We start from the raw sequence: 112,713 nt of genomic DNA, 5'->3' as shown, positions 1-112,713 counted from the left end.
CCTGGACGGATCGAGCGTCCAGGTCCTTCCGTTCAATTCCAGTACGAGTTCCGGCACTCCATGCCCCACTTATTGTCCCCCGAAGTTCCCCCGTCGCCGGGAGTCTAGGGATGGCGAACATCGGTGGGAACTATTTCAGGCGCGCACCCCTCTTCGAAAGTCGGGCCTGACGCGATACCGGTACAACCGCGTAACAGCCCCCGGGGAGGGGTTGTTGACGCGGGAGAAAGGCACCCGGAGAGCATGAAGCGCGCACGAGTGACCACGGATCAGCCAGGAAGACAAGGAACGATCACAAGAAGGACATAATCGCCGGAAATCGACACGGTCGCGCAGAGCCTCCGGAGGAGGCGGGGACGTACCGGAGGAGGCGGTGGCGCACTGGAGGAGGCGGGGACGTACCGGAGGAGGCGGTGGCGCACCGGAGGAGGCGGTGGCGCACCGGAGGCCGGACGGGACCTCGATGAGGCGTCCACCGCGCGGGCCCGGCGGCGGAGCACCGTCGCTTTCCGGCCACCCGGATGGACTCGAACCGAGCCCCCGCTCACTGACCGGGGCGCGTCCAACACCCACCGTGCACGAGGCGTCCGGCCCGCCCCTCACGCGTGTCCGCCAAGCGGGACGGGCGGCCCCTTTCCGAACCGCGCCCGATACGGTGGAACCACCATGAGCGCACCTCATCCCCCTCGGACCGCCGACGTCCCCACCCTTCTCGTCAAGATCTTCGGGAAGGACCGCCCCGGCATCACCGCCGGGCTCTTCGACACCCTCGCCGCCTACTCCGTCGATGTGATCGACATCGAGCAGGTCGTCACCCGTGGCCGGATCGTCCTGTGCGCGCTGATCACCGCGCCGACGGCCGCCGACCCCAGCGCGGGCGAGCTACGGGCGACCGTTCACAGCTGGGCGGAGTCGCTCAACCTCCAGGCAGAGATCATCTCCGGCACGGGTGACAACCGGCCGCGTGGCAGCGGCCGTTCGCATGTCACCGTGCTCGGCAACCCACTGACCGCGGAGTCGACGGCGGCCATAGCCGCCAGCATCACCTCGACCGGCGGAAACATCGACCGTATCTTCCGGCTGGCGAAATACCCGGTCACCGCGGTGGAGTTCGCGGTGTCCGGCGTGGAGACCGAACCCCTGCGCACCGCGCTGGCCACGGCGGGCTCCGAGATCGGGGTGGATGTCGCGGTCGTCTCGGCCGGACTGCACCGCCGGGCCCAGCGGCTGGTCGTCATGGACGTGGACTCGACTCTCATCCAGGACGAGGTCATCGAACTCTTCGCGGCGCACGCCGGCTGCGAGTCCGAGGTCGCCGAGGTGACGGCCAGGGCCATGCTCGGGGAGCTGGACTTCGAGGAGTCGCTGCACGCGCGGGTGGCCCTGCTCGCCGGGCTCGACGTGTCGGTGGTGGACAAGGTACGGGCCGAAGTCCGGCTCACGCCGGGGGCCCGCACCCTGATCCGTACGCTCAAGCGGCTCGGCTACCAAGTAGGTGTCGTCTCCGGCGGATTCACCCAGGTCACCGATGCTCTCCAGGAACAGCTCGGGCTGGACTTCGCCTCCGCCAACACGCTGGAGATCGTGGACGGGAAACTCACCGGGCGCGTGGTGGGCGAGATCGTCGACCGCGCGGGCAAGGCCCGGCTGCTGCGCCGGTTCGCCGCCGAGGCGGGCGTACCCCTGGCGCAGACCGTCGCGATCGGCGACGGCGCCAACGACCTCGACATGCTGAACGCGGCAGGCCTCGGGGTGGCCTTCAACGCCAAGCCGGTGGTCCGCCAGGCCGCCCACACGGCGGTGAACGTCCCGTTCCTGGACACCGTGCTGTATCTCCTGGGCATCACCCGCGAAGAGGTAGAGGCTGCCGACGGCGAAGACGGCCGCCTCGACGACTGAAGAGACCGACCCTACGGGAGAAGCCCCGGCACGGTGACCTTGAGTCCAAGGCCCGTGCCGGGGCTTCTCAGGTACGTATACGCGGACCAGAGGGCCTGGCCAGCGCTGTGATGGCCGCCCGCTCGCCGTCTGGTCAGTCGTGCGGGGTCCAGAAGTCGACCAGCCTGCCCGCTCCGTGCTCCACCGACTTCCACGAGGTGGGAAAGGTGATCACGGCGAAGGCCGAGGTCGGGAATCCGGAACGGGTCATCCGAGCGATGGTGTCGCCCTCGGACGTACCCGAAAGGGCATCGGCGAGCGCGTGCGTACCGGGATTGTGGCCGACGAGGAGAAGATCACTCACGTCGTCGGGCGTCTCGTTGATCAGCGCCAGAAGATCACCGAGGGTGGCGTCGTAGAGCCGGTCCTCGTAGACGGTCTTGGGACGCGTCGGCAATTCCTGCACGGCGAGCTTCCACGTCTCACGGGTTCTGACCGAAGTGGAGCAGAGAGCCAGGTCGAAGGCGATACCGGTATCGGCGAGCCTGCGGCCGGCCACGGAGGCATCCGAGCGGCCCCGCTCGGCGAGCGGCCGATCATGGTCGGGCACATCGGGCCAGTCGGCCTTCGCGTGCCGGAGTAGGACGATCCTGCGCGGTGTATCGACGCTCATGCATCCCAGCTTCGCATGAATCGCGCCACGAGGCGCAGGGTGTTGGCGTGCTGCCCCAGCACGGGTGAACAGTCTCACCGACCACTCGGCATCACCCCGCCAGAGTCAGGCGGATCTGCTCCAGAACGCGGCCGACCACGGGATCGCCCGCCGCGGCCTGCGCCCGGCCGGAGTCCGCCATGAGCACCAGCAGCACGACGAAAGCGAGCGCCGGCAGAGCCACGGACCACCACGGCAACCGGATCTCGACGCCGCCGGAGGATGCCTGGGGGTGGGACCGGGCGTGCGTATGGGCCGGCATGGCCGCCTCCGGGGTGGGTGGATTCGCGATGCCTCAAAGCTACGGATCACGGGCCCCGAATCCCATCCGGCGACCCACCCACTTCACCCTGAGCCTCTCCCCCTAAGGGACGGTAGGGCTACCCCCCTCCCCGCTGAAGGTTCATGGCGAGACGACGGACGCGATGACGCCGATGATCACCAGAATGCCGATGATCGTGCCGAACAGGAGGAGCAGCTTCTGCTGGCCGTTCTGGGGGTTTGGCTCAAGGACTGGCATGTGCTCAGTCTCGCACCCGCGCTTCCTCCTCGATCGTCCGGTCCCGCCCGGCCACGACCCCCGCCACCATCTGCGGCACCAGGAATCCCGCCATCAGCGCGATCGGCAGCCCCCAGCCCCCGGTGTGCTGGTAGAGCACACCGACCAGCAGCGGCCCGGGGATCGAGATCAGGTAGCCCACGCACTGGGTGAACGCGGAGAGCCGTACGACTCCCGCCCCGGTCCTGGCCCTCATACCGATCATGGTGAGGGCCAGCGGGAAGGCGCAGTTCGAGATGCCCAGGAGCACGGCCCAGAGCCAGGCCCCGCCGACCGGGGCCACGTAGAGGCCCACATAGGCGATCAGCCCGCAGGTGCCCAGAGCGACGCCGACGGACCCCTGGTTCTTCATGCGCGCGGCCGTTCGCGGGATCACGAAGGCCAGTGGCACGCCCATCACCATGATCACGGCAAGCAGCAGACCCGCCGTGCCCGCCGGGACGCCCGCGTCGCGGAAGATCTGCGGCATCCACCCCATGGTGATGTACGCGCCGCTGGCCTGAAGGCCGAAGAAGCAGGCGAGCGCCCAGGCGGTACGGCTGCGCCGGAGCCGGAGCGGCGCGGCGGACGCGGAACCCGAACCCGGCACGGAACCCGGCATGGCACCGGGCCCGGCCGCGGACGCGGCGCTCCGGTCACGTACCAGCCCGAGCCACGGCAGTACGGCGACCGCCGCGAGCACCGCCCAGACGCCGAGCCCCATCCGCCAACTGCCGCCCAGCGCCTCGGTCATGGGCACGGTAACGGCGGCGGCGGAAGCGGTGCCGAGCGCGAGGGCCATCGAGTACAGACCGGTCATGGTGCCGACGCGGTCGGGGAAGTAGCGCTTGACGATCACCGGCATCAGCACATTGCTGACGGCGATCCCCATGAGCGCGAACGCGCTGGCCGCGAGGAAGCCGACCGTACCGTTCGCGAAGGGGCGGATCAGCAGGCCCGCCGTGATGGCGATCATGCCCGCGCAGACGACCGCGCCGGGGCCGAAGCGCCGGGCCAGGCGGGGCGCGGTGAAGCCGAAGAGCGCGAAACACAGGGGCGGTACGGAGGTGAGGACACCCGCGACGCTGCCGCTCATGTGCAGCCCGACCCGCACCTCTTCGAGCAGCGAGCCGAGGCTGGTGATGGCGGGGCGGAGGTTCAGGGCGGCGAGGACCAGCCCGGCGACGAGCAGCCGCGTGAGCCAGACCGGCATACGCGGCCCGGCGGAATCGAGGGAGGCGGAGGAGCAGCCGGAATCGGTGACGCCGGAGACGGACGCGGACGCCGTACCGGGTGGGCTCAGGGTCTGGGTGTGGGGCTGGGTCGGTATCGGTATCTGCGGCTCGTCGGACATGAGGTCATCATAGAATCATGGGATGATTGGCTGTCCAATCCACTTTCGGCCTGACACAGGCACGGCCCCCGACAGACTGGGAACACCATGGCGCTGACCTCTCCCCGGCGTTCCGCGCTCTCCGACCAGGTGATCACCGAGCTGCGGAACCAGATCACGTCCGGTGAATGGCCGGTGGGCTCACGCATCCCCACCGAGCCCGAGCTGGTCGAGCAGTTGGGCGTGGCCCGCAACACCGTGAGAGAGGCGGTGCGCGCGCTCGCCCACAACGGGCTCCTGGACATCCGGCAGGGTTCGGGGACCTATGTCGTCGCGACGAGCGAACTGGCCGGGGTGATGCACCGCAGATTCGCCGGCGCGAATCCGCGGCATGTCGCCGAGCTGCGCTCCACGCTGGAGTCCTCGGCCGCCCGGCTGGCGGCCGAGCGGCGTACGGAGCGGGACCTGCGGCAGCTGGAGACCCTTCTCGCCCGGCGCGAGGAGGCCTGGGAGGCGGGCGACGCCGAGCGGTTCGTCACGGCCGACGCGACCCTCCACATGGCGGTCGTCTCGGCCTCGCACAACGACGTACTGACCGAGCTGTACGCGGACCTGGGCCACCTGCTGCGCGAAACGCTCCGCGACGACGTGGGGCGGGAGTTGCGGCCCGAGAACCATATGGACCACGCGCGGCTGGTGGCGGCGATCCGGGCGGGCGATGTGGAAACCGCGGGCACCGAGGCCGCGAGTCACGCCCTCAACTGCCTTGCGGAACGGGCCTGAGGCGAACGGGGAGCGAGCGGCTCCCCAGGGCCCCCGGAGCGGACGGACGCCCGGGGCCCCACGGACGCCCGGGGCCTTACAGACACGTGAAGCCCTCCGGCGAAGTCCTCCGTGCGCGTGACGCTCTCAGCGATGGACCCGCTCATGGGTGACCCACGCCGCGCGTATCCCCTTCCAGCAACGTCCGGCGAGCTCCGTGTAGCCCGTCGGCCGTACGTCCGCCGGAACACCGTCCTCGTCGATGTCCCACCAGCGCTCACACTCGACGTGCAGCCGGATGCGGTCGGTCTCCGGATTCGGGTTGTGGCAGGACGCGGTGGCGTGCGAGCCCTCGATGCTCGTACGGCACGAGGCCTGGGTACGGCCCGCGGGCGGTGACGCCTTCGCCCGCACCGATTCGACCAGGGTGGGCGGGTCGGCCAGGGCCGCGGGATCGGGTGCGCCGTACACCTTGGAGGCGACCGCGAGCCCTGCCGTGATCAGTACGGCGGCGACAAGGGCCTCGGCACGTCCGGACAGCAGCGGGCGCACACGCACACCTCCTGCCCGCGACCGACCGATATGACCCGATGCGTCAAGTCTGCGGTGAGTCGGCGTTCTTTTCGAATCGAGGCCCGGTACTGGACGCGCGGAACGCGGAAGCCGCGCGCCGTCTCCTCGACGGTCGCGCGGCTTCCGGGACTACTTGTCCGTGTACGTACGAGCGTCAGGCGCCCATCATGTGCACGCCACCGTCGACGTGGACGATCTCGCCGGTCGTCTTCGGGAAGAAGTCCGACAGCAGACCGACGACGCCCCGGCCGGCCGGCTCCGGGTCCGACAGGTCCCAGCCGATCGGCGCGCGGTGGTTCCACACGTCCGCCAGCTCCTCGAAGCCCGGGATGGACTTGGCGGCCATCGACTTGATGGGACCGGCCGAGATCAGGTTGCAGCGCACGTTCTTCGCACCGAGGTCACGGGCGAGGTAGCGGCTGGTGGACTCCAGGGCCGCCTTGGCGACGCCCATCCAGTCGTACTTCGGCCAGGCGACCTGCGCGTCGAAGGTGAGGCCGACGACCGAGCCGCCGCGCGGCATCAGCGGCAGGCAGGCCGTCGTCAGCGACTTCAGGGAGTACGCCGAGACGTGCACCGCCGTGCCGACGTCCTCCCAGGTGCCCTCCAGGAAGTTGAAGGCGCCCTGCGGGCCGAAGGCGATCGAGTGCACGACGCCGTCGAGCCCGGCACCCTCCCCCTGGTGCTCACGGATCTTGTCGGCCAGGCCGTCCAGCTGCTCCTGGTCGGTGACGTCCAGTTCGATGACCGGGGCGGGCTTGGGCAGTCGCTTGGCGATGCGCTCGACGAGGCTGAGCCGGCCGAAGCCGGTGAGAATGACCTCGGCGCCCTCCTCCTGCGCGACCTTGGCGGCGTGGAAGGCGATGGAGCCCTCGGTGAGGACACCCGTCACGAGAATGCGTTTGCCGGCGAGGATTCCACTCATGTTGATCAGTGACCCATGCCCAATCCGCCGTCAACGGGAATGACGGCTCCGGTGATGTACGAGGCGTCGTCGGAGGCGAGGAACCGCACGGTCGCGGCGATCTCCTCCGGCGTCGCATAACGGCCGAGCGGCACCTGCGAGACGATGCCCGCGCGCTGCTCGTCGGTGAGCACCTTCGTCATGTCGGTGTCGACGAAGCCGGGCGCGACGACATTGAAGGTGATGTTGCGCGAGCCCAGTTCGCGGGCGAGGGAGCGGGCGAAACCGACCAGACCGGCCTTGGAGGCGGCGTAATTCGCCTGCCCCGCCGAGCCGAGCAGCCCCACCACCGAGGAGAGGAGGACGACCCGGCCCTTCTTGGCTCGCAGCATGGCGCGGTTGGCGCGCTTGACGACCCGGAAGGTGCCGGTGAGGTTGGTGTCGAGGACGGAGACGAAGTCCTCCTCGGACATCCGCATCAGCAGCTGGTCATTGGTGATACCGGCGTTGGCCACCAGCACCTCCACGGGCCCCTGCTTCTCCTCGATCTCCTTGTAGGCCTGCTCCACCTGGTCGCTGTCGGTGATGTCGCAGCGGACCGCCAGGCAGCCCAGCTTCGTCAGCTCCTCCGGCGGTTCGCCGGAACGGTAAGTGATGGCGACCTTGTCGCCGTTGTCGGCGAAGGCGCGGGCGATGGCGAGGCCGATGCCCCGGTTTCCTCCGGTGACGAGAACCGAGCGGCTCAACGGATCAGCCTTTCCCTAGCGGTCTGGTTCCTCGAAAACCTACCGCCACCGGCCCCGTCCCAGGCAATCGCCCCCTGACAGCACCTCGGTACGGTCCCTGTCGGGTCTCTACAGAAATGGGTCTCGGCCAACGCGTCTCGGCCATCGCCGACCGGCGACGGACTCCGCGTCCGTCCCGCTGATCATCCGGCCCGATGTACGTACAGCACAATCCGCGATGTACCTACAGCACGATCGGGGACGGGGTCCCCTCGGCCCGTACCACACGCCCTGCCACGGGTGGCCAAGGTGCCGTAATGGGCCCTCGGGCCGCCTGTCCCGCGTGATTCACTGCGAGCAGATATCCCAGAGGTGCGAGAAGGGGAGGCCGACGTGCCCCATGAGGTAGATCAGTCGTTCCTGGCACTGCCACTGCGGGCGCTCGCCGACGCCGCGCTCGCCCGCGCGCGGGCGCTCGGCGCCGACCATGCCGATTTCCGGTTCGAGCGGGTACGGGGCGCGGCCTGGCGGCTGCGGGACGGCAAGCCCGCCGGGTCGTCGGACACCACCGATCTCGGATACGCGGTCCGGGTGGTGCACGGCGGCGCCTGGGGCTTCGCGTCCGGGGTCGATCTGTCGATGGACGCGGCGGCGCGGGTCGCCGGGCAGGCCGTGGCGATGGCCAGGCTGTCCGCGAAGGTGATCTCGGCCGCCGGTTCCGACGAGCGTGTCGAGCTGGCCGAGGAGCCGGTGCACGCCGAGAGGACCTGGGTCTCGGCGTACGAGATCGACCCGTTCGAGGTGCCCGACGAGGACAAGAGCGGCCTGCTCGCCGAGTGGAGCGCGCGGCTGCTGCGGGCCGAGGGCGTCGCGCATGTGGACGCGTCGCTGCTCACCGTCCATGAGAACAAGTTCTACGCGGACACCGCAGGCACGGTCACCACCCAGCAGCGCGTGCGACTGCATCCGCAGCTCACCGCCGTCGCGGTGGACGGCAAGAGTGGTGAGTTCGACTCGATGCGGACGATCGCCCCGCCCGCCGGCCGGGGCTGGGAGTACCTGACCGGGACGGGCTGGGACTGGGACGCCGAACTGGAGCGCATTCCCGGGCTGCTCGCCGAGAAGATGCGCGCGCCGAGCGTGGAGGCGGGCACGTACGACCTGGTGGTCGACCCGTCCAATCTGTGGCTGACGATCCACGAGTCGATCGGTCATGCCACCGAGCTGGACCGGGCGTTGGGGTACGAGGCGGCGTACGCGGGCACCTCCTTCGCCACGTTCGACCAGCTCGGGAAGCTGGCGTACGGCTCCTCGGTGATGAATGTGACGGGGGACAGGACCGCCGAACACGGTCTGGCCACCATCGGGTACGACGACGAGGGCGTCGAGGCGCAGTCCTGGGACCTGGTCAAGGACGGCACGCTCGTCGGGTACCAGCTGGACCGCCGTATCGCCAAGCTCACCGGCCTCGGCCGCTCCAACGGCTGCGCGTACGCCGATTCGCCGGGCCATGTGCCCGTACAGCGCATGGCGAACGTGTCGCTGCGGCCGGATCCGGGCGGGCTCGCCACGGAGGACCTGATCGGTGGTGTGGAGCGCGGGATCTATGTGGTCGGCGACCGGTCGTGGTCGATCGACATGCAGCGCTACAACTTCCAGTTCACCGGCCAGCGGTTCTTCCGTATCGAGAACGGCAAGCTGGCGGGCCAGTTGCGCGATGTCGCCTACCAGGCGACGACCACGGACTTCTGGGGCTCCATGGAGGCGGTCGGCGGACCGCAGACGTATGTCCTGGGCGGCGCCTTCAACTGCGGCAAGGCGCAGCCGGGTCAGGTCGCGGCGGTCTCCCACGGCTGTCCGTCCGCCCTGTTCCGCGGTGTCAACATCCTGAACACGACGCAGGAGGCGGGGCGATGAGGGCGATCAGGGAAACCGGGCGGGGGTCCGGGGGCCGTACCCCGAGGCAGCACAGTCTCAACACCACGCAGGAGGCCGGACGATGACCGCGAGCCGCAGCAGCAAGCCGTACGAGATCGTGGAGCGCGCTCTCGAACTGTCCACCGCCGACGGCTGTGTGGTCATCGCCGACGAGCAGTCCTCCGCCAATCTGCGCTGGGCGGGCAACGCGCTGACCACGAACGGGGTCACCCGTGGCCGGACGCTGACGGTCGTCGCGACGGTCGACGGCGCGCGGGGCACCGCCTCCGGGGTCGTGTCGCGTTCCGCCGTCACCGCCGACGAGTTGGAGCAGGTCGTACGGGCCGCCGAGGCCGCCGCGCGCGGGGCGGAGCCCGCCGAGGACGCCCGGCCCCTGGTCGACGCGGACCGGGCGAACGGTGCCGGGGGCGGGGATTTCAGGGACGCGCCCGCCGAGACGACCTCCGCCGTCTTCGCGGACTTCGCGCCCGCGCTCGGCGAGTCGTTCGCCCGTGCCCGCGCCGGCGGCCGTGAGCTGTACGGCTTCGCCCACCACATGCTGACCTCGACCTACCTCGGTACGTCGACGGGCGTACGACTGCGCCACGACCAGCCGAGCGGCACGCTGGAGCTGAACGCCAAGTCCCCCGACCGCACCCGCTCCGCCTGGGCCGGCCGGGCCACGCGCGACTTCAAGGATGTGGACCCGGCGTCCCTCGACACCGAGCTGGCGCAGCGGCTGGCCTGGGCCGAGCGGAAGATCGAGCTGCCCGCCGGGCGGTACGAGACGCTGCTGCCGCCCACCGCCGTGGCCGATCTGCTGATCTACCAGCTGTGGTCCTCGGCCGCCCGCGACGCCGCGGAGGGCCGTACGGTCTTCTCCCGCCCCGGCGGCGGCACCCGCGTCGGGGAGAAGCTCTCCGAGCTGCCGCTGAACCTGCGCAGCGACCCGCACGAGCCGGGTCTGGAGTCCGCTCCGTTCGTGATCGCGCACGCCTCCGGTGACGACGCGTCCGTGTTCGACAACGGTCTGCCGCTGGCGGCGACGGACTGGGTACGGGGCGGGGAGCTGAGCCGTCTGGTCACCACCCGGCACAGCGCCGCCCTGACCGGGCTGCCGGTCGCGCCCGGCATCGGCAATCTGATCCTGGACGGCGGCGGTGAGCGTTCGCTGGAGGAGATGGTGTCGGCCACCGCGCGCGGGCTGCTGCTGACCTGCCTCTGGTACATCCGCGAGGTCGACCCGGCGACGCTGCTGCTCACCGGGCTGACCCGGGACGGCGTGTATCTCGTCGAGAACGGCGAGGTCGTCGGGGAGGTGAACAACTTCCGGTTCAACGAGTCGCCCGTGGGTCTGCTGTCGCGGGTGACCGAGGCCGGACGTACGCAGAAGACGCTGCCGCGCGAGTGGGGCGACTGGTTCACCCGGGCGGCGATGCCCGCGCTGCGCGTCCCGGACTTCAACATGAGCTCGGTCAGCCGGGGCGTGTGACGCCCATAGACTGGTCGTACATATATGAACCACCCACGTACGAGGCATTCGCGTACGGACCATTCCGAGGAGAGCTGCGACCGTGACGGACATCGTCGACGAGCTGAAGTGGCGCGGGCTGTTCGCCCAGTCCACTGACGAGGACGCTTTGCGCAAGGCGCTCGCGGACGGTCCCGTCACGTTCTATTGCGGGTTCGACCCGACCGCGGCCAGCCTGCACGTGGGGCATCTCGTGCAGGTCCTGACCGTACGCAGGCTCCAGCAGGCGGGGCACCGGCCGCTGGCCCTGGTGGGCGGGGCCACCGGGCAGATCGGTGACCCCCGGCCGACCGCCGAGCGGACGCTGAACGATCCGGAGACGGTCGCCGCCTGGGTGGCGCGGCTGCGGTCGCAGATCGAGCCGTTCCTGACGTTCGAGGGCCCGAACGCGGCCACGATGGTCAACAACCTGGACTGGACCGCGGGCATGTCCGCGATCGAGTTCCTGCGGGACATCGGCAAGCACTTCCGGGTCAACCGGATGCTCGCCAAGGACTCCATCGCCCGCCGGCTGGAGTCCGACGAGGGCATCAGCTACACCGAGTTCAGCTACCAGCTGCTCCAGAGCATGGACTTCCTGGAGCTGTACCGGCGGTACGGCTGTGTCCTCCAGCAGGGCGGCAGCGACCAGTGGGGCAATCTCACCGCGGGGCTCGACCTGATCCACCGCCTGGAGCCGGACGCCGCCGTGCACGCGCTGGCCACGCCGCTGATGACGAAGGCGGACGGGACCAAGTTCGGCAAGACGGAGGGCGGGGCGGTCTGGCTCGACCCGGAGATGACCACGCCGTACGCCTTCTACCAGTTCTGGCTGAACGTGGACGACCGGGACATCTCCGCGTACAGCCGCATCCTCAGCTTCAAGAGCCGCGCGGAGCTGGAGGAGCTGGAGCAGCTCACCGCCCAGCGTCCGCAGGCCCGCGCGGCCCAGCGGGCGCTGGCGGAGGAGCTGACGACGCTCGTCCATGGCGCGGACCAGTGCGCGGCGGTCGTCGCGGCGTCCCGGGCGCTGTTCGGCCAGGGTGAGCTGACGGGGCTGGACGAGGCGACGCTGAGCGCGGCGCTCTCCGAGGTGCCGCGCGCCCGGATCGCCGAGCTGGGACCGGTGGTGGACCTCTTCGCCGAGGCCGGGCTGGCGCCGAGCAAGTCGGCTGCCCGGCGCACGGTCAAGGAGGGCGGGGCCTACGTGAACAACGTGAAGGTCGCCGACGCGGACACCGTCCCGGACCGTACGGAACTGCTGCACGGGCGCTGGCTGGTGCTGCGCCGGGGCAAGAAGAACCTGGCCGCGATCGAGGTCACGGCCGGCTGACCGGACGACAGGCGCGGTGGCGCCGGCATCGCGCTGCCGCGCGTTTCGCCATATCGCCGTATCGCATACGGCCGGGGCCGGGTACGAGAGTTCTCGTACCCGGCCCCGGCCGTTTCCCTCCCAGGGTCCGGTCGGGCCGGACTCAGGCTCTCTGCCGGGCGCTCTTGCCCTTGCCGCCCCGGACCGCGTTCCAGATCATGTCGGCCACGAAGACCACGAGGATGGCGCCGATCAGCTGGAGCACATGTCGGGTCCAGTCGATGCCCTTGGTGTTGGCGACGCCGATCCAGCTCGCGACGGCGTTGCCGAGAATGCTGCCCAGGATGCCGCACAAGGTCGTCAGCCACAGGGGGATGTGCTGCTTGCCCGGGATGACCGCTCTGGCGATCAGACCGAGCACCAGACCCACAATGATTGCCCACAACCAGCTCATCGTCGCCTCCTCATGCGGCGCGGTATGCGCATGTGCGCTCAGTGTGGGGTGATACGCCATACGCCGCATGTCGGACGATGCCGTACGTGGCGGGACCAGATGGATCGGTCAGGATGAGGGTGACCCGCTCTCGTCGGCGCGGGGGCCCCGGCGTACCGTGGTGGGAGTCCGGTCCGGGGAGAGTCCGGCACAGGAATCAGGTGGTGGAACGTGATGCGGAAGCAGAGCGGCGCTGAGGTTTTCCGGATCACGGGCGCCCGGCAGGGACTCGCCGACGATGTGCGCGGCCGGCAGCGCCGGTATGTGATCTCGATGTCCGTACGGACCCTTTCGGTGATCGCGACCGTGGCCCTGTGGAACGTGGAACGGCCGGTCGCGATCGTGACGCTCGCCCTCGGGGTGCTGCTTCCGTACGTGGCCGTGGTGATCGCCAACGCGGGCCGGGAGAACGTCCCTTCGATGCCGTCGACGTACGTCACCGCACCGGTCCGTACGATGATCGCGCCCCCGTCCGGAACCGCCACGACGGAGTGCGGAGCCACGGCGAGCGACCGGGAGCAGGCCCCTCCCACGCACGAAAAGGCGTGACCGGACGCGGCCGGCGGTTCACGGAAACGGTATCGAGCGGTCCGCGAAGCTCAGGAAAACCTCAGATCAATCGTGAAGTTCCGGTGCCCGGCACCCTGTTGCTCATGACATACTTTCCAGGCGCTCCGCATCCCCCGTCGGAGCGATGGACCGACGCCGGGCAGCTCCCCCCGTGGCTGCCCGGCGTCGCCATTTCCGGCATCGCTTTCCGGCACCGCCTCCGGCCCTGTTTTCCATCCGCCGGACGCGGCCCGGCGTTGGCCTAGGGTGGTCGGGTGAACTCCCCCGATTCATCAGGTCCCGCCGATTTCGGTGGCCTTTTCTCCCCCGGCCCCGCCGCCGACGACGACGCGACGCCGGTCTGTTCCGCGAAGGGCTGCCGCGCCCCGGCCGTCTGGGTCCTCGCCTGGAACAATCCCAAGCTGCACACCCCGGAGCGGCGCAAGACCTGGCTCGCCTGTGACGAGCATCGCGAGCATCTCTCCTCGTTCCTCGGCGTGCGCGGTTTCCTCAAGGAGGTCGTGACCCTCGCCGAGTGGGAGGGCCGCTCAGCCTCCGATGGCTGACATCGGGCGGTCGGGCTGGAGGAAGGCCGGATCGTCCAGCCCGGAGCCGGCCTTCTTGCCCCACATCGCCAGCTTCCAGAGCCTGGCGATCTCCTCGTCGGGCGCCTCCGAGCGCAGCGCGCTCCGCAGGTCCGTCTCCTCCTGGGCGAACAGGCAGGTGCGTATCTGTCCGTCGGCGGTCAGCCGGGTGCGGTCGCAGGCGTGGCAGAACGGGCGGGTCACGGACCCGATCACCCCGACGCGGTGCGGGCCGCCGTCCACGACCCAGCGCTCGGCGGGCGCCGAACCACGCTCGGACTCGCCCTCCTCGGTCAGCCGGAAGCGCGTACGCAGCGATTCCACTATGTGACCGGCCGTGATCATGCCGTCGCGCTTCCAGCCGTGCTGGGCGTCGAGCGGCATCTGCTCGATGAAGCGGAGTTCGTAGCCGTGCTCCACGGCCCAGGCCAGCAGCTCGGGCGCCTCGTCGTCGTTGAGCCCAGGCATCAGAACGGTGTTGACCTTGACCGGGGTCAGTCCGGCGTCGCGGGCCGCACGCAGCCCGTCGAGCACATCCGCGTGCCGGTCGCGGCGGGTGAGGGTCTTGAAGACCTCGGGCCGCAGGGTGTCGAGCGAGACGTTGACGCGGTCCAGGCCGGCGGCCTTCAGCGCGGCGGCCGTGCGCTTGAGTCCTATCCCGTTCGTGGTCAGGGACATCCTGGGGCGTGGCGTCAGCCCCGCGCACCGCTCAACGATCCCGACCAGACCGGGCCTGAGCAGCGGCTCGCCGCCGGTGAACCGGACTTCGGTGATGCCCAGCCGCGTCACGGCGATCCCGATCAGCCGCACGATCTCGTCGTCGCTCAGCAGGTCGGACTTGGTGAGCCACTGGAGGCCCTCTTCCGGCATGCAGTACGTGCAGCGGAGGTTGCACCGGTCCGTGAGTGAGACGCGCAAGTCGGTGGCCACTCGGCCGTAGGTGTCGATGAGCACTGTGGGCCCCCTCCCGGTGGTCTCCGTGATCGGATCCGACACCGTCGAGCGTACGTCAGACCTCTGACACCACCCGAGGCCCGCTTGCCACGGGGAGCGCAGCAGCGGCGTGGCCGCGCCGTAGGACTCTACGGCGCGGCCACGGAAAAGGCTCTGGTACGGACGCTCCTTGTACGGACCCGCTTGTACGGACTTTCTTGTACGGACGCGACTCCTCGGTCAGTGCGCCCCGGTGCCGGTGAGGGACTTGACCTCCAGTTCGGCGTACTTGCCCTTGTCCGGCTCCTCCTTCGACAGTACGGTGCCGAGCCAGCCGAGCAGGAAGCCCAGCGGGATCGAGATCAGCCCCGGGTTCTCCAGCGGGAAGAAGTGGAAGTCGACACCCGGGAACATCGAGGTCGGCTTGCCCGAGACGACCGGCGAGAACAGCACCAGCAGCACGGACGAGGCCAGACCTCCGTAGATCGACCAGAGAGCGCCCCGCGTGGTGAACCTCTTCCAGAACAGGCTGTAGAGGATGGTCGGCAGATTGGCCGAGGCGGCGACGGCGAAGGCGAGCGCGACCAGTCCGGCCACGTTCAGATCGCGGGCGAGGGCGCCGAGCGCGATGGAGACGATACCGATGGCGACGGTCGCCCAGCGTGCCGCGCGGACCTCCTCCTTCTCGGTGGCCTGGCCCTTGCGGATGACGTTGGCGTAGATGTCGTGCGCGAAGGACGACGAGGACGCCAGGGTGAGGCCCGCGACCACCGCGAGGATGGTGGCGAAGGCGACGGCGGAGATCACGGCGAGCAGGATCGCGCCGCCCGTCGAGTCGGCGCCGCCGCCGATCTCCAGGGCGGCCAGCGGGGCCGCCGTGTTGCCCGCCTTGTTGGAGGCGATGATGTCGCCGGGCTTGAGCAGCGCGGCGGCGCCGAAGCCGAGCACGATGGTCATCAGGTAGAAGGCGCCGATGATGCCGATGGCCCAGATGACCGACTTACGGGCGGCCTTGGCGGTCGGCACGGTGTAGAAGCGGATCAGGATGTGCGGCAGGCCCGCCGTACCGAGGACCAGCGCGATGCCGAGCGAGATGAAGTCCAGCTTCGAGGTCTCGGTGGCCCCGTACTTGAGGCCGGGCTCCAGGAAGGCCGCTCCCTTGCCGCTGTTGCTCGCCGCCGTGCCCAGCAGGTCGGACAGGTTGAAGTGGAACTTCCACAGGATCAGGAAGGTGATCAGCAGGGTGCCGGCGATGAGCAGCACGGCCTTGACCATCTGGACCCAGGTGGTGCCCTTCATCCCGCCGATGGTGACGTACACGATCATCAGCAGGCCGACCAGCGCGACGATGGCGATCTTCCCGCCGTCGCTGGTGATGCCGAGCAGCAGCGAGACCAGCACGCCCGCACCGGCCATCTGCGCCAGCAGGTAGAAGATCGAGACGACGATGGTGGAGGTGCCTGCGGCGGTACGGACCGGGCGCTGGCGCATGCGGTACGCGAGGACGTCGCCCATCGTGTACCGGCCGGAGTTGCGCAGCGGTTCGGCGACGAGCAGCAGCGCGACCAGCCAGGCGACCAGGAAGCCGATGGAGTAGAGGAAGCCGTCGTAGCCGAAGAGGGAGATGGCGCCGGCGATACCGAGGAAGGACGCGGCGGACATGTAGTCGCCGGAGACCGCGAGGCCGTTCTGGAAACCGGTGAACTGCCGTCCGCCCGCGTAGAAGTCGGAGGCACTCTTGGTCTGGCGGCCGGCCCAGACGGTGATGACCAGGGTGGCGACGACGAAGAGCCCGAACAGCGTGATGATCAGCGGCCGGTGCTCGCTGGCGTCCGTGGCGGCGGCGAGCTGGTGCGGGACCGGGTGGCTGATCAGCTGGCCGGGGTGGCTCATGAGCTGGCCGGAGTGACTCATACGTCCGCCTCCATACGGGACTTGATGGCGTCCGCCTTCGGGTCGAGCTGCCGGGACGCGTGCCGGGCGTAGAACCAGGCGATGAGGAAGGTGGTGGCGAACTGCGCGAGGCCGAGGACCAGGGCGACGTTGATGTTGCCGAAGAGCTTGGTGCCCATGAAGCCGCCCGCGTAGTTGGACAGCAGGACGTACAGCAGGTACCAGGCGATGAAGGCGATGGTCAGCGGGAAGGCGAAGGAGCGGTAGGTGCGGCGCAGTTCGCCGAACTCCGCGCTCTCCTGCACCTCGACGAACTGGGCCGTCGTGGGCTGGGCCGGTGTGGACGAGGCCGGCGTCGGCTCGGCCGGTGTGTGCTGGTCGGGGCTGGGGTCCTTACCGCCCTCGGGCGGCGAGACATCGGTAGCCACGGAATCTCCTCGTGACGCGGGTGCGATGGGGTGGGTCATTAGGGGGACCTCGCGGGGGGTGGGTTGGTGCACGTCTCCCTGACAACGGCACGGAGGGCATCGCGAAGCGGTTCAACACCGGCCTTTTTCTTGTGCTTTCTTCTGGAAATCATTGATGAGCAGGGATGATCAGAGATAAGTTCGCTTGTCATGCCCCCGTCCGCGCGCGACGTGCGCGAGGGACGGCATTTCACGGATGATGTGGAGAACCCATGGCTCATCTGGGATCCAGACGGCGGCGCGTACTCGCCCTGCCCGTAGGTCTGGCGCTCACCGCTTCGCTCGGCCTCCTGCCCGCCACCATGGCCTCGGCCGCTCCGGCGGACAGCGCACCCGCCGCGGTGGCCGAGGACGGCCCGAAGCTCTCGTACGTGGTGAACACCCGTGGCGGGCACTCCACCGTCAAGGCAGTCAAGAAGGCGATCGACCGCGCCGGCGGCACGGTGGTGACGAGCTATGAGCAGATAGGCGTCATAGTCGTCACCTCGCAGAACCCCGACTTCGCCCGGAGCATCCGCAAGGTCCCCGGGGTCGGTTCGGCCGGTGCCACCCGTACGGCGCCGCTGCCCGCGCAGTCCACGACGGATGTCGGCGAGCCCCAGGTGCTCGGCGCCGACGAGGTCGCGGCCGCGACCGCGAGGACGAAGGCGAGCGCGAAGGCCGCCGGTCAGGACCCGTTGGAGCCCTTGCAGTGGGACCTGCCCGCCATCAAGGCGGACAAGGCGCACGAGAAGACGCTCGGCAGCAAGAACGTCACGGTCGCCGTCATCGACACGGGTGTCGACGACACGCACCCGGACATAGCGCCGAACTTCGACCGTGACGCGTCGGTGAACTGCGTGGGCGGCAAGCCGGACACGGCGGACGGCGCCTGGCGGCCGAGCGCCGAGGAGAGCCCGCACGGCACGCATGTGGCGGGTGAGATAGCGGGCGCGAAGAACGGCGTGGGTATCACCGGTGTCGCGCCGGGTGTGAAGGTCTCCGGCATCAAGGTGTCGACGACGGCCGGGTTCTTCTACACCGAGGCCGTCGTATGCGGCTTCGTCTGGGCCGCCGAGCACGGTGTCGATGTGACGAACAACAGCTATTACACCGACCCGTGGTACTTCAACTGCACGACCGACCCGGACCAGAAGGCCCTGGTCGACGCCCTCACCCGGGCCACTCGGTACGCCGAGAAGAAGGGCACGGTCAATGTGGCCGCGGCGGGCAACGAGAACTACGATCTCGCGTCCGACTCGATCACCGACCCGACCAGCCCGAACGACACCACTCCGGGCGACCGTGTCATCGACCCGTCCGAGTGCCTGGACATACCGACCCAGCTGCCGGGTGTGGTCACCGTGGCGTCCACGGGCGCCAAGGGGCTGAAGTCCTCGTTCTCCAACCACGGTCTGGGTGTCGTCGATGTCGCGGCCCCGGGCGGCGACTCCACCTCGTACCAGACACCGGCCCCGCCGGCGACCAGCGGTCTGATCCTGGGCCCGCTGCCGGGTGGCACGTGGGGGTACATGGCCGGTACGTCGATGGCGTCCCCGCACGCCGCGGGCGTCGCCGCGCTGCTGAAGTCCACGCACCCGCGCGCCTCGGCCTGGGCGATCAAGGCCCTGCTCACGGCGCAGGCCGACGAAACCGCCTGCCCGCCGTCGTACGACATCGACGGTGACGGCGAGATCGACGCGGTCTGCACGGGCGGCGAGCGCCACAACAGCTTCTACGGGGCAGGCCTGGTCAACGCCCTGGACGCGGTGCGCAAGTAAACAACAGGCGGTACACGGACGGGGGTTACGCCGGCAGCGGCGTAACCCCCGTCCGCACGAGTCACGACCTCCGGGTCACGGCTTGACGAGGACCTTGAGCGCGGTGCGCTCGTCCATCGCCCGGTAGCCGTTCGGCACGTCATCGAGGCCGACCGTCATGTCGAAGACCGGCGACGGGTCGATCGTGCCGTCCAGCACGTCGGGAAGCAGCTCGGGAAGGTAGGCGCGGGCGGGGGCGACGCCGCCGCGCAGGGCGATGTTCGACTTGAACATGTGGCCCAGGTCCACGCCGGTGGCGCTGCCGTGCGGCACGCCGACATAGCCGACGGAGCCGCCGCCGCGGGCGATCCGCAGGGCCGTGTTCATCGACTGCTCGGTGCCGACCGCCTCGATGACGCAGTGCGCGCCCTGCCCGCGGGTGAGTTCCAGTACGGCCTCGACCGCCGCGTCACCCCGCTCGGCGACGATCTCGGTGGCGCCGAAGGTCTTGGCGATGTCGGTACGGGACCGGTGGCGGCCGAGCGCGATGATCCGGTCGGCGCCGAGCCGCTGGGCGGCCAGCACACCGCAGAGGCCGACCGCGCCGTCGCCGACGACCGCGACCGTGCTGCCCCGCCGCACGCCCGCGCCGACGGCCGCGTGGTGGCCGGTGCCCATCACGTCGGAGAGCGCCAGCAGCCCGGTCAGCAGCCGGTCGTCGGAGGCCGCGTCGGCCGGGAGCTTGACGAGCGTGCCGTCGGCGAAGGGCACGCGTACGGCCTCGCCCTGTCCGCCGTCGGACCCGGGCTCGCCCCAGATGCCGCCCTGGGGGCAGGAGGTCTGGACCCCGTCATGGCAGAAGTCACAGAGACCGTCGGACCACGCGAAGGGCGCGACGACAAGATCGCCCGCCGAGAATCCGTTCACGTCCGAGCCGGCTTCCTCGATCACACCGAGGAACTCGTGGCCGATGCGCTGCTCGGGCCCGGTGGGGCCCTCACCGCGGTACGGCCACAAATCGCTACCGCAAATACAGGCACGCAGGACCCGCACCACCGCGTCGGTGGACTGCCGGATCGTGGGGTCCGCCACCTCTTCCACCCGTATGTCGTGGGGGGCATGGATGACTGTCGCGCGCATGGGGTGTTTCCTCTTCCTCATCGATCAGAGTCACGCAGAGCCGATCGACTGTGATCAGACGCTGATGCAAACGTTTACCGTAAGCCCGTGCCCGGGGGGCTGTGCAAACGCGCGTCCCGGCGGCCCCCGGCGCCGTACGATCCTGAGCAGCGGTACGCCCGTGGCACGACCGGTGAGGGTGGCCACGGGGACGATGCGCGGAACGATGGGGGAAAGCGGTCGTGCAGGGTCTCGAAGTGGTGCTCGCCCGGCTCGCGGGCACGGTCGCGGGCGCGCTCGCCAAGTCCCTGCTGACCCCGCTGACCCCCGGACCGGGCGCGGCCCTGGTCAGCTCCCCGGTCCGGCCCCTGCCCCGCCCGGCCTCCCCGGACCGGCTGGCGAAGGTCCTGGGCCGGCGCCTCTCCGACGCGTACGCCTCCCTGCCCGAGCACGAGCGGCTGGCGGCCGTCGATTCCGTACAGGCCACCTTCGCGGCGGCGGGCCCGCTCGACGCGGAGTTGCTGTTCGCGGTGGATCTGGTCCCGGAGCGGCTGTGCGAGAGGCTGCGGGAGGTCCGGGCCCCGGCGGCGGGGCTGAGCGAAGAGGGGCTCCGGCTGTACGGGGAACTCCTCGCGCTCTGCTGCGCGCATCTGGTGGAGCAGCTCACGGCCCACCCCTCGTTCGCGGCGCGGGCTGCGGTGGAACAGACACGGGCGGCGGGCCGGACGAGGGAAGTGGTCGAGGACGTACGGGACCGGCTGGGCCCGCGCCCGGAGTCGGCGGCGCTCGATTTCGAGCGGCGGTATGCGCAGTACGTGGCCGCGACGCACGGGCGGCTGGAGCTGTTCGGCCTGACGCTGGGCCGGTCGGGGCGGGAGTTGCCGCTGGACACGGCGTACATCAGCCTGGCGGTGAGCGGTGACCCGGGAGGACCGGCCCTGCGGCACGCCGGTCCGACCACGCTCACCACCGAACAGGCGCTGGCCGGGGCGGACCGGCTGCTGTTACGCGGCCCCGCCGGCTCGGGCAAGAGCACGCTGGTGCAGTGGCTGGCGCTGACGGCCGCCCGGCGCGGCTTCGTACCCGAACTGGCGGACTGGAACCGGTGCGTACCGTTCGTCCTACGCCTGCGGGCGTTCACGGCGTCGGGGACGCTGCCGATGCCCGAGGACTTCCTGCGGGCGGCCGGAGTGCCGCTGTCACCGTCGGCCGGATGGGCGGAGAGCCTGCTGACGGAGGGCCGGGCGCTGCTGCTGGTCGACGGGGTGGACGAGGTCCCGACGCGGTTGCGGGCCCGTACGGAGGCCTGGCTGAAATCCCTGGTCGCGGCTTTCCCGAGGGTGCGCTGCGTGGTGACGACCCGTCCGTCGGCGGTACCGCAGGACTGGCTGTCCGGGCTGGGCTTCGTGACGCACTCGCTCCTGCCGATGGAGCGGGACGACATCAGGTCGTTCGTCGAGCACTGGCACGGCTCGGCGCGGCTCGAATGCCTCTCGGACACCGAGCGGGCGCAGCTCGACACGTACGAGAAGTCGCTCCTCCACGCGGTGACCACGCGCCGGGACCTGGGCAGGCTGGCGACCAACCCGCTGATGTGCGCGCTGCTGTGCGCCCTGAACCGCGACCGCCGGATGCAACTGCCCCGCGCCCGGAAGGAGTTGTACGACGCGGCCCTGGACATGCTGCTCGTACGGCGGGACACCGAGCGGGAGATCCTGGCCGTCGAGGGCGTCACCCTGACCCGCGACGAGCAGACGGCCCTGCTCCAACGGCTGGCGTACTGGCTGATCCGCAACGGGCAGGTGGAGGCGGCCCGGGACGAGGCCGTGGAGATGGTGGGCGAGTGGCTGGCCGCGATGCCCCAGGTCCAGGGGGACGCCGACCAGGTCTTCACCCACCTGCTGATCCGCAGCGGCCTGCTGCGCGAACCGATGGCGGGCGCGGTCGACTTCGTGCACCGGACCTTCCAGGACTACCTGGGAGCGAAGGCGGCGGTCGAGGCACGGGACTTCGGCGTGCTGGTGCGCAACGCGCACGACGACCAGTGGGACGACGTCGTACGGATGGCGGTGGGCCACGCCCGCGTGGACGAACGGGGAGGGCTGCTGCGGAAGTTGCTGCGCCGCGCGGACCGCGCACCGCGCCTGCGCCACCGGCTGGTGCTGCTGGCGGCGGCCTGCCTGGAGCACGCTCCGGAACTGGACCCGGCGGTACGGGCGGAGGTGGAGGCGCGGACGGCGGAACTGCTGCCGCCGCACGACACGCGGGACGCGGATGCACTGGCGAAGGCGGGAGAGCTGGTGCTCGAACTCCTTCCGGGGCCCGAGGGGTTGGATGAGGGGACGGCAGCCGCGGTGGTGCGGACGGCGGCGCTCATCGAGGGGGATGCGGCGTTCGAGGTGATCTCCAGGTTTCGGGAGGACTCTCGCTCGCACGTCGCTTTCGAGGTGTCACGGGCATGGGGGTCGTTCGACAGTGAGGCGTACGCCGAGGCTGTCCTGTCCGCCCAGACCTGGACCGACTCCCCTCTGTACGTGCGGACTTCGGAGCAGCTTCGGGCCCTGCGGCACGTCCCCCAGGCCCGTCGTGTGCATGTGAGCGGCGATCACAGCGATCTCGGGCCCCTCCTCGCCCTGGAGAACCCGGACTGGCTCTATCTCCAGGACAACGAGGCGCTGACCGACCTCTCGGCCCTCGTGTCCCTTCCGGGGCTCTCGGAGTTGTCCTTCAACCGCTGCCCCGCCGTACGGGAGTTGGTCGACCTGGCTCGACCTGGACTCACGAGACTCAGCCTGTACAACATGCATCACGACCTGTCGTTGGATGCGCTGCGTGATATGCCCGATCTCCGACACGCCCTGTTCGCCTACCCATTGCTCATGGAGAGCGTGAGCGAACTGCCGATCGGCCCGCAGCTCACCGAGCTCGGCCTCTTGCGCCACACCAGTTACGTGAGCCTGGAAGGCATCGAGCGCTGGCCACGGCTCACGAGACTTTCCCTCTCCGGCTCGACCCAGATCGGTCAGCTCGCCGAGAGCCCGTCCCTGAACAACCTGGCCTCGCTGAGCCTCCAGCAGCAGGATTCACTCGACCTGAGGCAGATCGGTCATCTGACGGAGTTGCGACAGCTCGTCCTGTGGGACTGTGACGTACCCGGTGGACTCGCCCCTCTGCGCGACCTGCCCGCCCTCACCACTCTGCGCCTCCTCTCGTGCTCCTCGTCGGAACATCCTCTCGACCTGAGTCCGCTGGCCGACCTGGAGAACGTCACCATCAAGCTTCTGGGGGACGACACACCGGTCACCGGAGAGGAGCACTTCCCGCCCGGCCGGATCATCCGCATCTGATCAGACCCCCGCCGCCCCCAACAACGCCCCCGCCGCGTACGTCACGCCCATCGCGACCGCTCCGCCGCCCACGTTCCGCAGCACCGCCGGCCGTACCGCCGCCGAGCCGAGCCTGGCGCTCCCCCAGCCCGTCAGGGCCAGTGCCACCAGCACCGAGAGCACCGTCACCACCAGCCGGGACGACGCCGGTGGCAGCACGATCGCGAGCAGCGGCAGCAGCGCGCCCACGGTGAAGGCGAGGAAGCTGGCGCCCGCCGCGTGCCACGGGTTGGTGAGGGAGTCGGGGTCGATGCCCAGCTCCACGCGCGCGTGGGCGCGCAGCGCGTCCCGGTTCGTGAGCTGTTCGGCCGCCTCGCGGGCGACCTCCTGCGAGAGGCCGCGTTCCGCCAACATGTCGGCCAGCTCGTCGAGTTCGGCCTTCGGCTGCTCGCGCAGCTCGCGCCGTTCCAGGTCCAGCGCGGCCTTCTCCGAGTCGCGCTGCGTGGATACCGATACGTACTCGCCCGCCGCCATCGACATCGATCCGGCCAGCAGCCCGGCGAGGCCCGCCGTGAGCAGGGCGCCGCGCGAGTCGGTGGCTCCCGCCACACCGACCACGATGCCCGCGGTCGAGACGATCCCGTCGTTGGCGCCGAGGACCGCCGCGCGCAGCCAGTTGAGGCGGGTGCCCAGGGATTCACCGTGCGGCTCGTCGTGAGTGGAGTCAGTCACCCGGCGAGGGTCTCACGGCCCGTCCACCACACCCCGGCGTCAACGCGGTCGTAAGCACTCCCCCGTCCGGTGGACCCATCGGGCATGGGCGGAGCGGCTGTTCACCAACTCCGTAACGGCCCTGACGGAACGACGGCTCACGCACCGGCCTCGGCGGTCACGGCCGACCGGGTGAAGGACCGGGCGATGGCGCTGTCAGTCGCGGCCCGTATTCTCTGTGACCATGCTCGACGACCAGACGACTGCCCAGACGACCGCAGCGACGTGGCCGGCCGCCTATCCTCAGGGGTACGCGGTCGTCGACGTGGAGACCACCGGACTCGCCCGCGACGACCGGATAGTGTCTGCCGCCGTCTATCGTCTGGACGCTCAGGGCGATGTCGAGGACCACTGGTACACGGTGGTCAATCCGGAGCGCGATCCGGGCCCCGTGTGGATCCACGGGCTGACGAGCGAGGTGCTGGAGAGCGCGCCGCTCTTCCCCGAGGTCGCCGGTGAGTTGGCCGAGCGGCTCGACGGGCGGGTGCTCGTGGCGCACAACGCCATCTTCGACTGGTCGATGATCGCCCGGGAGTACGCACGCGCGGAACGTACCGCGCCCACCCGGCAGCGGCTGTGCACGATCGCGCTCTCGAAGGAGCTGGGCCTGCCCCTGCCCAACCACAAACTGGAGTCGCTCGCCGCGCACTTCGGCGTCGTACAGCAGCGCGCGCACCACGCGCTGGACGACGCGCGCGTGCTGGCCGAGGCCTTCCGCCCGAGTCTGCACGCTGCGGCCAAGGACGGCGTACGGCTCCCGCTCCTCGAATGCCGGCCGCTCACGGAATGGTCCGACGCCCCCGCCCGGCCCCGGGTCGGTTATCAGCCGTCGTACCGTCAGCAGGGCAGCTGGCGGCCCTCGCGCAAGCGGCCGGCCTGTCCCTATCCGAACCCGGGCCGGTACGTGCCGGGCGGGACGCTGGTGCAGGGGATGCGGGTGGCGTTCTCGGGCGACACGTCCGTCGACCGCGAGCTGCTGGAGGACCGGGCGGTCGAGGCGGGACTGCACGTCGCGACGAGCGTGTCGCGGCTGACCAGTCTGCTGGTGACCAACGACCCGGAATCCTCGACGTCCAAGACGGTCAAGGCCGCGTCGTTCGGTACGCCTGTGCTGGACGAGGCGGCCTTCACACAGTTGCTGCGGGACGTGACACCCGCGCGAGGCTCCGACTGACCTGACCGGGTGCCGACGGGCCTGTCGTGTGCCGACCGATCTGCCGCGGTGTCCGGCCCGCGCTCAGTGCCCGGCCCGCAGACGGGTGATTGGCGCGCGACTCGCCACCGGCCCGCTCGCGTACCGCTGCCCGGCGTCCCACTCTGTGGCGCATGGCACGTTGCGAGGTCTGCGGAAACGACTACGGGATGTCTTTCGAGGTGCACGCGCAGGGAGTGGTGCATGTCTTCGACTGCTTCTCCTGCGCCATCCACCGTCTGGCGCCCATCTGTGAACACTGCCGGGTCCAGATCATCGGCCAGGGTGTCGAGGCCGACGGGCACTGGTTCTGCGGCGCCCACTGCGCCCGCGCCGAAGGCAGAGCGGGCATCGTCGACAGGGTCTGAGGTGACGGCAGGGGCCGAGGTGACACGGAGACGGAGTCACGGACCGCACGGACCACCCGGACCGTGCGGACCACACAGATCGTACGGACCACACAGACTGTGCGGACCACACAGACCGTGCGGACCACACAGACCGTGCGGACCACACGGACCGTGCGGACGGCAGAGGCCGGGCGGACCACACGGACCACGGAGGCCTCATGGACCGCCGAGACCCCATGGGCCCCCACGGACCACAGAGACCCCACCGCGAGGCCACCCGCCGTCCAGGGCCCGTAACCCGCCGGGTAACGTCGCAGGCGTGTACCGCTTCCTGTTGTCCCGGCAGTGGGTGATCCTCACCCTCCTCGCCCTCGTCCTCATCCCCGTGATGACCGAGCTGGGTTTCTGGCAGCTTCACCGTCACGAGCACAGGGTCGCCCAGAACTCCCTGATCTCGGACAACCTCAAGGCGAAGCCCGTCCCGGTCACCGAGCTGACCTCCCCCGGACACACCGTCCCGCGCGCCGACTACTGGCGCCGTGTCACGGCCACCGGCCGGTTCGACCCCGCGCACGAAGTCGTCGTACGCCGCCGGACCTCCGTCGACGACAAGGTCGGCTATCACGTCCTGATCCCGCTCGTCCTGAACGACGGCCGCGCGCTGATCGTCAACCGGGGCTGGGTCCCCTCCCCCTCCACCGGCGATCAGACGGCCTTCCCGGACGTCCCGCCGGCCCCCAAGGGCGAGGTCACCGTCACCGGCCGGCTCAAGGCCGACGAGACATCGGCGGCCAGCGGCATCAGGGACCTCAAGGATCTGCCGGACCGCCAGGTGATGCTGATCAACAGCGGGCAGCAGCAGCGGAATCTGGACCGTACCCTCCTCGGCGGCTACATCGAGCTGACGTCTCCCGTGCCGTCCGGCGGCTCCCCCGAGCAGATCCCCGACCCCGACGACAGCTCGATCGGCCCCCACATGGCGTACGCCGTTCAGTGGTGGCTGTTCGTCGCCGGGGTGCCGGTCGGCTGGGTGATTCTCGTACGCCGTGAGAAGCGGGACCGCGACGCCGCCGCGCGCAAGAGCGCCTCCGGTGACGGACCGGGCTCCGGCTCCGAGCCGGAGCCCGCGCCCGCGACCGTCTGAGGTCTGCTTAACCGCCCTGTCGTGCGGGAACACGCCTGGCGTGACACAACGCATCGAGGACTACGCACTCATCGGCGATCTCCAGACCGCCGCTCTGGTCGGCAGGAACGGCTCCATCGACTGGCTGTGCCTTCCTCGTTTCGACTCGGCGGCGTGCTTCGCCGCGCTGCTCGGCAACGAGGACAACGGCCACTGGCGGATCGCCCCCACCGGAGCGGGCGACTGCACCCGGCGCGGCTACCTGGGTGACTCGCTGGTGCTGGAGTCCGTGTGGGAGACCCGGACCGGCATCGTCAAGGTGACCGACTTCATGCCGCAGCGCGATGTGGCCCCGGACGTCGTCCGGATCGTGGAGGGCGTCAGCGGCACGGTGGAGATGAGTGCCACCCTGCGGCTGCGCTTCGACTTCGGTTCGGTCGTGCCCTGGATGCGGCGCGCGGAGGGCCACCGGCTGGCGGTCGCGGGACCCGACTCCGTCTGGCTGCGCAGCGAGCCCCAGGTCAAGACGTGGGGGCAGCACTACAGCACCTGCTCGTCGTTCACGGTCGGCGAGGGCGAGAAGGTCGCGTTCGTGCTCACCTGGCACCCCTCGCACGAGCCGCGCCCGCCGCTGGTCGATCCGTACGAGGCGCTGGAGCACAGTCTGGAGGACTGGGAGAAGTGGGCGGCGCGCTGCCGGTACGAAGGACCGCACCGCGACGCCGTCGTGCGCTCCCTGATCACGCTCAAGGCCCTCACGTACGGCCCGACCGGCGGGATCGTCGCGGCGCCCACCACATCCCTGCCGGAGGAGATCGGCGGCGTACGCAACTGGGACTACCGCTACTGCTGGCTGCGCGATTCCACCCTGGTGCTGGGGGCGCTGCTGTCCGCCGGCTATCTGGAGGAGGCGGCGGCCTGGCGCGACTGGCTGCTGCGCGCGGTCGCCGGGGACCCGGCGGACCTTCAGATCATGTACGGACTGGCCGGTGAGCGCCGGCTGCCGGAGAGTGAACTGCCCTGGCTGAGCGGGTACGCGGGCTCCTCGCCGGTCCGGGCCGGCAACAGCGCGGTCGACCAGCTCCAGCTCGATGTGTACGGCGAGGTCATCGACTCCCTGCATGTGGCCCGGACGGCGGGCCTCCCCTCGAAGGCGCACGCCTGGAGTCTCCAGCTCAGCCTGCTGGGCTTCCTGGAGTCGAAGTGGCGTGAACCGGACGAGGGCCTGTGGGAGGTGCGGGGTCCGCGCCGGCACTTCGTGCACTCCAAGGTGATGGCGTGGGTGGCCGCCGACCGGGCCGTACGGACGCTGGAGGACGACCCGACGCTCAGCGGCGACGCGAACCGGTGGCGGGCGATGCGGGACGAGGTGCACCGCGAGGTCTGCGAGAAGGGGTACGACCCGGAACGGAACACCTTCACCCAGTCGTACGGCTCCGCCGAACTGGACGCGGCGACGCTCCTGATCGCCCGGTCCGGCTTCCTGCCGCCGGACGATCCGCGCGTCATCGGCACGGTCGACGCGGTACGGGCGGAGCTGGGGCACGACGGCCTGCTACGTCGCTACAGCACGACGGGGTCGGTCGTGGACGGGCTGCCGGGCAGTGAGGGAACGTTTCTGGTCTGCTCGTTCTGGCTGGCCGACGCCCTTCATCTGACCGGACGCACGCTGGAGGCGAAGGAACTCTTCGAGCGGCTGCTCGCGCTGCGCAACGATGTCGGGTTGCTCGCCGAGGAGTACGACCCGGTGGCGCGGCGGCTGCTGGGCAACTACCCGCAGGCGTTCAGTCATATCGGACTGGTGGGGACCGCGTTGACCCTCGCCGGAACCCACACGGCAGGATAGGAGCATGGATCTTGGACTGAAGGACCGCGTTTATGTCGTCACCGGTGCGTCGCGGGGACTGGGCAACGCGGCGGCACGGGCACTGGCCTCGGACGGCGCGAAGGTCGTCATCAGCGGCCGCGACGAGAAGAGCATCGGCGAGGCCGCCGAGGCCATCGGCCCCGGCGCACACGGACTGGCCGCCGACAACGCCGACCCGGCGGCCGCACAGCGCCTCATCGGCGAGGCCCGGGAGCGGTTCGGCCGCTTCGACGGCATCCTGATCAGCGTCGGCGGCCCGCCGCCGGGCTTCGCGGCGGACAACACGGACGAGCAGTGGCAGTCGGCGTTCGAGTCGGTCTTCCTGGGAGCGGTACGGCTGGCCCGCGAGGCGGCGGCGGAACTGGACGAGGGCGGTGTCATCGGCTTCGTCCTCTCCGGCTCGGCCCACGAACCCGTCCCGGCTCTGACCATCTCCAACGGCCTGCGCCCCGGCCTGGCGGGCTTCGCCAAGTCCCTGGCGAACGACCTGGGCCCGCGCGGTATCCGGGTGCTGGGGCTGCTGCCGGCCCGGATCGACACGGACCGGGTCCGCGAACTGGACGCGCTGTCGGGGGACGCGGACGCGTCGAAGGCGGCCAACGAGTCCCGTATCCCGCTACGGCGGTACGGCACTCCGGAGGAGTTCGGCAAGACGGCCGCGTTCCTGTTGTCCCCGGCGGCGTCGTATCTGACGGGCCTGATGATCCCGGTGGACGGCGGCGCGCGGCACGGCTTCTGAGGGCTGTCCCGGCGGTAAGCATGTTCGGTCGCCGGGCGCCTGGCATCGGGCGCCCGGCCCGCCGGGCGGGTCCGGACCCGCCCGGCTCAGCTCACCCGTTCCGCCCTGTGCTTCGCCGCCCGCAACCGCACCTCCGCCGGCAGCTCCCCCAGTCCCGCCGACTCGCGCGCGTGCGCCAGCGCCTCGCCCGTCAGCCGGTTGAGCGTCTCGGTCGGCACCGCGTGGGGTTCCAGGAGGAGACGCAGGCGCGCCGCCGGGTTCGTACGGCGGCCCGTCAGGCGGGCCTGGGCGCGGGCCACCCCGTCCAGCGACTCGGCGTCGTCCACCAGCGCGCCTTCCAGCGCCCGGCCGCGCAGCACCGCGCCCTCGCCGTCACGGCTGTCGACCAGCACCTCGGCCGTCCGGGCCCGGCGCAGCTGGGAGAACAGCCACCACAGGGCCAGCACGACCACAATCGCGAGGACCGCGATGACGACCGGCCACCACCACCCCTCACCGCGCCAGCGCTGGCGGTTCGCGCGGCTCAGCAGCACGTCGTGCGATCCGCTGTACGGCCACCAGGACGGCACCGGCCACTCGAGGCCGACGGCCAACGCCACACCGCCCGCGCAGAGCAGCACCAGACCGATGAGTGCCAGGAGCACTCGGTTGATCAGCCGGACCATCCCGTCATCCCTTCTTCACGGGCCTGCGGACGTGCACCGTCAGCCTGGGCGGCTTCGCGAGGCCCAGCTCCCGGATGCCGGTGCCGAGCGCCGCGTCCAAGTCGTCCCGTACGTCGTCGAGCGCGCGGAAGTGGGAGTCGGCCCGCACCTTCGCCCTGGAGCGGCTCACCTTGACGCGCGCGGTCTGTACGCCGGAGACCTCCATGGCCCGGTCGCGCAGCGCCAGCGCGGCGGCCTGCCGGTCGAGCCCGGCCCGTACCCGCGTCGAGTCCCGCCGCATGGGCAGCACTCCGCGCAGTCCGGGCGTGAGGGCCAGTACGAGGAGCCACAGGCCGAGAGCCATCGCGATGCCCGCGGCCACCAGCACCCAGGTCTGGTCGAGGGGCTGTTGGGACAGCTGGGTGGCCAGCTCGCGGCGCCAGTACATCGCGGGGCGGCCCGCCCGTACCGCCGCGACGTCGTACAGCAGCAGACCGGCGGCGCCGAGAACGACCAGGGCCGCCAGCGCCGCGGGGATCCGGCGCGTCGACCAGAAACGGCCCGCCCTGCCGCCGTGTTCGTTCGCTTCCGCCGCTTCGCCCGGTTCATCAGCGGGCGTCGGCCGGGGTTCGTACCGCGTGGCGGAGTCCGACCGGCCGACCTCCGGATACGCGCCCTGCCGCGTCCCCTCGGCCTCCTCGGCTCCCTCGGTCCCTTCCGGCCTCTCGGTCCCTTCCGGTCCTTCGGCCCAGGGGTCGCTCACCGGGCCCTCCCTCCGGCCTTGACGCGGGAGTGGACGGAGTGCAGCCGTTCCACCTGCACCAGCACCTCGGGCACCTCCATAGCCGCCAACGCCCTTACTCGCTGGGCGACTTGGCGACGCACCTCGCCGCACTGCGTACCGATGTCCGAGGGGTAGTCCAGTTCGACACCGACCCGTACGTGTGCGATGTCGCGGTGCACCGTGACGGTGGCGTGGGGTGGGGCGCCGCCCTCCGGTACTCCGTCGAGCGCTTCCCATGCCGCCCGTGCGGCGATCTTCGCGACGACCCGGTCGGCGATCGTGGTCGCCCCGCGCTCACCGGCGGCCACCCGCGCCCCTCTGCCCATACGTTCACCTCCCACCGCACGCTCGTCTCCCGCCCCCCACGGACTTTCCGCCCCGTGCTCACCGCGCGTCTCCCGCTCACCGGCTGCCAGCCGGTCACCGGCCACGCGAGGTCACCGCCGCCGGTCGTCGCGGTCGCGACTACGGAAGAGGTCACCGGGTTCCAGGTCTCCGTCGAGGAACCGCCCGGCCACAAAGCCGATCACTCCCAGCGCGGCCACCAGCACAAAGGCACCGAAGCCGCCGAAATATCCGGCGAATCCGAGCGCCATGCCGGCCACCAGGCCGACCACCGCCATGTTCATCGTGCGCTCCTCTTCCGCTCCTCCGGCCGGTCGTGGCCGCTACTGGAGCCGCGACTCGGGCTCTTCGTCGTCTTCCTCGTCGGGCAGCTTCACGTCACTGACCGCGATATTGACCTCGACGACCTCCAGCCCCGTCATCCGCTCGACGGCGGCGATGACGTTCTCCCGGACGGCCGCGGCCACGTCCATGATCGAGACGCCGTAATCGACGACGATCTCCAGGTCGAGAGCCGTCTGGACCTCGCCCACCTCGGCCTTCACACCCTGGCTGACGGACTTGGTACCACCGGGAACCCGGTCCCGTACGGCGCCGAAGGTGCGGGAGATCCCGCTGCCCATGTCGTGTACGCCGAGCACATCCCGGGCCGCGAGGCCGGCGATCTTCTCCACCACGCCGTCGGCGATGGTGGTACGGCCACGGGAGGCGGGGGCGCCACCGCCACGCTTGGTGACGGAGGTCCTTCTCCCGTCATCGCTCGACAGGTCCCTGTTCGAAGAGACTGACTGATTGCGGGGTCCGGTCTCCGTCATGGCCATTCATCCCTTTCCGGGCGGCGATGGGCTCCTTTGCCCACATTAGGTGCGCTTGCCCCGTCTCGCGCCGTGGATGCGGCAGGCTGGACCAATGACGACTGTGTACGGCACCGACGGTTGGACGGCGGCGGTACGGGAACGGCTCGGCCTGGGCCGGCTGCTCCCGCTGGGCGGATCGACGGACGGCGCGTGGCTGGCGGAACGGGCGGCGGTCACGGAACTGCGGCGGGACACGGCGGCGATGCCGGGAGCCGTGCTCGGCACCCTGCGGATCTCCCCGGCCGACTCGACCGGTCCGGATGACCCGAACGGTCCGAACAGTCCGAACGGTCGGGCAGATTCGGGCAGTCCGGCTCACCCGGCCGCGCACGGGAAGCCGCCCACGCCAGCACCACCACCGCCGCCGCCCGGCGCGCTGCCGCCCGGCCCGCTCCGTATCGACGGCGAGTTCACGGCCGTACCGGGAGAACCATTGCCCGTCGTGGCGGAACTGCTGCGCGCGGCGCTGTTCACCTGCGCGACGGACCGGCTGGGGCTATGGGTGGAGGAGATCGACCTGCATGTAACGGGCCTGCTGGACACACCGGATGAATCACCGGCGCCCGCTGGGCCGGCCGGGGTAGGAACCATCACCTCTGAGCCCGATACCCCGAAGTCCACTGCCGGGGAAGAGGAATCGGCGCACCTGGCGGCCGCGGTCCCCGGCGTGGCCCGCCTGACGCGGCCCCTGGGCAGCACGGCGGCGTGCGCCCAGGAACATGTCCGGGTGGAACTGGCGACGGCGGCCGGTCACCGCCCGCTGGATGTCGCGCGGGCGGTGCGGAGGAAACTCATGGCGGAGCTGCCGGGCGCGCCTTCGGTGACCGTACTGGTCACGGCGGTGGACGACGCGCCCTGAGGAGGCGGGGCGGGGGGAGCCGCGCGTATCCGCCGGTGTCAGTCGGCGAGGCCCGCCAGGTCGCGCAGGCGGCGTGCCTGCGCCGCGCGCTCCGCCGCGCGCTGGTCCTCGAAGGAGCGGCCGTGCGCACCCTGGAGCAGCGCCTTGGTCTCGATCACCGCATCCCTCGGCGCGGTCAGCAGTGCGCCGGCGAGGTCCAGGACCGCGGCGTCGAGTTCCTCCGCGGGCACCACCAGGTTGGCGAGCCCGGTGCGCTCCGCCTCACCGGCCAGTACGAAGCGTCCCGTGGCGCAGATCTCCAGCGCACGGGCGTAACCCAGCAGCCCCACCAGCGGGTGCGTGCCGGTGAGGTCGGGGACCAGGCCGAGACTCGTCTCGCGCATGGCGAACTGGACGTCGGACGCGACGACCCGGAGGTCGCACGCGAGGGCGAGCTGGAATCCGGCCCCGATCGCATGCCCCTGGACGGCCGCGATCGACACGATGTCGCTACGGCGCAGCCAGGCGAATCCGTCCTGGTACTCGGCGATGGCCGCGTCGAGTTCGGCGTCCGAGCCCCGCGCGAGATCCAGGAACGACGGCTCACCTTCGAAGCCCTCGGGAGCGAACGCCTGCCGGTCGAGCCCCGCGGAGAAGGACTTGCCTTCAGCGCGCAGCAACACGACCCGCACGCTGCCCGGCAGCGACCTTCCGGCTTCCGTCAACGCCCGCCACAGAGCGGGAGACTGGACGTTGAGCTTGTCCGGGTTGGTCAGGGTCACCGTGGCAACCGCGTCCTCGACGGTGAGCCGTACGCCGTCCTTGTCGAGCACTGGAGCGATCGAAGTCATGGGGCGCCTCCGGTTCGGGCAGTCAGCCGTTACGAGCTAAGTGACTGCACAGTAACCACCTGGGCGGTCGTACGACGACCCGGGTGGCACCGGCCGAACCGGCGGCCGGGCGGAGAAGTGCTCAGCAGTCAGGCCGATGCGGCCTTCTTGCCTCGCGTCGCTCCGCCACGTCCCCGCAGCGTCACTCCGGACTCACTGAGCATGCGGTGAACGAATCCATAGGAGCGGCCGGTTTCCTCGGCCAGCGCCCGGATACTCGCACCGTTGTCGTACTTCTTCTTCAGGTCTGCCGCGAGCTTGTCACGCGCGGCGCCGGTTACCCGGCTGCCCTTCTTCAGAGTCTCGGCCACCCGTGCCTCCTCTATGGGAAGTGCGCTCTGGAATTCCCATGATCACCCCTCGCGGGCGTCCTGGCCACCCATTCGGCAAGGTCGATACGACGAGCTTTGGCAGACTTCAAGATTTCGGCACTACCGGAATCCCTGATTCCAGAGCCGGTCATATGCGCCGCTTCCTGAAGCCCCGAGCGAAGTGCCAGGTCAGCGGCGTGCCGAAGTGGGCGGGGCGGATGATGGCCAGGACGAAACGAACCGTCGCGAGGCACGCCGACAGTACGAGACACCCTCACTCAGATGATGGATCACTCGTGAGCCGAATGATCCATACGCAGTGGATCATGTGAGTGATCACGTGAGTCGATCACGACACCGGCGTCCACACCGGACCGCCGCCCTCCGCGGCCCCCCCCTCCGGGCAGCGCGCGGGCCCACACGACCGACAGCCCACCGCCCGGCCGTTTCGGCGGGCGGTGGGCTGTCGGCGGACGGGCATCGGGCCCCGGGCGGATGCCGGGCGAGGGCGGGGCAGGCAGGTACCGGCCCCGGGCGGGCGCCGGGGTCAGGCGAGCGTGACCAGGTCCGCGTAATCCGCACCCCACAGGTCCTCGACCCCGTCGGGCAGCAGAATGATCCGCTCCGGCTCCAGCGCGTGGACCGCGCCCTCGTCGTGGGTGACGAGGATGACCGCGCCCTTGTAGGTGCGCAGCGCGCCGAGGATCTCCTCGCGGCTGGCCGGGTCCAGGTTGTTCGTGGGCTCGTCGAGCAGCAGGACGTTCGCGGAGGAGACGACCAGGGTGGCCAGCGCGAGCCGGGTCTTCTCACCACCGGAGAGCACCCCGGCCGGCTTGTCGACATCGTCCCCGGAGAAGAGGAAGGACCCCAGCGTCTTTCGGACCGAGACCAGATCCAGGTCGGGCGCCGAGGAGCGCATGTTCTCCAGGACGGAACGGTCCGGGTCGAGGGTCTCGTGCTCCTGCGCGTAGTAGCCGAGCTTGAGGCCGTGGCCGGGGGTCACCTGTCCGGTGTCCGGCTTCTCGACCCCGGCCAGCAGGCGCAGCAGGGTGGTCTTGCCGGCGCCGTTGAGGCCGAGGATGACGACCCTGGAGCCCTTGTCGACGGCGAGATCCACATCGGTGAAGATCTCCAGGGAGCCGTACGACTTCGACAGGCCCTCGGCGGTCAGCGGGGTCTTGCCGCAGGGCGCGGGCTCGGGGAAGCGGAGCTTGGCGACCTTGTCGGACTGGCGCACCTGCTCCAGACCGGACAGCAGCCGCTCGGCCCGGCGGGCCATGTTCTGCGCGGCGACGGTCTTGGTGGCCTTGGCCCGCATCTTGTCGGCCTGGGAGTTCAGCGTCGCGGCCTTCTTCTCAGCGTTGGCGCGCTCGCGCTTGCGGCGCTTCTCGTCCGACTCGCGCTGCTGCTGGTAGAGCTTCCAGCCCATGTTGTAGACGTCGATGTTCGAGCGGTTGGCGTCCAGGTAGAAGACCTTGTTGACGACGGTCTCGACCAGTTCGACATCGTGGGAGATGACGATGAAGCCGCCGCGGTACGTCTTGAGGTAGTCACGCAGCCAGACGATCGAGTCCGCGTCGAGGTGGTTGGTGGGCTCGTCGAGGAGCAGGGTGTCGGCGTCCGAGAAGAGGATGCGCGCCAGCTCGACCCGGCGGCGCTGACCGCCGGAGAGCGTATGGAGGGGCTGACCGAGCACCCGGTCGGGCAGGCCGAGCGCGGCGGCGATGGTGGCGGCCTCCGCCTCGGCGGCGTATCCGCCCTTGGTGAGGAACTCCGTCTCCAGGCGCTCGTACTTCTTCATCGCCTTCTCGCGGGTGGCGCCCTGGCCGTTCGCCATCCGGTCCTCGTTCTCCCGCATCTTCTTCAGTACGGAGTCGAGGTCGCGGGCCGAGAGGATGCGGTCGCGGGCGAGGACGTCGAGGTCGCCGGTGCGCGGGTCCTGCGGCAGATAACCGACTTCTCCGGAGCGGGTGATGGTGCCCGCCGCGGGGACGCCTTCGCCCGCGAGGCACTTGGTGAGGGTGGTCTTGCCCGCTCCGTTGCGGCCGACGAGGCCGATGCGGTCGCCCTTGGCGATACGGAACGAGGCGGACTCGATGAGGATGCGGGCGCCGGCACGCAGCTCGATGCCGGTTGCGGTGATCACGGAAAAACTCCAGGGCGGTATGGGCGGCGGAAGAGGGCAGGCGGAGGAGATTCTTCGACGCCGGCTAATGCACAAGGAGAAATGCCATGCGGCCCAGTCTAGCCGGGCCGCGCAACTGCTTTGGCTGCGCTGCCGCGAGGTCCGCCGGGCGACGGGCGGTGCGACGACCGGCGGCGCGAGGACCCGGCCACGCGGAGCCCCTGCCCGGGGAACGGAGGCCGATTGTCAGTGGCGGGTGCCAGACTGAGATCCAGATCACACAGATCGAAGCCGAGTCCGAGAAGATCCGCGAAGAGAAGATCCGCGAAGAGGTGATCAGCATGACCGGAAGGATCGGAGCTCCGGCCGTCTGCCGGGCCTTGGGCACGTACGCGGGGGCGCGGGCGGCTGAGGGGGCGACCGGGGCGTCGGCCGCCCCCGTCACAGCTTCCCCCGTCACAGCCGCTCCCGCCCCAGCCGCTCCGGCGCCCAGAGGTCAGGCGCCTCCGGTGTGCACCTGGAAGGCCGCCCGGCGTACGGCCTTGGCGAGGGCCGGATCCGGGTGCGCGGCGGCCAGGGCGACCAGGACCTGGACGGTGCGGGGGTGGCCGATGGCCCTGACCTCGTCGAGCAGGGCGGGCACATTGCCCTGCACGGCGGAGTCGAGATGGCGGACCAGCAGATCGCTCTCGCCGTGGTCGGCGACGGCCGCCGCGGTGTCCACCCAGAGCCAGGTCGACTCCTCCCGGGTGAGGACCTCGGACGCGTCCTCCGGGTCGGCGCCCTCGTACTCCGCCAGCCAGAGCAGCGCGTAGGGCCGCAGGGAGGTGTCGTCCGCCGCCGCCCTGACCTCGGCCTCGGCGGGGGCACCGACGACCCGCAGCGCCTCGAAGGCGAGTCCGCGCAGGAGCGCGTCCTCACCGCGGGCGACGGCGAGCAGTTCGGTGACGGCGCTGCCGACCGTGCGGGCGGCGAGCCAGGCGCGGTATTCGGCACGGGCCGGGCCGGGGGTGAGGCCGGCGCAGCCGCGCAGCATGTGCTGGGCGGACTGCTCGATGTTGCCGGCGGGGCTCTGGGCGGCGACGCAGATCTGCTCCAGCTTGACCCACACCGCCCAGTTGCCGAGCGGGGTGAGGGTCGCCTGGCCCTCCCCCAGGGTCAGGGCCCCGACGGCGGCCAGGCCCTCCAGGGCCCAGTCGAGGAGCGGAGGGAGGAGAGCGTCGGCCACGGGAGGTTCCGGGGCCACGGGCCCGGCGGGGGCCCGCTGAGGGCCGTAGGGGACCTCGCAGCGCTCCTCGTGGAGTTCGGCGACCCGCTGCTGGAGCAGGTCGAGCAGGGCCGGTACGAGCACGGGTCCGGCCGAGAGCTGAAGAAGGGAGAGCACCTGGGGGACGGCCTCGACGACCTCGGCGACCGTCGCCGCCGCGACATCGTCGGGGGCCGGGTGGACGAGCGACCAGGCGTCGAAGAGCGCGACCCAGCCGCGCTGGACGGCGCTGTCGTCGCGGTCCCAGGCCTGGAGCCGCCAGCCGGGGCGTACGGTGCCGCCGTGCAGCTCGACCAGGCCGGCCAGCCGGGCGCGGTCCCAGCCCGCGCGCACCTGGTCCGGGGTCAACTCCAGCGCGGCGGCGGCCCGTTCCTGGGCGGCCGCGGCGAGCGGACCCGCTCCGGGGTCCCGGTCGCCGGCCGCCCAGCGGGCGATCCGTACCGCATCCGCGAGGACCGCCCTCGCCTGGCGGGCCAGCTCCGCCGGAGGCGGAGTGCCCTCCGGCGGACGGGGTGCCGGCCGGCTGCGGCCATCGGTCACAGCCCGTCGGGCCGTGGTCAACGGTCGCGCCCGGACGAGGCGGAGTCTGGAGTTGCGCGCCAATTGCTCATCAGGCTTTCGGGACGTCACAGGGGCAGTCTTCCCGCTGACCGCCCGAAAGCCCAAACGGAACCCATTCCCTCGGTACCGGACCGGCGGACGGGAGCCCTGCTACGAACGGGACGCGGGGGTACGGAAGGGACAGGAAGTTGCCTGCTGGGCGGGGCCGCGCGGCATCCGGCGCGGGTGATCACGGGGCAGGGGATCACTCTCGTACCGGACGTACCGGACGCACCGGGCGACGTGGGCGTCTTCGCCGACGCGGCGAGTTCACCTGCCGGGCATCGCGCGGCAGACGGAGGTCCGAGTACGGCGGGCTGAGGGCTGAGGTCCGGCGACAGGTGCCGAGCGGGAAGACGGGCTACATGAGAGGGGTGAGGAAGCGGCGGAGCGTCTCTTCGTAACCGGTGGGATCCGCGTTCCACATGGCGGCGTGCGGGGCGTGCGGCACCGTGTGGAGGCTGATCAATCCCGGTCCCCGCGCGGCTAGTTCGCGGGAGGAGTTCCAGGACGCGAGGGTGTCGTCGGGACCATGGATGATCAGCGTCGGGACACGCAGGGCGCCCCGTCCGGCGGCCCTGCGCAGCCGGTCGCCGTCCAGACCGGCCCTGCCCCGCGCCGCCCGGACGGCGAGCGGGAGCAGGACTCCGGGGATACGGCGGGCGGTGGCCAGCGCCCGCAGGGTGGCCTCCCAGTCCAGCACCGGCGAGTCGAGGACCAGCCCGGAGATCCGCTCCCTGAGCGCCGAGTCGGCGGAGGCGAACAGGGCCATCGAGGCTCCGGTGGACCAGCCGTGGAGGATCACCCGCCGCGCGCCGTAGCGGACGGCGTACCGGATCGCCGCGTCCAGGTCGCGCCATTCCGAGTCGCCGAGGTGGCCGAGGCCGTCCGGCGACCGGAGGGCTCCGGGGTCGCCCCGGTAGGCGATGTCGAGCACGGGGATCTGCTGTTCCGCCAGGAACTCCATGATGTTCATGGGGTGTTCGCGGGTGGCGCCGAGGCCGTGCACGGTGATCACCCAGGTGTCGCGCGCTCCGGGCACGAACCAGGCGGGCAGGGAGCCGAGTTCGCCCGGGATCCACACGTCCTTGTGGGCGAGGCCGAGCGCGGTGGCGGGGTCGCCGCTGTGCACCTTCGGGGTGAGGCGTACGCGCGAGCCGGCGACGAGGCTGCCGTGACCGACCCGTACCAGCCGCCGTACGACGGTGTGGGCGGCGTGCTCGACGCCGCCCAGTACGGGGCCGACGACCGCGTGGACGCCGGGTCCTTCGAGGCCGTACGTGCCGGGGCGCAGGGACGCGAGGCTGCGGGTCAGGGTGACCTGTCCGGCGGCCGTGGCGTGCACGGTGAGACGGGGGTCGCTGGGCAGGGGCCGTCCGGGCGGTGCCTTGAGCGCGGCATCGCCGGCGTACCGGCCGGCCGCGACCGCAGCCGCGCCGACCCCGAGCACTGTGGAGACGGCCGCTGCCGTCGCTGTAGCCGGGCGCACTGTCACAGTGTCGCCACGCCCACTAGCGACGGCCAGCGGACGGGGGCCGTCGGGGTACGGCGGCGGGCCCGGCACGAAGCCACTGGTGCACGGGGTTGCGGGGGTACGGGACCGCTGGGGTACGGGACCGCTGGGGTACGGGACCGCTGGGGTACGGGACTACTGGGGTACGGGGCAGCCGGATGCCGGGGCCGCAGGGAGGGCCCCCGGCCGGGGGCGGCTCGCCTCCCGAGCCCGGCCGGGGGCGGCTCGCGTCCCCGGCCGGGCTCGTCCCGAGGACAGGCGGCCTCCGGCCGGGCACCGGCCGCTCAGCCGCGCTGGCCGTAGCCCTTCAGCTTCTCCCCGGTCTCCCGCACCTGGGCCTCGGACAGGAGCGTGGGTGTGTGGCCGGGGACGGCCCCGGCGGTGAGCCAGAGACGGCACATCCACTCCAGCTGGGCCGTACGGTCGTAGGCCTGGTCGAGGGTGTCGCCGTAGGTGACCGTGCCGTGGTTCTGGAGCAGGACTGCGGTGCGGTCGCGCAGGGCGTGGAGCATGTTGTCAGCGAGTTCGTCCGTGCCGTACAGGGCGTACGGAGCGACCCGGACGGCGCCGCCGAAGGCCGCCGACATGTAGTGGATCAGGGGCAGTTCGGGGACGAGGGTGGAGACGGCGGTGGCGTGGACCGCGTGGGTGTGGACCACGGCGGTCGCGGAGGTGGCGCGGTAGACGGCGAGGTGCATGGGCAGTTCGCTGGTGGGGGTGAGTTCGCCGAGGACCTGCCGCCCTTCGAGGTCGACGGCTATCGCGTCGTCGGGGCCGAGCCGCTCGTACGGCACCCCGCTCGGTGTGACCAGGACCAGGTCCCCGACCCGTACCGAGACATTGCCCGAGGTTCCGACGACGAGGCCTTCCGACGCCGTCCTGACGGCCGTGGCCACCAGGTCCCGCCAAGCCTGTCCGACTGCTTCCTGCCGCTGCTGATTCGTCATGGTGAAATCCTGTCAGGCTGCGCCGAACGAGCGCTCCCCCGGCGCCAGTCGGGCTCGATCCGGCGGCGGTCGCGGGTCTGCCGAGGACACTCCATTAGGGTCACCCCGAAGTCCCGCTCAGTTCATCTTCCGTTCACCCTGACTCCTTACGTTCACCAAGGCCACTGACGTCCAACGATTGCCTGGGTAAATGGAACACATCACCCTGCTGCTCGCGATTGTGATCGTGACAGCTCTCGTGTTCGATTTCACGAACGGTTTCCACGACACCGCCAACGCGATGGCGACGACCATCTCGACCGGCGCCCTGAAGCCCAAGACAGCGGTGGCCATGTCGGCCGTCCTGAATCTCGTCGGCGCGTTCCTGTCCGTGGAGGTCGCCAAGACGATCTCCGGCGGGCTCATCAACGAACAGGGCATACAGACGGAAGTCATCTTCGCGGCGCTCGTCGGCGCCATCCTCTGGAACCTCTTCACCTGGCTGCTCGGCCTGCCGTCGAGTTCCTCCCACGCACTCTTCGGCGGCCTCATCGGCGCCACCCTGATGTCCGTCGGCACCTCCGGGGTCAACGGCGGGGTCGTCATCACGAAGGTCCTGATCCCCGCGCTCGCCGCGCCGGTCGTCGCCGGTCTCGCCGCGCTCCTCGCCACCCGGCTGACCTACCGGATCGGCCGTCGTACGGACGACAAGGCGACCGCCAAGGGCTTCCGCGCCGGACAGATCGCCTCCGCCGGTCTCGTCTCGCTCGCCCACGGCACCAACGACGCGCAGAAGACCATGGGCGTCATCACCCTCGCGCTGGTCACCGGCGGCGTGCTCGCCCCCGGCTCCAACCCGCCGCTGTGGGTCATCGTCTCCGCCGGTATCGCGATCGCGCTCGGTACGTACCTGGGCGGCTGGCGCATCATCCGCACCATGGGCAGCGGGCTCACCGACCTCCGGCCGCAGCAGGGCTTCGCCGCCCAGACCAGCGCCGCGACGGTCATCCTGGCCTCTTCCCACCTGGGCTTCTCGCTCTCCACGACCCAGTCCTGCTCCGGCGCCGTGATGGGCGCGGGCCTGGGGCGCAAGGGCGGGGTGGTCCGCTGGTCCACCGCCACCCGGATGTTCGTCGCCTGGTGCCTGACGCTGCCCGCCGCCGGTCTGGTCGCCGCCGGTGCGGAGTTCCTGACCGGACAGGGCACCTGGGGCGTCGCGGTCGTCGCCGTACTGCTCGTCGCGTTCTCCGCCGCGATCTGGTTCGCGTCGCGCCGCCGCCCGGTCGACCACACCAACGTCACACCGGGCGGGACCGGGACGGACGGAACGGGACCGGACGCCGGGACCACGCCCGGTGCCGTGACCACCGCCGTCGCGGCCGTCTCCCCGCCGCCCAGCACGGCCGGCACGCCCGCCCAGGACCTCTCCACCACCATCCAGGCCCCCGCGGGCCCCGTCGGCGAGCCGACGCGAACCGCCTCGGTGTAAGGGAAGAACCGCATGAACATCGACTGGGCGGCCCTCGGTTCCGTCTTCGGCGTCAGCCTGCTGGCCACGGTCGGCCTCGTGGGCCTGTTCACCCTCGGCATCGTGGGCCTCGCCAAGGGGGAGACCGCGGGGACGGTGGCTCAGGGCGCGGACGGCTCCGTACGCACGGGCGGCTCCGTGGCTCTGGCGCGCGCGGGCGCGTACGCCTGCTTCGCGCTGTGCGCGGCGGCCGTGGCGTACGGCATCTACATGATCGTGGCCTGAGTTCCCCTCGGCCTGAGACAACACCAGCCGGTCCCGGCGCACTTCGGGTGCGTCGGGACCGGCTTATTCGACCGGCCCTCGCCGGAGCGCGGGCAACCGGTGGTGTCGTGCGTCATGTGGGGCTCGGCACACTGTCCCGTCGCAGGTCAGGGAGGAGTTGACGGGTGTCGCGCACCGTGGTGGACTGCCGAGGCCATACACGGCGGCATGGAAGAGGAAGCCGGTGCGAATCCGGCGCGGTCCCGCCACTGTCACTGCGAGCCACGTCTCCAGGAGCCAGGAACTCTTGCCGCCGCGTCACGTCGAGCCAGGGCGCGGACCCTGAGTGAGGACACAATTCGCCATGCCTGGCTGCGGTTCGGCCGCCGATCGGGTCTTCGCCTACGGCGCCGCCCTCGGCCTCCTGGGCGACCGGCTGTTCGGCGATCCGCGCCGGGGGCATCCGGTCGCCGCGTTCGGCAGGGCCGCGGGGGCTGTTGAGCGGACGCTGTGGCGCGACCACCGTGGGTGGGGCGCGCTGCACACCGCTGTGTGCGCCGGTGGCGCCGCCGGAATCGCGGCGCTCGCGGCCCGAGGGACCCGAGGGGTACGAGGGGTACGGGGTGGTCGCACCGGCTCCTCCGCCGTGTCCGTCCCTGCGGGCACGGCCGCCCCTTCCAGCACGGCTCCCCCTTCCTTCGCGTCCGCCTCTTCCCTCGCGTCCGTCGCGCTGACCGCCGCCGCCACCTGGACCGTCGTCGGCGGCACCACGCTGGGCCGGGAGGCCCGCGCCATCGGCGGGGCACTCGCCGCCGGGGACATCGATGTGGCCAGGGAACGACTGCCTCATCTGTGCGGGCGCGACCCGCAGGCGCTCGACGGACCGCAGATCGCGCGGGCCGTAGTGGAGTCCGTCGCCGAGAACACCTCCGACGCGGTCGTGGGCGCGCTGGTGTGGGGAGCGGTCGCGGGAGTGCCGGGGCTGGTCGGGTTCCGCGCGGTGAACACCCTGGACGCGATGGTGGGGCACCGGTCGCCCACGTACCTCCGGTTCGGCTGGGCCTCGGCCCGGCTGGACGATGTCGTCGGCTGGCCCGGGGCCCGGCTGACCGCCGCGCTGACCGTTGTGGCGGGCGGCGATCCGCGCGGCGCGCTGCGCGCGCTGCGGCGGGACGCCCGTACGCATCCGAGCCCCAACGCGGGCCCGGTGGAAGCCTCGTTCGCCGGGGCGCTGGGCGTACGGCTCGGGGGGACGCTGGCGTACGGCGGGCGGGTGGAGCACCGGCCCGTACTGAACGACGCGGGGCGGCCTGTCGAGGTCGCGGACATCGAGCGGGCCGTGCGCCTGTCGGGCCGGGTGAACGCCCTCGCGCTCGCGGTGTGCGTCGCTGGGCGGTTCGCGTACGGCGCCCTGCGGCACAGGACTTCGGGAAAGGTGCGGGGATGAGCCGGGGCGGGCGCGGCGGCGGGCTGCTGATAGCCGGGACCACCTCCGACGCGGGCAAGAGCGTGGTCACGGCGGGGATCTGCCGCTGGCTCGTACGCCGGGGCGTGAAGGTGGCGCCCTTCAAGGGGCAGAACATGTCCCTGAACTCGTTCGTGACGCGCGAGGGCGCGGAGATCGGGCGGGCGCAGGCGATGCAGGCCCAGGCGGCCCGGGTGGAGCCGACCGCGCTGATGAATCCCGTCCTGCTCAAGCCGGGCAGCGACCGCAGCAGCCAAGTGGTGCTGATGGGGCGGCCGGTGGGCGAGCTGAGTGCCAAGGGATACCACGGCGGCCGGCAGGAAGCCCTGCTCGGTCCTGTCCTGGAATGCCTGGAGGAGCTGCGGGGCACGTATGACGCGGTGATCTGTGAGGGGGCTGGCAGTCCGGCCGAGATCAATCTGCGCCGTACCGACATCGTGAACATGGGCATCGCACGGGCCGCGCGGCTGCCGGTGGTCGTGGTCGGGGACATCGACCGGGGTGGAGTCTTCGCCTCGTTCTTCGGGACGACCGCGCTGCTGAGCCCCGAGGACCAGGATCTGATCGCGGGTTATCTCGTCAACAAGTTCCGGGGCGATGTGTCGCTGCTGGAGCCGGGCCTGGAGATGCTCCGCGGGCTGACGGGACGGTCCACGCTGGGGGTGCTCCCGTGGCGGCACGGGCTGGGCATCGACGAGGAGGACGGGCTGCGGGTGTCGATGCGCGGCGCCGTACGCGAGTCCCTGGTGGCTCCCCCGTACGGCGAGGACGTGCTGCGGATCGCGGTCTGCGCCGTACCGCTGATGTCGAACTTCACCGATGTGGACGCGCTGGCGGCGGAGCCCGGGGTCGTGGTGCGGTTCGTGGACCGGGCCGAGGAGCTGGCCGACGCGGACCTGGTGATCGTGCCGGGCACGCGCGGCACGGTGAAGGCGCTGGCGTGGCTGCGGGAGCGCGGGCTCGCCGACGCGATCGCCCGGCGGGCCGCCGAGGGGCGTCCCGTCCTGGGGATCTGCGGCGGCTACCAGATCCTGGGCGAGCACATCGACGACGAGGTGGAGTCCCGCGCGGGGGCGGTGTGCGGGCTCGGGCTGCTGCCCGTACGGATCCGGTTCGAGCGGGAGAAGACCCTGGCCAGGCCGGTCGGCGTGGCGCTCGGGGCCCCCGTCGAGGGGTACGAGATCCATCATGGCGTCGCGGATGTGCGCGGCGGCGAGGCGTTCGTCTCCGACGGGCGCGGGCAGGCGCTCGACGGCTGCCGGGTGGGGGCCGTCCAGGGCACGCACTGGCACGGGGCGCTGGAGAGCGACGCGTTCCGGCGGCGGTTCCTGACGGAGGTGGCGCGGGCGTCCGGCCGGCGTTTCGTACCGGCGCCCGACACCAGTTTCGGCGTGCTGCGGGAGGAACAGCTCGATCTCCTCGGTGACCTCGTCGAGGAGCACGCGGACACCGGCGCGCTGCTGCGGCTGATCGAGGAGGGGGCGCCGGCCGGGATGCCCTTCATCCCGCCGGGAGCACCATGACCAGCGGCCTCAGCGCACGCACGAACACCGGCCGCCCCACCAGCCCCACACGCACGACCACCGGCTTCTGTATCCGCGCCGCCGTACGAGAGCCACGTGCCGCCGTACCGACGTCACCGTCACGTGCCGCCGCCGTACGAGAGCCACTCGAAGGAGCGATCAGCATATGAGCACCCCTTATCCGTTCACCGCCGTGGTGGGGATGGACGATCTGCGCCTCGGTCTGCTGCTCAACGCGGTCAGTCCGGCGGTCGGCGGCGTCCTCGTGCGGGGCGAGAAGGGCACGGCGAAGTCCACCGCCGTACGGGCTCTCTCGGCGCTGCTGCCCGAGCTGGCGGTCGTCGCGGGCTGCCGGTTCAGCTGTGATCCGGCCGCGCCCGATCCGCAGTGCCCGGACGGACCGCACGAGACCGCGCCCGGCATATCCCGGCCCGCCCGGATGGTCGAGCTGCCCGTCGGCGCGTCCGAGGACCGGCTCGTCGGGGCGCTGGACATCGAGCGCGCGCTCTCGGAGGGCGTGAAGGCCTTCGAGCCGGGTCTGCTCGCCGGCGCGCACCGGGGCGTGCTGTACGTCGACGAAGTCAACCTGCTGCACGACCACTTGATCGACCTGCTGCTGGACGCGGCCGCCATGGGCGCCTCGTACGTCGAGCGCGAGGGCGTCTCCGTACGGCATGCCGCGCGCTTCCTGCTCGTCGGGACGATGAACCCTGAAGAGGGCGAGCTGCGGCCCCAGTTGCTGGACCGTTTCGGGCTCACGGTAGAGGTCGCGGCCTCCCGGGAGCCCGATCAGCGGGTGGAGGTCGTACGGCGGCGGCTCGCGTACGACGACGACCCGGCGGGTTTCGCCGCGCGGTGGGCCGACGAGGAGACCGCGCTGCGCGAACGGATCGTCGCCGCGCGGGCGTTGCTGCCCCAGGTGCGGCTCGGGGACGCCGCCCTGCGGCAGATCGCCGCGACCTGCGCCGCGTTCGAGGTGGACGGGATGCGCGCGGACATCGTGATGGCGAGGACGGCGACGGCGCTGGCCGCGTGGGCGGGGCGCACGGACGTGCTCGCCGAGGACGTGCGGCAGGCCGCGCTGCTCGCGCTGCCGCACCGGCGGCGCCGCAATCCGTTCGACGCGCCGGGGCTGGACGAGGACAAGCTGGACGACACGCTGGAGGAGTTCGGCGGCGAGGACGAGAACGGCGGGGGCGACGACACCGATCCCGACGGGCCCGACGGAGGTGGCGGGGGCGGTCGGCCGCCGCACAACAGCCCCGACACACCCGACGACTCCAGCGGCTCCGACGGCTCCGACACACCGCAGGAGCCCTCGTCGGGGCAGGACGACACGCCCGCGGAACCGGAACCGAAACCTGAACCGGAACCGCGGCCCGAGGGCGAGCAGCCGCAGCGCCCCGGCGCCGGTGAGCAGTCCGCCGTACGGGCCTCCGAGCCGTTCCGTACGAAGACGCTGAGCGTGCCGGGGCTGGGCGAGGGCGCGGCCGGGCGCCGCTCCCGGGCCCGTACCGACCATGGCAGGACGACGGGATCCCGGCAGCCCATGGGTTCCCTCACCAAGCTGCATCTCGCGGCGACGGTGCAGGCCGCGGCGCCCCACCAGCGGGCACGCGGGCGCAGCGGTCCCGGGCTCATGATCCGTAAGGACGATCTGCGGCAGGCGACCCGGGAGGGGCGCGAGGGGAACCTCGTGCTGTTCGTGGTGGACGCGTCCGGCTCGATGGCCGCCCGGCGGCGGATGAGCGCCGTGAAGGGCGCGGTGCTCTCGCTGCTGCTGGACGCCTACCAGCGGCGCGACAAGGTCGGCCTGGTCACCTTCCGGCGGCAGGAGGCGGAGGTCGCGCTGCCGCCGACCTCGTCGGTGGACGCGGCGGCGACCCGGCTCGAATCGCTGCCGACGGGCGGGCGCACCCCGCTCGCCGCAGGGCTGCTCAAGGCCCATGACGTCCTGCGGGTGGAGCGGATGCGCGATCCCGCGCGCCGGCCGCTGCTGGTCGTGGTGACGGACGGGCGGGCGACGGGCGGCCCCGATCCGGTGGCGCTCGCCTCGCGGGCGGCGCGGCTGCATGCGGCGGACGGGACGGCCTCGGTGGTCGTGGACTGCGAGTCGGGGCCGGTACGGCTCGGCCTGGCCGGTTCCCTCGCCGCCGATCTGGAAGGCACCGCCATCACGCTCGACGAACTGCGCGCCGACAGCATCGCCGGTCTGGTCAGGGACGTACAGCAGGTCAGCAACTCGCACCCCAGGAGGGCCGCTTAATGCCACAGGGACAGCCGGAATCCGTACCGGACGACGGTCTCACCACCCGTCAGCGGCGTAACCGTCCGCTCGTGCTCGTCCATACGGGCACGGGCAAGGGCAAGTCGACGGCGGCGTTCGGGCTCGCGCTGCGCGCGTGGACGCAGGGGTGGCCGGTCGGCGTGTTCCAGTTCGTGAAGTCGGCGAAGTGGAAGGTCGGCGAGGAGCGGGCGCTGAAGGTCCTGGGAGCGAGCGGCGAGGGCGGTTCCGTCGCCTGGCACAAGATGGGCGAGGGCTGGTCGTGGGTCCAGCGCGACAGCCAGCTGTCCAACGAGGAGGCCGCGCGTGAGGGCTGGGAGCAGGTCAAGCGGGACCTCCTCGCCGAGACGCACCGGCTGTACGTCCTGGACGAGTTCGCCTACCCGCTGCACTGGGGCTGGGTGGACACCGACGAGGTGATCGAGGTGCTGCGGACGCGTCCCGGCACCCAGCATGTGGTGATCACCGGGCGCAACGCACCCGGGAAGCTGACGGACTTCGCGGACCTCGTCACGGAGATGACGAAGGTCAAGCACCCGATGGACGCGGGCCAGAAGGGCCAGAGGGGCATCGAGTGGTGAACGTCCCGCGCCTGGTCATCGCCGCGCCCTCGTCGGGCAGCGGCAAGACCACTGTCGCGACGGGTCTGATGGCGGCCTTCTCGGAGCGCGGTCTGCTCGTGTCTCCGCACAAGGTGGGGCCCGATTACATCGATCCCGGGTATCACGCGCTGGCGGTCTCGTCCGGGGCGTCCGCCGCCGGGGGCGGCCGGGGCACCTGGGTGCGCCCCGGCCGGAATCTCGACGCGTACATGTGCGGCCCCGGTCTGATCGGGCCGCTGTTCGCCCATGGCGCGGCGGGCTGCGACCTGGCGGTCGTCGAGGGCGTGATGGGGCTGTACGACGGCGCCTCGGACCAGGGTGAACTGGCCTCCACGGCCCAGGTGTCGAAGCTGCTGCGGGCACCGGTGGTGCTGGTGGTGGACGCCTCGTCGCAGTCCCGTTCGGTGGCGGCGCTGGTGCACGGCTTCGCGTCCTGGGACCCGGAGGTACGGATCGGCGGGGTGATCCTCAACAAGGTCGCCACCGACCGGCACGAGCGGCTGTTGCGGGACGCGCTGGACGGGTCGGGTGTGCCGGTTCTGGGGGTGCTGCGGCGTACGGATCAGGTCAGCGCCCCTTCGCGCCACCTGGGTCTGGTGCCGGTCGCCGAGCGGCATACGGACGCCCTCGAAGCGATGCGGGAACTGGCGGAACGGGTACGGGCGGGCTGCGACCTGGAGGCGCTGCTGGCGCTGGCGCGCAGTGCGCCCGCGCTGGACGCGGCGGCCTGGGAGCCGGGGATGGAACCGGTCGCGGCGAACGGCGGTGTGCGGCCGGTGGTGGCCGTCGCCGGCGGGTCCGCGTTCACCTTCTCGTACGCGGAACACACCGAGCTGCTGACGGCCGCCGGCGCGGACGTCGTCCCGTTCGATCCGCTGCGTGACGAGAAACTCCCGGACGGAACACGAGGCTTGGTGATCGGCGGCGGTTTCCCGGAGGTGTACGCGCCGGAGTTGTCGGCCAACGAGCCGCTGCGCGAGGCCGTGGCCGAACTGGCGCGCTCCGGCGCGCCGGTGGCCGCCGAATGCGCCGGGCTGCTGTATCTCGCGCGCTCCCTGGACGGGAAACCGATGTGCGGGGTGCTGGCCGCCGACGCCCGGATGTCGGGCCGGCTGACGCTGGGCTACCGGGAGGCGGTGGCGATCGGCGACAACGCGCTGGCGCGGGCGGGGACGCGGGTACGGGGACACGAGTTCCACCGGACGGTACTGGAGCCGGGTGCCGGGGCGGATCCGGCGTGGGGCGTCGTACACCCGGAGCGCCGGGTGGAGGGCTTCGTGCAGGGGGGCGTGCACGCGAGCTATCTGCATACGCACTGGGCGGCGACACCGCAGATGGCGCGGCGGTTCGTCGGGAGATGTGTTTCGTCGGGAGATGTGTGACGTGAGGCGCCGGACGCCGCTGCGCCCCGTCGGCGATTCGGCCTGTGCTTCAGCCGGCGGCACCGACCACCAGCCAGATGAAGCACACCCCCAGGATCGTGCACAGCACCGTGGAGCGCGCCGGATGCTCGTGATGCGCCTCGGGGAGGATCTCGGCGGCGGCGAGATAGAGCAGGGCGCCGCCGAAGAACCCGAGGTAGCTGCCGAGCACTTCCTCCGGCAGCGTGAACAGCAGGGTGGACGCGGCGCCGACGACCGGCGCGACGGCGTCCGCGACCAGCATCGTGAGCGCCTTGCGGCGGTCGTTCCCGTACAGGCTGGTGATCGTGTACGTGTTGAAGCCGTCGGCGAAGTCGTGGGCGATGACGGCGAGGGCGACGGCGGCGCCCATGCCGCCGCCGATCTGGAAGGCCGCGCCGAGCGCGATGCCGTCCATCACGCTGTGGCCCACCATGGCGGCAGCGGCGGTCAGTCCGACCTGGGGCACCCGGCCGCCGTTCGCCGCGACGGGCGCGGTGTCCGCTCCGTTCGCCCTGTCGGTGGCGTCCGCTGTGCGGGCCTCCGTCGTGGCGGCGGGGTCCCTGCCGTGCGGGACGCTCTCCTTCGGGTCGGCCCCGTGGGACGCCTGGCGGACGGCCAGCAGCCGTTCCACCAGATGGGCGACGAGGAATCCGCCGACGAACAGCAGCAGGGCCTGCGGCACACCGAAGATCTCCTCGCCCGCCGCGTGCATCGCCTCCGGCAGCAGGTCCAGGCCGACCACTCCAAGCATCAGCCCACCGGCCAGGCCCAGTACGAGATGGCGGCGGTCGGTGACGCGTTGCGCCGTCCAGCCGCCGAACAGCGTCATGAGGAACGCGCCGAGCGCGACGAAGACCGCCATGCGCCCCTGCATAGCCGATCGGGCCGGTACTTCGCACATCCGGGACGCGACCCCGGGCAGGCGCCGGAACGCGGACCGGAACTGATCGTCGGGATCGGCGCGAGCAGCGGTGCTCCCGTCGGGGAAGTGCTCGGGCTGATCGAGGACACCCTGCGGGACGCCGGGCTCTCGCCGCTCCGCGTCGTCGCTCTGGCGACCGTCGGCACCAAGACGGACGAGCCGGGGATCACGGGGGCCGCGGCCCGGCTCGGGGTCCCGGTACGGGGGTACGCGGCCGGCCTGCTGGCCCGGATCACCGTACCGACTCCGTCGGACGCGCCACTGGCGGCCGTGGGGACCGCGTCCGTCGCCGAGGCCGCCGCGCTCGCGGCCGGGGGTGAGCTCCTCGTACCGAAGAGGAAGTCGCGTCCCGAGGGCCGGCCGGCGGCGGTCACCTGCGCCGTGGCGTCCTGCCCCGGGCCGCCCCGCGGTGTGGCGCCCGGCATCGCGGCGCCCCGTGTCGCGGCGCCCGTGTTGTGGCGTACAGGGGCCACGCGGAGTGGAACCGGCGCTGACGGACATGATGTCGGTACCGACATCGGACAACAACGGCCACGCGAGGCATCGCGGGCCACATGGTGAGGCCCCGGGGCTACCGGCGGCACACGGAAGGAGCCCGGTGACCCTCGTCGTCCAGACCGTTCCCCTCGAGAGCGGAGAGAGAATGACGCGCCGAGATAAGGCATCGTGCCGTCGGCCGCTGCCGGCTCGGCCCGTCTCTCCGTACGCCTCGTCCGACGTGGCCGGCATAGTCGGCGACCGATCCCGTGACTGCCATGTCTACGCGCGCTGACATCCACGATCTGCGCCATCACGGCGACGCCGAGATGCGGGACGGCGCGACGGGACTCGTCGACCTCGCGGTCAACGTCCGTACCGGCACTCCCCCGGCCTGGCTGCGCGACCGTATCGCCGATTCGCTGGCCGGGCTCGCCGCCTACCCCGACGGCCGGGCGGCGCGCGCGGCGGTCGCGGAGCGGCACGGGCTGCCGGTGGAGCGGGTGCTGCTGACGGCGGGAGCGGCGGAGGCGTTCGTCCTGCTCGCCCGCGCCATGGCGGCCCGGCGGCCCGTCGTCGTGCATCCGCAGTTCACCGAGCCGGAGGCGGCGCTGCGGGACGCGGGGCACCAGGTGCGGCGGGTGCTGCTGCGCGCCGAGGACGGTTTCCGGCTGGATCCGGACGCGGTGCCCGACGACGCGGATCTGGTCGTGCTCGGGAATCCGACCAATCCGACGTCCGTCCTGCATCCGGCCGAGATGATCACGAAGCTCGCCCGCCCGGGGCGGACGCTGGTGGTGGACGAGGCCTTCATGGACGCGGTGCCGGGCGAGCCCGAGGCACTGGCCGCGCGTACGGATGTGCCGGGGCTCGTGGTGCTGCGCAGCCTCACCAAGACCTGGGGCCTCGCCGGGCTGCGGATCGGCTACGTACTGGCCGAGCCGGAGTCGGTGACCGCTCTGGAGCGCGCGCAGCCGCTGTGGCCGGTCTCGACGCCCGCGCTGGCCGCCGCCGAGGCGTGCGTCTCGGCGGCGGCGCTCGCGGAGGCGGAGCAGGCCGCGCGACGGACGGCGGTGGAGCGGGCTCATCTGCTGGCGGGACTGGCGGAGTTCGACGAGGTGCAGACGGTGGAGGCGGCGGAGGGTCCCTTCGTGCTCGTCCGCATGGAGCGGGCGGACGCGGTACGGGCCCGCCTGCGCACCCTCGGCTTCGCCGCCCGCCGCGGCGACACCTTCCCGGGCCTGGGCCGGGAGTGGCTGCGCCTCGCGGTCCGCGACCGGTCCACGACGAACCGCTTCCTCCAGGCCCTGGACCAGGCACTGACCTCGGTCGGCGGCTAGACCCTGTCCGGCCGGTCTTCGCCGGGCCCGGAACGCCGCGGCGACATCAACCGCCACCGCGGCGGGCGCCACCTCGCCGCGTTGCCGAAACGCCCGCAGGAAACCACCCAGCCGGTGCCGCCGGACAGGACCCAGGCCCTGTCCGGCGGCACCGGCTGGGGCAGGTGACGGACGGCGTACGCCTCGCGCAACGCGGCTGGTGGTGTTCCGCGTACGGGCCGGGCCGCGTTGCGTGAGGTGTCCCGTACGACGGCCTCCCCCGGGGCCCGTACGGCGGCCTCCCCGGGCCGTGGGACGCGCCCGGGGAGGCCGGGCGGTCGCGGCGGGCTGCCCCGGCCTCGTCAGCCCGTCAGCGCCGAGACCGGGCCCTCGCCAGGGCGAAGGCGCCGCCGCCCGCCGCGAGCAGGGCCACCGCGCCACCCGCCAGATACGGCGTCATCGAGCTGCCGCCGGTCTCCGCCAGGTTCGCCCCGGCCGGTTCGGCGGTGCTCTGGGGCTTGAGACCCGCCTTCACCGGTTCCTCCGGCTTCCGCGGCTCCTCCGACCGGGGCTCCGGCTCCTTCACCGCCGCCTCCGGGCCCTTCGGTGACTCGCACGTGGCCCCGGCGAGTGTGACGGAGCCCTCGACCTCGGCGACGTTGAGCTTGAGCGGATTCACCGCCACCTTCAGTTCGAGGGCGCTGGACGCGGCCGTACGGGACGTGGTGCGCGTCTTCGAGAGGTCGAGCGTCACTTCACCCACGCCGGGCACCTCGACCCGGGTCGGGCCGCCCGCCGAGAGCGTGACCTTCTTGCCGAGCACGGTGACCCGGCCGAGCAGATTCGATTCGGCGACCGGCCGCTTCCCGGCCTCGCAGACCGCCTTGGAGGTGACCTCCTGGACCTCGACGAGCGAGAGCAGGGGCAGTCCGGGCACATGCACCTTCGCGTGTACGAGATGGGTGCTGCCCTCGGCCTTGTGCCCGTCCGACGTGGCCTTCGCGGTGGCCACGTCGGCACGCAGCACAGTGACCGGCCTGCCCCGGTCGACCCCGTCCAGCTGGACGTCCAGCGTCGTCTTCTCGGCGCTCGCCGGCGCCGAGACCTCGTTGAGCGTGGCCCTGAGCGGCACATCGACGGTCTTGCCGAGCAGCGAGACGTCGAGGCCGGTACGGAGCACGACCGCGCTCGCCCGTCCTTCGCCCGCGCCCTCGGTGGCCCGCGCCGGAGCGGCGAGGAGCACGGGCACCGCCGTCAGCGCGGCGGCGGCCACGGCGCCGGCGCGGCGGCGTGCGGGCATGCGGAAGGTGTTGCTGTTCAAGATGGTGGAACCCCCACGGAGTAATGGCGTCGCCGACCCGCCGATACGGGGACACGTGGCGGCGGCGACCGAGACACCGGAATCTTTACGCACCAAGAGTGAACTGGCGGACACCTGGAGTGAGTTCACTCCAAAGTGGGGTTTCCGGGGACAGATTCGATTCTTCTGGTACGCACGTTCTGCCTGGCGCGACGATTCACCGGTGTTCGGGGCGTGCGCCGGTCGATCCCGGCCGTGGGAGATCAGGAGCGCATCACGAGCGCATAAGAACCTTCAACGACGCCGCACACCCCAGCGTCACGCTCCGTCAACGCGGCGCCCGGCCCCGCGCACCGCGCACCACTCGCTCACCGGATCGTCCGACCGCCGGACCACCGGACCGCCTCAGCCGACGATCCGCCCGTTCAGCACGATCCGCCGCGGCGCCGTCAGTACCCGTACATCCGCCCGCGGGTCCTCCTCGTACACCACCAGATCCGCCGGAGCGCCCTCCTCCAGCGCCGGGCGCCCCAGCCAGCTCCGCGCTCCCCACGTCGTCGCCGAGAGGGCCTCCACGGGCGGGATTCCGGCCTTCACCAGTTCCGCGACCTCCGCCCCCACCAGGCCGTGGGCCAGGCCGCCGCCCGCGTCCGTGCCCACGTAGACCGGGATGCCCGCGTCGTACGCCGCGCGCACGGTGTCGTAGCGGCGCTCGTACAGCCGGTTCATGTGGGACGACCAGCGCGGGAACTTCTCCGCGCCGCCCGCCGCCAGCTTGGGGAAGGTCGCGATGTTGACGAGCGTCGGGACGATCGCGACGCCGCGCTCGGCGAAGAGCGGAATGGTGTCCTCGGTGAGCCCGGTCGCGTGCTCGACACAGTCGATCCCCGCCTCCACGAGATCACGCAGCGCGACCTCCGCGAAGCAGTGCGCGGTGACCCGCGCGCCGAGCCGGTGCGCCTCCGCGATGGCCGCCTCGACCTCGCCGCGCGGCCAGCAGGAGGTCAGATCGCCCGCGTCGCGGTCGATCCAGTCGCCGACGAGCTTGACCCAGCCGTCGCCGCGCCGGGCCTCCTGGGCGACGTAGGCGACGAGGTCGTCCGGCTCGATCTCATGGGCGTAGTTCCGGATGTACCGGCGGGTACGGGCGATGTGCCGGCCGGCTCGGATGATCTTCGGCAGGTCCGCCCGGTCGTCGATCCAGCGGGTGTCGGCGGGCGATCCGGCGTCCCGGAGCAGCAGGGCGCCCGCCTCGCGGTCACCGATCGCCTGCTTCTCGCTGGTCACGGCGTCGACGGCGCCATGGCGGTCGAGGCCGACATGACAGTGCGCGTCGACCAGGCCGGGCAGCGCCCAGCCCTCGACCGTACGGATGTCACGGGCTCCGGCGGGCCGCTCGTAGGTGACCCGGCCGCCCACCACCCACAGCTCGTCCCTGGCGTCCTCGGGGCCGGTCAGCACCCGTCCCTTCACCCGCAGCACCGTGTGATCGCTCATGAACAGCACTGTACGAGGCCATGAGTACCCTCGATCGGGAAGATCCCGAACACCGGTCCGAACGCCCGGCCCGGACCCGATACGCCCCGCCCGGCCCCGGCTCGAACCGGTTCACCCTCGAAGAGAGCGCCCCTGTGACACATCCGCTGCTGGACCTGCCCCCGCTGACCGCCGAGCGCTTCGCCGCGATCGAGCGCCGCGTCGCCTCGCTCCTCGCCACCGGGAACGATGTCGTGATCATGCAGGGCGAGGCCCTGCTGCCCCTGGAGGGCTGCATCCGAGGCGGCGCCCGGCCCGGCTCGACCGCGCTGAACGTAGTCACCGGACCGTACGGACAGACCTTCGGGAACTGGCTGCGCGACTGCGGTGCGACGGTGGTCGACCTGGAGGTGCCGTTCCACACCGCCGTGACGGCCGCCCAGGTCGAGCACGCCCTGGCCGCGCACCCCGGGATCGACTTCGTCTCGCTGGTGCACGCCGAGGCGGCCACCGGCAACACCAACCCGGTCGCTGCGATCGGTGAGGTGGTACGGGCCCATGGCGCGCTGTTCATGCTGGACGCCGTCGCCTCGGTGGCCGCCGAGCCGCTGCTGACCGATGCCTGGGGTGTGGACCTGTGCGTGATCGGCGCGCAGAAGGCGATGGGCGGTCCCGCCGGTGTCTCGGCCGTGTCGGTGAGCGAGCGCGCCTGGGAGCGGTTCGCCGCCAATCCGCGCGCGCCCCGGCGTTCGTACCTCTCCCTGCTCGACTGGAAGGAGCGCTGGATCGAGGGTGGCCGCCGGGCGCTGCCGCACGCCCCCGCGCAGCTGGAGATGCTGGCGCTGGAGGCCTGCCTGGAGCGCATCGAGGCGGCGGGGCCGGACTCCGTGATGGCCCGGCACGCCTCGGCCGCCGCGGCCACGCGCGCGGGGGCACTGGCGCTGGGCGGCGGCCTGGAGCCGTTCGTCCACGAGGCGGCGGAAGCCGCCCCGGTCGCCACCACGCTCCGCGCTCCGGCCGGGATCGACGCCGCCGGCCTGGTCACGAAGGCGCTGACCGCCGATCCGTCGCTGCCGTTGATCGCGGGCGGCGGGGCCCTGGCCGCGGAGATGATCCGGGTCAACCACTACGGCGCCGACGCCACCCCCGACGTGGTGCGCACCTCGCTCCTGGCGCTGGGCGCCGCCCTCGACGCACTGCGCGGCGGATCCGGCACGCCGGTGGACCTGGAAGCCGCCGCGCGGGCGGCCGACGAAGCCTGGCGGTGACCGGCCGAGCGGAGCGGCGCCGGCCACGCACCGCGGGCCGCGCGCCGCGCGGGCCAAGGACCGTGGAGAGCACCGCAGTTATGGCCGTAGTATCCAGAAATTGAAGGCGACATTAATTCCCGAATACGGGAAGGTGCTTTATTGCGAGCAGCTTCCCGTATTCTTCTGCCCGCTTTTCATTACCCTAAACGCCAAGGTTTCGTCAGGACCGTCCGCGTGATTTCAGGGAGCCTCCCGAGCGTTACGGACATGTGACCGGGTCCACAAATCTGACCGTTTTGCCCCAAGATTTCACGATATACAACCCCACACCCCGGGGGTGCGCCTGCCCGCTCGTGCCCGCGCGATAACACATCTCCGCCAGTCTCCCAACCTGAGGCCGAGATGCATCTTTTGAAATTGCTGGGTAAATTCAATCCCTATGACCGCCGCACAAGCAGACCTTGCAGGCGCCCGAAGCGAATTCACCCGATCCTTCACGATCGACGCCCCACGAGTGGAGGACGGAGCTGCGATCTGGCGCATCGCCCGCGACTCCGAGGTCCTGGACCTCAACTCCTCGTACAGCTACTTGCTCTGGTGTCGGGACTTCGCCGCCACCTCTGTCGTCGCCCGCGACGACGGAGGCGCACCAGTCGCGTTCGTCACCGGATACATCCGGCCCGAGCGCCCCGAAGCGCTGGTCGTCTGGCAAGTCGCCGTCGACGAGAGCCAGCGGGGCAAGGGGCTCGCGGGCACATTGCTCGACGAGCTGACCGCTCGTGCGGTCAAGGAGCTGGGCGTCACGGCCATCGAGACGACCGTCACACCCGACAACACCGCCTCGGACCGCCTGTTCACCGCGTTTGCCGCGCGCCACGAGGCCACTCTGGAGCGCGAGGTCCTCTTCGACGGCGGGCTGTTCCCCGACGGGGTGCACCAGCCGGAGGTGCTGTACCGCATCGGTCCGCTCTCGCCCTGAGCACAACCGCTCACCCTGAGCAACAGCGGCCACCCTGGAACCGCACCGCTCCCCCGAGGCACCACGCGCGGGACCCGAGCGGCCGCCCAGGATCCGAGCCGCACCGTCCAGGGGTCCGAGCCGTCAGGCCCAGGGGCGCGAGCACCGAGCCCCGAGCACACTCCCGCATTCATCTCACACCCCCATCGGCAGGAGAACTCCCGTGACCATCACCCCGCCCGCCCTGAGTGTTTTCGAGACCCTCGAGTCCGAGGTACGCAGCTACTGCCGCAGCTGGCCCGCCGTGTTCGACCGCGCGCAGGGCGCCCGCCTCACCGACGAGGACGGCCATACGTACCTCGACTTCTTCGCCGGTGCCGGATCACTCAACTACGGCCACAACAACCCGGTGCTGAAACGCGCGCTGATCGACTACATCGAGCGTGACGGCATCACCCACGGCCTGGACATGGCGACGACCGCGAAGCGCGCCTTCCTGGAGTCCTTCCAGAACGTGGTGCTCCGGCCCCGTGACCTCCCGTACAAGGTGATGTTCCCCGGCCCGACGGGCACCAACGCCGTCGAGGCCGCCCTCAAGCTGGCCCGTAAGGTCAAGGGCCGCGAGTCGATCGTCTCGTTCACCAACGCCTTCCACGGCATGTCGCTGGGCTCGCTCGCCGTCACCGGCAACGCGTTCAAGCGCGCCGGGGCCGGTATCCCGCTGGTGCATGGCACCCCGATGCCGTTCGACAACTACCTCGACGGCCAGACTCCGGACTTCCTCTGGTTCGAGCGGCTGCTGGAGGACCAGGGCTCCGGCCTGAACAAGCCGGCCGCCGTCATCGTCGAGACGATCCAGGGCGAGGGCGGCATCAATGTCGCCAACCCCGAGTGGCTGCGGGCGCTGGCCGACCTCTGCCACCGCCAGGACATGCTGCTGATCGTCGACGACATCCAGATGGGCTGCGGCCGTACCGGCGCCTTCTTCTCGTTCGAGGAAGCGGGCATCACGCCGGACATCGTCACGCTGTCGAAGTCCATCAGCGGCTACGGCCTGCCGATGTCGCTCTGCCTGTTCAACCCGGAGCTGGACGTCTGGGAGCCGGGCGAGCACAACGGCACCTTCCGCGGCAACAACCCGGCCTTCGTCACCGCCGCCGCCGCGCTCAACACCTACTGGGCCGACGGCCAGATGGAGAAGCAGACCATCGCCCGCGGTGAGCAGGTGGAGCGCGCGCTGCGGGCGATCCAGTCCGAGAGCACCGGCACGCCTCCCGACGTCCGGGGCCGCGGCCTGGTCTGGGGCATGGAGTTCGAGGACAAGAACCGTGCGTCCGCCGTCACCGCCCGCGCCTTCGAGCTGGGGCTGCTGCTGGAGACCTCGGGTCCGCAGAGCGAGGTCGTGAAGCTGCTGCCGCCGCTGACCGTCACTCCCGAAGAGCTGGACGAGGGCCTGCGCACGCTGGCCCGCGCCGTCCGCGAGACCGCCTGACCCGCCCCGGCCGGGGGCGGGGCGGCCCCACCACCGCCCGCCCCCGGCCGGGCCCACGGCCCGACCGGCGCCGAACTCGTCTGACCGGCGCCGCCGCAACAGCCCGACGGGCAGACTTCCCCGCCCGGACGGCACCTTCGACACGTACGGGATACGGTGCATTCGTATCCCGTACGTCTTGGGGCATAAGACCACCCACAGGAAAGCGCACACATAGCGACCGCAGAAGAGAAAGGCACCACCCACCGTGATCGTCCGATCGTTCAAGGACATCGAGAACACCGACCGTCATGTGAAGTCGGCCTCGGGCACCTGGGAGAGCAAGCGCATCGTGCTCGCGAAGGAGAAGGTCGGCTTCTCCCTCCACGAGACCACGCTGTACGCCGGTACGGAGACGTCGATGTGGTACGCGAACCACATCGAGGCCGTGCTGTGTGTGGAGGGCGAGGCCGAGCTCACCAACGACGAGACCGGTGAGACCCACTGGATCGCCCCGGGCACGATGTATCTGCTCAACGAGCACGAGCGTCACACGCTCCGTCCGAAGACCGACTTCCGATGCGTCTGTGTCTTTAACCCGCCGGTGACAGGGCGGGAGGACCATGACGAGAACGGCGTCTACCCGCTGCTGACAGAGGAGGGCTGACTCATGACCACCGCACCTGCACGTACCGACCTGTACCCGACCCGTGGCGTCGGCGAGGTGACCACCCCCCGTCAGGACCCTGTCGTCTGGTCCAAGCCCGAAGCGGCGGGACCGATCGACCCGGTCGGCCTCGGCGGCTTCGAGCGGGACGGTTTCCTCTCCGTCGAGCAGCTGATCAGCCCGGACGAGGTGGCCCTCTACCGCGCCGAGCTGGAGCGGCTGATCACCGACCCGGTGATCCGGGCCGACGAGCGCTCGATCATAGAGCCCAAGTCACAGGACGTACGGTCGGTCTTCGAGATCCACCGCATCAGTGAGATCTTCGCGGGACTCGTGCGGGACGAGCGGGTGGTCGGCCGCGCCCGGCAGATCCTTGGCTCGGACGTATACGTCCACCAGTCACGGATCAACGTCAAGCCGGGCTTCGGAGCCTCGGGCTTCTACTGGCACTCGGACTTCGAGACCTGGCACGCCGAGGACGGCCTGCCGAACATGCGGACCGTGTCGGTCTCGATCGCGCTGACCGAGAACTTCGACACCAACGGTGGTCTGATGATCATCCCCGGGTCGCACAAGACGTTCCTCGGCTGCGCGGGCGAGACGCCCGCGGACAACTACAAGCAGTCGCTGAAGATGCAGGGAGCCGGCACCCCGTCGAACGAGGCGCTGTCGTCCATGGCCGACGCGGCCGGCATCAAGCTCTTCACGGGCAAGGCCGGTTCGGCGACCTGGTTCGACTGCAACTGCATGCACGGCTCGGGTGACAACATCACCCCGTACCCGCGCAGCAACGTCTTCATCGTGTTCAACAGCGTGGAGAACACGGCGGTCGACCCGTTCGCGGCGCCGTCTCCCCGGCCGAGCTTCATCGGCGCCCGGGACTTCACCCCGGTGCGCTGACCGTACGACGGCACGTACCGCGAAAGCGGGCAGAGGCGGAAGAAGAGACGTAGAGGTACAGCGGAAGCGCGGGGCCGGTCGGCATGACCGCCCCGCGCTTCCGCGTACGTCCGGCTCGTCCGGCGCCGACCCTCGCGGTTACGGCGTGGAAGCTGAACGGGACGGAGCGGGGCCGGACTTCGAGTCGGCCTTCTGGCCGGACTTCTGGCCGGGCTTCTGGCCGGACTTCGGTGCGGCCTCCGAGCGCGGTTTCGGGCCCGGTTTCGGGCCGTACGCCGTCAGGAAGCGGTCGCGGAAGCTGTCCATCTGCCAGACCGGGGCCTGGGGGCCGGGCTTCAGGCCGTCCTGCCAGCCCCAGTCGGAGATCCGGTCCAGCACGGCCGGGTCGTGGGCGACGATCGAGATCGGCACGTCCCGGCCGGCGCCGGTACCGGTGACGGTCGCGTTGGGCTGGTGATCGCCGAGGACGACGAGCACGGTGTTGTCGTCGCCGTAGTTCTCCACATAGGAGACGAGACTGTTCAGCGAGTACTCGATGGCACGCCGGTACTCGGTGCGCACGTTCTCGGGGTCCTTCCACACCTCTTTGGGGTCCTTGCCCGCCTTTTTGATGGCGTGGTAGACGGAGCCGTCACCGACCTCGTCCCAGCCGATCATCCTGGGGATGGGTGCCCAGGGGTTGTGACTGGAGGCCAGGACGATCTCCGTCATCAGCGGCTCATGACCGGGCTTGCCGTGCTCCAGGCGCTCGAAGGCCGCGAGACTGTACTGGTCGGGTACGGGCGACCAGCTGAACTTCGGGCCCTGGTAACCGATGTCCCGGGAATCGTAGATGTGGTCGAGGCCGAAGAACTTCCCCTCCGGCCAGGACCGGGTGACGCCCGGCATGATGCCGACCGTCCGCCAGTCGCCGGTGCTCCGGAAGGCGCTGGTGAGGGTCAGGCGGTCGCTGGACGTGACGCTGCGATAGCGCTGCTGGTTCTTGATCCACATGCCGGACAGGAAGGTCGAGTGCGCCAGCCAGCTGCCTGCCCCCGCCACCGGCGAGGTGAGGAAACCACTGCGGGAGGAGTACCCGGCCGCCTTGAGCCGACGGGTCCCGTCGTCGAGCACCGCGCCGACCTGCGGTGCCATCGCCGGATCCTCGACCGCGCTGCGGCCGTAGCTCTCGATGAAGGCGAAGATGACGTCCTTGCCGCGCAGAGCGGTCAGCAACTGGTCGGGCGGGGTGTCCCGGAAGGCGTCGACGGATGCCTCCTCGGCGAACACCCGCTCGTCCTTCAGGCCCGCGCTCACCAGGTTCACATGGCTGTTGACGAGTTCGGCCGCGCTCCTGGAGGCGACCGGTACGCCGGCGATCTGCACGCCGAGCGCCATGCAGGTGACCCAGACGGTCCCGAGTACCAGGGTGGTACGGGTCGTCGCGACGCTGTGCCGGACCATGAGACGGCTCAGCCGGACGACCGCAAGCGCCATGAGGACGAGCAGGGCGAAGACAAGGACCCCGACCCCGATCACGGCCGCGGTCGCGCCGACCGGGCCGAACAGATCCCTGAGGAACGACTCGGCGTCATCGAACAGGATCCAGTCGAGCACCAGGTCGAACGGCCGGTCGAGAACCGAGTAGAAGCCCAGGTCGAGGACGTTCAGGAGGGTCACCAGGCCGAGGGCCACCCCGGCGAGCACCGCCATCACCCGCCGCGCCACCGGCTGCCGGACGAGCAGCACGGCGGCGACGAGGATCCCCTCCACCGGGATGCGGACGAAGGCGCCGGGCGTGAGGCGGGTGAGCTGGTTCGGCAGGAGGAGGGCGAAGAGGACGAGCAGGGCGGCCAGGACGGTGGTCACCCGCGACGCGGCCCGCGCGACGGCCGGGCGCCTGTACCACCGGCCGGCGGCGACTGCGACGGCCGCGTCCGGGGCGATGTCGTCGGGGCCGACACCGTCCGGGGCGGCACGGTTCGGATCGGCGCCGTCCAGGCTGGAGCCGTCCGGGGTGGCACCGTCCGAAGCGGCACCGTCCAAGGCGGCACCGTCCGGAGCGGCACCGGACGAGGCCGCACCGGAGGTGTCACCGGCGGGGGTGCCCTCCTCCGCGGCTGTTTCTTCCTTCTGCGGCGGCTGGTCAGAGCCCTTGAAGCGCGACAACCCGAAGGTCCTTCCGTGCGAAGCCCGGTGGTGGCACGGCGGACCAGGCTCGGGAGGTCGGGGCCGCCGTTATCTGTACGGCTCGCCGACGGCTTCAGTTCAATCTCCGGGGTCGTACGCGCGCACGCGCGGGCCGGTCAGCCCGCGAGCACATCCAGCGCCCGGTCCACATCGGCGGTGGAGTTGTAGAGATGGAACGCGGCCCGCACATAGCCCGCGCGCACCGACACCGCCACCAGCGCCCGCTGAAGATCCGGATGCCGGTGTTCCAGTCCCGGGACGGACACGATCGCGGACTGGCCGGCCACCGGGACCGGTTCGTACCCGAGGCCTGCCAGTCCCGCCCTGAACCGGGCGGCGAGAGCGGTGTCATGAGCGTGGATGGTCTCGATACCGATCTCCTCCAGCAGCGCGAGGGACTGCTCGGCACCGTGGTACGCGAGGAAGGACGGCGGCTCGTCGAAACGGCGCGCGGAGGCTGCCAGCCGCTCGACGGGGCCATACGTGTTTCCGTAGAGGTCCTCGCCGGAGACCCAGCCCGCGTGCAGCGGCACCAGTGACTCCTGCGCCTCCTCGGTCACGGTGAGGAAGGACGTACCCCGCGGGCAGAGCAGGAACTTGAACCCGCCGGTGACGGTGTAGTCGTACGCTCCGGCGTCCAGCGGCAGCCAGCCGGCCGACTGACTGGCGTCCAGCAGCGTACGGGCGCCGTGCGCGGCCGCAGCGGCCCGTACCGCGTCCAGATCCGCGATCCTCCCGTCCGCCGACTGGACGGCGGAGAAGGCCACCAGCGCGGTGTCGGGCCGTACTTCCTCGGCCAGCTTCTCCAGGGGTACGTACCGCGGTTTGAGGTCGCCCCGTACGACGAAGGGGGTGATCACCGAGCTGAAATCGCCCTCGGCGAAGAGGACTTCGGCACCCGTCGGCATCGACGCCGCGATCAGCCCGACATGCACGGAGACCGATCCGCCCGCGGCGACCCGCTCGGCGGGGACCCCGGTGAGCCGCGCGAAGCTGTGGCGCGCCGCGTCCACCGACTCGAAACTCCCCGCGCCCTCGCCGCGCCGGCCGGTCGCGTTCGCCTCGGCCAGCTCCTGCACGGCGGTGACGGACCTGCGGGGCAGCAGACCGCAGCTGGACGTGTTCAGGTACGTCATATCCGGCGCGAATTCGGCGCCTCCCAGGGTGTCCATGAATCCACCCTGGGAGGCGGACACCTCACAGTCAATTACGCATTGTTGAAGGGCTCGGCCAACCGATCCTTATGCATGGGCCTTGACCTGCCCGGACACGGCTCACCGGGCAGTACGCCCGGACGGTGTTTTCCCGTCAGGAGAGTTCCTGGTGGGGGACCTGGTGAATGTAGGAGGCGCCGCACGCGTGGCAGAGAGGCATCCCCTCCGGAGTGCCCCAGGCGTCGGACGACTGCGTGGCGGCGGCCGGGTCGAGGGTGCGTCCGCACAGCGCGGTCGACTCGTTCAGTCGCGTCATGTGCCATACCTCGAAGCGGGAGTCCGGGTCACGGGGCGAGGCGCCGTTCACGTACTCCGCGCGCATTTCGTATTCCATGCTGTATCTCCTGACCGGTGTCATGGCCCCCGTTCCCCCGTTCCCCCGCTCCCCGCCCTCGGACGGGGAAACAGAACCACCAGGGGTCCACGCGGCAGCGCGACCGTACGTCCTCTGACACGGACGGGTGCCGCAGAAACGATTCCGCAATCAGCCGTTCGGGGCCACGGCACAGCCCCCTCCCACGGGGCGGACAGAGAAGAACCCCGCCCGGCTCGGTGAGCCGGACGGGGCAGAGCCTCAGGGGCCTCAGGAGTCTCGGGCGTCCCTCAGGAGAAGACGACGGACCGCAGCTCGAGACGGCTGGACGCCGACTTGCCGGGGTCGAGGGTGTAGTGCTTACCGTCGCAGCGCGCTCCCGTGAAGACCGTCGCGGTCGACTTGGTGAGATTGCGCGGCGAGTGCGCGGGCGGTACGTACTCGCCGGCGGCCTCGGGGATCGTGATGCACCGGCGGCTCGGCGGGTTCACCAGCTTGCCGGGCTGCGGGTGTCCGGCGATGTCGGTGTACACGTACTTGAATTCACCTACAGCGGCGGAGGAGGCCGAGGAGGAGCCGGGGACCGAGACGAGGAGGGCGACGGCGCCGATGGCGGCCGCCAGGGTGGAGCGAAGACGCATGAGGGTCCTTTGTCGTGGGTGGTGATCAGGCCCCTCAGAGTTGCCCAGCGGATACGGATAGCTGCGTGGACGGGCGTCACATCACTCGAAAGCGGTGCGCAGAATCGTTCCCGCGTCACCCTCCGGGATGACTCGGCCCAGAGGCACTCCGCAGGCCCGGCGAGCCTGCCATCAGCGCGCGAAGTGCGCGCATGCCGGGTGGCGGGGCGGGGTGTGAGCGGCGGAGAGGCCCGGGGGGCGCTCGGCCCGGGGCTCCTCGTGCTACGGCCGGTCACCCTCCGGCGCCTCCGCCACGTGCCGGGCGTGCGGGACCACCATCGGGGTGCGGGTCTGCGGGTCCGGCACGATGTCGCAGGGCAGTCCGAAGACCTCCTCGACGAGTTCGGACGTCATCACCTTCGACGGCGGGCCCTCGGCGAACACCTTTCCTCCGTGCATCACGACCAGGTGCGTGGCGAAGCGGGCGGCCTGGTTGAGGTCGTGGAGCACGGCGACGATCGTGCGGCCTTCCCTGTTCAACTCCGCGCACAGTTCGAGCAGTTCGTATTGGTGCGCGATGTCGAGGTAGGTGGTCGGCTCGTCCAGCAGGAGCAGTTCCGTCTCCTGTGCCAGCACCATCGCGATCCACGCGCGCTGGCGCTGTCCTCCGGAGAGTTCGCCGGCCTGTGCCTCCGCGAGTTCCGCCAGGCCGGTGCGGTCGAGTGCGAGTCCGATCGCGGTGTCGTCGTCGGGGGACCACTGGCGGAGGAGGGTGTGGTGGGGGTAACGGCCGCGCTGTACGAGGCCCCGCACCGTGATTCCCTCGGGGGCCTGCGGGCTCTGCGGCAGGAGTGCCACGTGGCGGGCCGCGTCCTTCCCCCGGTACGCGTAGATGTCCTTGCCGTGCAGGGTGATGTGTCCGCTGTCGGGTTTGAGCGCCCGCGCGAGCCCCTTCAGCAGCGTCGACTTGCCGCAGCCGTTCGGGCCGATGATCACGGTGAGCCCGCCGTGCGGAATGTCCAGGCTGACGTCGTGCACGATGGGGGCGCCACCGTACGAGATGGTCGCGTCGCGGGCGCTCAGGCCCTGTTCACTGGGCTTCGTTCCGGCTGCCGGCCCCGTCTCGGCCGGTTGCGCCCGGGTCTGTTCCACCCCGGTCCGTTCCGCTTCGGTCGTCACAGTATTCCCCTCCTCCATTCGCGGGTCAGCAGATATCCGAGGTACCCGCCCCCGATCGCCATCGTGTAGATACCGACGGGCAGGTCCTCGAAGAGGGGCAGCTGCTGCGCCGCGAGATCCGCGAGTACCAGCAGCAGCGCGCCGACCAGCGCCGAGAGCATCAGGTGCGGGCCACTGCCGCGGGTGAGCCGTTTGGCGATCTGCGGGGCGGTCAGCGCGATGAACGCGATGGGGCCCGAGACGCTGACCGCCCCCGCCGAGAGCACGATCGACAGGATGACGGCGATGCTCTTCGTACTCCTCGGTTCGGCGCCCAGCCCGCCCGCGAGTTCGTCGCCCATCTCTCCGACGTCCAGCCTGCGCGCGATCAGCGCGGTGAGCGGTGCCACGACGAGAAGGACCAGCCAGATCGTGGTGGCGTGCTCCCAGGACCGCGCCGCCAGGCTGCCGTTGACATAGGCGGTGAGTACGGTCGCCTTGTCCCGTTCGACCGCGTAGACGACGTACTGGGTGACCGCCGTGGCGATCGCCGCGACGCCGATGCCGGCGACGACCAGGCGCCCGGGGTTACGGAATCCGGTCCCGGTCGACACATACACCAGCGCCATGGCCAGCACGGCACCGGCGAGCGCGCCGACGGACACCGGCAGGGTGTCGGGCAGAAGCAGCGCGACGATCGCGGCGCCCGCTCCGGCTCCGGCTCCCAGGCCGATCACGTCCGGGCTTCCCAGCGGGTTACGGGTGACCGACTGGAACAGCGCCCCCGACAGTCCGAGCGCGGCGCCGGTGCCGATGCCGACGACGAGGCGCGGTCCACGCAGGCGCTCCATGACGAACGAGTCCGCGCCCTGCGCCCCGCCCGTCACGGCGGCGGGGAGGTCGGCGAGTGGGATGCCGAGCCGTCCGAGCGACAGCGTGGCGGTCGCCGCCGCCACGATCAGGATCACCAGGACGACGGCCATGACGACCGATACGCGGCGCACCGGCACCGCCACCGTACGACCGATGGTCAGGTACCCGCGTGGCGAGTTGGTAGCAGCGGGACCACCCGAGGCGGCGCCACCGGCCTCGGCCCTGTCCCCGGTCCGGTCCTCGGTCCGGGTGGTCCGGCTGGTCCGGGTCGACGTCACGCGTTCCCCTTCATCCTTCGTACGGCCATGAGCAGTGCCGGCGCTCCGACGAACGCGGTCACGACACCGACCATCAGTTCCTGCGGGCGCAGGACGATACGTCCCACGACATCCGCGAGCAGCAGCAACGCGGGTCCGGCGATGGCCGAGAACGCCACCTGGAGGCGGAAATCGACGCCGACCAGGGCCCGCACGATGTGCGGAACGGCCAGGCCCACGAAGGCGATGGGACCGACAGCCGCCGTCGCCGCCGCGCTCAGCAGCGTCGCCGAGAACAGTCCGCCCGCGCGTATCAGGAGCGGGTTCGCCCCGAGGGACGCGGCGGATTCGTCGCCGAGCGCGAGCGCGTTGAGGCCGGGGGCCAGCAGTACGGCGACGCAGAAGCCGGCCACGGCGAACGGCAGGACCGACAGGAACACCTCGAAGTCCCTGCCGCCGAGCGCGCCGACCACCCAGTAGCGGTAGCTGTCGAAGACCTTCGGCCTGCTCAGCGTCACGGCCTGGATGAACGCCATCAGCACGGCGGAGAGCACCGCGCCGGCGAGTACGAGTCTCACCAGGCTCGTGCTCGCCCCCGCCGATCCGATGGCGTGGACGAGAAGACCGGCGAGCAGGGCGCCGGGCAGCGCCCACCACATGGTGTCCGACCTGCCGGACGCGCCCAGAAAGGCCGTCGCGGCGACGATGCTCGCGGACGCGCCCGCGTTGATCCCGAGGAGACCGGGGTCGGCCAGGGGATTACGGGTGACCCCCTGCATCAGGGTTCCCGCGACGGCGAGGCAGAGGCCGGCGAGCAGGCCGAGCGCGGTCCTCGGGTAGCGGCTCTCGACCACAGTGGCGACATAGGGGTCGGCGGTGCCGGACAGCACGTCCATGACATCGCCGAACGAGGTGGTTCTGCTGCCGAACATCACGCTCGCGATCATGGCGAGCGCGAGGACGACAAGCCCGATGATCAGGGCGTACACCCAACGGGCGGTGCCGACACGTGAGGTGCCGGCGCCGCGCGGCCGGGGGCGCGACGTGGTGCTGGTGCTGCTGGAGGTCGTGGTCGGGGTCGGGGTCATGTAGGTCCTGACACGTCTCGGTCGCGCGTTCTCGGTCGCGCATATCGGTCGCGCATATCGGTCGCGCATATCGGTCGGTCACGTCTCGCTCACGCGGCCCGGACGGGGCCCGGTCGCGTGAACGTCACACGTCCGGGTCGCGTCTCGGTCGGCCGCGTCTCGGTCGGCCCGTCTCGGGTCGGCCATGTCTCGGGTCAGCCGGGTCTCGGGTCGGCCACAGCTCGGGGCGGCCACGGCTCACTTGTCGAGCTTGGCGACCGCCTTGTCGATCTGCGGCAGGTAGCGGTCGATGACCCAGGGGACGGTGAGCGGGTTGATGATCGAGGAAGCGGTGACGAAGGAAGCGTCGTCGCTGGCGACCACGGTGCCGCGCTTGACGGCGGGGATCGCCGCGTACAGCGGCTGCGCCTCGATCTCCTTGCGCGTCTTGTCATCGGTGTAGAACGTGAAGATCAGGTCGCTGTCGGAGAGCTTCTCGGCGTTCTCCAGCCCGATGAGCGCGGAGTCCGTGCCCTTGGTCTCCTTGAAGGTGTTCACCACCGGATCGACCTTGAGGCCGAGGGACGAGACCATCTTGACCCGCTGTTCCTCGCTCTGGAACACGCCGAGGGTGCCCGGACCCGAGGTGTAGATGTACGAGAACGAGACGTCCTTGTACTTCGGCCGGGTCGCGGCGGCGTCGGCGAGCTGCTTCTTGATCTTCGAGGTGAGCGTCTTCGCCTGGTCCGGCTGCCCGAGTGCCTTGGAGATGATCTCGATCTGCTCATCCCAGTTCGTGGACCACGCCAGACCGGGGTAGGCCACGGTGGGCGCGATGTCCGACAGGATGTCGAACTGCTCCTGGGTGATACCCGACCACGGAGCGAGGATCACATCCGGTTCGAGTTCGGTGATGGCCTCGAAGTCGATGTCCTCCCCACCCGTGAACTGGGTCGGCAGCTTGTCGCCGGACTTGGTCACCGCCTCGTGGATCCAGGGCAGGTAGCCGGTCTTGTCGCTGCCCCACTCGTACTTCTCGATGCCGACGGGCGTGTGGCCGAGCGCGATGGAGGTCTCCGCCGAACCCTGCCCCAATGTGACGACCCGCTCGGGCTGTTCGGGGATCTTCGCCTCGCCGAGCGAGCTCTTGATCGTGACCGGGAACGCCCCGTCACCCTTCGCCGACGTACCGGACTTGCCGGAGGACTCCGAGTCGGACGACGAACAACCGCTCAGAACGAGTACGAACGCGGCCGCGGCGGCGGTGGCCGAGACGGCCAGTCTCTGATGACGCACGCGGGTGAACCAGGATGGCATCGATGTTCCTCAAGTCTTCGTGAGCGGCAGGTCTTCGTGTGCGGCGCGGTCGCGTCCCGGCGCAACTCGGATCGCAGATTATTAGGCAAGCCTAAGCTAAGTACGATTTCGCTTTCAACCGGCCCCACGAAAGGGGCACCACTCGCCCGCCCGGCACTCTCCCAGGCTCACCCCGCCCCAGGCGCTCCCCGCCCGGTGTACCCCCGGCGCCACCGGCCAGCCTTCCCCGTCCGCCGGTCACTTAGACCGACCGGCCCCGGGCGGCGCCGGGTACGGCACGTCCAGCCGCAGGACGGGGTGGGTGTCGTGGCGGGGGTTGCCGGGGTCCAGATACCAGCGGTGCCGGGCGCAGAACGACCGGGCGCGGGGGTCGGGTTCGAAGACCTCCAGCCGGACCGTACGGATTCCGGCGCGCAGCCAGGCGTTGACGCAGGCGATGTGCAGTTCCGTACCGATGCCCCGGCGCCACATCGACGGGCGGACATGGAACTGCGTGAGAGTGGTGACGCCTTCGGCCGTGCGGTAGGCCGCGACTGCCACGAGTGCTTCCTCGTACGCGGCGCAGAGCACCCCCGAGTCGCGGCGGCGGCCCGCGGTCAGGGCGTGTCTCCATGCCTCGCGGGTACGGGCCCGCTCGGCCCGGCCGTCGAAGTCGGCCTCCGGCAGGTGGCCTTGGTAGTACGTGGCGCGCGCCTCGGCGTGGAGAGCCGCTATGGCGTCGAGGTCCGCGAATGTCGCGGCCCTGATGGCGGTCCTGATCATGGCAAGGAGGACGTGCGCGCGGCGTACGGCGGTTTCGGCGCGACGGTTTCGGCCCCACGCGGCACGGATACGACGCGGCAGGGCGCGGATCTGGCGGCCGGACACGGCGATGCCGAAGCGTCTGTCCCGTCCCGCCGGGGCGGCCGTGCCCCCCTTGTCGAGATCCCGTTGGTGGTTGTCAGTTTTCCCGATGTCGCCCGGTGATGCCCCGATTTAGCGTTCGGCACGACAGCCCGGGGCAACAGCTCCCCACGAGGAAGGCCACCGTCTCATCATGACCATCGTCGCGCCGATCCTGATCGGCGTCGCTTACGTCTGCCTGAACTCCCTGATCCACGAGCCGCACCGGCGCCGTCTGAACGCGGTGATGGTCGCGGGCGCCGGAGCCGCGTACCTGAGCGGCGGGGGCTTCGGCCTCTGGGAGTTCGCCTTCACCGCCGTCGCCACCTACTGCGCCTACCGGGGCCTGGATTCCTGGGCGTTCATCGGGATCGCCTGGCTGCTTCACACGGTGTGGGACGCGCTGCACCACTGGTACGGAAACCCCATCGTCCCGTTCGCGGAACACTCGTCGTTCGGCTGTGCCGTCTGCGATCCCGTGATCGCCGCGTGGTGCCTCGCCGGTGGCCCGTCGGTGGTGGAGGTGGTCCGTGCGCGTTTCGGGCGCCCGGGATCCGGCGACGCCGCAGCCCGGCCGGAGGAGCACCCCGCCCCACCGCGTCAGCGGAACGTGGGACAGTCCCCGGGGCCGGGCCCCGGGGACTGTCCCAGCTGGTCACGCCACCGGCCGCCCCGCGGACGCGCTCGGTCCTCCGGGGCGGCCCGCGTCCTCAGTTCTCCAGGCGGCTGTCGACCCGGCGCGGCAGACCCAGCGGGTTGTCGTCGCGCAGCTCCGGCGGGAGCAGTGCGGCCGGCGTCGACTGGTACGAGACCGGGCGCAGCCAGCGCTCGATCGCCGTGGCGCCGACCGATGTCGAGGTGGAGGTGGTCGCCGGGTACGGGCCGCCGTGGTGCTGCGCGGGGGCGACGGCGACGCCGGTCGGCCAGCCGTTGACCAGCACGCGTCCGGCGAGTGCGGTCAGTTCGGCGAGCAGTTCGGCGGTGCCGGGCTCGGTGCCCTCGGCCTCCTCCTCGGCGAGCTGGAGGGTGGCGGTGAGGTTGCCGGGGAGGCGGGAGAGGACCGAGCTGATCTCCTCGGTCGAGGTGTACCGCGCGACGACCGCCACCGGGCCGAAGCACTCCTCCAGCAGGAGGTCGTACGGTCCCGGCGTGGTGAGCAGCTCGGCCGGCAGGGCGAGGAAGCCCGCGCTGACGGTGTGCTCGCCGCCCGCGCCGGGAGTGATCGGGGTTTCCACGCCCGGGAGTTCGGCCCGTTCCCGTACACCCGCGACGAAGGCGTCCCGCATACGGTGGTCGAGCATCACGCCGGGCTCGGTCTCACTGACCGCCGTCGTCAGGGACTTGAGCAGCCGGTCCCCGGCCTCGCCGGCCGGGGCGAGGACGAAACCGGGCTTGGTGCAGAACTGCCCCACGCCCAGGGCCATCGAGCCCGCCAGTCCGGTACCGATCTGCTCGGCGCGCTCGGCGGCGGCGGCCTCGGTGATCACGACGGGGTTGAGGGAGCCCAGTTCGCCGTGGAAGGGGATGGGCGTGGGCCGCGCGGCGGCGGCGTCGAAGAGGGCGCGCCCGCCACGTACGGAACCGGTGAAGCCGGCCGCGGCCACCAGCGGATGCTTGACCAGCTCGATACCCGACTCGAAGCCGTGCACCAGGGTCACCACGTCCTCGGGCAGTCCGGCCTCGGCGGCGGCCCTGCGCAGCACGGAGGCGCACAGCTCGGAGGTCGCCGGGTGGTCGGGGTGCGACTTCACGACGACCGGGCAGCCGGCCGCGAGCGCGCTCGCGGTGTCGCCGCCGGGGACGGAGAAGGCGAGCGGAAAGTTGCTCGCCGCGTAGACGGCGACGACGCCGAGCGGCAGCTTCCAGCGGCGCAGATCGGGCCAGGGCGGGGTGCGGTCGCCGTCGGCGTGGTCGATCCGGATGTCGAGGAAGGCCCCCTCGTCCACCACCTCGGCGAAGGCCCTCAACTGAGCTGTGGTACGGGCGAGTTCACCGGTGAGCCGGACCGGACCGAGCGCCGTCTCGGCGTCCGCGGCCTCGATGACGTGCTCACTCGCCCCGTCGAGCAGGTCGGCGGCCGTGCGGAGCAGGGCGGCGCGCGCGGTGCGGTCGGCGAGCGCCGCCCGGGAGGCGTACGCGCCGCGCACGGCGCGGTCGACCTCCTCCGCCGTGGCCTCGTCCGCGACCTGCTCGCGCTGCTTCCCCGTTCGGGGGTCGACACTCCAGACTGGTACTGCTGCCACCGCTGTTTCCTTCCCGACTTCCCGGCTTACCGATCGGCCTGGCCTGCCCCCGGACCTCCGCCATCCGGCACATTCGGTGCGTCCACCAGCAGTCGTTCGGTATTCTGAACAGGATTCTTGATAGTGAATCTGTAAGGACTCTATTTCCGCGCGTTCTGTGTGGTCAAGAGTGGTCGAGCTGTGTGGTCAAGCAGGGAAGAAGGGCGAGGCGAGATGTCGGCTGCGGAAACCGGTGGAGCACAAGTCAAGTCCGCGGTACGGACGGTGGAACTGCTCGAATATTTCGCCGGCCGCCCCGGGATGCACTCCCTCGCGGCGGTCCAGGAAGCGGTCGGCTACCCCAAGTCGAGCCTCTACATGCTGCTGCGCACGCTGGTGGAGCTGGGCTGGGTGGAGACGGACGCGACGGGCACGCGGTACGGCATCGGCGTACGGGCGCTGCTGGTAGGCACCTCCTACATCGACGGCGACGAGGTCGTCGCGGCGGCCCGGCCCACCCTGGACCGGCTCTCCGACGACACCAGCGAGACCATCCACCTCGCGCGTCTCGACGGCACCAATGTCGTCTACCTCGCCACCCGCCAGTCGCAGCACTACCTGCGGCCCTTCACCCGCGTCGGCCGCCGGCTGCCCGCCCACTCCACCTCGCTCGGCAAGGCGCTGCTCGCGACCCACAGCGACGAGCAGGTACGCAAGATGCTGCCCGAGACGTTGCCGGCGCTGACCGAGCACACCCTCACGGACCGCGAGAAGCTCATCGAGGAACTGCGCTCCATCCGCGAGCAGGGCTTCGCCGTGGACCGCGAGGAGAACACGCTGGGGCTGCGCTGCTTCGGTATCGCGATCCCCTACCGGACACCGGCGCGTGACGCGATCAGCTGCTCGGTGCCGGTGGCCCGGCTGACCCCCGGGCACGAGCAGATGATCAAGGACGCCCTGTTCGACGCGCGCGACCGCCTCACGCTCGCCACCCGGAGGCTCTGAAGCCGCGCCCCGGAAGCCCACGCAACACCATGACGGACGTCGGCAAGGTGACCGTGCTGCCGCTGCTGCGCATATGGCCGGACCGCTACACGGCGATCGCCTGACGGAGTTGAGCAAGACCATTTACGGGCATGCCCGATTGCACGTCGGGCACTTGCCCCTGGCCGGCCCACAACTCGCGCACCGGGCGCGCGAAGTGATGCCCACCACGGCACGCACCAGCGCTCCGGACTTGTAGCCGCCGGCTGACAGCATCCCAAGCCCTCACCGGTCGCACGGTTTGTGCGGCAAGCGGTCAACAAAGTCGACCCCGAGCGGCTCCTGTGTCTCCGGGGGACCTGAGAATGCGGGCTACTCGGGTGCCCCGCCGAGCACAAGCAGCGGCTGTGACGACGCATTTACCTGTCGGCCGGACTACTTGCAGACTGTGCGATCGCTCGCACTCAATTACATCTGGTAGATATTGCGCCACCAATGTGTCACATGTGATCATCCTTGGCATGGACGCGGGTGGGGGCGGTGTCGGCCAGTCCGGCGGCCGGATGACGCTGGCCGATCTGGTGCGGCAAGAAGCAAGCTCACGTATGTCAGGGGCGGAGAAGCTTGCGGCCGCACGTGCGACACGCCTGTACTTCCAACGGCCAGAGCAGCCCGGTTTCCTGGTCTCCGAGACCGAGGCCGGACCGCTGGTGCCGCTGTTCACGTCGGTGGAGCGCCTCGCACTCTTCGGGGGCGCCTGCGCATGGGCATCAACCACCGTCGCGGACATCATTGAGCTACTGCCCGAGGGCGTCCAGGCCCTGGTCGACCCACTCGGCGAGCGGCCCTTCCTGCTGGATATGGAGGCGCTGCGCGATCCGGAGACCGCCGGCAGCCGGAACCAGCAGGACGACGGGGGAGAAGCAGGCGTTGACCAGTCATGACGCCATGTACGGCAGCCAGAGTGACAACAGCCCACGGCTCGGTGACGGCTACAAGATCGAGATCGCCTCGGTACGGAAGATGATCGACCCCCTGGAGGAATCGGTCGTCGCCGCACGCAAGGTCAAAGACCACAAGGACAGACTCGCCGCAGACCTTCAAGGCAACGCGACCTTCGAGATTCTGGACTCAGGAAAGAGCTTCTTGTCGGCCTGGGGCTTCGGCATGGGCCAGGTTGCCGACCACGCCGACGAGGTAGTGGCACGGCTTCACGAGGTGATCGCCGCCTACATCCTCGCCGAACTGCTGGGCGTCAAGAACTTTTCCCCGACCCCGGACAACATCTCCAAACTTCCCGTCGGCGACGCCGGTAAGTGGACCTGGGAGAACGTCGGAAAACCTACGTTCGACCCGCCGAAGAAACTCCTGCAGGAGGAGTGGCCCCCGGACCCCACCGAGGTGAGCGCGTAATGCTCGACGACAGGGCCGCACCGGAGCGAATACCGGCCGGCTGCACACCCAAGGACCTGATTTACGGCGTTCCGGACAAGGTCGACGACCTGGTCATCGAACTGCGTGCGTACGCCGGAGCCTTCGATGACGGCCGCGACCAACTCCAGATGCTGGAGTTCAAGGATTGGTCAGGGGAAGGCGCGAGCGCCTTTGAGCAGGCCACCGAGCGACTCCCCAAGGAGCTCAGCTCGGCCGGCAAGCACTTCCTGGACGCTGCTGACGCCCTTGACGCCTATGCAGACAAACTCCGCTCGGTACAGAAGCGCTGCAATCCGATCATCGAGGACGCCGACGAGGCGCGGGCGGCCTCCAAGCGCTACTGGAAGGAAGTCGAGGCGTATAACGACGCCGTGGAACGCGGCGACGATCCGTTGCCCGAGCGCCCGCCCGAGAGCGACCCGGGCGCGGAGGCTATGACCACGTGTATCGGACGGCTCGACAAACTCATCGAAGAGCTCCAGGTCGTCGTCGATGTCTCCCAGCGCAAACTCAGCGAGGGCGCCAAGGACGCCCCGGACAAGCCCAATGGATGGGCGGCGGCGAAGGAGAACGCGGGCGACCTCTGGGGTGGCTTCAAGGACGGCGTGGACAACCTCTTCGGCATCGCCGAACCGCTCACCGACGGCGACGTCAACGGCTTCGCCATGCAGCTCGCCGGGATGGTCGACGGGGTCGCCTACGCCACGCAGAATCCGACGGAGTTCGCCAAGGCAGTCGCCAATTGGGATGAGTGGTCGCGGAATCCATGGCGCGCCGCCGGACAGCTGACCCCCGACTTGTTGCTTGCCCTCGCCACAGGTGGTGGTGGCGCCCTGGTGCGCGGCGGCAGCGCTGCCAAGAGTGCCCTAAAGCGCCTGACGGACCGCCAGAAGACCCTCGGCCGCGACGGGAGCGCCGGTGACCGAGCGGACGGCGAGCCGGGCAAGCACGACAAGTGCGGAGAGGAGAAGTGCACCACAGGTGAGCCGATCGACATAGCCACCGGCGAGATGGTCATGTCCTCCACAGACGTATCGCTCGCCGGAACTCTGCCCCTCGTTCTCAAACGCAGCTACGTCTCCGGACACACCTGCGGAGGCTGGTTCGGCCGTACCTGGGCCGCCACCCTCGACCAGCGACTTGAAATGGATGCGGAGGGCATCGTCTTCGTCGCCGATGATGGCATGCTGCTGCGGTACCCCATCCCGCATCCCGGTATGGAGACCCTTCCCACCAGCGGCCCGCGCTGGCCACTGCACTGGGACGGGAAGCCCGGTGGCGCCATGACCGTCCAGGTGCCGGAGCGCGGTTGGACCCTCCGTTTCGCGCCTCTTCCTGTGGCTGGCACGACCGAACTCGCCCTCCGCGCCATCACTGACCGCAACGAACATCGCATCACCATCACCTACAGCCCCGAAGGGTGTCCGGCGGAGATCACCCACTCCGGCGGTTACCGCATCGCCGTCGACACCGACCCGGCCAAGCTGCGCGTCACCGCCCTGCGGCTCCTCGGCACCGGCACGAGCGAGCGCGGCGTGACCCTGGTCTCCTTCGGCTACAACGCGGCCGGTGACCTCACCGAGGCCGTCAACTCCACCGGGGAGGCGCTGCGCTACACGTACGACGCCGAACACCGCGTCACGGCGTGGACCGACCGCAACGGCACCAAGTTCGGCTACGTCTACGACCGGCACGGACGTGTCCTGCGGACCGTCGGCTCGGACGACATGATGACCGGCCGCCTCCACTACGACGACGCGGCCCGCACCACCGTCTACACCGACTCCCTCGGCAACCGGACCACCTACGTCTACAACGAGGCGTACAAGGTGGTCGCCGAAACCGACCCGCTCGGTAACACCACCCGCACCGAATGGGACGAGACCAACCGACTACGTCTCGCCGTGACCGACCCTCTCGGCCACGTCGTCCGCTACACGTACGACGATTCCGGTCATCTCCTGCGTGTGCAGCGGCCGGACCTGACGACGGGGTCAGCCGTGCACAATGAACTCGGTCTGCCGGTGGAGGTACAAGAGCCGGACGGCGCACTCTGGCAGTACACCTACGACACGCGCGGCAACCGCACATCGACCACCGACCCGGCGGGCGCGCAGACTCACTACGCGTACGACGCCCACGGCCATCTGAGCGCCGTCACAGATGCGCTGGGCCACACCACCAGCATCGTCGCCAACGGGGCCGGTCTCCCCACGGCGGTCACCGACCCCCTCGGCAACACCACATCCGTCCGCCGCGGCCCTCACGGACGCGTCACAGCCATGACCGACCCTCTCGGCAACACCACCAGGCAAGGTTGGACCATCGACGGCAAGCCCGCCTGGCGGGAACGCCCGGATGGCACCCGCGAGACCTGGCAATGGGACGGCGAGGGCAACCTCGTCGAACATACGGACTTCGCCGACAACACCACACGGCACACCCACACCCACTTCGACCTGCCGGCTACCCGCACCGACCCGGACGGCGGGCACTACGCCTTTACTTACGACACCGAACTACGGCTGAAGCAGGTCACCAACCCCCAGGGCCTGACATGGAGCTACGTCTATGACCCGGCCGGCCGTCTGACATCCGAAACCGACTTCAACGGCCGGTCACTGAGCTATACCTACGACGCGGCCGGACGGCTGACCTCTCGAACCAACGGGGCAGGCGAGACGCTCCGCTTCACCCGAGACGCCCTCGGCCGGACCACGGCCACAAGCGCCGACGACGGCACCGAAACGGTCCACGCCTACGACGCCGTGGGCCGCCTGATCAGGGCCGCCAACCCGAACGCCGAAATCCACCGCGAATACGACGCCGTCGGCCGCCTCGTGACCGAGTCGGTCGACGACCGCGCCAGCACCTACAGCTACGACCTACGGGGCCACCGCACCTCTCGCCGTACACCTGCCGGTGTGCTGTCCGAGTGGGTCTATGACGCCGAAGGCCGCCCCGCCAGCCTGAGTACTGCCGGTGACCGGCTGGACTTCACGTACGACGCTGCTGGCCGCGAGATTTCCCGTACTTTCGGCGACGACATCGCCCTCACCCAGACCTGGGATGCCGTAGACCGCCTCACAACTCAGTCCCTCACCAGCCATCCGAACGCCCCCCAGTCCCTTCTCCAACACCGGACTTACGCCTACCGCGCGGACGACCACGTCACCGAGATCCGCGAACTGACCAGCGGAACTCGGTGCTTCGGCGTCGACCCGATCGGCCGGGTCACCGCCGTCCACGCTCACGGCTGGACCGAGAAATACGCCTATGACAACCTCGGTAACCTCGCGCACGCCGAGGCCCCCGACCACCCCTCCAACGGCGACCGCGAATTCAGCGGAACTCTGATCCGCCACGCCGGTCGGACGGTGTACGAGCACGACGCCCAAGGTCGCCTCGTCCGCCGCACCCGCAAGCTGCTGAATGGGCAGCAACATACGTGGACCTTTACGTGGAACGCCGAGGACCGTCTCACCGACGCGAGCACACCCGACGGCGACCACTGGCAGTACACCTACGATCCACTTGGCCGCCGAACCGCCAAACAGCGCTTGGGCACCGATGGCGCGATCGCGGAACGCTTCACCTTCACCTGGGACGGCACCCGCCTCGTCGAGCAGGCCACGATGGAAGGTCAGACGACCACCTGGGACTATGTTCCCGGCACGCATCGCCCCTTGGCCCAAGCCGACCGCCGCACCCAGGCGGAGTACGACACCCGCTTCCACGCGATCATCACGGATGCCGTCGGTACCCCAACCGAGCTGGTGACACCCGACGGCCGCATAGCCTGGCAGAACCGCACCACCGTATGGGGTACCGGCCTCCCGACCCCGCCCAGATCAACATCGGTCGGTTGCCCTCTCCGGTTTCCGGGCCAGTACCACGACCCGGAAACCGGCCTCAACTACAACTGCTTCCGCTACTACGACGATGAAGTCGCCGGCTATATCTCAGCCGACCCGCTTGGTTTGAGTGCCGGGCCCAACCACCATGCCTTTGTACCCAACCCCTTCGGCTGGTTGGACCCGCTCGGACTGAAATGCCTGGACCCCGACGACCAGGCCAGGCATGATTCCGCACGTGAGACGGCCGTCGACAGCGACGGCAAGAAGATCGGAGAGGAAGACAGCCCCGGCGTCAGAATGATCGATGAGGTGCAGTTGGAGAGAGTCCGCCTCGACTTGCATGCCAAGCTCGGTGAGCCCGACGTCAAGGGCACACCGAAGGGCAATATCGAGGTGTGGCAGTTGTCGGACGACCCGAAGGCGACCGTCACCTATCGCCCGTTCAGTAAATCCGGTGGAGCGACCATTGACTACAACGGCGTGGACGGCCTGGATATGAAGCGATTCCATATTCCGCAGCATGGAGACTGACTCATGGTGAACCAGGACGCATACCGCCGCGAACTGGAGTACCTGATCCAGTACGCGCACGACGACTGGCTCGGGCTCTCGGTGATCAGCGGGTCCGTCGGCAGCCTCCTCGGACGCGGCGCCTCGTTCCAGGAGCAGTTGACGTTGCTCCTGGGGATCGTCGGCGATCTGTATGACGCCGGAGCGCGAGCGGGCGATCTGACAGAGTCGACACGGGAGCCTTTTCTGCCGTGGCGAATGGAGAAAGCCGACGTCCTGGCGCGGATGGCGGCAGAGGTTCAACGGCATTCCCGGTTGCCCGACTCCGGTGACGTCTGCTGGTTCACTGTGCCGTGATGACGCCACGGCCAGGCTCTTGCGGATGACCGGGCTTCGGCATCGGCGGGTAGGGCACAGCGCGACGTCGGCCGCTCTGGCCCCGCTCGTACCCAACCGCCCTTCGATCGGTTCGGCAGGCCGCGCGTGCGGGACGTCTCCTCGCTCGACACGGACATCGATAGCTGGAAGCCGGCGTTCTCGGAGTTCCCGAGCATGAAGAGTTCCTGAGAAGGGGGCCGGGCGGGAACGCCGCTCCCGCCCCCGCTCGTCCCTCATACGGGATGAACAAGACGATCAGACACACAGCGGTCATCTGCCTGCTGCTGGTGCTCGCCCTGCTGGTGCGGGCGACCTGGGTGCAGGCGTACGAATCGAAGGCCCTCGCCGACGACCAGTACAACCGGCGGAAGATCATCGCGCAGTACGCGCAGCCGCTCGGTGACATCGTCGTGGCCGGCTCGCCGGTGACGGGCTCACGGAAGACGGGGAGCGGCGACCTCGCGTACGAACGGACCTACACGGACGGCGGCCTCTACGCCCCCGTCACCGGGTACAGCTCGCAGGCCTACGGCTCCACGCAGTTGGAGGGCATCTACGCGGATGTGCTCGACGGCACGGACACCCGGCTGAAGAACCCGCTCGACGCGCTCATGGGCAAGGCGACCGAGCCGGGCGACGTACTGACGACGATCGATCCCGCCGTGCAGAAGGCCGGGTACGACGCGCTGGGCGGCAAGAAGGGCGCGGCCGTCGCGATCGACCCGAAGACCGGGCGCGTCCTCGGGGTGATCAGCACCCCCTCGTACGACCCCACGAAGATCAGCGGGACCACGGACGGCGACGCCTGGCGGAAGCTTTCCGAGGACGCGGACAAGCCGCTGGTCAACCGGGCGCTGCGGCAGCCGCTGCCGCCCGGGTCGACCTTCAAACTGGTCGTCGCCGCGGCTGCCCTGGAGGATGGCCTGTACGGCTCGGTGGACGACCGGACCGCCAGCCCGGATCCGTACACCCTGCCCGGCACGTCCACGGTGCTGCGGAACGAGAACAGCTCCGCGCCGTGCGAGAACGCCACGATCCGGACCGCGCTCGAATACTCCTGCAACACCGTCTTCGCGAAGATGGCCGACGACCTCGGCCAGGAGAAGGTCCGGGCGATGGCGGAGAAGTTCGGATTCAACGACTCCGAGCAGGAGATGCCGGTACGGGCCTCGGCGAGCGTCTATCCGTCGGGCATGGACAAGGCGCAGACGGCACTGACGGGGATCGGCCAGTTCGATGTGACGGCGACGCCGCTCCAGATGGCCATGGTCTCGTCGGCCCTGGCCAACGACGGGCTCCTGGCCTCGCCGCACATGGTGTCGGAGATCGTGGACTCGAAGGGTGACACCTTGAGTTCGTACCCGGACGGGGACACCGAGCGGATCGTTTCCTCGACGACGGCCGAGCAGCTGCGCAGCGCGATGGTGACGGTCGTCGAGGACGGCACGGGCACGAACGCCAGGATCGACGGCGCAGAGGTGGGCGGCAAGACGGGCACGGCGCAGCACGGCGTGGACAACAGCAACACGCCGTACGCCTGGTTCACGTCGTACGCGAAGGACTCCTCCACCGGCAAGGAGGTCGCCGTCGCGGTGGTCGTGGAGGACTCGGACGCGGCGCGCTCGGAGGTCAGCGGCAACGGTCTGGCGGCCCCGATCGCCGAGAAGATGATGCGGGCCGCGCTGAAGTGACGGTGATGGGCAGCTCTGTCCCGTCGCTCACGTGTCGTGGATCAGTGGGCCGTGCCGGTCTGCCAGACGTCCTGGCCGTCCTTGGTGATGACGGCGTTTCCGTCGGCGCGCAGTTCGAGGACGGCGCCGTTGCTGCCGACCGTCTGGCTGGCCCACACCGGGGCCGAGTCCGCGTTGTAGACGACCAGGTTGCCGTCCGGCTGGAAGACGGCGCTGTGGTCATGGCCGAACATGTTGTTCGCCCAGAGCGCCTTGTCGTTCTTGTCGTAGAGGACCAGGTTGCCGTCCGGCTGAAGGACCAGTTTCACGCGCGCGGTCCGGAGCGACTCGCCGGCCCGCAGTACGCGCGGGGCCTTGACGGTCAGCGATGGGGGCAGTGCGCCGTCCTGCTCGGGTACGGCGCCGGCCTGCTCGGCGTCCTGTTCCGGCTCGCCCGCGGCGCCCGCCGCCGTGGCCTTGGCCCCGCTGCGGACCGGGGACGGTTCGTCGGCCCTGGCTTCCGAGCCCCCGCCGGAACTCTGGAACATGAGCAGCGCCACCACCGCGGCCCCCGCCACGGCCATGGCGCCCACCGCGCCGAGCACCAGCGGCGACCGACGACGGCCGCGCCTCGCGGATCCCGCCGCCGCGAGGGTGTCCGGCGGCGCCGTGTCGAACGCGGTGACCGGTGGCGGTGCCTGATGCGTACCGGGCATCGTCATGGCATCCGCGGCGACCGGTGCGGCGACGAGCGCGGCGGGCGGCTGAGGCGCGTCGGACCGAGGTGCGGCGGGCTGAGGCGTAGCGGGCCGGGGCGTAGCGGGCTGGACGGGCGCGGGGTCGTCGGGCAGGGACGAGAACGCCGCGGCCGCGGCCTGCCGGTAGGCGGGGTGCCGCACGAGATCGGTCCGGGCCTGGCAGAGTTCCACGATCCGCCCGGGTGCCGGGCGGCGCTCCGGGTCACGGTGGGTGCACCGGGTGATCAGCTCGACCATGTCGGCGGGGACGCCCGCCAGGTCGATCTCCTCGTGGACCGTGCGGTACGACACCGTGATCATGGAACCCTCGCCGTACGGCGGACGCCCGGTGAGGGCGTACGCGAGGGTGGCGCCGAGGGAGAAGACGTCCGCCGCCGGGCCGGTCTCGCTCTGCGTGATCGTCTCGGGGGCGATGAAGCCGGGCGTCCCTATGGCGGCTCCGACCTGGGTGAGGTCGGAGGGTTCCGCCCCTCTGGCGATCCCGAAGTCGATGAGCTGGGGTCCGGTGGCGGAGAGAATGACGTTCTGCGGTTTGATGTCGCGGTGCAGCACCCCGTGGACGTGGATGTCGGCCAGCCCCTCGGCGAGCGCGGCCAGCACCGCCCGGCCCAGCTCCGACGGCAGGGGCCCGGTCTTCTTGATCGCCTGATGGAGGGTCGGCCCCGGGATGTATTCCGTGGCCATCCAGTACGGCGCTGCCGTCACCTCCGCGTCGATGAGGGACGCGGTATACGCGCTGTGGACCGTGCGGAGCGTCTCCACCTCACGGCGGAAACGGCTCAGTGCGTGGAGGTCGGCGTGGAGGTGGTCGTTGATCACCTTGACGGCGGCCGGCCGGCCTCCCGGTGTACGGCCGAGATAGACGCTTCCCATACCGCCGGAACCGAGCCGGCCGACCAAGCGGTAGCGGCCCATCTCCGTCGGATCGGTCTCATGCAGCGGGTACACCGAAAACGCCCTCCCAGAACAGCGACAAGAGATGTACGACCCGCGGCTCGACAGGGCGCGCCCCTGCTGCCTCGCGGCAGAGTCACGCCAGGCTCCCCGTAGCCCCACCGAGGTCCCGTCCGGCCGGTACGTACCGGGCCCGGAAGGCCTGGCTGATCCGGCAGGACCGACCTGACAGGACCTGAACTTCGCGCCCGGACCAGAGATCACATAGTAGGCGCGAGCACTGACAACCCCGCACGCGTGTACGCCTCTTGAGCGTCTTCCGGGGGCTTACGTCTGCGCCCTCGGCCCCGTCCCCGGGCCATGCGCCGGCCACCCGGATCCCGCCCGGATTCCCCTTGCCTCGCGCCCGAAGTCCGCCTGGAAATAAGGCGATTGCCCGATGTCCCCGCCCGGTCCTCAGCTGCCACGCTGACGCCCGTACGAACGCCCGGGGGCGGCAAGGGCGGCAGGGGTGGCAAGGGCGGATGTGGGGGCGTGATCCCGGACGGTGTGCGTGTCCTGCGGGACCGCGACGCGGCGCTGTATCTGTCCGGTGTGGTGGTGTCCGGCTTCGGTACGTCCGCGATGTGGCTCGCGGCCGGGATCTGGACCAAGTCGCTGACCGGTTCGGACAGTCTGGCCGCGCTGAGCGTCTTCGCGATGTGGGCACCGGCACTGGCCGGACCGCTGCTGGGGACGGTCGCCGACCGGCTGCGCGGACGGCCGCTGCTGATCGACTGCCATCTGGTCATGGCGGTTCTGCTGACGGCACTGCTCGCCGTCGGCTCGGCGGACCGGATCTGGATCCTTTTCTGCGTGCTGTTCGTCCACGGCGCGAGTGGTGTCGTACAGGCCGCGGCGGAGGCGGCCCTCGTCGCCACGGCCGTCGGCAGACACCTGCTGGGCGACTTCAACGGGCTGCGGACGACCGTCGACGAGGGCATGAAGCTTCTCGCGCCGCTCGCGGGCACCGGGCTCTGCGCCCGGTTCGGCGGCGGCCCCGTCGCGTTGCTCGACGCGGTGACCTTCGTCCTGGCGGCCGGGCTGTTCACGCTGATGCGTGTACGGGAGGAGAAGCCGGTCCCTGAGCCCGCGATCCGCGCGCTGTCCGCGACCGCCGAGGGCGTCCGCCGACTGCGGGACTCCCCCGCCGTACGCCCGCTCGTGCTCGCCGCGTCGGCCACGATGCTGCTCGCCGGCCTCAACGGCGCGGCGATCTACGCGGTCGTGGACCGGAGCCTCGGCCACTCCCCCACGTACGTGGGGGTGCTGTACGCGGTCCAGGGCGCCGGGTCCGTACTGACGGGGCTGTTCGCGGGACCGTTGCTGCGTCGGCTGCCGGAGCGGGTGTTCGCCGCTGTGGGATCTGTTCGCGCTGTCGGTCGGGGCGCGGGCATTGCCTTACGACGCGGTGGCGGCGAGCGCAGCCGGTGTGGGGCTCGGGCTGCCGTGTGTGCTGATCGCCGCGCTGACGGCGGTGCAGCGCTATGTCCCGGAGGCCGTGCTCGGCCGGACGGCCGCCACAGCCAACACGGTGATCTACGCGCCGAACGCGGTGGCACTGGCCCTCGGCGCGGGCCTGGTCGCGGTCGTGGACCTGACCGTACTGCTGCCGGTGGCCGGGGCGGCCGGGCTGCTGACGGCGTTCGCCCTGGCCGCCCGTCACCTCAACCGCCGGTCCGGCTGTTCCTGAGTCCTTCCGCGACGGCCGCGAGGTCCGCGTCCGAGGCCAGCCCCGCGTGGTACAGGCGCAGTTCGGTCGCCCCGAGCGACCGCGCCCGCTCCGCGTCCTCGGCGAGGCCCGCCGGATTGCCGCCCATGCCGCTCACCACGTTGAAGTTGGCGGCCAGTACGGAGGATTCGGTGCCGTGGCCCGCGAACGGGCTGAGCATCGCCTGCGCCGCGCCTCCGGTGCACGGCAGGACGACCCCGTCCGCGACCCTCAGGATGTGCGCCGGTTCCACGCCCACGTTGGCTCCCGCGCGGTACGGCTCCGGGTCGGCGTGCAGCAGCACCTGGAAGCCGGGGCGGGCCGCCGCCCGTACGGCCGCGACCGCCGTTTCCTGGAGCGTACGGGCGACCCCGGAACGCCAGTCGAAGGTGACGGCGGCGAGGTCCTCGCCGAGCAGCCTCTCGACGGCGGCCCGTCCCGCCTCGGCCGAGCCGCCCGTGGCCCAGGCGGGCTCCAGCGCGCGCCGTACGGCGGCGGCGAGTTCGTCCGGGGACGCCCCGAGGCCGGCGTATCCCTCCCGGCAGGCGGTGCAGAAGCAGAGCGACATCAGATACTGCGCCGCGTCACCGAGGCCGATACCGGCGGTCTTGTCATGGGCGTGCAGATGCCCGAATCCGTACCAGCCGCAGGACTCCAGCTCGACGCCGTACGCCCCGGGGCGTACGGCGGCCTCCGCCGCCAGCTCCACCAGGTACGCGGATACGACGGGCCGTGCGATACAGGGCGCCCAGGGGTAGCGGTCGCCGTAGGCGTTCACCACGGAGGTCGCCGGATGCTCGGCGCCGAGGCGGGAGCTGTGCGCGAGGATCACCCAGCTGTGCACCTCCAGCCCGGCGGCGGCCAGTGCCCTCGCGGCCTCTCCGTACGCGTCGCCGGGCGCCCAGTCGCCCGCCGGGTACGGCCGCAGCTCGTGCCCCGCCCAGCGGGCACTGTCCGGCGGGTAGAGGACGGCGGCGTGCTCGGCGGTGACGACGCGGCGGCGCGGATGTCGCGGGGTCAGGGCGCGCGTGGAGTGGTAGGCGGAGGCGAGGGTGACCTGCTGGACTCCGAGGTCCGCGACGCGGGCGGGGGCGTCGGGGTCGCCCACGACGTCCCAGGGATAGAGGAAGACGGAGGTCTTCACGCGCTCCCCTCCTTGTCGGTCCGCGCGTTGTCCGCGAGCAGGGCGTGGCCCCGTTCGATGATCCCGGTGAGTTCCTTGATATGCGCGGGCGCCGGTTCGCTCAGCGGGGGCCGCACCTCCCCGACGTCGAGACCGCGCAGTCTGACGCCTGCCTTCACGAGCGAGACGGCGTATCCGCGGCCCTTCCCGCGCAGTTCGACCAGCGGGCGGTAGAAGCCGTCCAGGAGGCGGTTCACGGTCGTGTCGTCGCCGGTGGCCAGGGCCCGGTGGAAGGCCAGGGCGATCTCGGGGGCGAAGCAGAAGACGGCGGAGGAGTAGAGCGTGACGCCGATGCCCCGGTAGGCGAGGCCGGTGAGTTCGGCGGTGGGCAGGCCGTTGAAGTAGAGGAAGTCCCTGCCGGGCAGTTCGGTGCGTACGGCGCTGACGGTACGTTGCATCAGTTCGAGGTCGCCGTACCCGTCCTTGAGGCCGACGACGCCGTCCACCTTGGCGAGTTCGACGACGGTCTCCGGTGTGAAGACGGCGTTGTCGCGCTGGTAGACGATGGTCTCCAGGCCGGTGGCACCGGCCAGCGCGGTGTAGTGGCGCAGCAGCCCGGCCTGGTCGGCGGCGACCAGATAGGGCGGCATGGCGAGCAGTCCGTCCGCGCCCGCCTCCTCGGCGGTCCGCGCGTAGTGGACGGCGAGCGCGGTGCCGTAACCGGCCCCCGCCACGACCGGCACCCGGCCCGCGCTCTCCTCGACGGCCGCGGCGACGCAGACGCGGAACTCCTCCGGGGCGAGGGCGTGGAACTCACCCGTGCCGCAGCACGCGAAGACCGCGGCGGCTCCCGCGTCGATGCCCGCACGGACATGCGCGCGGAAGACGTCGAGGTCGACGGCGCCGTCGGGACCGTACGCGGTGACGGGGAAGAACAGCGGCCCGGACCCTCCGGTGAGGCGGACGGTGAGCGGGGCTGAGGTCACGGGCGCTCCCTTGGCCGAGCATCGAGCGCTGACCGCTCGTGCACAATTATGATTGATGTCCATATTTCTGAACTCCGTCACGCTAAGGCAGCCGCTCGGGGCGGGTCAAGACGGGATACCGCAACCCTGAAGCGGATTCACCCCGTTCGGGCGACACTTGACGGTGTTCCGCCGCATCCCCCAGCACGTCCAAGCATGTGAACCATGTCTACAGGTCTGAGCCGTCTGCGTCGTCAAGGAGATCCCGCCCATGCCCGCACCCCGTACCGTCCTGCTCACCGGCGCCGCCGGCGGCCTCGGAACCCTGATGCGCGGCCTGCTGCCCGCGTACGGCTACGAGCTGCGGCTCTTCGACGCCACACCCATCAAGGGCGAGCCGGACGCCATCACCGCCGATCTCGCGGACAAGGAAGCGCTGCGCGAGGCGGTGCGGGGGGTCGACGCGGTCATCCACCTCGCGGGCATCTCGCTGGAGGCCTCCTTCGACAAGATCCTGCGCGCCAACGTCGAGGGGACGTACAACCTGTACGAGGCGGCCCGCGCGGAAGGCGTCCGGCGCACGGTCTTCGCCTCCAGCAACCACGCGGTCGGCTTCACCCCGCGCCCCCAGGGCGACGACCCGCTGATCCCGATCGACACTCCGCGCCGCCCCGACACGTACTACGGGCTCTCCAAGTGCTTCGGCGAGGATCTCGCCCAGCTCTACTGGGACCTGCACGGCGTGGAGACCGTCTCCGTACGGATCGGCTCGTGCTTCATGGAGCCCACCTCCGTACGGATGCTCTCCATCTGGCTGAGCCCGGGGGACTGCGCCCGGCTCCTGCACGCCGCGCTCACCGCCGAGAGCGTCGGCCACAGCGTCGTCTACGGCTCGTCCGCGAACACCCGGCTGTGGTGGGACCTGACGTCCGCGCGGGCGCTGGGGTACGAGCCCCAGGACGACTCGGAGCAGTACGCGGAGAAGCTCGTCGCGGACCAGGGCGAGCTGGATCCGGACAGGCCGGACCACGCGTACCTCGGCGGCAGCTTCGCCACCGACCCGCCGCGGTGGCCCCACTGAGCCGGGCGGAGCAGGGGGACGAGCTGTCGGGGTGAACGGCGGAAGGTAAGGGAACGGCAAAGCCAGGTCGTTCGTTACGCCTGGCATGACAGCTATGACCCCCGGCTCGAACATCCCTCTTCCCACCGCCCATGTAGCGGTGGACGTCGCCGCTCCCGTGCGGCTCGACGTATCGGGCCTGCTGCTCACCGCCGATGGCAAGGTGCGCTCAGACGACGACTTCATCTTCTACAACCAGCCGACCGGCCCCGGTGTCAGCTACCGCTCGGGCGGGGGCACGACGCCGGACGCGATCGTCATCGACACCTCCGCCGTTCCGGCCGGCATCGAGAAGATCGTCGTCACCGCGAGCCCGGACGCGGCGGGACAGAGCTTCCAGGGCATCGAGCCCACGGCCACGGTCCGTGACGCGGCCAACGGCACCGCGCTCGCCTCCTTCACCCCTCCGCAGCTGGGCTCGGAGACCGCCCTGGTGATCGTCGAGGTCTACCTGCGCAACGGAGCGTGGAAGGTCCGCGCGGTCGGTCAGGGGTACGCGAACGGGCTGGCCGGCATCGCCACCGACTTCGGCGTCTCGGTCGAGGAGCCCACGCCCGCCCCGGCGGCAGCCCCGGCTCCCGTCGCGCCCGCCCCGGCCGCCGCCATCGCCGACCCGCGTGTCGCCGCTCCTCCGGCCCCGGCGGCCCCACCCGCCCCCGCGGCGGCGCCCGGCGGCGGAAAGATCAATCTGGACAAGGGCCGGGTCAACCTCCAGAAGAACCAGACGGTGTCGCTGGTCAAGGGCGGCAGCCCGCTGCTCTCCAAGGTCAAGATGGGCCTCGGCTGGGAGCCCGCGTACCGGGGCAAGGACATCGACCTCGACGCCTCCGTGATCGCCTACGGCCCGAACCGCAACCACCTGGACAGCTGCTACTTCGGCAAGCTGTCCATCCTCAACGGGGCCGTCAAGCACTCCGGCGACAACCTCACGGGGGAGGGCGGGGGCGACGACGAGGTGATCGTCGTCGATCTCGGCCGACTGCCCGCCGACGCGACCGGCCTCGTCTTCACGGTCAATTCCTTCACGGGACAGAAGTTCACCGAGGTCGCCAAGGCCTACTGCCGGCTGATCGACGCGGCCACCGGCGAGGAGCTGGTGCGCTTCGACCTGACCAGCGCCGAAGCGCAGACCGGCGTGATGATGGCCAAGCTGATCAAGCAGTTCTCCGGCGAGTGGGAGATGACCGCCGTGGGGGAGTTCGTCAAGTCACGTACGGTCCGCGGCATGGTCAAGCCCGCCGCGAAGGCGCTCTGAGGGACGCGCCACGAGCAGCGGTTTCCGGGTAGAGCCGGTAGCGGTGGCGAACCACGGGTCACGCGCCGCCCACCAGCCGGCCCGCCGGTCCGTCGCGGGTCCTGAACGGTCCGCGGCGGCCCGGGGGCTCGGCCTCCAGGCTCCACCAGGCTGCGGGCCCGGCTCTAGAGCTTGGTGAGCTTGACGAAGGGGCTCAGGATCCTCCCCTGACGGCCCGAGAAATCGATGAGCACGGCATGTTCGCCCTCGACTCCGACGACTCTGCCCAGACCGAACTGGTCGTGGGAGACACGGTCCCCCACATCGAACTGCTCGGGCGGGGGTGAGGCCGGGGCCTGGCGGTTGAAGGGACTGGACGGCAGGTGGCGCCGGGATCCGGCTGACTTTGTCATTACTGGGAGTATGCGCCCAAGAAGCCCCGCCGCGCCATGCCCGGCAACCGACAGGCAGCCGGATCACCCCTTCCAGGGCCTGTTCACGTCACGTCCAGGGCTGGTTCACGTCGCGCTCAGCCTCGGCGAGGAGACCGTCCGGAACGCCGTCCCGGTCAGCCCGCCGAACGCGCGCCGGTTGACGCCACCCCGGGGCGGTGCCCGTCAGGGGTGTCCCGCGACCGGCCCTTCGGTACGTGAGCACCACGCGCGGCACGGCGCCCTTCTCGGCGGGTACTGAGCCGCCACGGATCAGAGCCGCCCAGGGTCTTTCGTTTGGATCAGGCCGGATCAGGGAGCGGGGTCTGGTGCCGTGGATCGCAAGGCGGAGGAGCGAGGCGACGCGGCGGGAGCACCTCCCACGCCCTTGAGGCAGTGGGGGAGTCGTGGAGTGACGACAACGCGGCGAGGCGCGGTGCCGGGGCACGCGAGCCCGGCAAGATCCAAACGAAAGACCCTAGGCCCTGTCCGGCCGGTCTTCGCCGGGCCCGGAACGCCTGGCCGATCCGACAAGACCGACCGGACAGGACCTAAGGGCTCGCAGGACGGCGTCGCGCATCGTGACCTCGCGGCCACCGGGGAAGGTGACCGTACGGGTTCTGGCCTCCGCGACGCGGATGTCCCACCGGTCGGGGTCGAGGTCGGCGGCGACCTCGTCGGCGGTGAAGTGCACCTGTGGTGCGCAATCGTGCGAGGCGGCGGCGTGTGGATCCGACGGGTGGTGGCCGACGACGAGGAGTGTGCCGCCCGGCGCGACGGACGCGGCCAGCCGACGGAACAGCGCCTGACGCGACGCCGCCGGGTGCACGTAGTGGGTGGAGACCAGGTCGAAGTGGTCCTCGGGGGGCGTCCAGTCGGTCAGATCGGCCACTTGGAAGTCGATACGGCCCGCGACATCGGCGCCCAGAGCCTCCGCGCACGCCTGGCCGTGGCGCAGCGCGGCGGCGGCGATGTCCACGGCCGTGACCCGCCAGCCGCGCGAGGCGAGCCAGATGGCGTCGGCTCCCTCGCCGCAGCCCGCGTCCAGCGCCGTACCGGGTGCGAGATCCCCGGCCTCCGTCACCAGCTGCGGATTGGGCCGCCTGTCGTGGCGCGTGCCGTGTCCGCTGTAGCGCTCTTCCCAGAAGGCCCTGGTGAATTCTTCCGGCACGACGGTTCCCTTTCTTGGGTTCACAGGTCACAGCGTTCCTGGTGCACGGGTCAGTTCGCTTTCCGGTGCACGGGGCGGGGCGCCGGTCATTCGTCGCGTTCGCGCGCGGTCGCGACGAATGACTCAGCCGAGAACGGGGGCCTGGTAGGCGGCGACCGCCTGTCGGGTCTCCTCCGCGATCAGGTCCGCGTTGATGGCCGCCGCCGCGGCGGCGGCCCCGGCCGCGGCGGCACCGACCTGGGCGACCAGGTCGGTGACGTTGCCCGCGACCCACACCTCGGGCACGTCCGTACGGCCGCTCGCATCGGCGGGGATGTACTCGCCCGCTCCGCTCGGATGCGCCTGCGGCCGCAGCCCGAGCCCCGCGAGGAAGTCGGCGCGCGGCACCATCCGCGACGCGACCGCCACCGCCTCGCGGGCGACGAGGGTGCCGTCGCCGAGCCGTACTCCCACGAGACGGTCGTCGGCGATCTCCACAGACGCCACCTCGCCGTCCACCACGCGGATGCCGCGGGCAGCCAGCTGCCGTGCCTCCTCGGCGGCCGGTGGCGCCATGGTGTGGGAGAAGAGCGTGATGTCGTCGCTCCACTGCCGGAACAGCATCGCCTGGTGCACCGACATGGGCCCGGCGGCCAGCACACCGATGGCCCGGTCGCGGATCTCCCAGCCGTGGCAGTACGGGCAGTGCACCACGTCCCGGCCCCACCGCTCCCGCAATCCCGGCACCTCCGGCAGCTCGTCGACCAGCCCCGTCGCCACCAGCAGCCGGCGCGCGCCGGCCGTGCGGCCGTCGGACAGCACCACCTGGAGCCCGTTGTCGTCCCGGGCCACCGCGGCGACCTCGCCGGACACCACGTGCCCGCCGTGGCCACGGACCTCGGCCCGGCCGCGCTCCAGCAACTCGGCCGGCTTCATCCCTTCGCGGGCCAGCAGCCCGTGCACGCCCGTGGCCGGGGCGTTGCGTGGGGCACCGGCGTCGATCACCACCACCGAGCGCCGCGCCCTGGCCAGTATCAGCGCCCCGCTCAGCCCCGCGGCGCCACCCCCGACCACGACCACGTCATAGCTGTTCGCCAACTGGTTGGTCATTCCGACCACCTCCTTGACGACGACCATGCGACCACTGCCCCACAAAGCGCAAACCTTGTTGCCGTTATGGCAATCTCCTCCCCGCTCCTGAGTGAGGAATCATCGAGTGCGAGATCATGGTCCCGACGACATGGTTCCCCCGAAACCGAGAGGCCCACTTCCCCATGAACCTCCCCGCCACCGGCCGCCGCGTCCTCATCAGCGGCGCCTCCCGCGGCCTCGGCCGCGCCGTCGCCCGAGCCTTCGCGGCCAACGGCGACCGCGTCGCCGTCCACTACGGCAGCCGCGCCTCCGACGCCCAGCAGACCCTGGAGTCACTGTCCGGTACGGGCCACATCCTGGTGGGCGGCGATCTGTCGGACCCGGCGGGCGCGGCCCAGGTCGCCGACGAGGCGGCCGACAAGCTCGGCGGGATCGACGTCCTGGTCAACAACGCGGCGGTGAACGAACCGCACCCGCCGGCCACCACGTCGTACGAGGAGTGGGCTGCGGCCTGGCAGCGTCACATGTCCGTCAACCTCCTGGCCACGGCGCTGCTCAGCCACCGCGCCGCCCACTCCATGATCGACCGCGCCGCACCGGGCCGGATCGTCAACATCGGCTCCCGGGGCGCCTTCCGGGGCGAGCCGGACCACCCGGCGTACGGCGCGACAAAGGCGGCCGTCCACGCGCTCGGCCAGTCCCTGGCCGTCTCCCTGGCCCCGTACGGCATCGGCGTGGCGTCCGTGGCGCCGGGCTTCTTCGCCACGGAACGCGTCGCGCACCGCCTGACCGGCGAGGCGGGCGAAGCGATACGCGCGCAGAGCCCGTTCGGACGGGTGGCCGAACCGGAGGAGATCGCGGAGGCGGTGCTGTGGATGGCGTCGCCGGGAGCCCAGTGGTCGTCGGGCTCGGTCCTGGACCTCAACGGAGCGTCCTACCTCCGGTGAGGGAGCTGAACCACCCCGCGCGACCTCCCCCGGGCGACCTCAGCTTCCCCCGCGCGACCTGGCCTTGAACGCCGCCTTCCTGGCGTCCTTCGACACCCCGCGGTCCCGGTGCAGCCGCCCCATCTCCTCCAGCACCTCCACCGTCGCCGGGTGGTCCACCCGCCACGCCGCCTCGAAGAATCCGCTGTGCTGCCCGACCAGGCCCTCGACCAGCTCCTGGAGTTCGTCCGCTTCGCCCTCCGCGTCCAGCTGCGCGGCGATCGTGTCGATGGCGAGCCAGAAGATCATCGACTCGGGTGGCGGCGGCACATCGCCCGCGCCCAGTTCGGCGAGCCAGACACGCGCCAGGCCGCCCAGTTCGGAGTCGTCCAGGACGTTGCGTACCGCCGGCTCGGCCTCCGCGCCGACCAGGGACAGCGCCTGCTGGCAGTGGAGCCGACGCAGCGGCGCGCCGGTGTCCGTGCCGCGCGCGGCGGCCAGCAGCTCGTGGGCCGCGTCGACCGGAGTGCGGCGGGCCAGCCACTGCTCCGTCTCGGCGCGGGCGGCCGTCTCGGGGAAGTGCGCGACGCCGCCGAGCAGCGCGTGCGCGTCCTTGTCCGCGAGATCGCCGACCAGGGGCGCTTCGACTCCCGCCTCCAGCATCCGGGCCCGGATTCCGTACAGTCCGAGGGTGGTCAGCCGGACCATTCCGTACCGCGAGACATCCTCCTCGTCCACGGGCTCCGCCGAACCGGCCGCGCCGCCCGCGTCCTCGGCCATCAGGGCCTCGTCCACGGGTACGTACGAGACGAGCCCGATCGGCTCCAGCAGGCGGAACTGGTCGTCCAGTCGCATCATCGCCTCGGACACCTGCTCAAGGATGTCGTCGGTGGGTTCGCCCATGTCGTCGGGCACGACCATCGACGCGGCGAGTACGGGCAGGGGGACGGCCCCTTCCGTGGCGCCTCCGTCCGCGACCGTGAGCAGATAGAGGTTGCCGAGGACGCCTTCCAGGAACTCCGCCTCCAGCTCCGGGTCCCAGTCGAGCGACTCGAAGTCGATCTCGCCGTCGTCGCCGATGGCCGCGGCGAGGTCGTCCAGGACCGGCGCGGTCGCGTCCGCGAACACGACGTCCAGGGCGTCGAGCCAGAGGGACAGGATGTCCTGGGGCGAGCCGGAGGTGACCAGCGCGAGCTGCTCGCCCGCCCTGACGCGCCCCTCGGCACCGTCGTGGTCCGCGCCATGGGAGCCGTCCGCTTCCTGGCCTTCCCGCCCGCCGACCGCGCCGGAGCGGGCGTCCGCGTCCGAGCGGCCGTGCGCGTCCTCGTCCGGGTCCTCGACCTCGACCAGCGCGGTGTCGACCGCGACCCGCCACGCCTCACTCGCGTACGCCTCGGCGTCGCCCTCCGACAGTTCGTCGCCCAGCCCCAGCAGTTCCGCCGCGGCCGGCAACTGCTCGTCGACGAGTTCACCCCCGGCCCGCACCCGTGTCTCCGGCCCGGCCCAGCGGGCGAGGGACACGGCCCGGACGAGCAGCGGTGCGGCGAGCGCGTCGCGGGCCAGCTCCGCGTCCGAGGGCAGTCGCACCGGCGGCAGGGTCGGGTGGTCTCCGGTCATACGGCGAATCTCCTTGCGGCGTACGGGTCGAGGCGGCCCCCAGCGTAGACGTATTTGACCCCATCCCACCTGGTTCATGTACCCGACAACCTGGCTACACCTGGAACCTCTTGACAAGTACCCCGTCCAGCCAAGAGATTGACGCGCGTAGACATACGGCAGTGCCGCCGCTCTCCCTCTCTCCTCCCTTACTTCCCCCCGGAGTTCTGTGATGCCTTCTTCCGTACCGAGAACGGCCGCCGTGCCTGCTCTCGTCGCCGTCGCCATGGCCGCCGGGCTGCTGGCCGGCGCCGGCCCCGTCTCCGCCGCCGAGATCCGGATCCATGGCATCCAGGGCACCGGCCGGATATCCCCCCTGGTGGGCACCCCCGTCGCGGACGTCCCCGGCATCGTCACCGGTGTACGGACCTCCGGCTCCCGGGGCTTCTGGATCCAGGACCAGGCCCCCGACAACGACCCCGCCACCAGCGAAGGCGTCTTCGTCTACACCAGCTCCGTACCGACCGTCGCCGTGGGCGACTCGGTCACGGTCTCCGGCACGGTCACGGAGTACATCCCCGGCGGCGCCGCCTCCGGCAACCAGTCGCTCACGCAGATCTCCTCGCCCAAGGTGACGGTCGTCTCCTCCGGCAACCGGGTGCCCGCGCCGGTCACCATCTCGGGGAAGTCGGTGCCCGCCGCGTACGCCCCGAAGGGGGACGCGGCGGCCGGCAACAGCATCAACGGCCTGCGTCTGAAGCCCCGCAGTTACGCCCTGGACCACTACGAGTCGCTGGAGGGCATGAACGTCCGCATCGGCAGCTCGCGCGTGGTCGGCGCCACCGACCCGTACGCGGAGCTGTGGGTGACGGTGAAGCCGCACGAGAACGACAGCCGCCGCGGCGGCACGGTCTACGGCTCGTACACCTCCCAGAACACCGGCCGGCTCCAGGTCCAGCAGCTCGCGCCCGCCGCCGAGCGGCCGTTCCCGGTGGCGAACGTCGGCGACGCCCTGACCGGCACCACCGAAGGCCCCCTGGACTTCAACCAGTTCGGCGGCTACACACTGGTCGCCCGTACGCTCGGCGAGATCACCGACCGGAAGCTCGCCCGCGAGACCACCCGCCCGCAGCGGGACGGCGAGCTGGCAGTCGCCACGTACAACGTCGAGAACCTCGATCCGTCCGACGCGCAGACCAAGTTCGACGCGCTCGCCTCGGGTGTCGTCCACAACCTCTCCTCGCCGGACATCGTGGCCCTGGAGGAGATCCAGGACAGCACGGGCGCCAAGGACGACGGCACGGTCTCCGCCGAGGAGACCGTCAAGAAGTTCACGGCGGCGATCAGCAAGGCCGGCGGCCCCTCGTACGCCTGGCGCACGATCGATCCGGAGAACAACAAGGACGGCGGCGAGCCCGGCGGAAACATCCGCCAGGTCTTCCTCTACAACCCCGCGCGCGTCTCCTTCACCGACCGGCCCGGCGGGGACGCGACGACCGCGACGGATGTCGTACGGACGAAGGGCCGCGCGGCGCTGACCCACTCCCCCGGCCGGGTTGACCCGGCGAACGACGCGTGGACCAACAGCCGCAAGCCGCTCGCCGCAGAGTTCTCCTTCCGCGGGCGCCCGGTCTTCGTGGTCGCGAACCACTTCGCCTCCAAGGGCGGTGACGAGAGCCTGACCTCGCACCACCAGCCGGTGAACCGCTCGTCCGAGATCCAGCGGCTCCAGCAGGCGCGGACGGTGAACACCTTCGTCAAGGACATCCTCGCGGTCCAGCGCGACGCGGATGTCCTCGTCCTGGGCGACATCAACGACTTCGAGTTCTCCGGTACGGCGAAGGCGCTGAGCGCCGACGGCGCGCTGTACCCGGCGGTGAAGTCCCTGCCGGCCGCCGAGCGTTACTCGTACGTCTACCAGGGCAACGCCCAGGTCCTGGACCAGATCCTGACCAGCCCGTCGATCACCTCCGGCTCCTTCGACTACGACAGCGTGCACATCAACGCGGAGTTCGCCCAGCAGAACAGCGACCACGACCCGCAGGTGCTGCGCTTCCGCCCCTGAGAAGCCGCGGTGGTCCGGCCGTACCCCACGGCGGCCGGGCCACCGCTCTCACGGCACTCGCCCGTGAGACCGGGCCAGCGCGCTCGCCCGGAGGGGGTCCACAACACCTCAGCGGCCTCTGCGCATCGGCCGCGCCTGCGGAACGCGTCCGCCGGATGCCCCTCTCACCCGGCGCCGAGGCTGATCGCCGGGGTGTACCGCTTCACCGTGCTGCCCTTCAGCCCCGGGTAGCCCTGCACCCGCTTCCAGTCGTCGGTGAGCGAACCGACCCCGTCCCCAGGCGCGTCGAGCGCGGCGACATGCGCCTGCTCGCTCGCCCACTCCGCGTAGTTGAGCACCCGCGTCGCGTCCGTGCTGATGTGGAAGTGCGCCGAGAGTCCGCCTTCGGGCGTGGCCGGGTCGCTGCCGAGGGCGGCGAAGACGGCGTCGACCCAGCGCTTCTGAAGCCCGGAGTCGGGGCCGTCGAACTCGACGTCCACGATCACGACACAGCCGGGCACCACACTCCCGCTCCCGGCCCCGCTGCGGTACAGCTCGTACGAGCGCGGTCCGGCGCGCTCGATCCCCGGTACGGCCGCGTCGATCTCCGCGTTGCGCTCGTCCCGGAAGGTGCGGACGAACTCCTGGTGCGCCTCCACGTCGCTCCACTGCGAGTAGTGGAGCAGAGTGTCCCCGTCATTGCCGGTGAGGACGCTGTACGAGAGCAGGCCGACGTCCGGCCACTCCCGGCTTCGCCAGGCCGCGGCGATGGCCTCGACGGCGGCGCGCTGCCGCTCGGGCGTGCCGACGCGCCAGGTACTGGCCATGACGACACCCACGCCGGGGCGGGTGATCTCGGGCAGGTCGGTGATCCGTACGGACATGGCGGTGCCTCCTCGCAGCGCACCCCCGCGGTGCGCCTCAGGACACCATCCTCAAAGATGAAGCGCGGTTGAGGTCAACAGGCCGTGGCGGCGGCCGTCGGCCCTCCCCGTCACCCCCTCATACGGTCACCCCGTCACTCCGTGGGCCCGTCACCCCGTGGGCCCGTCGTCGGTTCGGGCCGTCCCCCGGTCCCCCGTCACACGACGACGTCGAACCACGACCGCCGCGAGGCGGCCCAGTGCGCCACCCAGCCGGCGAATCCCTCGTCCGCGGTGGTGTGGCCGAAGGCCGCCCCGAACGGCGCCGCGCCCACATCGCTGATGTTCCATATGCGGCCCCGGTGCGGACCGGTGACCACCAGATGCCAGTACATTCCGCAGCCGTCCGTCCCCAGCACCACACTCCCGTAGTTGGAGACCGCGTCGATGAGCGGCTCTATCTCCTCGTACGGCCGGGGATCGTCCTCCCACACCCACGCCTCGGTGAGCGGGAACGGCTCGGACAGCACCCGCTGCGTCTGGTCGCAGCCCCAGTCGGCGGGCAGCGCGGCCACCGGTATCAGCCCGTCGATGTCGGCGGGCCCGTCACTGCATCCGTCACAGATCTCGGCGACCAGCGTGCGGTACGGCTCGGGCAGGACGATGCCCTGCGCGCGCTCGAAGGCGCGGACCGCGTCCCAGCCCAGCGGCGGCAGGCAGTGTTCCGCCGGAAAGGCGGCGCGCAGCGCCTCCAGCTCCGCCCGGTCGGGCTCACCCCTGTCAGGCTCACCCTGATCCGGCACACCTCGGTCGGCATCGCCCGTCCCGGCATCGCCCCGGTCGGCATTTTCGGTGTTCATGTTCGTCATGCCCTCCATGTCCTCAATTGGACCAGCCCCCACTGACAGTCCGGCCACGATTACCCCGAAACCCCCTCCAGCACGCCGTTGTTCGGGACTCCGACACCGAACGGGGGCAGATCTTTACGCTCCACCGGCGACGCCGGGGCCGTCCCTCTCTGCGGCGGTGCGCCGGCCGACACGCCTGCGAGCGGCGCGAGTTGCACCGGTGAAGCCGGGCGAAGACGGGACGTCATGGATGCATCCTGCCGCATTCCGAACGGGCAGCCGATCACTGTTCGATGCCGATATCCGGGCACCGCGCACACGTCCGGCGCGCGTCACCACGCCCCGGTGCGCAAAACGCGGCAGCCCGCCGGCCGGGAGGGCCGACGGGCTGCCGCGAACGTACGGCGAGTTCATGGCGGCCCCGGACGCGGATCGGCTACGGACCGGCCGCCGGTCGACCGCGGTTCGGGCGCGGGTCAGTTGTGGCTGTGGAGGACATCGTTGAGGCCGTCCCACACCGCGTTGTTCGGGCGGGCCTCGACCGTGCCGGTGACCGAGTTGCGGCGGAAGAGGATGTTGCTCGCCCCGGACAGCTCGCGCGCCTTGACGACCTGCCCGTCGGGCAGCGTGACGCGCGTACCGGCCGTGACGTACAGCCCCGCCTCGACCACGCACTCGTCGCCCAGCGCGATACCGATGCCCGCCTCGGCGCCGATCAGGCAGCGCTCGCCGATGACGATGCGCTCCTTGCCGCCGCCGGAGAGCGTGCCCATGGTGGACGCGCCGCCGCCGACGTCGGAACCGTCGCCGATGACGACGCCCGCGGAGATCCGGCCCTCGATCATGGAGGTGCCGAGCGTGCCCGCGTTGAAGTTGACGAAGCCCTCGTGCATCACGGTCGTACCGGCGGCGAGGTGCGCGCCGAGTCGTACGCGGTCGGCGTCGGCGATCCGTACCCCCTTGGGGGCGACGTAGTCGGTCATCCGCGGGAACTTGTCGACCGAGGTCACCTGAAGGTGCAGGCCCTCGGCGCGCGCGTTGAGCCGTACGGTCTCCAGCGCGTCCACGGCGACCGGCCCGAGCGAGGTCCAGGCGACATTGGCGAGCAGTCCGAACTGGCCGTCCAGGTTCTGGCCGTGGGGCGCGACCAGGCGGTGGCTGAGGAGGTGCAGACGCAGGTACACGTCGTGCGCGTCCAGCGGCTTGTCGTCGAGCGAGGCGATGACGGTACGGACGGCGACGACCTCGACCCCGCGACGCGCGTCGGGCCCGATGGCCTTGGCCGCGCCCTCCCCGAGCAGTTCCACGGCACGCTCGGCGGTCAGCCGCTCGGTGCCGGCCGGTCCGGGCTCGGCCGAGAGCTCGGGCGCGGGGAACCAGGTGTCGAGGACGGTGCCGTCCTCGGTGAGGGTGGCGAGGCCGGCGGCGACGGCGCCGGTGGTACGGGGGGAAGTCGTGTCGGTCATGCCCAAAACTTAACGGGCCGGACAGCGCCGGGGCGAACCGGTCTCAGGTGACGGGCGACGCGCCGGACACGCGCCCCACCGGCCGCGCGTCCGGCACCCACGCGCGTCCGGCCCTGACACGGGCCCATCACCGGCGCACGTCCATCACACTCCGGCCCGCCCCTCGCTCGTAGGCAACCGCCCGCGCTCAGCTCAGTCTGTTGCTCTCGGAGCCGCCCACCCCGTGATCGACGTCGTCCTCCGCGCGCGGCAACGGGCCGTGCCCCTCGGAGTGGTGGTTGACCCAGCCGCAGACGCCACAGCTGTAGCGGCCGTCCAGCCCGGCGATCAGCGTTCCGCACTGCCTGCACTCGGCGTAGGTGATCTCGGGCCCCAGGGGTGGGATGTTCATCGGCACAATCTACCGCCGCGCGCCGGGCGGCCGGGAAGCGGCCGACGAACAGCCGGCACCCGCGGAACCCTCACGGAATCAGCCGCGCCAGCATCACGCGCGCGTAGTCGACGTCGTACGGCGTATCGGTCAGGAGCACCTGGAGACATATCCCGTCCAGCAGCGCGAGCAGCGCCCGCGCGGTGACGGGGTCGGTGTGCGGCGCGAGGAGTTCGGCGATCCCCGCGCACCACTCCCCCGCGACCGGGCGCAGCGCGGGCCGCCGCAGGGCCGCCAGATACAGCTCGTATTCCAGCTCGACGCCCGTACGGTCCTTGGCGAGCCACTCCCCCGTGAGCCGGGCCAGCTCACCGGCCACATCGCACTCCGGATCGTCGAAGACCCCACTCGCCCGTACCGCCACCGCGAACCCCTCGTTGGCCTGCCGCAACGCGGCGACCAGCAGTTCGTCCAGGGAGGCGAAGTGGTACGTGGTCGAGCCGAGCGGCACATCGGCCTCGGCGGCGACCGTACGGTGACTCAGCCCCGCGATACCGCCCCGGCCCACCACCCGGATCGCGGCGTCGATGATCCGCTGGCGCCGTTCGGGGTCGTAACGACGGCTCATCAGTGGGCCCCTCCGAGGTTGAGTACGACGACGCCCGCGACCACCAGAGCGATTCCCGCCAGTTTGACCGTACTCGCCGACTCGTTCATGAACAGAATCCCGATGAGCGCGATGGCCACTGTCCCCGCACCGGCCCAGACCGCGTACGCGGTGCCTATGGAAACGGTCTTGAGGGTCTGTGCGAGCAGCACGAAGGCGAGCACATAGCCGGTCACGGTCAGCAGCGAGGGCCACAGGCGTGTGAAGCCCTCGCTGTATTTCATGGCCGTCGTCGCGGCCACCTCCGCCACGATCGCGGCGGCCAGCAGTCCATATCCCATGCGTACGAGTGTACGCATCGATACGTACGGCTGTCCGCATCGCGGACCGTCAGAGGTTCCGGCCGAACGCGGTCACCACCTCACCGGCCGGCCGCACCGCGAGGGCGCGGGCCAGCAGAACCGTCGAGGGTCCGTGGCCGCGCCGGGAGGGCGACCGGCTCACCCTCGGCGATATCGAGGCCGGAGCCGTGATCTTCAGGCGGGGCGAGCAGCCGTCGGAGATCCGCCCCGGGCACGATGGGAGCGCCCTGCTCCGGGAGCGGCCGCGATTCGACACGACGGCGGCCTGACCGCCCGCACAGCCGTCGGCGTGCGGCGCTCAGCAGGGGACCCACCACACCGGCGTGATCAGCGTCGGGGGACACCGCCGGACCGCACACGCGAAAGGCCCCACGACCGGTCGCCGGTCATGGGGCCTTCGGGAACGCCAGCGGGACGGCGCCAGTGCGATGGAACGCTCAGACGTTGAAGCCCAGCGCCCGCAGTTGCTCGCGGCCGTCGTCCGTGATCTTGTCCGGGCCCCACGGCGGCATCCAGACCCAGTTGATCTTCAGCTCGTTGACGATCCCGTCCGTCGCCGCCTTCGCCTGGTCCTCGATCACATCGGTCAGCGGACAGGCCGCCGACGTCAGGGTCATGTCCAAGGTGGCGATGTTCGAGTCGTCGATGTGGATGCCGTAGATCAGGCCCAGGTTCACGACATCGATACCCAGCTCAGGGTCGACGACGTCGTACAGAGCCTCACGGACCTCCTCCTCGGAGGCCGGCTTCATCGTCACGGTCTCGTTCTCGCTCATGCCGTCTCCTTCGTCGCGCTGTCGCCCCGCGCGTCGTCACCCAGGGCCTGGGCCGTCGCGTCCTTCCACGCCATCCAGCTGAGCAGGGCGCACTTGACCCGGGCGGGGTACTTCGAGACGCCGGCGAACGCGATCGCGTCCTCCAGCACCTCTTCCATCGTGTCATCCGGCTCGAGCTGGCCCTTGGACTGCATCAGCTCCAGGAAGGCGTCCTGGATCCGCCGGGCCTCGGCCAGCTCCTTGCCGACCAGGAGTTCGTTCAGCACGGACGCGCTGGCCTGGCTGATCGAGCAGCCCTGGCCCTCGTACGAGACATCCGCGATCCGCGAACCCTCGTACCGCACACGCAGTGTGATCTCGTCACCACACGTCGGATTGACGTGGTGCACCTCGGCGTCGCCGTCCCTCAGACCGCGCCCGTGCGGGTGCTTGTAGTGGTCCAGGATGACGTCCTGATACATCGAATCCAGCTTCACGGACAGCCCCTCACGTCAGCCTCTCAAGTCTCATCCGAAGAAGTTACGGACGTGCTCCAGCCCCTCGGCCAGTGCGTCGACCTCAGCCGGAGTGGAGTACAGATAGAAGGACGCTCGCGTGGTCGCGGGAATTCCGTACCGCAGGCAGACCGGCCGGGCGCAGTGGTGGCCCACCCGGACGGCGATGCCCTGCTCGTCCAGCACCTGACCCACGTCGTGCGGGTGGATGTCGCCCAGCGTGAAGGAGATCGTGGCGCCACGGTCCTCGGCCGTCTCCGGACCGATGATCCGCAGGTCGGGGACCTCCAGCAGGCGCTTCACCGCGTACTCGGTGATCACATGCTCATGCGCGGCGATCTTGTCCATGCCGATCGCGGAGAGGTAGTCCACGGCCGCGCCGAGGCCGACGGCCTGGGCGATCGGGGGCGTCCCCGCCTCGAACTTGTGCGGCGCCGGAGCGTACGTCGACGAGTGCATCGACACGGTCTCGATCATCTCGCCGCCGCCCAGGAACGGCGGAAGGTCCTCCAGCAGCTCCTGCCGGCCCCAGAGCACACCGATGCCCGTCGGGCCGACCATCTTGTGGCCGGTGAAGGCCACGAAGTCGGCCTGGAGCGCCTGTACGTCGAGCACCTGGTGCGGCGCGGCCTGCGAGGCGTCGATGCAGACCAGCGCACCGACCTCCTGCGCGCGGCGGACGATCGTCTCGACCGGGTTCTGCGTGCCCAGGATGTTGGAGACCAGCACAAAGGAGACGATCTTCGTCTTCTCGGTGATGATCTCGTCGATGTTGGACAGGTCGAGGCGGCCCTCGTCGGTGATGCCGAACCACTTCAGCTTCGCGCCCGTGCGCTGCGCGAGCAGCTGCCACGGCACGATGTTGGAGTGGTGCTCCATCTCCGTTATGACGATCTCGGTCTCGTGGTCCACCCGGTAGGGTTCGTCGGCCCAGCCGAGCATGTTGGCCACGAGGTTGAGCGACTCGGAGGCGTTCTTGGTGAAGATCACCTCGTCGCGGCTCGGCGCGTTGATGAAGGCGGCGACCTTGTCGCGGGCACCCTCGTACAGCGCCGTGGCCTCCTCGGCGATCGTGTACACGCCGCGGTGCACGTTCGCGTTGTGCCGCTCGTAGTACTCGTTGAGCGCGTCGAGCACCTGGCGCGGCTTCTGCGAGGTCGCGGCGGAATCCAGGTACACGAGCTTCTTGTCATGGATCACCCGGTCGAGGATGGGGAAATCCTTGCGGATCGCCTCGTCGAGCAGCTGATCCGACGGGGTGAGAAGGCCCGGCAGCTGTGTCACGCGACGTCCTCCTTTGAGTTCACTCCGCTCACGGGGCCACCCTTCACGTATGCCTCGTAGCCCTCGTTCTCCAGCTTGTCGGCCAGCTCCGCGCCGCCGGACTCGGCGATGCGGCCCTGCGCGAAGACGTGCACGAAGTCGGGCTTGATGTAGCGGAGGATCCGCGTGTAGTGCGTGATCAGCAGGGTGCCGACCTCGCCGGACTCGCGGACGCGGTTGACGCCCTCGGAGACGACCCGCAGCGCGTCCACGTCGAGACCGGAGTCGGTCTCGTCGAGCACCGCGATCCTGGGCTTGAGCAGTTCGAGCTGAAGGATCTCGTGGCGCTTCTTCTCGCCGCCGGAGAAGCCCTCGTTCAGGTTGCGCTCGGCGAAGGCGGGGTCCATCTGGAGACGCTCCATGGTCTCCCGGACCTCCTTCACCCAGGTGCGCAGCTTGGGGGCCTCACCGCGCACGGCGGTGGCCGAGGTGCGCAGGAAGTTGGAGACGGAGACGCCGGGGACCTCGACGGGGTACTGCATCGCGAGGAAGAGACCGGCGCGGGCGCGCTCGTCGACGGTCATCTCCAGGACGTCCTCGCCGTCCAGGGTCACGGTGCCACCGGTGATCGTGTACTTGGGGTGGCCCGCGAGGGAGTAGGCGAGGGTCGACTTGCCGGAGCCGTTGGGGCCCATGATGGCGTGCGTCTCGCCCTGCTTGACGGTCAGGTCGACGCCCTTGAGGATCTCGCGGGGGCCGTTCTCGGCCTCGACGGAGACGTGCAGGTCGTGGATTTCAAGCGTTGCCATGGGTGACTCAGGACTCCTGGGTGACGGAGACGAGCACATCGTCCCCTTCGATCTTGACGGGGTATACGGGGACGGGGCGCGTCGCGGGAAGGCCGGACGGCTTGCCGGTACGGAGGTCGAAGCTGGAGCCGTGCAACCAGCATTCGATCATGCAGTCCTCCACCTCGCCCTCCGACAGCGACACATTCGCGTGCGAGCAGATGTCGTTGATCGCGAACACCTCGCCCTCGGTACGGACGAGGGAGACCGGAATGCCGTCGAGCTCCACCCGTTTCGGGGTGTCGTCCTCCAGCTCTCCCAGTCCACAGGCGCGGACGAAGGTCGCCGGCCCACTCATGACACTGTCTCCAGCTCCGCCTCGATCTTGGCGAGCAGGCGCTGCTCGACGTCGGGCAGTCCGATCTGCTGGACCAGCTCGGCGAAGAAGCCGCGGACCACCAGACGGCGGGCCTCGGTCTCCGGGATACCGCGGGCCATCAGGTAGAAGAGCTGCTCGTCGTCGAAGCGGCCGGTGGCCGAGGCGTGACCGGCACCGGCGATCTCACCGGTCTCGATCTCCAGGTTCGGCACGGAGTCGACCCGCGCGCCGTCCGTGAGGACGAGGTTGCGGTTCATCTCGTAGGTGTCGGTGCCCTCGGCCGAAGCCCGGATCACGACGTCACCGATCCATACGGCGTGTGCGTCGTCGCCCTGGAGCGCGCCCTTGTACACGGCGTTGGACTTGCAGTGCGGGGCATTGTGGTCGACCAGGAGGCGGTGCTCCTGGTGCTGGCCCTTGTCGGTGAAGTAGAGGCCGAACAGCTCGGCCTCGCCACCGGGGCCCGCGTACCGCACGCGCGGGTGCAGCCGTACGACATCGCCGCCGAAGGTGACGACGACCGACTTGAACGAGGCGTCGCGGCCGACCAGCGCGTTGTGCTGGGCGACGTGGACGGCCTTGTCGTCCCAGTCCTGGACGGAGACGACGGTCAGCTTGGCGCCGTCCCCGATCAGGTAGTCGACATTGGCCGCGAGCACCGCGTCGCCGGCGTGGTCGATGACCACGACCGCCTCGGCGAAGGCCCCGAGCTCCACGATCTGGTGGCCGTAGGCGGTCCCGCCCTGGCCCTGGACGGTGATCCGGATCGGCTCGCTCAGCACGGTCTCCTTGGGCACCGAGACGACCGAGGCCTTCTCGAACGAGGAGAACGCCTGGGCGGCGACCCGGTCCACCGGCGTACCGGCCTTGCCGATCCGGGCGTCGTCGCGGCCGACGGTCTCGACGGTGACGCCCTCGGGGGCCGTCACCTCGACCGTGACGCCGCCGTCCGCCGCGACGGCGGTGCCGTCGTGCAGACCGCGCAGCCGCTCCAGCGGCGTGAACCTCCACTCCTCCTCACGACCGTGCGGGACGGGGAAGTCCGCGACGTCGAAGGAGGGGGGCGCGCTCATGCGCGTGGCGACGGTCGACTCGGCGGCCACCGCGATCGAACCGGCGGTGGTGGAACCCACCGGAATGTTCTGAGCCTCAGCCATGGCTGTCGTCGTGCTCTCTCTCTGCCTCTGCGTAAGAAATCGGTCGCTGCCCGGGGGAAGGCGCGTCGGGACGGGACGGGCCCGTGCTGGTGCCGGTCGCGGCACCGGCACTAGCCGACGGAGCCTTCCATCTGCAGCTCGATCAGCCGGTTGAGCTCCAGCGCGTACTCCATGGGCAGCTCCTTGGCGATCGGCTCGACGAAGCCGCGCACGATCATCGCCATCGCCTCGAACTCGGTCAGACCGCGGCTCATCAGGTAGAAGAGCTGGTCCTCGGAGACCTTGGAGACGGTCGCCTCGTGGCCCATGGACACGTCGTCCTCGCGGACGTCCACGTACGGGTAGGTGTCGGACCGCGAGATGGTGTCCACCAGCAGCGCGTCACAGAGCACATTGGACTTGGAGCCCTCGGCGCCCTCGCCGATCTCGATCAGACCGCGGTACGAGGTACGGCCGCCACCGCGCGCCACCGACTTGGAGACGATGTTCGACGAGGTGTGCGGGGCCATGTGGACCATCTTGGCGCCGGCGTCCTGGTGCTGGCCCTCGCCCGCGAAGGCGATGGACAGGGTCTCGCCCTTGGCGTGCTCGCCCATCAGGTAGACGGCCGGGTACTTCATGGTGACCTTGGAGCCGATGTTGCCGTCGACCCATTCCATGGTCGCGCCCTCGTAGGCCACGGCACGCTTGGTGACCAGGTTGTAGACGTTGTTCGACCAGTTCTGGATGGTCGTGTAGCGGCAGCGCCCGCCCTTCTTGACGATGATCTCGACCACGGCGCTGTGCAGCGAGTCCGAGGTGTAGATCGGGGCGGTGCAGCCCTCGACGTAGTGGACGTAGGCGTCCTCGTCGACGATGATCAGCGTCCGCTCGAACTGGCCCATGTTCTCCGTGTTGATACGGAAGTAGGCCTGGAGCGGGATGTCGACGTGCACGCCCTTCGGCACGTAGATGAACGATCCGCCGGACCACACGGCCGTGTTCAGCGACGCGAACTTGTTGTCGCCGACCGGGATGACGGTGCCGAAGTACTCCTGGAAGAGCTCCGGGTGCTCCTTGAGCGCGGTGTCGGTGTCCAGGAAGATGACGCCCTGCTCCTCCAGGTCCTCACGGATCTGGTGGTAGACGACCTCGGACTCGTACTGGGCGGCGACACCGGCGACCAGGCGCTGCTTCTCCGCCTCCGGGATACCGAGCTTGTCGTACGTGTTCTTGATGTCCTCCGGCAGGTCCTCCCAGGAAGCGGCCTGCTTCTCGGTGGACCGGACGAAGTACTTGATGTTGTCGAAGTCGATGCCCGACAGGTCCGAGCCCCAGCTCGGCATGGGCTTCTTGTCGAACAGCCGCAGGCCCTTGAGCCGCAGCTTCAGCATCCACTCCGGCTCGTTCTTCTTCTCCGAGATGTCACGGACGACAGCGTCGGAGAGGCCTCGCTTGGCAGCGGCGCCGGCGGCGTCGGAGTCGGCCCAGCCGAATTCGTACGTACCCAGGCCCTCGAGTTCGGGGTGGGCAGTCTCTGTGGGGAGCGTCATGCGGGGTTCCTCCCGGCTGTGCTTTCAGATGCGTGATGAGTGGTCTGTGAGGTGGCGCGGGGAATGAAGGTCGTGCAGACCCCGTCGCCGTGAGCGATGGTGGCCAGACGCTGCACATGCGTTCCGAGCAGCTGGGAGAAGACCTCGGTCTCCGCCTCGCACAGCTGGGGGAACTGTTCCGCCACGTGCGCGACCGGGCAGTGGTGCTGGCAGAGCTGCTCGCCCTGCCGGTTCGGCGCGCTACGAGCCGTAGCAGCGTACCCGTCGGTGCTCAGCGCCTTGGCGAGTGCCTGGGTACGGCCGCCGGGCTCCGCGGACTCGATCGCTTCGCGGTAGGCCCCGGCCTGGGCGGCGAGCCGCGCGCGGGCGAAGGCGGTCACGGCCGCCTCGCCCGGTTCACCGTCGCCGGCCGTCCGCGCGATCCAGCGCAGGGCGTCGGCGGCGAGCTGATCGTAGGACTGGTCGAAGGCGTCCCGGCCGCAGTCGGTCAGGGCGAACACCTTGGCGGGCCGGCCGCGTCCGCGCGAGCCGTACACCCGCTGCTCACGGGGCTCCACCACGGAGTCGGCGACCAGTGCGTCGAGATGGCGGCGGACGGCCGCCTGGGTGAGTCCGAGGCGGCCCGCCAGTTCGGAAACGGTGGACGGACCATGGTCCAGGACGGAGCGCGCGACCCGGTTGCGAGTGGAGTGCTCACCGGTCGCGAGTTCCTCCTGAGGAGCCTCGCCAACGTATTTCACAACGCCATTGTTGCGTAATTCCTTCGGCCGTGACAACCACGGTCCGCAGCCACCAGTGGTGCGCTTCATCACTTAGGGTTACCTAAGAAAGGGCGTTCGTGCAGCGTAGGAGCCCCGCGCGCGGCGCACGGGAGCCGCCCTTCCGGTGCTCGCGCGCCCCTTTTCCGGGCGTGCGGGTCGCACGCGGCAGGACACGCGCGGGACACGCGAGCGGCCCGCCCGGGGAGGCGAGCGGCCCGCCCGGCCCCGCGGCCCTGAGGGGCCTCGCCCGTGCCTAGACTTCCCGGCATGTACAGCGACATCGCGGGTGCCCCCCTGCCCGAAAGCGGGTCCGCCGCGGGCCGCAGCTCCGGAGAACCGGTCGTCGAGGTCCGCGGCCTGGTCAAACGGTACGGGACGAAGACCGCGGTGGACGGCCTGGACCTGGTGGTACGGGCCGGTACGGTCACCGCCGTCCTCGGCCCCAACGGGGCCGGCAAGACGACCACCGTCGAGACCTGCGAGGGCTACCGCACACCCGACGCCGGCACCGTGCGCGTGCTCGGCCTCGATCCCGTCGCCGACGCGGCCCGGCTCCGCCCGCGCATCGGCGTGATGCTCCAGTCCGGCGGCGTGTACTCCGGCGCGCGCGCCGGCGAGATGCTGCGCCACATGGCCCGGCTGCACGCGAACCCGCTCGACGTGGACGCGCTGACGGAACGGCTCGGCCTCGGCGGCTGCGGCCGTACGACCTACCGGCGGCTCTCCGGCGGGCAGCAGCAGCGGCTCGCGCTGGCCCTGGCCGTCGTCGGCCGCCCCGAGCTGGTCTTCCTGGACGAGCCCACCGCCGGGCTCGACCCGCAGGCCCGCCGCTCCACCTGGGAACTGGTCCGCGAACTGCGCGCCGACGGCGTCGGCGTGGTGCTGACCACGCACTTCATGGACGAGGCCGAGACGCTGGCCGACGATGTCGTGATCATCGACGCCGGCCGGGTCATCGCCCAGGGCAGCCCCGACGACCTGTGTCACGGGGGCGCGGAGAACACCCTGCGCTTCACCGGACGCCCCGGGCTCGACCTCGGCTCCCTGCTGAAGGCGCTGCCCGACGGCACGGAGGCGGCCGAACCGGCACCCGGGGTGTACCGGGTCACCGGCACGGTCGACCCGCAGCTGCTGGCCACGGTGGCCTCCTGGTGCGCCCAGCACGGAGTGATGCCGGACCGGATCGCCGTGGAGCGGCACACGCTGGAGGACGTCTTCCTCGAACTGACCGGCAAGGAGCTGCGTTCATGAGCACCGGTACGAGCACCGGCGGCACCCGTGACACCCCCTCGGGCGGCACGCGCGCCGGTACGTACGCCCCGGCGCCCGGCGGCGCCCCGCTGCTCCGGATGATCGGGGCGCAAACGGCGTTCGAGACGAAGCTGCTGTTGCGCAACGGCGAGCAGCTGCTGCTGACCGTGATCATCCCGTCCCTGCTGCTGGCGCTGTTCTCGACGGTCGACGTCGTCGGCACGGGCACGGACAAGGCGGTGGACTTCCTCGCCCCCGGCGTCCTCGCGCTGGCCGTGATGTCCACGGCGTTCACCGGCCAGGCCATCGCCACCGGCTTCGAGCGGCGGTACGGAGTGCTCAAGCGGCTCGCCGTCTCACCGCTGCCGCGCTGGGCCCTGATGACCGCGAAGACGCTCTCCGTCCTGGTCACCGAGGTGCTCCAGATCGTGCTGCTGACGGTGATCGCCTTCGCGCTGGGCTGGTCCCCCCAGGGCAACCCGCTCGCGGTACTGCCGCTGCTCGTGCTCGGCACCGCGGCCTTCTCCGGTCTCGGCCTGCTGATGGCGGGCACCCTGCGCGCCGAGGCCACCCTGGCCGCCGCCAACCTGGTCTTCCTGCTGCTCCTGGTGGGCGGCGGGGTGATCGTGCCGCTGGACAAGTTCCCCGACGCTGCCCGGTCGGTGCTCGGACTGCTGCCGATCTCGGCTCTCTCCGACGGGCTGCGGGAGATCCTCCAGCACGGCGCCTCGATGCCATGGGGCGACCTCGGAATCCTCGCCGTCTGGGCCGCGCTCGGACTCGGCGCCGCGGGCGCCCTCTTCCGCTGGGAGTAAGCCCGTTCCGCGAGGACGCGGCACACGCACCCCTCGTGAAAAGCTGCACAAGCTCCGTCCTACGATGGTTGCCGTGCAGACCCCCCTCGCATATATCGCCCAACGCTGGACACCGTCACCCCGCACGCTCCGGCGCGCCGCGCTCAGCGCCGTCCTGATGACCGTAGTGATCATCGTGACCGGCGGCGCGGTACGGCTGAGCAGTTCCGGCCTCGGCTGCGACACCTGGCCCAAGTGCACGGACGACAGCCTCTTCACCACACCCGAGCAGGGGATCCACGGGGCGATCGAGTTCGGCAACCGGATGCTGACGTACGTGCTGAGCGCGGCCGTCGGCTGGGCGATCATCGCGGCGCGCTCGAGCAAGCCATGGCGGCGCGGGCTGACCCGGCTCGCCTGGTCCCAGTTCTGGATCGTGATGGGCAATGCCGTGATCGGCGGCGTCACGGTGCTGGCGGGCCTCAACCCGTGGACCGTGGCAGGGCACTTCCTCCTCGCCAATGTGCTGCTCACCGTCACCACCCTGACCTGGCTGCGGGTCGGCGAGGGCGACGGCACCCCCCGGCCGCGCGTCCCGCGCCCGGTGCGGAAGCTGTCCTGGGCGCTGGTCGGCTCCTCCGCGGTACTGATCGCGGTGGGCACGACGGTGACGGGCTCCGGCAAGCACGCGGGCGACAGCAGCGACGTGCCCCGGATGCCGTTCGACTGGGTCGACGCCGCTCATGTGCATGCCGCGTTCGCCTGGCTCGTCTGCGCGCTGGCCGTGGCGATGTGGCTGGTGCTGCGTGTGGCGGACGCGCCGGCCGACACCCGGGCGCGCGCCCGGGACCTGCTGGTGGTGCTGCTCGCCCAGGGCGCCATCGGCTACGTACAGTTCTTCACCGATGTCCCCGAAGTCCTGGTCGGTGCCCATATGTTCGGCTCCAGCCTGATGTGGATCGCCGTCCTGCGGCTGGCGGTGAGCCTGCGCGAGCGCGCGGGGACCACGGCGGACATCCCCGCGCAGTCGGAGCCGCAGTCGGACCAGGCCATGTCAGGGGTTTGACGGTCCGTCGCCCGGCAGTCCGTAGAGGCGGCGGGCGTTGTCCGCCGCGATCATCCCGGCGACGCGCCGGGCGTCCCCGAGCGACCAGGCCCCGTCGGCGACCCAGCCGCCCAGGACCCGGGCCAGTGCCTGCCGGAAGACCCGGGCGCCGACCACGTGGAGTTCGGGCAGCCCGCGCGCGCCACTGGAGAACAGCAGCTTCCCGAACGGCGCCACTTCCAGCATCTGAGCGAGTACGGCCGAGGCTCCGGCCCCCGTGTGCGTGAGGGCGGACCCCAGATCCGCGTACACATGCGGGAAGACACTCGTCAGATGCGCGGTGCGCCGGTGGTACGGAGGGGACGCCGGCAGGACGAGGGCGGTGCCGAGCCCGGCCGTGGCCGTCGCGAAACCCGTGAGCGGCAGAGGATCGGCGCGACCGGCCGTCCGGTACGCGCCGGGGGTGCCGGTGTGCAGATGCAGCGGCAGCCCCGAGGCGACCGCCGTCCAGAGCAGGTGGCACAGCAGTACGGGATCGGTGGGCGGGCTCCCGGGCCGGCGCCCCGCCAGCCAGCGTCCCGCCGCGCCGCGCACCTCTCCGGGGCCCGGCGGCTCGGGCGCCGCCGCCAGGCCGTACCCGCTCCCGCTCCCGTCGGTCGGGATGAAGGCGACGGAGCTGAAGGCGACGGCCGAGCGGGCGGCGGTGTGTACGGCCTCGGCGAAGCCCGCCAGGAAGCCGCCGACGGATCCGGAGACATCGGCGATCCGTTCCGCGAGCGGTTCGAGCCGGACGATCTCATGGGCCGCGGCCCGCCCCGCCGCGGCCAGCTCGTCGGGCCGGGTCAGGTCGCCGGGGGCTCCGGTGTCCACCAGATAGGTGGAGATCCCGGTGGAGCGCAGCAGCCGTCCGGCGACTTCGAGTGCGCCGAGTTCGCGGCGGCGGGCGAGATAGCGGGCCGGCGAGCAGTGTGGATCGAGCCCGAGCAGCGGTGGGCACCAGCGCCGTACCGCGAACCCGGTCTGGGTGTCGAAGAAGGTGGTACCCGGGGCGGACGGTCCGGCCCCCCGGCCGAGCTGGGCCTCGAAGGTGCCGAGACCCAGTTCCGTACGGAGCACACCGTGGCAGCACTGGTCCACCAAGGACGCTGCTTCGATCATCGCCGATTCCCGTCGTGGACCGTATCGCTTGCTCCTACAGTCCTAACGGGTGAGTTCAGATCCGGTGGCGCTTTTCGGGCCTCGCGTCAGGGCCTCGTGTCAGGGGCCTCGTGTCAAGGCCTCGCATCGGACCTCGCGTCAGACCTCGCGCCCGCCGAGCTGGATCCCGGCCATACGGTTCCATTCGTACGGTCCGGTGCTCACCTTGGCGGCGAACTCCCCGTCGAAGGAGTCGTGCAGTGTGAGTCCGGCCTTCTCGGCGGCGGCGCGTGCGACGGCGTGCGTGGGGGCGACCAGATCGCCCCAGCTGCCGTCCTCGCCGACGAGCACGATGCGGGTGCCGGCCTGTCCGATGTACGCGAGCTGTCCCTCGGCTCCGCCGTGCCGTCCGGCGAAGGCGCCGATCTGCTTGGCCAGCCGGGCGGCCCTGCGTTCGGCGCGCGCCGCCTGCCGGGCCAGTGCCTTGTTCTCGTCCCGCTGCTCAACCTGCTGGGTCTCTGCCATGACTGGATGCTACCGACGGGTAGAGAAACGGGCGACGGGCGGGGGGGGGGGGGGGGGGGGCCGCCCCCCCCCCCCCCACCCCACCCAAACAACACACCCCCCGCAGGGTAAACCCCCCCCCCCCCCCAC

The 112,713-nt window shown here is 70.8% G+C and carries 104 protein-coding genes, 3 pseudogenes and 1 riboswitch (1 of these 108 running past the window's edge); of the genes and pseudogenes, 45 read left to right on the top strand and 62 right to left on the bottom strand.

All coding sequences use genetic code 11. The features are described from left to right. A protein-coding gene (locus tag ACIOJD_RS12430) for an FHA domain-containing protein (RefSeq protein WP_401911549.1) crosses the window boundary here: on the bottom strand, positions 1-69 show its 5' portion. Its footprint begins 2,559 nt before the window's first position; the window shows 69 of its 2,628 coding nt (coding positions 1-69); it begins with the start codon at positions 67-69; the stop codon falls past the left edge of the window. 597 nt (positions 70-666) lie between these two features. Between ACIOJD_RS12430 and serB the strand changes: the two genes are divergently transcribed. Further along, positions 667-1,899 carry a phosphoserine phosphatase SerB gene (gene serB, locus ACIOJD_RS12425; RefSeq protein ID WP_401911547.1) on the top strand — a complete coding sequence of 411 codons (1,233 nt, stop codon included), beginning with the start codon at positions 667-669 and terminating at the stop codon, positions 1,897-1,899. A gap of 133 nt (positions 1,900-2,032) precedes the next feature. Here the strand turns inward: serB and ACIOJD_RS12420 are convergent, their stop codons facing one another. The 4 genes from ACIOJD_RS12420 to ACIOJD_RS12405 form a co-directional block, all read right to left on the bottom strand. Then, positions 2,033-2,551: a SixA phosphatase family protein gene (locus ACIOJD_RS12420; RefSeq protein ID WP_401911545.1), complete on the bottom strand. Its 519-nt coding sequence runs from the start codon at positions 2,549-2,551 to the stop codon at positions 2,033-2,035. Between the two features lie 91 nt (positions 2,552-2,642). Beyond that, positions 2,643-2,852 (bottom strand): hypothetical protein, encoded by a 210-nt coding sequence (locus ACIOJD_RS12415; RefSeq protein WP_401911543.1) that lies wholly within the window; start codon positions 2,850-2,852, stop codon positions 2,643-2,645. A gap of 141 nt (positions 2,853-2,993) precedes the next feature. Next, on the bottom strand, positions 2,994-3,110 hold the full coding sequence (locus ACIOJD_RS12410; protein ID WP_401911540.1) for an SGM_5486 family transporter-associated protein: 117 nt from the start codon (positions 3,108-3,110) through the stop codon (positions 2,994-2,996). A 4-nt stretch (positions 3,111-3,114) separates the two neighbouring features. Beyond that, on the bottom strand, positions 3,115-4,482 hold the full coding sequence (locus ACIOJD_RS12405; protein ID WP_401911538.1) for a CynX/NimT family MFS transporter: 1,368 nt from the start codon (positions 4,480-4,482) through the stop codon (positions 3,115-3,117). Positions 4,483-4,569: 87 nt separating this feature from the next. Between ACIOJD_RS12405 and ACIOJD_RS12400 the strand changes: the two genes are divergently transcribed. After that, on the top strand, positions 4,570-5,244 hold the full coding sequence (locus ACIOJD_RS12400) for a FadR/GntR family transcriptional regulator (RefSeq protein WP_401911535.1): 675 nt from the start codon (positions 4,570-4,572) through the stop codon (positions 5,242-5,244). A gap of 126 nt (positions 5,245-5,370) precedes the next feature. Here ACIOJD_RS12400 and ACIOJD_RS12395 read toward each other — a convergent pair whose 3' ends face one another. From ACIOJD_RS12395 to fabG, 3 genes are all read right to left on the bottom strand, one after another. After that, positions 5,371-5,775, bottom strand: coding sequence for a hypothetical protein (locus ACIOJD_RS12395; protein ID WP_401911532.1), 405 nt, complete (start codon positions 5,773-5,775; stop codon positions 5,371-5,373). A 175-nt stretch (positions 5,776-5,950) separates the two neighbouring features. Continuing rightward, positions 5,951-6,721 carry an enoyl-ACP reductase FabI gene (fabI, locus tag ACIOJD_RS12390; protein WP_401911529.1) on the bottom strand — a complete coding sequence of 257 codons (771 nt, stop codon included), beginning with the start codon at positions 6,719-6,721 and terminating at the stop codon, positions 5,951-5,953. 5 nt (positions 6,722-6,726) lie between these two features. Beyond that, positions 6,727-7,446 carry a 3-oxoacyl-[acyl-carrier-protein] reductase gene (gene fabG / locus ACIOJD_RS12385; RefSeq protein WP_401911528.1) on the bottom strand — a complete coding sequence of 240 codons (720 nt, stop codon included), beginning with the start codon at positions 7,444-7,446 and terminating at the stop codon, positions 6,727-6,729. A gap of 372 nt (positions 7,447-7,818) precedes the next feature. On the opposite strand from fabG, the gene ACIOJD_RS12380 reads away from it, so the two are divergent. The 3 genes from ACIOJD_RS12380 (at position 7,819) to tyrS (ending at position 12,185) form a co-directional block, all read left to right on the top strand. Beyond that, positions 7,819-9,342, top strand: coding sequence for a TldD/PmbA family protein (locus ACIOJD_RS12380; RefSeq protein ID WP_401911526.1), 1,524 nt, complete (start codon positions 7,819-7,821; stop codon positions 9,340-9,342). An 82-nt stretch (positions 9,343-9,424) separates the two neighbouring features. Then, positions 9,425-10,834, top strand: a complete 1,410-nt coding sequence (locus ACIOJD_RS12375) for a metallopeptidase TldD-related protein (RefSeq protein WP_401911525.1) — start codon at positions 9,425-9,427, stop codon at positions 10,832-10,834. Positions 10,835-10,916: 82 nt separating this feature from the next. Next, positions 10,917-12,185, top strand: a complete 1,269-nt coding sequence (gene tyrS, locus ACIOJD_RS12370; RefSeq protein WP_401911523.1) for a tyrosine--tRNA ligase — start codon at positions 10,917-10,919, stop codon at positions 12,183-12,185. Between the two features lie 142 nt (positions 12,186-12,327). On the opposite strand, the gene ACIOJD_RS12365 is transcribed toward tyrS, so the two are convergent. Continuing rightward, positions 12,328-12,618, bottom strand: coding sequence for a GlsB/YeaQ/YmgE family stress response membrane protein (locus tag ACIOJD_RS12365; protein WP_401911520.1), 291 nt, complete (start codon positions 12,616-12,618; stop codon positions 12,328-12,330). A gap of 213 nt (positions 12,619-12,831) precedes the next feature. Between ACIOJD_RS12365 and ACIOJD_RS12360 the strand changes: the two genes are divergently transcribed. Both ACIOJD_RS12360 and ACIOJD_RS12355 read left to right on the top strand, forming a co-directional pair. Beyond that, complete coding sequence (locus ACIOJD_RS12360; RefSeq protein ID WP_401911518.1) at positions 12,832-13,206, top strand: DUF3099 domain-containing protein; 375 nt, start codon at positions 12,832-12,834, stop codon at positions 13,204-13,206. A gap of 275 nt (positions 13,207-13,481) precedes the next feature. After that, positions 13,482-13,772, top strand: a complete 291-nt coding sequence (locus ACIOJD_RS12355; protein WP_401911515.1) for a hypothetical protein — start codon at positions 13,482-13,484, stop codon at positions 13,770-13,772. Here the strand turns inward: ACIOJD_RS12355 and moaA are convergent. The 3 genes from moaA to ACIOJD_RS12340 form a co-directional block, all read right to left on the bottom strand. Then, positions 13,755-14,744 (bottom strand): GTP 3',8-cyclase MoaA, encoded by a 990-nt coding sequence (gene moaA / locus ACIOJD_RS12350; protein ID WP_401911512.1) that lies wholly within the window; start codon positions 14,742-14,744, stop codon positions 13,755-13,757. The two genes, ACIOJD_RS12355 and moaA, sit on opposite strands and share 18 nt — an antisense overlap. A gap of 219 nt (positions 14,745-14,963) precedes the next feature. Continuing rightward, positions 14,964-16,616, bottom strand: coding sequence for a cation acetate symporter (locus ACIOJD_RS12345; RefSeq protein ID WP_401911768.1), 1,653 nt, complete (start codon positions 16,614-16,616; stop codon positions 14,964-14,966). Positions 16,617-16,633: 17 nt separating this feature from the next. Next, positions 16,634-17,044 (bottom strand): DUF485 domain-containing protein, encoded by a 411-nt coding sequence (locus tag ACIOJD_RS12340; RefSeq protein WP_401911509.1) that lies wholly within the window; start codon positions 17,042-17,044, stop codon positions 16,634-16,636. 251 nt (positions 17,045-17,295) lie between these two features. Here ACIOJD_RS12340 and ACIOJD_RS12335 point away from each other — a divergent pair, with 251 nt between their 5' ends. Beyond that, a complete protein-coding gene (locus tag ACIOJD_RS12335; protein ID WP_401911506.1) occupies positions 17,296-18,843 on the top strand; it encodes a S8 family peptidase in 1,548 nt (515 codons plus the stop codon). Positions 18,844-18,918: 75 nt separating this feature from the next. On the opposite strand, the gene ACIOJD_RS12330 is transcribed toward ACIOJD_RS12335, so the two are convergent. Continuing rightward, entirely contained in the window at positions 18,919-19,962 is a 1,044-nt protein-coding gene (locus ACIOJD_RS12330; RefSeq protein WP_401911503.1) for a zinc-dependent alcohol dehydrogenase family protein, read from the bottom strand. A gap of 221 nt (positions 19,963-20,183) precedes the next feature. Between ACIOJD_RS12330 and ACIOJD_RS12325 the strand changes: the two genes are divergently transcribed. Beyond that, entirely contained in the window at positions 20,184-23,288 is a 3,105-nt protein-coding gene (locus ACIOJD_RS12325; RefSeq protein WP_401911501.1) for an NACHT domain-containing protein, read from the top strand. Here the strand turns inward: ACIOJD_RS12325 and ACIOJD_RS12320 are convergent, their stop codons facing one another. Next, complete coding sequence (locus ACIOJD_RS12320; protein ID WP_401911499.1) at positions 23,289-23,999, bottom strand: VIT family protein; 711 nt, start codon at positions 23,997-23,999, stop codon at positions 23,289-23,291. Between the two features lie 217 nt (positions 24,000-24,216). Between ACIOJD_RS12320 and ACIOJD_RS12315 the strand changes: the two genes are divergently transcribed. From ACIOJD_RS12315 to ACIOJD_RS12295, 5 genes are all read left to right on the top strand, one after another. Beyond that, positions 24,217-25,212, top strand: a complete 996-nt coding sequence (locus ACIOJD_RS12315; protein WP_401911497.1) for a DEDDh family exonuclease — start codon at positions 24,217-24,219, stop codon at positions 25,210-25,212. A gap of 152 nt (positions 25,213-25,364) precedes the next feature. Beyond that, complete coding sequence (locus ACIOJD_RS12310) at positions 25,365-25,598, top strand: hypothetical protein (protein WP_401911494.1); 234 nt, start codon at positions 25,365-25,367, stop codon at positions 25,596-25,598. 301 nt (positions 25,599-25,899) lie between these two features. Beyond that, positions 25,900-26,724, top strand: a complete 825-nt coding sequence (locus ACIOJD_RS12305; protein ID WP_401911492.1) for an SURF1 family protein — start codon at positions 25,900-25,902, stop codon at positions 26,722-26,724. Between the two features lie 40 nt (positions 26,725-26,764). Then, positions 26,765-28,549 carry a glycoside hydrolase family 15 protein gene (locus ACIOJD_RS12300; RefSeq protein WP_401911489.1) on the top strand — a complete coding sequence of 595 codons (1,785 nt, stop codon included), beginning with the start codon at positions 26,765-26,767 and terminating at the stop codon, positions 28,547-28,549. 4 nt (positions 28,550-28,553) lie between these two features. Then, complete coding sequence (locus ACIOJD_RS12295; RefSeq protein WP_401911487.1) at positions 28,554-29,309, top strand: SDR family oxidoreductase; 756 nt, start codon at positions 28,554-28,556, stop codon at positions 29,307-29,309. Positions 29,310-29,395: 86 nt separating this feature from the next. On the opposite strand, the gene amaP is transcribed toward ACIOJD_RS12295, so the two are convergent. The 5 genes from amaP to ACIOJD_RS12270 form a co-directional block, all read right to left on the bottom strand. Next, positions 29,396-29,974 (bottom strand): alkaline shock response membrane anchor protein AmaP, encoded by a 579-nt coding sequence (gene amaP / locus ACIOJD_RS12290; protein WP_401911485.1) that lies wholly within the window; start codon positions 29,972-29,974, stop codon positions 29,396-29,398. Positions 29,975-29,978: 4 nt separating this feature from the next. Further along, positions 29,979-30,716, bottom strand: a complete 738-nt coding sequence (locus ACIOJD_RS12285) for a DUF6286 domain-containing protein (RefSeq protein WP_401911483.1) — start codon at positions 30,714-30,716, stop codon at positions 29,979-29,981. Continuing rightward, positions 30,713-31,063, bottom strand: a complete 351-nt coding sequence (locus ACIOJD_RS12280) for a hypothetical protein (RefSeq protein WP_401911480.1) — start codon at positions 31,061-31,063, stop codon at positions 30,713-30,715. The genes ACIOJD_RS12285 and ACIOJD_RS12280 overlap by 4 nt, the downstream gene beginning before the upstream one ends. 111 nt (positions 31,064-31,174) lie before the next feature. Then, positions 31,175-31,366 (bottom strand): hypothetical protein, encoded by a 192-nt coding sequence (locus ACIOJD_RS12275; protein WP_401911479.1) that lies wholly within the window; start codon positions 31,364-31,366, stop codon positions 31,175-31,177. 39 nt (positions 31,367-31,405) lie between these two features. Continuing rightward, a complete protein-coding gene (locus ACIOJD_RS12270) occupies positions 31,406-31,897 on the bottom strand; it encodes an Asp23/Gls24 family envelope stress response protein (RefSeq protein WP_401911477.1) in 492 nt (163 codons plus the stop codon). A 94-nt stretch (positions 31,898-31,991) separates the two neighbouring features. Here ACIOJD_RS12270 and ACIOJD_RS12265 point away from each other — a divergent pair, with 94 nt between their 5' ends. After that, the gene (locus ACIOJD_RS12265; protein WP_401911474.1) at positions 31,992-32,798 is read left to right on the top strand and encodes a hypothetical protein; all 807 of its coding nucleotides are present in this window, start codon (positions 31,992-31,994) and stop codon (positions 32,796-32,798) included. Between the two features lie 38 nt (positions 32,799-32,836). On the opposite strand, the gene ACIOJD_RS12260 is transcribed toward ACIOJD_RS12265, so the two are convergent. The 6 genes from ACIOJD_RS12260 to ACIOJD_RS12235 all read right to left on the bottom strand — a co-directional run bounded on the left by ACIOJD_RS12260 (position 32,837) and on the right by ACIOJD_RS12235 (position 40,430). Further along, positions 32,837-33,628 carry an enoyl-CoA hydratase/isomerase family protein gene (locus ACIOJD_RS12260; RefSeq protein ID WP_401911471.1) on the bottom strand — a complete coding sequence of 264 codons (792 nt, stop codon included), beginning with the start codon at positions 33,626-33,628 and terminating at the stop codon, positions 32,837-32,839. A 128-nt stretch (positions 33,629-33,756) separates the two neighbouring features. Further along, positions 33,757-33,978, bottom strand: a complete 222-nt coding sequence (locus ACIOJD_RS12255) for a helix-turn-helix domain-containing protein (RefSeq protein WP_030753304.1) — start codon at positions 33,976-33,978, stop codon at positions 33,757-33,759. A gap of 547 nt (positions 33,979-34,525) precedes the next feature. Next, complete coding sequence (gene abc-f, locus ACIOJD_RS12250; RefSeq protein ID WP_401886037.1) at positions 34,526-36,124, bottom strand: ribosomal protection-like ABC-F family protein; 1,599 nt, start codon at positions 36,122-36,124, stop codon at positions 34,526-34,528. 475 nt (positions 36,125-36,599) lie between these two features. Beyond that, on the bottom strand, positions 36,600-38,000 hold the full coding sequence (locus ACIOJD_RS12245; RefSeq protein WP_401911467.1) for a hypothetical protein: 1,401 nt from the start codon (positions 37,998-38,000) through the stop codon (positions 36,600-36,602). Between the two features lie 331 nt (positions 38,001-38,331). After that, entirely contained in the window at positions 38,332-39,459 is a 1,128-nt protein-coding gene (locus ACIOJD_RS12240) for an alpha/beta hydrolase (protein WP_401911464.1), read from the bottom strand. Positions 39,460-39,767: 308 nt separating this feature from the next. After that, a complete protein-coding gene (locus ACIOJD_RS12235; protein ID WP_401911461.1) occupies positions 39,768-40,430 on the bottom strand; it encodes a class II aldolase/adducin family protein in 663 nt (220 codons plus the stop codon). 190 nt (positions 40,431-40,620) lie between these two features. Here ACIOJD_RS12235 and ACIOJD_RS12230 point away from each other — a divergent pair, with 190 nt between their 5' ends. The 4 genes from ACIOJD_RS12230 (at position 40,621) to ACIOJD_RS12215 (ending at position 45,129) form a co-directional block, all read left to right on the top strand. After that, a complete protein-coding gene (locus ACIOJD_RS12230) occupies positions 40,621-41,898 on the top strand; it encodes an anion permease (RefSeq protein ID WP_401911459.1) in 1,278 nt (425 codons plus the stop codon). Positions 41,899-41,910: 12 nt separating this feature from the next. After that, the gene (locus ACIOJD_RS12225) at positions 41,911-42,162 is read left to right on the top strand and encodes a hypothetical protein (protein WP_401911457.1); all 252 of its coding nucleotides are present in this window, start codon (positions 41,911-41,913) and stop codon (positions 42,160-42,162) included. Positions 42,163-42,325: 163 nt separating this feature from the next. Further along, positions 42,326-42,471, top strand: a riboswitch (cobalamin riboswitch). 34 nt (positions 42,472-42,505) lie between these two features. Continuing rightward, on the top strand, positions 42,506-43,588 hold the full coding sequence (locus ACIOJD_RS12220; protein WP_401911454.1) for a cobalamin biosynthesis protein: 1,083 nt from the start codon (positions 42,506-42,508) through the stop codon (positions 43,586-43,588). Next, positions 43,585-45,129 carry a cobyric acid synthase gene (locus ACIOJD_RS12215; protein WP_401911451.1) on the top strand — a complete coding sequence of 515 codons (1,545 nt, stop codon included), beginning with the start codon at positions 43,585-43,587 and terminating at the stop codon, positions 45,127-45,129. The genes ACIOJD_RS12220 and ACIOJD_RS12215 overlap by 4 nt, the downstream gene beginning before the upstream one ends. Here the strand turns inward: ACIOJD_RS12215 and ACIOJD_RS12210 are convergent. After that, positions 45,107-45,295, bottom strand: coding sequence for a hypothetical protein (locus ACIOJD_RS12210; protein WP_401911448.1), 189 nt, complete (start codon positions 45,293-45,295; stop codon positions 45,107-45,109). The two genes, ACIOJD_RS12215 and ACIOJD_RS12210, sit on opposite strands and share 23 nt — an antisense overlap. Here ACIOJD_RS12210 and ACIOJD_RS12205 point away from each other — a divergent pair, their 5' ends adjacent. The 3 genes from ACIOJD_RS12205 to ACIOJD_RS12195 are packed head-to-tail and all read left to right on the top strand — an operon-like array spanning position 45,296 to position 49,397. After that, positions 45,296-47,395: a putative cobaltochelatase gene (locus ACIOJD_RS12205; RefSeq protein ID WP_401911445.1), complete on the top strand. Its 2,100-nt coding sequence runs from the start codon at positions 45,296-45,298 to the stop codon at positions 47,393-47,395. It begins immediately after the preceding gene. Further along, the gene (gene cobO, locus ACIOJD_RS12200; protein ID WP_401911442.1) at positions 47,395-47,994 is read left to right on the top strand and encodes a cob(I)yrinic acid a,c-diamide adenosyltransferase; all 600 of its coding nucleotides are present in this window, start codon (positions 47,395-47,397) and stop codon (positions 47,992-47,994) included. Before ACIOJD_RS12205 ends, cobO begins: the two co-directional genes overlap by 1 nt. Beyond that, positions 47,988-49,397, top strand: coding sequence for a cobyrinate a,c-diamide synthase (locus ACIOJD_RS12195; RefSeq protein ID WP_401911439.1), 1,410 nt, complete (start codon positions 47,988-47,990; stop codon positions 49,395-49,397). Before cobO ends, ACIOJD_RS12195 begins: the two co-directional genes overlap by 7 nt. A gap of 49 nt (positions 49,398-49,446) precedes the next feature. Here ACIOJD_RS12195 and ACIOJD_RS12190 read toward each other — a convergent pair whose 3' ends face one another. Then, positions 49,447-50,280: a ZIP family metal transporter gene (locus ACIOJD_RS12190; RefSeq protein ID WP_401911436.1), complete on the bottom strand. Its 834-nt coding sequence runs from the start codon at positions 50,278-50,280 to the stop codon at positions 49,447-49,449. 54 nt (positions 50,281-50,334) lie between these two features. Here ACIOJD_RS12190 and ACIOJD_RS12185 point away from each other — a divergent pair. Further along, a pseudogene (locus ACIOJD_RS12185) lies at positions 50,335-50,787 on the top strand (cobalamin biosynthesis protein); the annotation flags it as partial. A gap of 308 nt (positions 50,788-51,095) precedes the next feature. Continuing rightward, positions 51,096-52,157, top strand: coding sequence for an Rv2231c family pyridoxal phosphate-dependent protein CobC (gene cobC / locus ACIOJD_RS12180; RefSeq protein ID WP_401911433.1), 1,062 nt, complete (start codon positions 51,096-51,098; stop codon positions 52,155-52,157). 349 nt (positions 52,158-52,506) lie between these two features. Here the strand turns inward: cobC and ACIOJD_RS12175 are convergent, their stop codons facing one another. Together ACIOJD_RS12175 and ACIOJD_RS12170 are read right to left on the bottom strand one after the other, a co-directional pair. Continuing rightward, positions 52,507-53,457, bottom strand: coding sequence for an SCO1860 family LAETG-anchored protein (locus tag ACIOJD_RS12175; protein ID WP_401911430.1), 951 nt, complete (start codon positions 53,455-53,457; stop codon positions 52,507-52,509). 384 nt (positions 53,458-53,841) lie between these two features. Beyond that, entirely contained in the window at positions 53,842-54,933 is a 1,092-nt protein-coding gene (locus ACIOJD_RS12170; protein WP_401911427.1) for an amidohydrolase family protein, read from the bottom strand. A 134-nt stretch (positions 54,934-55,067) separates the two neighbouring features. Between ACIOJD_RS12170 and ACIOJD_RS12165 the strand changes: the two genes are divergently transcribed. The 5 genes from ACIOJD_RS12165 to thpD all read left to right on the top strand — a co-directional run bounded on the left by ACIOJD_RS12165 (position 55,068) and on the right by thpD (position 60,158). After that, positions 55,068-56,180 carry a pyridoxal-phosphate-dependent aminotransferase family protein gene (locus ACIOJD_RS12165; RefSeq protein ID WP_401911765.1) on the top strand — a complete coding sequence of 371 codons (1,113 nt, stop codon included), beginning with the start codon at positions 55,068-55,070 and terminating at the stop codon, positions 56,178-56,180. A 421-nt stretch (positions 56,181-56,601) separates the two neighbouring features. Beyond that, positions 56,602-57,141 carry a diaminobutyrate acetyltransferase gene (ectA, locus tag ACIOJD_RS12160; protein ID WP_401911424.1) on the top strand — a complete coding sequence of 180 codons (540 nt, stop codon included), beginning with the start codon at positions 56,602-56,604 and terminating at the stop codon, positions 57,139-57,141. Positions 57,142-57,343: 202 nt separating this feature from the next. Further along, positions 57,344-58,612 (top strand): diaminobutyrate--2-oxoglutarate transaminase, encoded by a 1,269-nt coding sequence (gene ectB, locus ACIOJD_RS12155; RefSeq protein WP_401911421.1) that lies wholly within the window; start codon positions 57,344-57,346, stop codon positions 58,610-58,612. Positions 58,613-58,859: 247 nt separating this feature from the next. Further along, on the top strand, positions 58,860-59,258 hold the full coding sequence (locus tag ACIOJD_RS12150) for an ectoine synthase (protein WP_401885999.1): 399 nt from the start codon (positions 58,860-58,862) through the stop codon (positions 59,256-59,258). A 3-nt stretch (positions 59,259-59,261) separates the two neighbouring features. After that, positions 59,262-60,158, top strand: coding sequence for an ectoine hydroxylase (thpD, locus tag ACIOJD_RS12145; RefSeq protein ID WP_401911418.1), 897 nt, complete (start codon positions 59,262-59,264; stop codon positions 60,156-60,158). Between the two features lie 138 nt (positions 60,159-60,296). Here thpD and ACIOJD_RS12140 read toward each other — a convergent pair whose 3' ends face one another. The 9 genes from ACIOJD_RS12140 to ACIOJD_RS12100 all read right to left on the bottom strand — a co-directional run bounded on the left by ACIOJD_RS12140 (position 60,297) and on the right by ACIOJD_RS12100 (position 69,908). Beyond that, positions 60,297-62,306 (bottom strand): sulfatase, encoded by a 2,010-nt coding sequence (locus ACIOJD_RS12140; RefSeq protein ID WP_401911415.1) that lies wholly within the window; start codon positions 62,304-62,306, stop codon positions 60,297-60,299. A 137-nt stretch (positions 62,307-62,443) separates the two neighbouring features. Next, the gene (locus ACIOJD_RS12135) at positions 62,444-63,499 is read right to left on the bottom strand and encodes an aminotransferase class V-fold PLP-dependent enzyme (protein ID WP_401911412.1); all 1,056 of its coding nucleotides are present in this window, start codon (positions 63,497-63,499) and stop codon (positions 62,444-62,446) included. A 136-nt stretch (positions 63,500-63,635) separates the two neighbouring features. Continuing rightward, positions 63,636-63,875 (bottom strand): hypothetical protein, encoded by a 240-nt coding sequence (locus ACIOJD_RS12130; RefSeq protein ID WP_401911409.1) that lies wholly within the window; start codon positions 63,873-63,875, stop codon positions 63,636-63,638. Between the two features lie 269 nt (positions 63,876-64,144). Beyond that, entirely contained in the window at positions 64,145-64,495 is a 351-nt protein-coding gene (locus ACIOJD_RS12125) for a hypothetical protein (RefSeq protein ID WP_401911406.1), read from the bottom strand. Between the two features lie 261 nt (positions 64,496-64,756). Then, the gene (locus ACIOJD_RS12120; protein WP_401911403.1) at positions 64,757-65,653 is read right to left on the bottom strand and encodes an ABC transporter ATP-binding protein; all 897 of its coding nucleotides are present in this window, start codon (positions 65,651-65,653) and stop codon (positions 64,757-64,759) included. Beyond that, positions 65,650-66,666 carry a FecCD family ABC transporter permease gene (locus ACIOJD_RS12115; protein WP_401911762.1) on the bottom strand — a complete coding sequence of 339 codons (1,017 nt, stop codon included), beginning with the start codon at positions 66,664-66,666 and terminating at the stop codon, positions 65,650-65,652. Before ACIOJD_RS12115 ends, ACIOJD_RS12120 begins: the two co-directional genes overlap by 4 nt. A gap of 113 nt (positions 66,667-66,779) precedes the next feature. Continuing rightward, complete coding sequence (locus tag ACIOJD_RS12110) at positions 66,780-67,850, bottom strand: FecCD family ABC transporter permease (protein WP_401911400.1); 1,071 nt, start codon at positions 67,848-67,850, stop codon at positions 66,780-66,782. Between the two features lie 237 nt (positions 67,851-68,087). Continuing rightward, positions 68,088-69,146, bottom strand: coding sequence for an iron-siderophore ABC transporter substrate-binding protein (locus ACIOJD_RS12105; RefSeq protein ID WP_401911397.1), 1,059 nt, complete (start codon positions 69,144-69,146; stop codon positions 68,088-68,090). Positions 69,147-69,383: 237 nt separating this feature from the next. Then, positions 69,384-69,908, bottom strand: coding sequence for a GNAT family N-acetyltransferase (locus ACIOJD_RS12100; protein ID WP_401911394.1), 525 nt, complete (start codon positions 69,906-69,908; stop codon positions 69,384-69,386). Positions 69,909-70,182: 274 nt separating this feature from the next. Between ACIOJD_RS12100 and ACIOJD_RS12095 the strand changes: the two are divergent. Continuing rightward, positions 70,183-70,575 (top strand): annotated as a pseudogene (locus tag ACIOJD_RS12095) (DUF6010 family protein); the annotation flags it as partial. Positions 70,576-70,738: 163 nt separating this feature from the next. On the opposite strand, the gene ACIOJD_RS12090 reads toward ACIOJD_RS12095, so the two are convergent. Next, positions 70,739-72,271 carry an aldehyde dehydrogenase (NADP(+)) gene (locus tag ACIOJD_RS12090; protein WP_401911391.1) on the bottom strand — a complete coding sequence of 511 codons (1,533 nt, stop codon included), beginning with the start codon at positions 72,269-72,271 and terminating at the stop codon, positions 70,739-70,741. Between the two features lie 213 nt (positions 72,272-72,484). Between ACIOJD_RS12090 and ACIOJD_RS12085 the strand changes: the two genes are divergently transcribed. The 6 genes from ACIOJD_RS12085 (at position 72,485) to ACIOJD_RS12060 (ending at position 81,104) form a co-directional block, all read left to right on the top strand. Then, entirely contained in the window at positions 72,485-73,255 is a 771-nt protein-coding gene (locus ACIOJD_RS12085) for an IclR family transcriptional regulator (RefSeq protein WP_401911388.1), read from the top strand. A 500-nt stretch (positions 73,256-73,755) separates the two neighbouring features. Further along, positions 73,756-74,178, top strand: coding sequence for an SseB family protein (locus ACIOJD_RS12080; RefSeq protein ID WP_401911386.1), 423 nt, complete (start codon positions 73,756-73,758; stop codon positions 74,176-74,178). Continuing rightward, positions 74,165-74,647: a hypothetical protein gene (locus ACIOJD_RS12075; protein WP_401911383.1), complete on the top strand. Its 483-nt coding sequence runs from the start codon at positions 74,165-74,167 to the stop codon at positions 74,645-74,647. The genes ACIOJD_RS12080 and ACIOJD_RS12075 overlap by 14 nt, the downstream gene beginning before the upstream one ends. After that, on the top strand, positions 74,647-79,056 hold the full coding sequence (locus tag ACIOJD_RS12070; protein WP_401911381.1) for a putative T7SS-secreted protein: 4,410 nt from the start codon (positions 74,647-74,649) through the stop codon (positions 79,054-79,056). The genes ACIOJD_RS12075 and ACIOJD_RS12070 overlap by 1 nt, the downstream gene beginning before the upstream one ends. Before the next feature lie 3 nt (positions 79,057-79,059). Then, the gene (locus ACIOJD_RS12065; protein WP_401911379.1) at positions 79,060-79,392 is read left to right on the top strand and encodes a hypothetical protein; all 333 of its coding nucleotides are present in this window, start codon (positions 79,060-79,062) and stop codon (positions 79,390-79,392) included. A gap of 263 nt (positions 79,393-79,655) precedes the next feature. After that, the gene (locus ACIOJD_RS12060) at positions 79,656-81,104 is read left to right on the top strand and encodes a penicillin-binding transpeptidase domain-containing protein (RefSeq protein ID WP_401911377.1); all 1,449 of its coding nucleotides are present in this window, start codon (positions 79,656-79,658) and stop codon (positions 81,102-81,104) included. A 41-nt stretch (positions 81,105-81,145) separates the two neighbouring features. Here the strand turns inward: ACIOJD_RS12060 and ACIOJD_RS12055 are convergent, their stop codons facing one another. Further along, the gene (locus ACIOJD_RS12055) at positions 81,146-82,789 is read right to left on the bottom strand and encodes a protein kinase (RefSeq protein ID WP_401911374.1); all 1,644 of its coding nucleotides are present in this window, start codon (positions 82,787-82,789) and stop codon (positions 81,146-81,148) included. A 495-nt stretch (positions 82,790-83,284) separates the two neighbouring features. Here ACIOJD_RS12055 and ACIOJD_RS12050 point away from each other — a divergent pair. Continuing rightward, positions 83,285-84,467 (top strand): annotated as a pseudogene (locus ACIOJD_RS12050) (MFS transporter). Here the strand turns inward: ACIOJD_RS12050 and ACIOJD_RS12045 are convergent. Next, positions 84,442-85,629 (bottom strand): hypothetical protein, encoded by a 1,188-nt coding sequence (locus tag ACIOJD_RS12045; RefSeq protein ID WP_401911373.1) that lies wholly within the window; start codon positions 85,627-85,629, stop codon positions 84,442-84,444. The pseudogene ACIOJD_RS12050 and the gene ACIOJD_RS12045 overlap by 26 nt on opposite strands. Further along, on the bottom strand, positions 85,626-86,594 hold the full coding sequence (locus ACIOJD_RS12040; protein WP_401911371.1) for a 5-dehydro-4-deoxyglucarate dehydratase: 969 nt from the start codon (positions 86,592-86,594) through the stop codon (positions 85,626-85,628). The genes ACIOJD_RS12045 and ACIOJD_RS12040 overlap by 4 nt, the downstream gene beginning before the upstream one ends. 250 nt (positions 86,595-86,844) lie before the next feature. On the opposite strand from ACIOJD_RS12040, the gene ACIOJD_RS12035 reads away from it, so the two are divergent. Then, positions 86,845-87,654: an NAD-dependent epimerase/dehydratase family protein gene (locus ACIOJD_RS12035; protein WP_401911368.1), complete on the top strand. Its 810-nt coding sequence runs from the start codon at positions 86,845-86,847 to the stop codon at positions 87,652-87,654. A gap of 85 nt (positions 87,655-87,739) precedes the next feature. Continuing rightward, entirely contained in the window at positions 87,740-88,948 is a 1,209-nt protein-coding gene (locus ACIOJD_RS12030; RefSeq protein WP_401911366.1) for a TerD family protein, read from the top strand. A gap of 164 nt (positions 88,949-89,112) precedes the next feature. Here the strand turns inward: ACIOJD_RS12030 and ACIOJD_RS12025 are convergent, their stop codons facing one another. The 3 genes from ACIOJD_RS12025 to ACIOJD_RS12015 form a co-directional block, all read right to left on the bottom strand. Further along, a complete protein-coding gene (locus ACIOJD_RS12025; protein WP_401885954.1) occupies positions 89,113-89,340 on the bottom strand; it encodes a hypothetical protein in 228 nt (75 codons plus the stop codon). Between the two features lie 496 nt (positions 89,341-89,836). Continuing rightward, positions 89,837-90,529 carry a class I SAM-dependent methyltransferase gene (locus ACIOJD_RS12020; RefSeq protein WP_401911364.1) on the bottom strand — a complete coding sequence of 231 codons (693 nt, stop codon included), beginning with the start codon at positions 90,527-90,529 and terminating at the stop codon, positions 89,837-89,839. Between the two features lie 123 nt (positions 90,530-90,652). Then, on the bottom strand, positions 90,653-91,618 hold the full coding sequence (locus tag ACIOJD_RS12015) for an NAD(P)/FAD-dependent oxidoreductase (protein ID WP_401911362.1): 966 nt from the start codon (positions 91,616-91,618) through the stop codon (positions 90,653-90,655). A gap of 164 nt (positions 91,619-91,782) precedes the next feature. Here ACIOJD_RS12015 and ACIOJD_RS12010 point away from each other — a divergent pair, with 164 nt between their 5' ends. Then, a complete protein-coding gene (locus ACIOJD_RS12010; protein ID WP_401911360.1) occupies positions 91,783-92,547 on the top strand; it encodes an SDR family NAD(P)-dependent oxidoreductase in 765 nt (254 codons plus the stop codon). Between the two features lie 39 nt (positions 92,548-92,586). Here ACIOJD_RS12010 and ACIOJD_RS12005 read toward each other — a convergent pair whose 3' ends face one another. Further along, the gene (locus ACIOJD_RS12005; protein ID WP_401911358.1) at positions 92,587-94,143 is read right to left on the bottom strand and encodes a hypothetical protein; all 1,557 of its coding nucleotides are present in this window, start codon (positions 94,141-94,143) and stop codon (positions 92,587-92,589) included. A 211-nt stretch (positions 94,144-94,354) separates the two neighbouring features. On the opposite strand from ACIOJD_RS12005, the gene ACIOJD_RS12000 reads away from it, so the two are divergent. Continuing rightward, positions 94,355-96,187, top strand: a complete 1,833-nt coding sequence (locus ACIOJD_RS12000; RefSeq protein WP_401911356.1) for an endonuclease/exonuclease/phosphatase family protein — start codon at positions 94,355-94,357, stop codon at positions 96,185-96,187. 164 nt (positions 96,188-96,351) lie between these two features. Here ACIOJD_RS12000 and ACIOJD_RS11995 read toward each other — a convergent pair whose 3' ends face one another. The 6 genes from ACIOJD_RS11995 to ACIOJD_RS11970 form a co-directional block, all read right to left on the bottom strand. Further along, a complete protein-coding gene (locus ACIOJD_RS11995) occupies positions 96,352-97,050 on the bottom strand; it encodes an antibiotic biosynthesis monooxygenase (protein ID WP_401911354.1) in 699 nt (232 codons plus the stop codon). Between the two features lie 197 nt (positions 97,051-97,247). After that, positions 97,248-97,889 (bottom strand): SMI1/KNR4 family protein, encoded by a 642-nt coding sequence (locus ACIOJD_RS11990; protein WP_401911352.1) that lies wholly within the window; start codon positions 97,887-97,889, stop codon positions 97,248-97,250. A gap of 464 nt (positions 97,890-98,353) precedes the next feature. Further along, on the bottom strand, positions 98,354-99,343 hold the full coding sequence (dapD, locus tag ACIOJD_RS11985; RefSeq protein ID WP_401911349.1) for a 2,3,4,5-tetrahydropyridine-2,6-dicarboxylate N-succinyltransferase: 990 nt from the start codon (positions 99,341-99,343) through the stop codon (positions 98,354-98,356). Between the two features lie 187 nt (positions 99,344-99,530). After that, a complete protein-coding gene (locus ACIOJD_RS11980; RefSeq protein ID WP_401911347.1) occupies positions 99,531-99,734 on the bottom strand; it encodes a hypothetical protein in 204 nt (67 codons plus the stop codon). 70 nt (positions 99,735-99,804) lie between these two features. Beyond that, complete coding sequence (locus ACIOJD_RS11975) at positions 99,805-100,341, bottom strand: TetR/AcrR family transcriptional regulator (RefSeq protein WP_401911344.1); 537 nt, start codon at positions 100,339-100,341, stop codon at positions 99,805-99,807. Continuing rightward, complete coding sequence (locus tag ACIOJD_RS11970; RefSeq protein ID WP_401911342.1) at positions 100,341-100,661, bottom strand: DMT family transporter; 321 nt, start codon at positions 100,659-100,661, stop codon at positions 100,341-100,343. Before ACIOJD_RS11970 ends, ACIOJD_RS11975 begins: the two co-directional genes overlap by 1 nt. Positions 100,662-100,669: 8 nt before the next feature. Here ACIOJD_RS11970 and ACIOJD_RS11965 point away from each other — a divergent pair, with 8 nt between their 5' ends. After that, positions 100,670-100,951: a hypothetical protein gene (locus ACIOJD_RS11965; protein WP_401911339.1), complete on the top strand. Its 282-nt coding sequence runs from the start codon at positions 100,670-100,672 to the stop codon at positions 100,949-100,951. Positions 100,952-101,119: 168 nt separating this feature from the next. On the opposite strand, the gene ACIOJD_RS11960 is transcribed toward ACIOJD_RS11965, so the two are convergent. The 8 genes from ACIOJD_RS11960 to ACIOJD_RS11925 form a co-directional block, all read right to left on the bottom strand. Continuing rightward, positions 101,120-101,458, bottom strand: a complete 339-nt coding sequence (locus tag ACIOJD_RS11960; RefSeq protein ID WP_401885923.1) for a metal-sulfur cluster assembly factor — start codon at positions 101,456-101,458, stop codon at positions 101,120-101,122. Further along, on the bottom strand, positions 101,455-101,934 hold the full coding sequence (sufU, locus tag ACIOJD_RS11955) for a Fe-S cluster assembly sulfur transfer protein SufU (protein WP_401911336.1): 480 nt from the start codon (positions 101,932-101,934) through the stop codon (positions 101,455-101,457). Before sufU ends, ACIOJD_RS11960 begins: the two co-directional genes overlap by 4 nt. Before the next feature lie 30 nt (positions 101,935-101,964). Beyond that, a complete protein-coding gene (locus tag ACIOJD_RS11950; protein WP_401911333.1) occupies positions 101,965-103,236 on the bottom strand; it encodes a cysteine desulfurase in 1,272 nt (423 codons plus the stop codon). After that, the gene (sufC, locus tag ACIOJD_RS11945; RefSeq protein WP_401885915.1) at positions 103,233-104,024 is read right to left on the bottom strand and encodes a Fe-S cluster assembly ATPase SufC; all 792 of its coding nucleotides are present in this window, start codon (positions 104,022-104,024) and stop codon (positions 103,233-103,235) included. The genes ACIOJD_RS11950 and sufC overlap by 4 nt, the downstream gene beginning before the upstream one ends. A 7-nt stretch (positions 104,025-104,031) precedes the next feature. Next, positions 104,032-104,361, bottom strand: coding sequence for a non-heme iron oxygenase ferredoxin subunit (locus ACIOJD_RS11940; protein WP_401911330.1), 330 nt, complete (start codon positions 104,359-104,361; stop codon positions 104,032-104,034). Next, complete coding sequence (gene sufD, locus ACIOJD_RS11935) at positions 104,358-105,539, bottom strand: Fe-S cluster assembly protein SufD (protein ID WP_401911327.1); 1,182 nt, start codon at positions 105,537-105,539, stop codon at positions 104,358-104,360. The genes ACIOJD_RS11940 and sufD overlap by 4 nt, the downstream gene beginning before the upstream one ends. 110 nt (positions 105,540-105,649) lie before the next feature. After that, on the bottom strand, positions 105,650-107,071 hold the full coding sequence (sufB, locus tag ACIOJD_RS11930) for a Fe-S cluster assembly protein SufB (protein ID WP_401911325.1): 1,422 nt from the start codon (positions 107,069-107,071) through the stop codon (positions 105,650-105,652). Continuing rightward, complete coding sequence (locus ACIOJD_RS11925) at positions 107,068-107,811, bottom strand: helix-turn-helix transcriptional regulator (RefSeq protein ID WP_401911323.1); 744 nt, start codon at positions 107,809-107,811, stop codon at positions 107,068-107,070. Before ACIOJD_RS11925 ends, sufB begins: the two co-directional genes overlap by 4 nt. Positions 107,812-108,099: 288 nt before the next feature. Here ACIOJD_RS11925 and ACIOJD_RS11920 point away from each other — a divergent pair, with 288 nt between their 5' ends. The 3 genes from ACIOJD_RS11920 to ACIOJD_RS11910 all read left to right on the top strand — a co-directional run bounded on the left by ACIOJD_RS11920 (position 108,100) and on the right by ACIOJD_RS11910 (position 110,943). Beyond that, a complete protein-coding gene (locus tag ACIOJD_RS11920; protein WP_401911320.1) occupies positions 108,100-109,083 on the top strand; it encodes an ABC transporter ATP-binding protein in 984 nt (327 codons plus the stop codon). Beyond that, on the top strand, positions 109,080-109,898 hold the full coding sequence (locus ACIOJD_RS11915) for an ABC transporter permease (protein ID WP_401911318.1): 819 nt from the start codon (positions 109,080-109,082) through the stop codon (positions 109,896-109,898). The genes ACIOJD_RS11920 and ACIOJD_RS11915 overlap by 4 nt, the downstream gene beginning before the upstream one ends. 64 nt (positions 109,899-109,962) lie before the next feature. Continuing rightward, positions 109,963-110,943 (top strand): heme A synthase, encoded by a 981-nt coding sequence (locus ACIOJD_RS11910; RefSeq protein ID WP_401911315.1) that lies wholly within the window; start codon positions 109,963-109,965, stop codon positions 110,941-110,943. On the opposite strand, the gene ACIOJD_RS11905 is transcribed toward ACIOJD_RS11910, so the two are convergent. Next, a complete protein-coding gene (locus tag ACIOJD_RS11905) occupies positions 110,932-112,080 on the bottom strand; it encodes an amidohydrolase family protein (protein ID WP_401911312.1) in 1,149 nt (382 codons plus the stop codon). The two genes, ACIOJD_RS11910 and ACIOJD_RS11905, sit on opposite strands and share 12 nt — an antisense overlap. 138 nt (positions 112,081-112,218) lie before the next feature. Next, a complete protein-coding gene (locus tag ACIOJD_RS11900) occupies positions 112,219-112,584 on the bottom strand; it encodes a hypothetical protein (protein ID WP_401911309.1) in 366 nt (121 codons plus the stop codon). Positions 112,585-112,713: the final 129 nt, after the last annotated feature.

Source organism: Streptomyces sp. NPDC088116 (genome assembly GCF_044741745.1).
GTDB lineage: Bacteria > Actinomycetota > Actinomycetes > Streptomycetales > Streptomycetaceae > Streptomyces.
The sequence above is the reverse complement of the archived record's forward strand: the minus strand, read 5'-3'. Positions and strand labels throughout refer to the sequence as shown.

What these genes read in the sequence shown, in the direction of transcription:
- ACIOJD_RS12170 (WP_401911427.1), bottom strand. Translation starts at nt 54,933, where the DNA reads ATGAGCGATCACACGGTGCTGCGGGTGAAGGGACGGGTGCTGACCGGC.
- ACIOJD_RS12025 (WP_401885954.1), bottom strand. Translation starts at nt 89,340, where the DNA reads ATGACAAAGTCAGCCGGATCCCGGCGCCACCTGCCGTCCAGTCCCTTC.
- ACIOJD_RS12260 (WP_401911471.1), bottom strand. Translation starts at nt 33,628, where the DNA reads ATGACTTCGATCGCTCCAGTGCTCGACAAGGACGGCGTACGGCTCACC.
- ACIOJD_RS12205 (WP_401911445.1), top strand. Translation starts at nt 45,296, where the DNA reads ATGAGCACCCCTTATCCGTTCACCGCCGTGGTGGGGATGGACGATCTG.
- ACIOJD_RS12230 (WP_401911459.1), top strand. Translation starts at nt 40,621, where the DNA reads ATGGAACACATCACCCTGCTGCTCGCGATTGTGATCGTGACAGCTCTC.
- sufD (WP_401911327.1), bottom strand. Translation starts at nt 105,539, where the DNA reads ATGGCTGAGGCTCAGAACATTCCGGTGGGTTCCACCACCGCCGGTTCG.
- ACIOJD_RS12190 (WP_401911436.1), bottom strand. Translation starts at nt 50,280, where the DNA reads ATGGCGGTCTTCGTCGCGCTCGGCGCGTTCCTCATGACGCTGTTCGGC.
- sufB (WP_401911325.1), bottom strand. Translation starts at nt 107,071, where the DNA reads ATGACGCTCCCCACAGAGACTGCCCACCCCGAACTCGAGGGCCTGGGT.
- fabI (WP_401911529.1), bottom strand. Translation starts at nt 6,721, where the DNA reads ATGAGTGGAATCCTCGCCGGCAAACGCATTCTCGTGACGGGTGTCCTC.
- ACIOJD_RS12330 (WP_401911503.1), bottom strand. Translation starts at nt 19,962, where the DNA reads ATGCGCGCGACAGTCATCCATGCCCCCCACGACATACGGGTGGAAGAG.
- ACIOJD_RS12345 (WP_401911768.1), bottom strand. Translation starts at nt 16,616, where the DNA reads ATGAGCCACCCCGGCCAGCTGATCAGCCACCCGGTCCCGCACCAGCTC.
- ACIOJD_RS12310 (WP_401911494.1), top strand. Translation starts at nt 25,365, where the DNA reads ATGGCACGTTGCGAGGTCTGCGGAAACGACTACGGGATGTCTTTCGAG.
- ACIOJD_RS12130 (WP_401911409.1), bottom strand. Translation starts at nt 63,875, where the DNA reads ATGGAATACGAAATGCGCGCGGAGTACGTGAACGGCGCCTCGCCCCGT.
- ACIOJD_RS12070 (WP_401911381.1), top strand. Translation starts at nt 74,647, where the DNA reads ATGCTCGACGACAGGGCCGCACCGGAGCGAATACCGGCCGGCTGCACA.
- ACIOJD_RS11915 (WP_401911318.1), top strand. Translation starts at nt 109,080, where the DNA reads ATGAGCACCGGTACGAGCACCGGCGGCACCCGTGACACCCCCTCGGGC.
- ACIOJD_RS11910 (WP_401911315.1), top strand. Translation starts at nt 109,963, where the DNA reads ATGGTTGCCGTGCAGACCCCCCTCGCATATATCGCCCAACGCTGGACA.
- ACIOJD_RS12375 (WP_401911525.1), top strand. Translation starts at nt 9,425, where the DNA reads ATGACCGCGAGCCGCAGCAGCAAGCCGTACGAGATCGTGGAGCGCGCT.
- ACIOJD_RS12110 (WP_401911400.1), bottom strand. Translation starts at nt 67,850, where the DNA reads ATGACCCCGACCCCGACCACGACCTCCAGCAGCACCAGCACCACGTCG.
- ACIOJD_RS12065 (WP_401911379.1), top strand. Translation starts at nt 79,060, where the DNA reads ATGGTGAACCAGGACGCATACCGCCGCGAACTGGAGTACCTGATCCAG.
- ACIOJD_RS12015 (WP_401911362.1), bottom strand. Translation starts at nt 91,618, where the DNA reads ATGACCAACCAGTTGGCGAACAGCTATGACGTGGTCGTGGTCGGGGGT.
- dapD (WP_401911349.1), bottom strand. Translation starts at nt 99,343, where the DNA reads ATGACCGACACGACTTCCCCCCGTACCACCGGCGCCGTCGCCGCCGGC.
- ACIOJD_RS12280 (WP_401911480.1), bottom strand. Translation starts at nt 31,063, where the DNA reads ATGGGCAGAGGGGCGCGGGTGGCCGCCGGTGAGCGCGGGGCGACCACG.
- ACIOJD_RS12085 (WP_401911388.1), top strand. Translation starts at nt 72,485, where the DNA reads ATGTCGGCTGCGGAAACCGGTGGAGCACAAGTCAAGTCCGCGGTACGG.
- ACIOJD_RS11990 (WP_401911352.1), bottom strand. Translation starts at nt 97,889, where the DNA reads ATGAACACCGAAAATGCCGACCGGGGCGATGCCGGGACGGGCGATGCC.
- ACIOJD_RS12010 (WP_401911360.1), top strand. Translation starts at nt 91,783, where the DNA reads ATGAACCTCCCCGCCACCGGCCGCCGCGTCCTCATCAGCGGCGCCTCC.
- cobC (WP_401911433.1), top strand. Translation starts at nt 51,096, where the DNA reads ATGTCTACGCGCGCTGACATCCACGATCTGCGCCATCACGGCGACGCC.
- ACIOJD_RS12000 (WP_401911356.1), top strand. Translation starts at nt 94,355, where the DNA reads ATGCCTTCTTCCGTACCGAGAACGGCCGCCGTGCCTGCTCTCGTCGCC.
- ACIOJD_RS12420 (WP_401911545.1), bottom strand. Translation starts at nt 2,551, where the DNA reads ATGAGCGTCGATACACCGCGCAGGATCGTCCTACTCCGGCACGCGAAG.
- ACIOJD_RS12225 (WP_401911457.1), top strand. Translation starts at nt 41,911, where the DNA reads ATGAACATCGACTGGGCGGCCCTCGGTTCCGTCTTCGGCGTCAGCCTG.
- ACIOJD_RS12365 (WP_401911520.1), bottom strand. Translation starts at nt 12,618, where the DNA reads ATGAGCTGGTTGTGGGCAATCATTGTGGGTCTGGTGCTCGGTCTGATC.
- ACIOJD_RS12215 (WP_401911451.1), top strand. Translation starts at nt 43,585, where the DNA reads ATGAGCCGGGGCGGGCGCGGCGGCGGGCTGCTGATAGCCGGGACCACC.
- ACIOJD_RS12270 (WP_401911477.1), bottom strand. Translation starts at nt 31,897, where the DNA reads ATGACGGAGACCGGACCCCGCAATCAGTCAGTCTCTTCGAACAGGGAC.
- ACIOJD_RS12100 (WP_401911394.1), bottom strand. Translation starts at nt 69,908, where the DNA reads ATGATCAGGACCGCCATCAGGGCCGCGACATTCGCGGACCTCGACGCC.
- ACIOJD_RS11975 (WP_401911344.1), bottom strand. Translation starts at nt 100,341, where the DNA reads ATGAGCCGTCGTTACGACCCCGAACGGCGCCAGCGGATCATCGACGCC.
- amaP (WP_401911485.1), bottom strand. Translation starts at nt 29,974, where the DNA reads ATGGTCCGGCTGATCAACCGAGTGCTCCTGGCACTCATCGGTCTGGTG.
- ACIOJD_RS11920 (WP_401911320.1), top strand. Translation starts at nt 108,100, where the DNA reads ATGTACAGCGACATCGCGGGTGCCCCCCTGCCCGAAAGCGGGTCCGCC.
- ACIOJD_RS12295 (WP_401911487.1), top strand. Translation starts at nt 28,554, where the DNA reads ATGGATCTTGGACTGAAGGACCGCGTTTATGTCGTCACCGGTGCGTCG.
- ACIOJD_RS11980 (WP_401911347.1), bottom strand. Translation starts at nt 99,734, where the DNA reads ATGAACATCCCACCCCTGGGGCCCGAGATCACCTACGCCGAGTGCAGG.
- ACIOJD_RS12400 (WP_401911535.1), top strand. Translation starts at nt 4,570, where the DNA reads ATGGCGCTGACCTCTCCCCGGCGTTCCGCGCTCTCCGACCAGGTGATC.
- thpD (WP_401911418.1), top strand. Translation starts at nt 59,262, where the DNA reads ATGACCACCGCACCTGCACGTACCGACCTGTACCCGACCCGTGGCGTC.
- ACIOJD_RS12235 (WP_401911461.1), bottom strand. Translation starts at nt 40,430, where the DNA reads ATGACGAATCAGCAGCGGCAGGAAGCAGTCGGACAGGCTTGGCGGGAC.
- ACIOJD_RS12360 (WP_401911518.1), top strand. Translation starts at nt 12,832, where the DNA reads ATGCGGAAGCAGAGCGGCGCTGAGGTTTTCCGGATCACGGGCGCCCGG.
- ACIOJD_RS12220 (WP_401911454.1), top strand. Translation starts at nt 42,506, where the DNA reads ATGCCTGGCTGCGGTTCGGCCGCCGATCGGGTCTTCGCCTACGGCGCC.
- ACIOJD_RS12410 (WP_401911540.1), bottom strand. Translation starts at nt 3,110, where the DNA reads ATGCCAGTCCTTGAGCCAAACCCCCAGAACGGCCAGCAGAAGCTGCTC.
- serB (WP_401911547.1), top strand. Translation starts at nt 667, where the DNA reads ATGAGCGCACCTCATCCCCCTCGGACCGCCGACGTCCCCACCCTTCTC.
- ectA (WP_401911424.1), top strand. Translation starts at nt 56,602, where the DNA reads ATGACCGCCGCACAAGCAGACCTTGCAGGCGCCCGAAGCGAATTCACC.
- ACIOJD_RS12125 (WP_401911406.1), bottom strand. Translation starts at nt 64,495, where the DNA reads ATGCGTCTTCGCTCCACCCTGGCGGCCGCCATCGGCGCCGTCGCCCTC.
- ACIOJD_RS11960 (WP_401885923.1), bottom strand. Translation starts at nt 101,458, where the DNA reads ATGAGCGAGAACGAGACCGTGACGATGAAGCCGGCCTCCGAGGAGGAG.
- ACIOJD_RS12335 (WP_401911506.1), top strand. Translation starts at nt 17,296, where the DNA reads ATGGCTCATCTGGGATCCAGACGGCGGCGCGTACTCGCCCTGCCCGTA.
- ACIOJD_RS11940 (WP_401911330.1), bottom strand. Translation starts at nt 104,361, where the DNA reads ATGAGTGGGCCGGCGACCTTCGTCCGCGCCTGTGGACTGGGAGAGCTG.
- ACIOJD_RS12405 (WP_401911538.1), bottom strand. Translation starts at nt 4,482, where the DNA reads ATGTCCGACGAGCCGCAGATACCGATACCGACCCAGCCCCACACCCAG.
- ACIOJD_RS11905 (WP_401911312.1), bottom strand. Translation starts at nt 112,080, where the DNA reads ATGATCGAAGCAGCGTCCTTGGTGGACCAGTGCTGCCACGGTGTGCTC.
- ACIOJD_RS11900 (WP_401911309.1), bottom strand. Translation starts at nt 112,584, where the DNA reads ATGGCAGAGACCCAGCAGGTTGAGCAGCGGGACGAGAACAAGGCACTG.
- ACIOJD_RS12060 (WP_401911377.1), top strand. Translation starts at nt 79,656, where the DNA reads ATGAACAAGACGATCAGACACACAGCGGTCATCTGCCTGCTGCTGGTG.
- ACIOJD_RS12030 (WP_401911366.1), top strand. Translation starts at nt 87,740, where the DNA reads ATGACAGCTATGACCCCCGGCTCGAACATCCCTCTTCCCACCGCCCAT.
- ACIOJD_RS12005 (WP_401911358.1), bottom strand. Translation starts at nt 94,143, where the DNA reads ATGACCGGAGACCACCCGACCCTGCCGCCGGTGCGACTGCCCTCGGAC.
- cobO (WP_401911442.1), top strand. Translation starts at nt 47,395, where the DNA reads ATGCCACAGGGACAGCCGGAATCCGTACCGGACGACGGTCTCACCACC.
- ACIOJD_RS12135 (WP_401911412.1), bottom strand. Translation starts at nt 63,499, where the DNA reads ATGGACACCCTGGGAGGCGCCGAATTCGCGCCGGATATGACGTACCTG.
- ACIOJD_RS11995 (WP_401911354.1), bottom strand. Translation starts at nt 97,050, where the DNA reads ATGTCCGTACGGATCACCGACCTGCCCGAGATCACCCGCCCCGGCGTG.
- ACIOJD_RS12105 (WP_401911397.1), bottom strand. Translation starts at nt 69,146, where the DNA reads ATGCCATCCTGGTTCACCCGCGTGCGTCATCAGAGACTGGCCGTCTCG.
- ACIOJD_RS12275 (WP_401911479.1), bottom strand. Translation starts at nt 31,366, where the DNA reads ATGAACATGGCGGTGGTCGGCCTGGTGGCCGGCATGGCGCTCGGATTC.
- ACIOJD_RS11970 (WP_401911342.1), bottom strand. Translation starts at nt 100,661, where the DNA reads ATGGGATATGGACTGCTGGCCGCCGCGATCGTGGCGGAGGTGGCCGCG.
- sufC (WP_401885915.1), bottom strand. Translation starts at nt 104,024, where the DNA reads ATGGCAACGCTTGAAATCCACGACCTGCACGTCTCCGTCGAGGCCGAG.
- ACIOJD_RS12035 (WP_401911368.1), top strand. Translation starts at nt 86,845, where the DNA reads ATGCCCGCACCCCGTACCGTCCTGCTCACCGGCGCCGCCGGCGGCCTC.
- ACIOJD_RS12210 (WP_401911448.1), bottom strand. Translation starts at nt 45,295, where the DNA reads ATGCTGATCGCTCCTTCGAGTGGCTCTCGTACGGCGGCGGCACGTGAC.
- ACIOJD_RS12080 (WP_401911386.1), top strand. Translation starts at nt 73,756, where the DNA reads ATGGACGCGGGTGGGGGCGGTGTCGGCCAGTCCGGCGGCCGGATGACG.
- ACIOJD_RS12415 (WP_401911543.1), bottom strand. Translation starts at nt 2,852, where the DNA reads ATGCCGGCCCATACGCACGCCCGGTCCCACCCCCAGGCATCCTCCGGC.
- ACIOJD_RS12265 (WP_401911474.1), top strand. Translation starts at nt 31,992, where the DNA reads ATGACGACTGTGTACGGCACCGACGGTTGGACGGCGGCGGTACGGGAA.